Here is a 113,817-nt window from a genome sequence, read left to right on the forward strand (position 1 = left end):
GCGCTACCGTGCGACCATCGACACGGATGCCGGTCTGCATGCCGCCGAATTTCTGCTGGAGTTGCTGGAATACTCACCCCCGACATCCTGTCGATGTCATGGTACGAACGCGTCCGCCCCTACGCGGCGGGCCGGATCGCGATGGCTTATGGATACACCCTGCTGGCCCCGTATTTCGAGTTGGACGAAACATCGCCCGCCTGTGGGCAGACCGGATATCTGCCCCACCCTGCCGGACCGGGCGCGGGGCCAATCGCGCCTGTGGGCGGCTACCTGCTGGGCATCCCCGCCAACTTGCCCGAAGACCGGCGCGCGGGCGCGCTTGAGGCGCTGCGCGTGTTCACCTCGCCCGAGGCACAAAAGCTGTATGTGCAGAACGGCAGCCGCACCAACCCGCGCTATTCGGTCGGGTCGGACCCGGATGTGCGCAGGCTGTCGCCCATATTCGAAGCCGTCGACGCGATGTCGTGGCGCGACGAGCTGCAATTCTGGCCACGCCCGCCCGTGCCCGAGATCAGCGCCATCATCCAGATCTGCGGCGAGGAGTTTCACGACATGCTGCGCGGCCTGATTTCACCGCGTGACGCGTTGCAGCGCGCGCAAGGACGGGCCGACGCCGTCATCGAAAAACAAAACACTACGTGACAACAGGAGGAGACACCCATGGACCCCAACCGCCTCAAAGGTAAGAATATTCTGATCACCGGTGCCGCCCGCGGCATGGGCGAGGCCAACGCTGCCAGCTTTGCCGCCCAAGGTGCGAACGTGTGCATCGGCGATCTGGATGGCGACGCCGCATCAGAGGTGGCCGAGACCATCAACGCCGCCGGAAACGGCAAGGCTGTCGCTGTGCAGATGGACGTCACGAAACGTGCCGACAACGCTGCTGCGGTCGCCACGACGGTCGATGCTTTCGGATCCATCAACATCGGGCTATTCAATGCAGGCCTCAACAAACCCCGCTTCTTCATGGATATCGATGAAGACAACTGGGACATGATCATGAACGTCAACACAAAGGCCATGTGGCTGGGCATGCAGGAAACCGCCCGCCAGATGATTGCGCAAGGTCCGATGGAGGGACATCCCTACAAGATCATCAACGTCGGGTCTATCGCGTCGCGCAAGCCGCTGTTGGACGTGACTGTCTACTGCACCTCGAAATACGGCGTTCTGGCCCTGACCCATTGCGGCGCGCTTGGCCTTGCCGAACATGGGATCACGGTCAACGGTTATGCCCCGGGCGTCGTTGTCACCCCGCTTTGGGAACAGCTGGACAAGGACCTTGTCGACATCGGATTCAAGGAGAAAGAGGGACAGGCATACGAGGATATCGTGCGCGATGCACTTCAGATCAAGCGCGTGTCCTATCCCAAGGACATCGTCGGGACCGCGTCGTTCCTTGCCAGTGATGACAGCGACTACATGACCGGTCAGATGATCCACGTCGATGGCGGTTGGTGCATCCAGTAACGCACTGAACTCTTTCCTTTCACCCTGTCAACGGGGCGCTGACGCGGCCCGAAGGAGATACCTATGTCACGCGCATTGATGCCGAACATGCTGACCCCGCAAGACCTTGAACCCAACTGGGAATGGCGCGAACGCCTGCCCGCATGGGGCCATACATCCGTCGATTTCGAACGCCGGATCGATCACGACCGGTTGCGCCGCTACCGTCTGGCCCGCACGCGGCAGGCCTTGCAGAACTCAAACGCCGGAACGCTGCTGCTGTTTGACGTGAACAACATCCGCTACGTGTCCGCCACCAAGATCGGCGAATGGGAACGCGACAAGATGTGCCGGTTCTGTCTGCTGACCGGCGACGATTCCCCCTATGTCTGGGATTTCGGATCGGCCGCGATGCACCACAAGCGCCACTCGGACTGGTTGGAGCCGGATCACTGTCTGGCGGGCGTCGTTGGAATGCGCGGCACCATCCCGCCCGAATTCGGTTTGATGCAGAAATACGCCAAGCAGATCGCAGGTCTGATCCGCGATGCAGGAATGGCGGACATGCCTGTCGGGGTGGATTACGCCGAAACCGCGATGTTTCATGCCTTGCGCGAGGAAGGGATCAATGTCGTGGATGGCCAGCAAATCATGCTGGCCGCACGCGAGATCAAGAACTGGGATGAAATCCAGCTTTTAACCCAGGCCGCCGCGATGGTCGATGGCGTCTACCACATGATCTACGAAGAGCTGAAACCGGGCGTGCGCGAGAACGACATCGTCGCCCTGTCCAACAAGATGCTCTACGAAATGGGCAGCGACGACGTCGAGGCGATCAACGCCATCTCGGGCGAACGCTGCAATCCACACCCGCACAATTTTACCGACCGACTAATCCGCCCCGGCGATCAGGCATTTTTCGACATCCTGCAAAGCTATCAGGGCTATCGCACCTGCTATTACCGCACGTTCAATGTGGGGCGCGCAACGCCGTCGCAGAACGACGCCTACGTCAAGGCGCGCGAATGGATTGACGCCTCGATCGCGATGATCAAACCGGGCGTCAGCACGGACAAGGTGGCCGAGGTCTGGCCCACGGCGGAAAGCCTAGGCTTCCCGAACGAAGACGCCGCATTCGGTCTGCAATTTGGCCATGGTCTCGGTCTCGCACTGCACGAACGGCCCATCATCAGCCGCGCCATCAGTCTGGATCACCCGATGGAGATCAAGACCGGCATGGTGTTCGCGCTGGAAACCTACTGTCCGGCGACGGATGGATACTCCGCCGCGCGGATCGAAGAAGAAGTGGTCGTGACCGAAACCGGCTGCGAGGTCATTTCGCTGTTCCCGGCCGAGGAACTGCCCATCGCAAACCGGTACTGATCATGGCGCACTTGTTTGATCTGAGCGGCCGCAAGGCTTTGGTCACCGGTGGGGCTACGGGCATTGGCAAGGGCATCGCCCTTGGCCTTGCCGCTGCCGGGGCCGATGTGGCGCTGACCTACCGCAGCCACCAGCCCGAGGAGACTTTGGCCGAGATCGAAGCGCTGGGGCGGACCGGGGCGGCTGTAAAGGCGGACTTTACCGACATAGACGAAGCGGCGGCGGCGGAAGTTATCGACTTCGCCGCAGATGCGCTTGGGGGACTCGACATCCTTGTGAACAATGCTGGGATCATTCACCGCGCACCATCTGCCGATATGCCACTCGCGGACTGGCAGCGCGTGCTATCGGTCAACTTGGACTCCGTCTGGTTGCTAAGCCAGGCGGCGGGCAAACGCATGATCGCCCAAGGCTCTGGCAAGATCATCATCGTATCATCGGTTCTGGCATCCCAAGGCGGGCTGATGGTGCCCGCATATGCCGCCAGCAAACACGCCGTGGTCGGTCTGACCCGCGCCTTGTGCAATGAATGGGCAGGCCATGGCGTCAACGTCAACAGCATCGCCCCCGGCTACACCGCCACCGACAACACGCAAGCCTTGCGGGACGATCCGGACCGCTCCAAGGCGTTGCTGGAGCGCATTCCAGCGGGCCGCTTTGCCGAACCTGCCGAAATCGCAGGGGCCGCCGTCTTTCTGGCCTCGAACGCCGCGAATTACTGCAACGGCAGCACCGTCACCGTCGATGGTGGCTGGCTGGCCCGCTGAGAGAGGACATATGCAACATTCACTCACCGGCAAGACCGCCATCGTCACAGCGGCAGGCAACGGGATCGGGCGGGCCAGTGCCGAGGCGCTGGCATTGCGTGGCGCGCGCGTGATCGCAACCGACATTGACGGCGCCGCCGTCGCCCGTGTTGCGCAAGGCTCAGACAACATCACGGGGCACGCGCTTGATGTCCTTGATGTTGCGGCCATTGACGCGTTGGTCGGGGCATCGCCCCCGCCCATATCCTAGTGAACTGCGCAGGCTGGGTGCATGACGGCACCATCCTTGACTGCGATGAGGCGGATTGGGACCGTTCCTTCAACCTGAACGCCAAGGCGATGTATCAGATCACCAAGGCCGTGTTGCCGGGCATGCTGGAACTTGGGGCGGGATCAATCATCAACATCGCCTCGATCGTTTCCAGCGAAAAAGGTGCGCCGCGCCGCTTTGCCTACGGCGCGTCCAAGGCCGCGATCATCGGGATGACCAAGGCCATCGCCGCCGATTACGTGCAATACGGGATCCGCTGCAACGCGATCTGCCCCGGAACGGTGGAAAGCCCTTCGCTCAAGGACCGGCTTGCGGCCACGGGCGACTTCGACGCCGCCCACGCAGCCTTCACCGCGCGTCAGCCGATGGGCCGGTTCGGCACACCCGCGGAAATCGCGGAAATGGTCTGCTATCTTGCGGGCGATTTGTCGGCGTTCACCACCGGGCAGGCCTTTGCCATCGATGGCGGGTGGTCAATCTGATGGGGTTGGACCGGGCCGCCTGCATCGACGATCTGCGCAGCATCGCCAAGCGCCGGATTCCGCGGTTTGCCTTTGATCTGGTCGATGGTGGGGCCGAGTCCGAGCGTAATATGCGCCGCAACAGCGCAGCTTTTGAAGAAGTCGAGCTGACCCCGCGCTATATGGTGGACGTGTCCGATATCGACACGCGTGTAACGCTGTTCGGGCAGCGGTTTGACGTGCCCTTTGGCATGGCGCCTATCGGGATGCTCAACGCCTTTTGGCCGGGGGCTGATCTGACGCTGGCGCGTCTCTGTGCGCAACGGAACATGCCATATATCGCGAGTTCCGCGGCTTCGACCACGCTCGAACAGCTTGCCGAGGCGGCAGAGGGGAACGGGTGGTTCCAGCTTTATGTGTCCAGCGACTCAAACGTCACCGAAGGGCTGATCGCGCGGGCCGAGGCGGCGGATTACAAGGTCATGCTGGTCACGGCAGACGTACCCGCCGCCGGGAAACGGGATCGCGATATCCGCAACCAGCTTGCCGTTCCGTTTCGGATCACGCCGCAAGTGCTGGCCGGGCTGATCGCCAACCCACGCTGGTCACTGGAAACGCTGCGCCACGGTAAACCCAACATCGCAAACTATGCCGACCTTTTGCAAAGTGCCACGTCATACGCAGACGTGCAGAAAACCCTGATCACGCCCGGATTTACATGGGACGATCTGAAACGGCTGCGGGACCGGTGGAAAGGGCCACTGTTGGTCAAGGGCATCCTGCACGCAGCGGATGCGGTGAAATGCGCTGAACTTGGATGTGACGGCATTGTCGTTTCAAACCATGGCGGGCGTCAGGTGGCCTTTGGCCCGCCCACCATCGAAGCCCTGCCCCCCATCGCCAAAGCCGTCGGCGGCAGGATCAAGATCATTCTCGACAGTGGCATCCGGCGCGGCGCGGATATCCTGCGGGCCAAGGCGCTTGAGGCGGATTTTGCCCTTTCGGGACGCGCTTTGGCGTACGGAGTTGGGGCGGGCGGTGCCCCCGGCGCGCATCGGGCAATGGAGATCCTGCACCTCGAACTGGTGCGCGCATTGGGGCAATTGGGGGTCGCGGCCTACGACGATGTCGGGCCGTCGGCACTTACGTCCCCACTCTAGGCAGAACGGGTCGCAAGACCACCAACTGGCTGACGAGTCAGCACGTGCTGTTTCGGGGAATTATCCCTCCACGGAGACAACAGATTGGCGACGCTCAGGCATCGCTGTAAGCGCTGTCTGTTCGCAACTCCCCACGGTCAGGCCGGATGGCCTGCGCCCTCAAATGATGCCTGTGCGCTTGCCTCACAAACCGCCATGGGCAGGAACATGCGGGCGCTTAGGCCCCCGCCCGGTTGGTTCTCAAGCTCAAGGCGTCCGCCACATTGCTCTGCAACGCCAGTGACCATCGACAGGCCCAATCCTGACCCGTCCCCCACCGCCTTGGTGGTAAAGAACGGCTCGACCGCACGCGCCAGCGTGTCGTCATCCATCCCGGGGCCGGTATCGCGCACCGCGATTTCAACTTCGTTTCTGCCAAACGGTTCGATCGATATGACAATCTTGCCCGGTTGTTCGCCCAATGCATCACGGGCGTTGATCACCAGATTGATCACCGCACTTTCGATCATGGCCGAATCCGCTCGTACGCAAACATCGTCATCCCGCACATCGACACTCAGCGCGATATGCGCGGGCAGAACCCTGTCCAGCAGACCCGACAGGCGCCTGAACATATCCTTCAGGCTGATGTCACTGACGGTGATCTGTGACTTGCGGGCAAAGGCCAGCAATTGCTGGATCAGCACTGCACCCTTCATGCCCGCGGCATGGGCCTCTTCGAGATACTCATGCGTTTCGATCCCTTGCGGGTCGAGTTTGGCCAGTTCAATGTTTCCATTCACAACGGTCAGCAAGTTATTGAAATCATGCGCAACACCACTGGTGAACTGGCCAAGGGCACGCATCTTTTCGTCCTGGGTTTCCGACAGCAGGCGCCGGTTCAGCTTTTGCCGTTCGATGATGATGTCGCGGAAACTGAGGCAAAAATAGGCGACAACACAAACGCCGCCCAGCAGCGTGGCAAAGCCCGTCCACATGGCTTCGATCTGCATGAACGCCGCGACCAGCACACCAAGACTGGTCACCAGAGTCGCGCCCAGATCGATCATGGCCGAATAGCTGAATTCGTGGTTGCGCGACAGGCAATGCAGCGCGAGCCCAATGGCGCCGCAGCAGGCAAGCAACAGCCATTCCCCGTCCCCCATCGTGGCGATATAGACCACCATGGTGCCGTACCAGGCCACCACAAAGGTGCTGGCCGCCGCCGCCAGAGCCAGATGTAAGGGCCTGACCGGGCCTGCGCGGCGGCGCAGGAATTCGACATAGGCCGTGTTGAAGACCACATATCCAGCGCCCCAGACCAGCATGACAGAATGTCCGGTCGCAAACCACAGCACGATAGAGCAGCAGCACACCATAACCTGACGGGCCCAAAGCTCCGTACGATTTACGATGTCACCGATTTGAAACTGTTTGAATTCGTGGTTGATATCCGTCCGAAGCAAATCAGAAAGCCGCATGTGGTCTCCAGCGAAAATACGCAAGGGTTGAATTTGGGCCTTTAAAAAGACAGAACAAAAACCACGACGCCTTACTTTTAGGGGCGCGCGTGCGGGTTTTCCAGATACCCAAACTCCGGAAATGTTAAATGCGGTTCTTTCCGGCAACAGCGCGATGATGCGCGTTCAGATATCAAGCGTGTTTTCACGCGCCCAAATAGAAAAATGCGAAACGCAGGAATTCCATTCCTGTTCTTTCTTTTTCGAAGGCGGCGGAAAACGCATCGCCCATCATCGCCTTCAACGCTTCGTCGACGTCATATGCGCGGATCGCATCCGCCCCAATAAGTATGCCCAGCGCGTGGGCAAAGCATTGTCGCGTGGTCAACAAGGGCGAGGTCGCCTTTGCAAATGCGCGTCAGCCATGGCCAGTTGCAACCATGTCCAAATGTTCCAGCAACCACTCGCCAAAGGCCACAGCCTCGGGGACTTGGGTATTTGTGCGCAGAAAGTAGCCTTCGGTGCTTGGCAGCCGCGCATCGTGGGCCATAACAAGTTGACCTGACTGCACTGCATTTTGTGCAAGCAGGGCACTGACAAGGGCCACACCGTTTCCATGCACCGCCATGTGCAGGGCCGCACCGTAGGAATCGACGTAAACATCAGGTTGCAGAACTTGGCCAATCTCTGCGCGCCACTTGCTCCACCCATCTGATGTGCCCACCGCTTCGATCAGCGGCAATTCTTCAAGCGGCCCTTGTAACGTCGGCGACTTGAGCGCGATCAAGGCACTTGGCTGTAACATGATCCCGTCGCGCCCCACCTGCTTTTGCGATCCAAACGGAATTTCGACATCCGCGCGCAGGGTGTGGAAATCATCCGGCCAGATGGTGCCGACAAAACGCACGCGCACGTCCGGCACACGATGTTTAAGGGCGGCAAGATGCGGGGCAATTACCCATTGGGCGACGCTGACCGAACTGGCGATGGTCAACAGATTGTCCACCGGCCCCGCTTCGAAATCCCGCGTGGCCTGCGCCAGAGTTTCAAGCGCGGTGCCCACCTGCGGTAACAGCTTGCGCCCCTCATCCGTAAGGGACAACCCCCGCGCCCGGCGCAAAAACAGCGTCACCCCAAGCCGCATTTCCAGCGCTTTCACATGCTGACTGACGGCCGATTGCGTCATGCCGATTTCCTGCGCAGCCGCTGTGAAGCTCAGGCGCCGCGCCGCCGCCTCGAAGGCGCGGAACCAGGTCAGGGGAGGAAGGGATTTTGCCATGCACAACGCAGCCATTAGTCAGGCTAATATCTTGGCCTCAGAATAGTTCGTTTGTCAAACCGCATCCACCGCAGGGATAGTCTGGCGACGCCGTGCAAGAGGACAGCCATGCAGCCCGAAATCCGAAAACTGGTCACCTATGACGAAGAGGTGCTGATCGAAGGGTTTCGCCCCGCGGATCGCCCATGGCGGATGTTCGCGCTGGCCGCGGTCGTGCGCAACCCGTGGGCCGGGCGCTATGTTGATGATCTGAAACCGGAAATACAGGCCTACGGGCCAGTGCTGGGCGAGATGATGACCGCTCGAGTGATCGCGTTGGCCGGATCGGGTGCTGCCATCGAGGCCTACGGCAAGGCCGCCGTCGTCGGCTTGAACGGAGAGATTGAGCACGCCTCGGGCCTGATCCATACGCTGCGGTTTGGCAATCACTACCGCGAGGCGGTAGGCGCGAAATCCTATCTTGCCTTCACAAACACGCGCGGCGGGGCAAATGCGCCGATCATGGTGCCGCTGATGGACAAGAACGATGCGGGTCGCCGCTCGCATTACCTGACCATCCAGTTTTCCATTCCGGACGCGCCGCGCGATGACGAGATCGTCGTGGTTCTGGGGGCTGCCACAGGCGGGCGTCCGCATCACCGCATCGGGGATCGTTATCAGGACCTCAAGGATCTGGGCCATGACCTGGACAACCCGGCGGCGGTCTGATCTCGGCCCCCTCGCCGCGATCACGGCGGGCGACGGGCCGACGATCCTGATGATCCACGGCGTCGGTCTGCGGGCCGAAGCCTGGGGTGCGCAGATCGACGCCCTTGCAAAAGACCATCGCGTGATTGCGGTGGATGTGCCGGGGCACGGGTTCAGCGCGCCCTTAGGCACCACGCCCGATCTGCCCGCCTACACTGAAGCAGTGGCCGAATGTCTGAGCGGGCCAAGTGTCGTGATCGGCCACTCCTTTGGTGCCATGATCGCGCTGGATCTGGCGATCAGGCACCCACAGCATGTTACAGGGGTTGTCGCCCTCAACGCTATTTTCCGGCGCAATGCCGAGGCCCGCCGCGCCGTTCTGGCGCGCGCGCGCAGTCTTGACGGCGTCACCGTGGCAGACCCGGAACCACCTCTTGATCGCTGGTTCGGGGCTGAGCCGTCACCGGAACGCATGGCCTGCAAGGATTGGCTGCTGGGCGTGGATCAGGCGGGTTACAAGGCCGCCTATACTGTGTTCGCGCAAGAGGACGGTCCGGCAGAGGCAAGCCTGCGCACCTTGTCCTGCCCGGCCCTGTTCATGACCGGAGCAGAGGAGCCGAATTCGACCCCCGAAATGTCCCGATCCATGGCTGCGCACACGCCCGATGGCACTGCAATCATCATCGAAGGTGCGGCGCACATGATGCCGATGACGCATCCACACGCGGTCAACACACATCTCGCCGCCTTTGCAAAGGCGTGCACGACATGAGCGCGCTCGACCCCCGCGCCCTGCGCCACGCCTTCGGTGCCTACATGACGGGCGTCACAATCGTCACGGCACGGCGCAACGACGGGACGCCGGTTGGCTTTACCGCCAATTCCTTTACCTCCGTCTCGCTTGATCCACCGCTTTTGCTGGTCTGCCCGGGACAATTCCTGTCGAGCTATCAGACCTTTACCACCTGCACTCATTTCGCCGTCAGCGTGCTGGCCGAAGGGCAAGAAGACATTGCGACCGTCTTTGCCGGTTCAAAAGCTGACCGTTTTGCCCAGGTGATATGCAGCGACGATCTGCACGGAGTCCCCCTGATCAGGGACGCAGTTGCGCAGTTTTCCTGCACATCGCACAGCTGCGTCGAAGCGGGCGATCACAGCATGCTCCTTGGCCGGGTCGAGGCGTTCACGCACCATGAGGCACCGGGTCTTGGCTATGTCTCGGGGCGGTTCTTCAGCCTCAGCACAGAACGGGCGGCCTTGGATCATGTTGACGGGCTGACCATTGCGGGGGCCATCGTTCAGGACGGCGACGCCGTGCTGCTGCAGCGCACCGCGACGGGTCTAGCGCCACTGCATTGCGCACATCAGGACCGTGGCGCGCTGCTGACCCACCTGCGCGACACGTTGAACGCGATGGGGGTGCAGGCCAGTCTTGGCCAAGCCTATTCCGTCTTTGATGACGCCAAGGGGCGCAAGCATCACAGCTACTTTTTGGCCACGGGCACGCAAGCGCGACCCAATGCGGATGTTGTGGCGGTTCCCATCGGCGAGTTGTCGGCACAGACCTTTGCCAGCCCGGCCCTCAGAACCATGATGCTGCGCTTTGCCGATGACGCGCGCAGCCGCCATTTTGGCCTCTATTTTGGCGACACGGAACACGGCGGCGTGCATGCCCCGACAGACAGGAGATAGCCCATGGAATTCTCTCTCTTTGCCCATATGGAACGGCTCACCCCCGGTCAGGACCACAAGGACCTGCGGCGCGAGCTGATTGATCTGGCCAAGATGGCGGATGAGGGCGGTATGCGGGCGGTTTGGACGGGCGAACATCACGGGATGGAATTCACCATCACCCCCAACCCGTTCCTGAGCCTTGTGGATTTGGCACACCACACCAAAAACGTGCGCCTCGGCACGGGCACCATCGTTGCTCCTTTCTGGCATCCGATCAAATTGGCAGGGGAGGCGGCAGCGGCCGATCTGATCACGGACGGGCGGATCGAACTCGGCATCGCACGCGGCGCCTACAGTTACGAATACGAACGGCTGATGCCTAATATGGACGCGTGGGAGGCAGGGTTGCGGATGCGCGAAACCACGCCATTGCTGCGCCAGCTTTGGGCCGGGGATTGCGCGCATGAGGGCGAATTTTATGCCTTTCCGGTCACCACCACGGCCCCCAAACCGGTACAGGAAGAAGGCCCGCCAATCTGGATCGCCGCACGTGATCCCAACAGCCACGCCTTTGGGGTCGAGAACGGGTTCAACATTCAAGTCACCCCGCTGTGGCAGGGCATGGAAGAAATCGAAAGCCTGATGGGCAAGTTCAACGACGCCTGTGCGGCCTATGCAGGCCCGCGCCCCAAGATTATGCTGCTGCACCACACCTATGTCGGATCGGACGGCGATGACGTGACCCTCGCCGCACACCAATTGTCGCGTTTTTACTGCTATTTCGGCGCGTGGTTTCAGAACAAGCGGCCCGTATCCCAAGGGCTGATCGAAAGCCTCAGCGAGGACGAACTGGCTGCCAACAAGATGATGTCGCCCGAAAATATGCACCGCGACCTGACCATTGGCACGGCGCAAGAGGTCATTGACCAGATCAAGCGATACGAAGACCTTGGCTATGACGAATACTCGTTCTGGATCGACTCCGGCATGGACTTTGAACGCAAACGCGCGTCCCTTGCCCGCTTTATCGACGACGTCATGCCTGCATTTGCCTGAGGATCAAGATGACCACACTCCCCCATTACCAACTCTTCATCGACGGCGCGTGGTGCGACGGGTCTGACGGGCAGATCATGACCACCCAGAACCCGGCCACGGGTGCGGATTGGGCCACATTCGCCTGTGCTGCCCCGACGGATGTCGACCGCGCCATCGCCGCTGCCCGCCGGGCACTGAATGATCCCGTATGGCGCGACATGACACAGACGGCGCGGGGCAAACTGCTGTTTCGTCTGGCGGACCTGATCGAAGAGCACGCGCAAAAGCTGGGTGAACTTGAGACAACGGACAGCGGCAAGCTGTTGGCCGAAACCTCCGCCCAGACGGCCTATGTGGCGGATTATTTCCGCTATTACGCAGGGCTGGCGGACAAGATCGAAGGCGCTGTGCTGCCCATCGACAAACCGAATATGCATGTGTTCACCCGGCGCGAACCCATCGGTGTGGTGGTCGCGATTGTGCCGTGGAATGCGCAGATGTTCCTGACCGCGACCAAGCTCGGCCCTGCGCTGGCAGCAGGCTGCGCCGTCGTCCTCAAAGCCTCTGAAATTGCCCCGGCCCCAATGCTGGAGTTTGCGCGTCTGATCGAAGCGGCGGGATTTCCACCCGGCGCGGTGTCGGTGATCACCGGGGATGCGGAAAACTGCGCCATCCCGTTGACACGGCATGCGGATGTCGACCGCATCGCCTTCACCGGTGGGCCCGACACGGCGCGGCACGTGGTGCGCAATTCGGCCGAGAACTTTGCTGTCACTTCGCTGGAACTGGGCGGCAAATCCCCCATCCTTGTCTTTGACGATGCCGATCTGGACGGCGCGGCCAATGGCTTGATCGCGGGGAATTTCGGGGCTTCGGGACAAAGCTGTGTGGCCGGATCACGCGGGTTGGTGCATCGCCCGATCATGGATGATCTGATCAGCCGTATCCAAGAAAAGGCGGGTGGGATCGTCGTCGGTGACCCGCTGGATGCGGGCACCCATGTCGGCCCCCTGTGCACACCAACACAGATCGCACGGATCGAAGACACGCTTGCAAAGGCGCAAGAGCAAGGCGCAACCCTCCACATGGGGGTGCGCGCGTGGACCGGCCCGGCAATTACATGGCCCCCACCCTCGTTGAATGCGCAGACCCGCAGACCGAAACCCTGAAGGTCGAGATGTTTGGCCCCATCATGTCCCTTCTGCCGTTCGATACGGAAGAGGAGGCTATTGCATTGGCCAATGACACGCCCTTTGGCCTCGGATCAGGCGTGTTTACGCAGAATCTGGCCCGCGCACACAGGGTGTCGGCGCGGCTGAAGGCGGGGATTTGCTGGGTCAACACCTACCGTGCCATTTCGCCCATCGCGCCCTTCGGGGGGTACAATCAATCGGGCTATGGGCGCGAGGCGGGGCTGGACGCCGTCCATGACTATACCCGCACCAAAACCACCTGGATCAACACCTCTGACAGCCCGATGGCGAACCCGTTCGTCATGCGCTGAGCGCGGCTACAGCGCTATTTTCTTGCACCCTCGTCACTTTGTATACTTTATGTATGCAATTTATGAGGGCGCCAGTGACACGATTCTCAAAAGACGATTGCCTTGCCGATCTGCGCAGGCGTATCCTGTCGACCGATCTGCAACCGGGGCATGACCTCGACGAGGTGGGCCTTGCCCAGCATTACGGCATGTCCCGCACCCCGCTGCGCGAGGTGCTGCAACGCCTGCAGGGCGAGGGATACGTTGTGATGTCGCAAAACCGCGGGGCCAAGGTGGCATCGATGGACATCGCCGTATTGCGCATTTTTTTCCAGACGGCCCCAATGGTCTATGCCAATATTGCGCGGCTGGCCTGCGAGAACCGGACAGGTGCACAGCTGGACACACTCAGGGCGGCACAGCAGGATTTCACCGCGGCCACGCGATCCGGCAAACCGGACGAAGCCGCACTCGCCAACCACCGCTTTCACGCCACCATCGGGCACATGGCACACAACGCCTATCTCGTCGCCTCGCTGGACCGGCTGCTGATCGATCACACGCGGCTCAGCCAGACGTTTTACCGCCCCGCCTCGCCCTCCGAAACAATGCTGGTGCTCAAGGCCGCGGAACAGCATGACGCCATGATCGCCGCGATCGAAGGCGGCGAAGGGGCACTGGCCATCGACCTCACCATCCAGCACTGGGACCTCAGCCGCGACCGGATGGAGCGTTTCGTGCGCCCCAACCCGCTGCCAGTCGATGTCATTCCCCGCAAGGACCGCCAAAATGCAGTTTGAAGGCATCTACACACCGCTTGTCACCCCCTACCACGCGGATTTCACTCTGAACGAAGCAGCACTGGCCGAAACAGTCGAATTACTGATCGCGGCAGGTGTGAACGGGATCGTCGTGGCCGGGTCCACGGGCGAATACTATGCCCAAACGGCCGAAGAACGGTTCGACCTGATGAAGCGGGCCAAGGACCTGATCGCAGGCCGCGTGCCCATGATCGTCGGCACCGGCGCGATCCGCACCGAAGATTCCGTGATGTTCGCCAAAGCGGCCAAGGACGCGGGCGCAGATGCCCTGCTGGTGGCCACGCCGCCTTACGCCTACCCGACGGGACGCGAAATTGCGCTACATGCCCTCGCAATAGACCGCGTCGCAAACCTGCCCGTGATGCTGTACAACTATCCGGGCCGGATGTCGGTCAATATGGATGAAGAAACGCTGGACCGGCTCGGCCGCTCCCCCAACTTCTGCGCCATCAAGGAAAGTTCGGGCGATATCAACCGCCTGCACATGCTGGCGCGGGACTATCCGCATATCGCGTTGAGCTGCGGCATGGACGATCAGGCGCTCGAATTCTTTGCATGGGGCGCGCGCAGCTGGGTCTGCGCGGGCTCGAACTTCGCACCCGAGGCCCACATGGCGCTCTATCAGGCCTGCGCGGTCGAGGGCGACTTTACCAAGGGGCGCGCCATCATGTCCGCCATGCTGCCCCTGATGCGGGTCCTCGAACAGGGGGGCAAGTTTGTGCAATGCATCAAATACGGACTGACCCTGCGCGGAATTGATGCAGGTCCGCCGCGCAAACCCCTGCAACCGCTCAACAAAGACGACAAACGCGCCCTGGCTGAGGTGATCCGCACCATGAACACCGCCATCGCGCATATCACGGGGGACCACCCATGACCGACCTTCTGACACATGGCGAATATGTGGCTTTGGCCGCCGCGCTGGACCCGCCGCGCAGTCCGTTCATTGACGGCAAATACCAGCGTGGCCACGGCCCCATGATGGCCACAACCAACCCGGCCACAGGCGAAGAGATTGCGCAGATTTCGACCGCGAGCGCCGCTGACGTCGATCTGGCCGTGAACAAGGCGCGCGAGGCATTCGATCAGGGACGCTGGTCGAAACTGGACCCCGAGGCGCGCAAAGAAGTGTTGATCCGCCTGTGCAAGCTGATGACACGCAACGCCCGCGAACTGGCGGTGATGGAAAGCGTTGAATCCGGCAAACCGATCCGCGATTGCGAGTTGATCGACCTTCCCGAAACCATTCACTGCATCAAGTGGCACGCCGAGGCAGTGGACAAAATCTATGACCAGACTGCCCCGACAGGCGACGGTGCCATAGCGATCATCCTGCGCGAACCGGTGGGCGTGGTCGCTGCGGTTTTGCCGTGGAACTTCCCTTTGATGATGTTCGCATGGAAGATTGGCCCGGCCCTTGCAGCGGGCTGTTCGGTGATTGTGAAACCCGCCGAACAGACCAGCCTGACTGCCTTGCGCGTTGCCGAACTCGCGCAAGAGGCGGGCGTGCCGCGCGGCGTGTTACAAGTCTTGCCGGGGGACGGGCCATCGGTAGGCGAACCGTTGGGGCGGCACATGGATGTCGACATGGTCAGCTTTACCGGCTCCACCGAAACGGGGCGACGGTTTCTGCATTATGCCGCTGAAAGCAACCTCAAGAAAGTCGTGCTGGAATGTGGCGGCAAGAACCCTGCCGTGGTCTTTGACGATGCCGAAAACCTCGATCACGTGGCCGAACATGTGGTGAATGCAGCCTTCTGGAATGCGGGCCAAAACTGCTCTGCCGCGTCACGCCTGATCGTGCACAGATCGGTGAAACCGGTGCTGATGGACAAAATCACGGCGCGCCTGCGCGACTGGAAAACGGGCGATCCGCTGGACCCCGCCAATCATATCGGCGCATTGATCGATGCGAACCACTGCGCCAAGGTGCGCGGATATCTCGAGGATGCGGGCGATGGACCCTACGTCGCACCAACCATTTTCGAAGTTGCGGCAGACGACCCAAAGGCGCGCGACGAAATCTTCGGCCCTGTCCTGTGCGTGATCGAGGTGGCCAGCAACGACGAAGCCGTCGAGGTCGCCAATGACACCGCATACGGCCTTGCGGCCTCCATCTTTTCCGCAAACGGCCGCAGCGCCATCCGCGCCGCACGCGACATCCGCGCAGGCACCGTTACCGTCAACTGCTATGGTGAGGGCAACATCGCCACACCCTTTGGCGGCTACAAGCAATCGGGATTTGGCGGGCGCGACAACGGCCTCCACGCCCATGATCAATACACCGAAGTCAAGACCATCTGGGTCGACCTGACCGACCCCGCGGACGGAGACAACTTGACATGAGCGTGGACGCCGTCGGGACAGTGCGGCGCGGGCGTGGGGCGCGCAAGGCGACGCGACAGACGCGCGACATCACCATGCTGCCTGCGCTGAAACGCAAACTGCCTTTGACCGAACCCATGAGTCCCGAGCAGGTGGAAAAGATCGATGCGGCCTCGATGGATATCCTTGAAACCGTGGGCGTGGTTTTTCGCGACCCCATTGCCTTGGCCGACTGGGCAAATGCGGGTGCCAAGGTTGTCGGTGAGACGGTTTACCTGGACCGCGCCCTCGTGCGCGAACTGATCGCAACCATCCCCGAAACCTTCACCTATCATGCGCGCAACCCGGCCAATAACCTGCCTTTTGGCGACGATCACGCCATTTTTGTGCCCATGACCGGCGCGCCCTATCTGCGTGATCTGGACGATGTGCGGCGCAATCCCACACTCGACGATCTGGCCAATTTCCACAAGCTCAGCCACATGCTGCCCGCGATGCATTCCAGCGCGCATCACATCGTGGAACCCTACGATCACCCGATCAGCCAGCGGCATTTGCGCATCACCTATTCGTCCATCAAACACTCCGACAAGACGTTCATGGGCATGACAACCAGCCCGAAGAATGCCGAAGACGTGCTGGACATGGCCGCGATTCTGTTCGGTGCCGAGTTCATGGAGACGCACGCGGTCGTCACCGGCAATTGCAATGGGAACTCACCACTGGTCTGGGATGAGACGATGCTGGGCGCGATGCGCGCGTTCTGCCGGCGCAACCAGCCGGTGCTCTGCTCTCCTTTCGTGCTGGGCGGGGCGAATACGCCTGCTTCCACGGCGGCCACTGTCGCGCAACTCAATGCCGAGGCGCTGAGCGCGCTGGCCTATACGCAAGTGATCCGCAAGGGCTGCCCCGCCATTTACGGCCATTACCTCACCACCGTGTCGATGAAATCCGGCGCGCCCATGGCGGGCACGCCCGAGATCAGCCTGATGAACTTCATGATCGGCCAGATGGCCCGGTTTTATGGCGTGCCTTGGCGGACCTCGAACACGCTGGGCGGGGCCAAGACCTTCGATGCGCAGGCGGGATATGAATCGGCGATGACCCTCAATGCCGTGCTGATGGCCGGGGCAAATTACATGTGGCATTCGGCAGGCTGGAACGAGGCGGGCATGCATTGTTCCATGGCCAAGTTCATCGTTGATGCCGAGATGTGCGCCATGGGCTACCGCATGGCCCAAGGCATCAACTGGGACGACTTTGACGCCGCCCTGTCCGCCATTCCGGATGTCGGCCCCGGCGGGCACTACCTAGGTCACCCACACACGCTTGAGCACTTTCAAAAGGCGTTCTTCATGCCTGAAATGTTTGACAATAATTCAATCGAGCAATGGCAGGCCGAAGGCGCTGTGGAGATCACCGAACGCGCGCTGATCCGGGCGCGCGACATGCTGAACGAGTACGAAGAACCCAAACTGGATGCGGGCGTGAACGAGGAACTGCTTGACTATATCGCGCGGCGGGAACGCGAAATTCCGGCCGCCGACGCGCTCAATCAGGAGTACTGACATGCGCGTCACCCGCCTGCCCCGCGACCCAGGCCCGGCGGGTTGGAACCGGCTTTTGCCTGACCCTGATCCACCCTCGCGGCTTGAAGGCAACATCACCGCCGATTGGCTGGTGATCGGTGCCGGGTTTGCAGGTCTGGCCGCCGCACACCGTTTGGCAAAACACGTCAGCGGCGCGCGCATCGTGGTTCTGGATGCGGTGCGCGTGGGCGACGGACCTGCGGGGCGCAATTCGGGCTTCATGATCGACCTGCCCCACGATCTGACCTCGCATGATTATGGCGGCGCACTCGACAGCGATCTTGCCCAAACGCAGGACAATCGCGCAGGGATCGCGCATGCCGCTGAAATGGCGCAGGAATATGACCTGAGCGCGGAGGCCTTCGCGATGTCCGGCAAGATCAACGCCGCCGCAAGTGCCAAGGGCGCAGCCCACAACCGGGACTTCGCCCGCCATCTTGCAGCGATGGGCGAGGCGCACGAGATGCTCGACAGCGCGCAGATGCGCGATCTGACCGGCATCGATTACTATGAAAGCGGCCTGTTCACCCCCGGAACGGCAATGATCCAGCCTGCGATGTTCGTGCGGGGCGTGGCGCGCGGATTGCGCTCCAACAGGATCACAATCCATGAAAACAGCCCCGTCATCGCGCTTGAACGGCGCGGCGACTGGGTGGCACGCACGCCCAAGGGACAAATCACTGCGCCCCGCGTGATCCTCGCGGTGAACGGGCATCTGGGCAGCTTTGGGCACATGCAGGGTCGGCTGATGCACGTGTTTACCTATGCCTCAATGACGCGCCCACTTGGTGCTGATGAGGTCGCGCGCCTTGGGGGCAACCCGGTGTGGGGCGTGACCCCTGCGGACCCGATGGGCACGACGGTGCGCCGGATTTCGGGAACGGGCGGGGATCGGATCGTGATACGCAACCGCTTTACCTTTGCCCCTAAGATGGAAGTAAACGCCGCCCGCATTGCCCGCATAGGACGCGATCACGACCGCGCCTTTGCGCGCCGCTTTCCACAGCTTGAAGGGGTGAGCATGGAATATCGCTGGGGCGGGCGGCTGTGCCTCAGCCGCAATAGCGTGCAGGTCATCGCAGAGCTGGACGAAGGGCTTTATTCGGCTTGTTGCCAGAACGGGTTGGGCACGGCCAAAGGCACGTTCGCCGGCGGTCTTGCCGCGGATCTGTCGATGGGCATCGCCTCGCCCGCGCTCGACCGGGCGCTGGCCGCCGATCCGCCCACGCGCCTGCCCCCCGCCCCGATTGCCGGGATCGGTGCCAATATGCACATCCGCTGGGCGGAAATGCGGGCTGGGAAGGAATTGTGATCCGGCCTACCACAGGGGCAGTGGAACCAATCACAGGCGGCCCCTATGCCCATCGACCCCTCAAAGGAAGAAGATCAAAGCGACCTCCAGCAGCGCCGTGCGCAGGGCGAGTTCGTGCGCGGTGTCAGCGGTTTTCGCCACGTCATCGGGCAAAGCGAAGAATTTCCGGCTGAGCCGCATCGTTATCACCTGCATGTCGCCCTGAATTGCCCGTGGTGTCACCGGGTCACGCTGGCGCGCAACGTGTTGGGGCTGCAAAACAGCATTACGATCGACGTCGCCTTTCCCAACCGGACGGATGCGGACGACCCACAAGGCGAGAACCTGTGGCAGTTTGCGCCCGACAAGATCGCAAGCGCAACCGGCGCGCCGCTGCCCGAATGCACCCACGAGACGGCGACACCGCATGGGGTGCGCCTTGTCCGTGATCTATACGAAGCGGAGGGATCGAACGAACGGTCGGTCCCGGTTCTGTTCGACAAAAAGACCCAAAGGATCGTGTCAAACGAAAGCGCGGAGATTGTGCGGATGCTGGGCCAGCAAGCCCGCGCGCTTGGCAGCACACTAAAGGGCGCAGAGCTGCCCGACCTTTACCCGGCCGGTCCGGACAATGCCGACCTGCGTGCTGAAATCGATGCGCTCAACAGTGCCATCTATACCGCGATCAACAACGGGTCCTACAAAGCCGGTTTTTCATCGCAACAAGACGTCTACGCGCAGGCGTTTGCTGCGTATTTCGACATGCTGGACCAGCTTGAAACCCGGCTGGGCGATGGGCGGCCTTACCTGACTGGCGCCACCTTCACCGAAGTCGATTTACGCCTATTTCCAACGCTTTATCGCCATGATCCGATCTATTACATCAGGATGAAACTGAACGGCGCGCGCATCGTTGACTACCCCCATCTGTGGCGCTGGCTGTGCCGGGTTCATGCCCTTCCCGGTGTCGCGGACAGCGGGTCATTGCTGCACTGCCGTCAGGGGTATTTTGGTCGATCCTGGAACGGTGTTGTGCCGATTGGTCCGCTCAAACCGATGCCATACCCCGACGCCTATGATCATCCCAACCTCGCCGCTGGCACCTAGGCCAGACCGTCGAAATCCAGTTCCTCGACCTCGCGCATATACGCCTCGAAATAGTCCGAAAACGTGGCGACAAGCGGCGGCAGCGTCTCGTATGGCGGATAGAACAGGGTCAGCCAGATGGGCTGCGGCGTCCAGTCTGGCAGGACTTCTTCGACCTCGCCTTTGGCCAAGCCATCGCGAAAGATGAAATCGGGCAACAGGGCAATGCCGTCCCCGGCTTTGACCAGAGAATAGAGGAAATCACCGTTGTTCGAGATCACCTGCGATCCTGCCTTCACACTGCGTTTCTGCCCGCCACCCCCTTGCAGCACCCAATTTTCCGCGGTGCCGTCAGAGCCGTAGGACAAGCAATGCAACGGATCGAGGTCATCGGGATGGGCGGGCCTGCCAGTCCGGGCAAACAGGTTCGGGCTTGCCACCAGCGAACGCGGCACTTTGCAGATCTTGCGCCAGATCGTCGACTTGTCGGTCGGTGGGCCGGAAATGCGGATGGCGATGTCAAACGGGGAGTCAACGATGTCGATAAAGGCGTCGGTGAGCGAGATGTCGATCGCGATATTGGGATAGGCGAGGCGAAACCCGCTGATCAGATCGGGCAGCAGGCGCAGACCCAGCGACATGGGTGCGTTGATCCTGAGGCGACCGTGATCGGGACGGACTGCACGCGCCACGTCCTCGGCAACCCGGTCAAACTCCTGCACCACGGGTCCAAATCGCGCGGCCGCCAGCGCCCCTGCACTGGTCAACGCCACCTGCCGCGTGGTGCGCACAAACAGTTGCTGGCCCAGATCCTGTTCCAGCCGCGCCACGATGCGGGTCACGGAAGCTGGTGTGAGGTTTAGCGTGCGCGCTGCTTCGGCAAAGCTGCTCAGCTCGGCCACCTTTAGAAACACGCGGATCGATTTGATGTCCTGCATGATCCATCATTGCACCGAGGACAACAGTGGGCGCAAGACTATTGATGCAGGCGCAATAGAATCAGGGTTTCGACAGCGCTGTTTTGTAGGCGTCGGGCGTGATCCCCGAAATCTCCAGCACCAGCTTGCGCCGCACGGTTTCGGCAAAGCTGGCGCGCCCTTCTGCCGTCACCATGAAAGCACCGGGCCCACCGATGATCCGTTCGGCATATTCCTGTTCCAGATTGGCCCCTGCCCGCCTGCCATCTTCCGGGCGCAGGATCGGCAGTGCGTTGATGGTGATACGCGCGGCCAGCACTTCGGCCCGCGCCTCGGCGATGGAGGGTCCGGAGGAGTTTCGAATGCTGTCGCCGGAAAAGTCGATCACCGCGCGCGGGGCGTAGATGTCATTCTGTTCGATCAGGCGTTTGGCATCCAGCAGCGCTGCGCCAATCGCGTTGCTGCCATAGGCCTGTCGCGGTGGCCCGGTCAGGGCTGTCGCGAACGCCTCTGCCGTGGCCATGCCGTCGATGATCATCCATGGCACAACCACAGCCGTGTTGCTGGCCCATTCCACGTAAGTCACGGCAACAGTGCCATAAATCGAATTCTCAATGGCCGCCACCACCGCCGGGTCCGTCATCGCCAGCGCATAGCCCTGGCGCTGAAAGGCCAGTTCCTCTGCATCAATCGACCCCGATGCATCGGCCAACAAGACCAGTTCCAAACCGGCCTCGCGCGGGCTTTGGGCGATGGCTGGCGCAGCGAGGGCAAGGCAAAGCAGAAGTCGGACAAGCATGGGCATGAGTGTGAGCCGCTTGCGCACGCGGCGCAAGATTTTCAGGTCACTGGCGTAGCTTGAATCAGCCGCGCCCGGCGCAGCGATGAATGGGCAGGCACATAGATCAGGACTTGTTCTGCCGTGCCACAGGCAGAATGTCGTTTTCCACAAGGCCGATCAGGTCGCCAAAGTAACCACCACTGCGTGCCGGTCGCGTCGGATCGGAAGTGATCGCGATGGTCAGCCCAAGATCGGGCACGATGCAGATGATCTGCCCACCATAGCCACGGGCAAGGGCATAGCGCGCACCCGCAGAGCGCCCCAGAAACCAACCGTACCCGTAGGCGAGGCCAGAAAACGGCGAACGTGTGACAGGCTGCAGCGACGCGCCGACCCAGTCGTGGCTGAGCACCTGTTGCCCGTTCCACGTCCCGCCCTGCCGATACATTTCACCAAAACGTACCATCGCAGGCACGCTCAGCGCCATTTCATTGCCGCCCAGATACCTGCCTTGCGGATCACGCGTCCACGCGGGCACCTCGATGCCAAGGGGGCGGCCAAGACGTTCACGCGCAAGGCTCAGCAGGCTTTGCCCCGACACCTCGGCCAGAACGGCGCCCAGCACATGAAATGATCCCGTGGAATAAAGCATACGGGCACCCGGTTCGGCCACAAACGGGCGCGACAGCGCATTGGCCACCCAATTCGCGCTGCTGACCCAGCCGCCGTAATTCGCGCCGGATGTCCGTTCCAGTCCCGCCTGCATGGTGACAAGGTTTTCCACGGTGATCGCCGCCACCCGCGCATCAGCGCCGCGCGGGATCAGGTTTGGCGCAAGCTGCCCAATCGTGGAGTTCGGTGACGGGATTTCGCCGCGATCCAGCGCGGCCCCGGTCAGCGCGGCGACAATGGTTTTGGACACCGACTTGATCGGGGCGAGTTGACCCAGTGCTGGCCCTCGGAACCGTTCAGACACTACAGGGGCGCCGTTTTGATGCACGATCAGCGCATGGCATTGTTCCATAGAGCCTGCGCGATCAACGACACTGTCCCATGACCGCTGTTGCGCCACGCCTGGTGTCGCGAGGAAAGCACCGGCGGTTACGGCAAAGTGGCGGCGCGTGAAAAGAGGCATGGTCAGTCTCCGACAACCTTCGCCTTGGACATAACCGACAAGAGCATATGCGCCAGTCATCATATCGTGAGCGGTCGGGATAGAGGGGAGAACGTCATGCGTGCTGCCCGGAAATCGAGTAGGACGAAGGTTACAAATACGTTTGAAAATCCAATGCGCCGGCCAATACCGCCAACAAAAAAGCCCCGCCGCCCGGATACACAAATGTGCGTCAGGGCGGCGGGGCCAAAAATCATCAAGTCAGGCTGCTGACTTCATCCAAGAATCCACTTCTTCGCGGGCTTCTTCTTTGGTCTTGCCATATTTCTCTTGAATGACACCGACCAGCTTTTCGCGGTTGCCTTCGGCGCGATCCAGATCGTCGTCCGTCAGCTTGCCCCACTTCTGCTGTGCTGAACCTTTGAGTTGATGCCATTTACCTTCGATTTGGTCCCAGTTCATCTTTCTCTCCTTTGCGACGTTGGTCATGCTAAAGCAACGCGGCAAGGGGCTGCAGAGTTCCCTTGTTTTCTCAGGCTCAGACCATTTCCCTTGGGATACCCGGCAGGTTTTGGCCGAAGGCGCGCCCCGGCGCGACCTCGTAGGGCACCAGAAACCCATTGCGGTCCTGTGGCGCGCGTTGGGCATTTGATGCGCCAAGGGCGATCCAGGCCTGAATAGCGTCCGGGCCTGACAAGAACGGATCGGGATCGCCGCCTTTCAGCCAATGGGCCACGCATTCCCGTTTCAACTGTCTGACCAGATCCGGGTCTGTCAGTTCAACGCCGGCTTCCGTATCCCAGCTGAGGCTGCGCCCGTTCAGATTGGCCGAGGACACGATGGCCGCGCGGTTATCAAAGATGGACACCTTGGCATGCACATAGATCAGCGGCGCGCCGTGCAAAAAGGCACGCCCCTCGCCTGTCGCAGGTTCGGGTTTGACGGGTGAGCCGATAAACAGGCGCGCGCCAAAAGCATCGATCAGCCTGTCCACACATTCCGCCTGCATGTATTCGCCAAACCGCGCATCCAGACTGTCTGCGTCTTCAAATGCGACGTCTTCAGGCGCGCCGGGCAGGATCAGGACAAGGGACAGATCGGGTTGGTCCTGTGCTGCTGTGACCAGCGCGTCCGTTATGCCGACATCGCGGATAAACTGCGTTTCAAGATAGATCATGTCACGCGCCTGCCCGATATATTCGAGATGGGCGTCGCGCAGGCCGGATTCGACCGTTTTGGGGGCCATCGACACAAGGGTGTTCCCCTGCCCGACGGAACGGGTTGTCAGAAACGGGCGCTCGGGCGCGTAATCTGAAGTTGGCGCATCAGTCTCTGCCTTGAAAATCTCAAGATGCCCCAGCACTTGTTCGGCAAGTTCCGAATTGTTGATCAGCAGTTGAATGTCGTGCCAGGTCTGGGGTCCGTCCTGTTCATGGTCCGGCGTGTCATAGCGTCGGTCGTTCAGATCAAGACCGCCGATATAGACCGAAGTACCGTCGATCACGGCCAGTTTGTGATGATGTGTCGTAGGCACCAGTTTTTCCGGCGGCCAGAGGCGCGGTTGAATTGTTTCATCGTCTGCGTCAGTCAGCATGTCCTGCAATCCGGGGTGTTCCAGAAAGAATTCTTTCCTTTCCGCCTCGGACATCGCGTCGACCTTTTTTGCTGTCTCTTCCAGCAAACCGCGCGATTTTGGCCACAAGGCAAGGCTCGAAAGCGATCCGATCCGCGCGCTGTGCATGTGCGTGCGCACACGCATGTTGTCAGGGTTATTCGAGGCCTGCGCGATCGCCGTCCCAAGGCGCACCGTGCGCCACGCCTGACCATGCAGGGCGGTGCGGACAATCGGGTCGAAGTCAGAGACGGTGAGGTCAAAGACGACGCCGGCATTGATCTTGTGCAACACCAGATCAAACCACGTCTCGCCGATGGCCTTTGCGGCATCCGAATGCAGACGGGTCGTGAAATCGAACAGCCGAAACCCGGCCCTGATCTCGCGCTCAGCCTCCAGAACGGCCGTTTCAAATGCGCTGAACGCATCCCTTGCCGTGATCAGAATCTGGCAATTGTCGCGTGAAATCCGCGGCGTCATAGACTAGTAGTCCACTGGGTCTTCACTGAAGTCCTCGATTTTGAATACCACGTTCAGACCATAGCGTGTCGGCTCGTCAATCAACACCAGTTTGCCGTTAAGCTGCGTAACAAAGGCACGGATCAACTGCTGGCCCAGCCCGGTCGAGGTCATATCGTGCGCGGGCCCCACTGCGCTGCGGCTGTTTTCGATGATGAGGTTTGCGTGATCGTCTTCGGCATGGCTTAGGGTGACGCTCAAAGTGGCCTGTTCACCCTCGGGAGCGCCGATATACTTCATCGCGTTGGTCAGCGCCTCGGCCACCAGCATGGACAGGGGCACCGCTTGATCGGGATAGATATTCATCGGCGCCAGATCCGTTTCCACTTTCACCTTTGCATCCGCGCCGATGGCCTTGCTTTGCTCGACAATCTGGCCAATCAGGTGCGCCGCATCGATCTGGGACAGGTTTGAAGTCTGATACAAAATGCGGTGAATGCCCGACAGGCCCATGATCCTGTCCTGCACCCGCGACAGGGCGTGCTTGGTTTCAGGGGCGGTGGCCTTGCGGATCTGCATGTTCATGATCGAAGAGATGATCTGCAGGTTGTTTTTGACCCGGTGATGCACCTCTTTCAAAAGGATGGATTTCTCGCGCAGGCGGCCTTCCTGTTCAGCCTCGTCGTGCAACAAATCGCTGGCCATGCTTTGAAACGTATCTTCCAATACGTTGAGTTCGGCAGACATCGCACGGCCCGTTTTGAACGCGGGCAAGCGTCTGTTCTGGGCAAAGCTTTGCATGGCACTGGACAACCCGCTGATGCGCCGCATGACGAGGCGATCAATGACAAACCACGCGACAAACAGGCTGGCCAACCACATCATCAACGGCAGTGCCACGCTGAACCGTGGCGTTTGCAGCGCAGATGTCACCGGGCCGTCTTCAGGCCAGACCGCGAGTGCATAAACGACGCCCGGCACCGCCGGAACAACCGCATAGACGTGTTTATTCCCAGTTACACTGGTGGCAATGAAGGTGTGCGCCTCGGTCTTCGCCAGATCGCGCAGATCAACACCCGCCGGGACTTTTTCCAGCATCTCATCCGTGCTGACATCAGACGTCAAAAGCTGGCCCCGGTCGTTGAAGGTCGCCAGCGCCAGTGGGGCCTCCAGACTGCTTATGTCTTCTGCCCGCTCGACTTTGTTGACGGGAACCGAGATCGACACAAACCCTTTGAGGGTGTCGTCATCAAACAGCGGGTGATTGACGATCACCACGCTGCGACCCGACCCGGGTGCCGCGCGGTTTACTTCGACCAGCGGGCGTGGGTTTGCGATGGCATCTTCAAAGCTGGGATACTCCGAAAAATCGAGGGGCCGGGCCGCGGTTGAGCAATCCACCACGCCGCTGGGCGGCAGAAAGCCGACAAAGGCGAACTGGTCGGAGGCATTGAGGTAGCGCGCGAGAAATGCGCGGCATGCAAGCGGATTGTCGATAAACAGGTCGATCACGGTGCTGATCGCTTCTGCGGCGCCAAAGGTGCGCTCAATGATCTTACGCTCGCCCGATGCCGCAGCGTCGGTGAGCGCGAGCAAGGACAGCTCGGCGCGGCTTTCCGCAGTATTGAACAGTGTGGCGTTCTGTTTGAATCCGATGATACCCAGAGGCGCAAGCGCCAGTGTCAGGAACAGTAGAACGCGGGCTGGCAGTCTTGAGTGCCATACACCGCTTTGCGTCATCTCATGGCTCCGTTCACGCGGTCCGATACAACGGCCATGGTCGCATCGTCGGTCAGTTCCATGGCTTCGTCCTCATTCAGATGCATGAGTTCAGCCAGCTTGGCACGTCCCCGGTTGACCCGGCTTTTGATCGTGCCGATGGCAACACCACAGGTGTTCGCAGCATCTTCATAGGAAAAGCCCGACGCGCCGACTAGGATCAGTGCCTCGCGCTGTTCGTCTGGCAATTTGGAGAAGGCGACGCGGAAATCGGCCATGTGCAAACGGCCATCGTGATCGGGTTTCTGCGACAGGCTTTCGGTAAAGACGCCGTCCACATCGGCGACCTCCCGCTTGGCCTTGCGTCGGTTGGAATAATAGGTGTTGCGCAGGATTGTGAACAGCCATGCGCGCATGTTCGTCCCTGCACTGAATTTCTCAATGTTGGTCCACGCCTTGACCAGCGTGTCCTGCACCATGTCATCGGCAGTTGCCGAATTGCGGGTCAACGACATCGCGAACGCGCGCAGGGCTGGCAGATGCTCTACCAACTCGTCCCGGGGATCTGCATTACTCATTCGCCGGAGCCAGTCTTGCCTTGTGCATCCTGCGCCTTGAGCTGTTCCAGTAAATCCTTGAACCGGTCGGGCACGTCCTCTTCCAACGCCTCCTGATAGACACGCTTCAAATTGGCATCGATTGTGTCTTTTGCCCTTGGCCTTTTCTCGTCCTGCGCCATATTTTCCTGTAACCCTTCTTGCACACTGTAAAATAATCTTCTGCTCACCCGGAACAAACGTCGCTTCAGCGCGTTCGGTTCCATAAAAACTTCAAAGGATGTGGGATATGACATCATCGCAGGATTTCACGACGGCCATCAGCACGGCCCTTCCGTTCTTGCGTCGTTACGCGCGGGCACTGACCGGAAGCCAATCGTCCGGCGACACCTACGCAGCGGCCACGCTTGAGGCAGTTCTGGAAGATCGCAGCGTTGTCGACAATGCGACATCGATCAAGGCGGGGTTGTTCAAGGTGTTTCATACGCTTTGGACCAGTTCCGGCATGCCCGTTGACGGGCAGGAAACCGGATTGCGCGGCAAGGCGCAACAGCATCTGTCCAAGTTGACCGCTAACACCCGCGAGGCGCTGCTGCTGAACACAATCGAAGAATTCAATGTGGGTGCAATCGCGGAGATTATGGACCTTGACCAAAGCGAGGTAGATCACCTGCTGGGCGTTGCGCGCTCCGAACTGGAAGACGCTGTTTCTGGCAAAGTGCTGATCATCGAAGACGAGGCGATCATCGCCATGGACCTTGAAAATGTCGTCTCGGAAATGGGTCATCGCGTGACAGGCGTCGCGCGCACGCGAGATGGCGCCGTCGATCTTGCGAAAAAGGACGTGCCAGACCTTGTGTTGGCCGACATCCATCTCGCCGACAACTCGTCCGGCATCGATGCGGTGCGCGATATCTTGTCAGCACATGGCGACCGGCCCGTGATCTTCATCACTGCCTTCCCGGAGCGTCTGCTGACGGGTGAACGCCCGGAACCGGCATTCCTGATCTCGAAACCCTACAGCGAGGCGCAAGTGCGCTCTGCCGTCAGTCAGGCGATGTTCTTTTCATCGACCGAAACGCTCAAAGCATAACACCGATCCGTGGGGGAGACGTGGAAAAGGGGCGGTTGTGGCACGCAACCGCCCCTTGCCTTTCCGCCGTGGTGATACTCCGGCCGACGGTCAGGTTACTTTGGGCGCAGGTTCACGGCCTTCAACAGCATGTCGTCGGTAAACGGACGTTCCAATGTGCGCCAGAAGGCATTGTGTTGTTGTGAGCTCTGATCATTTCCAGCCGTAAAGACGATCTGCAAATCCTGCGTCGACCATCGGTGAATAAAGGCATCATCGACAACTTCTTCAGGCGAGGCGTCCAAAAGGATGACATCCGGCGTCTCGCGTGCCTCGGCCATCGCGTCCAGCCCATCGAAGGTAATCAGATTTGCATCCGGATATGCGCTGGTCAACGCTTCGCTTATGTCCATGCGCACGAACGGGTCTTTTTCGATCAGAAAAATAGTCACACGGCACCTTCCAGAAGCAGGATGAGCATCTGCTTATGGAACCGATGGCAGTTTCATGCATTAAACTATGACATAGCAAAGGGGGATTATTTGCCGTTATGGCCACGCATTGTGAAAACTGTCCACTGCACAAAAGCGCTCTGTTTACAGAGGTGCCGCTTGCTGAACGTCGCGTCACGCAAAAGTTCAAATCAGGCGAGTTGATGGTTGATCCCGGGACTCCGGTTTTGTCCGAAGGGTCCAATACTCCGCAACTTTTTACCGCATTGCGTGGCATGGGCCTGCGTTACACGACATTGCCCAATGGCGAACGCCAGGTGATCAACTTTATCCTTCCGGGCGATTTTATCGGGCTGCAGGCTGGTGTGATGGGCGAAATGCAGCATTCGGTCGAAGCGACCACCGCGATGACACTGTGCGTCTTTGATCGGGCGGAGTTCTTTAACTTTTTCAAAAACAACCCGTCGCGCGGGTTTGACATCACGTGGCTTGCTGCGGTCGAGGAACATTTTTTGGGTGACACCCTTGCGACTGTCGGGCGACGCACCGCGACCGAAGGCATCGCGTGGGCCCTGTTGAAGCTCTACCAGCGCGGAGAGGCGCTTTCCCTCGTGCGCGAACAGCGCATGTCCCTGCCCTTTCGCCAGCAGGATCTGGCGGATGCGTTGGGTCTTTCACTTGTTCACACCAACAAGACGCTGGCAAAATTGCGCGAACGTCAACTCGTCTCGTGGATGGACGGCGTATTGCACGTGAGCGACCCTGAGCAATTGGCGGCTGTGGCACTCGCTGAATACAAGCCTTTGCCAAAGCGCCCGTTTCTATAAGGCCCATCAGCGTCGCAGACGTGCGCACCGGCCCTTTCACTATGGCTCAACACTAAAAAACCGTGACCTGCCAAACGCTTGTCTTACAGCGCAAAGGCAGATCACGGTTTTGATTTTTCACTCAGCCCTGTTGGTCAGGCCGTGCGCGCAGCCCCACGCGGGCCGGCAATCAGCCACACGATAAACCCGATAACGGGCAGAACGATGACGAACAGGCACCACAGCACCTTTGCGCCCGTTCCCGCATTCGATCCGATGATCGAAATGACGGCCCACAGCGTGAGACCCAAGAGGATAAGACCACCAATTCCTGCTACTTCATACATATTACGTTCCTTTCGTATTGCGCACCTTCAGGCGCGTTCAATTTCACTTGCTGATTTCAAGACCGTGTCGCCGTCGGCTTGTTCGATCTTGTAGGCCGGGCAGTCTTCGCTCGCGTCGCGGGTCACTTCGGTCCCCTTGATTTTGAGTGTGATCTTTTGTTCGTAGCGTTTGACCACTTCACCGGTGGCAGAACCGTTGCCCCAGTTCCACGTCACCTTGTCGCCTTCGTCTGGAAGTGACATCCAAACACCCTCCGTTTGTTTGATGGACAACACCGCAGCGCGCGAAAGGTTCCGTCATTCTGAATCGTTTTCCCGCTCATCCGCTCCGTCAGGCAACGTGCCCTTCTTTTGCAACAGATCGCTCGCCGTCAGGATGACGAAGGTGAGAACAGACAGGATCACCGCTTCGGCGATGTAACCAAGGCCGCAGGCGATACCGATGCCGCCCACGCCCCAGATCGCGGCACCGCTGGCAACGCCGCGCAGCCGCCCGTCACTGCTGTTCGAGATGATGGCCCCTGCCCCAAGAAATCCGATGCCGCCAACCAGCCCCTGGATTAGCCGCGATGGATCAATCGAGACATTTGGATCGCTCGCGATCGTGCCGAGGGAAAAATTCATGGTGACCATCATCATGCCAGCCGACCCGAGGGATACGAGCATATAGGCCCGCACGCCCAGCGGTTTGGCCTTCACCTCACGCTCTAACCCGATCAGCAGGCCAAGCAGCGCGGCCACGACAGCGCGCAAGATGAAATCGGTCAGAACAATCATATCAGCTGTCCTGTTCGACTTCGTCCTTGACCTGACCATAGGCCGTCAGCGTGAAAATCACGGTTCCCCCTATGACGTTGCCAAGGAAGACAGGCAAGAAGAAGCGGGTCATCGCATCAATAAAGCCCAGCTTGCCCTGCACCATCAGATAGGCCATTTCGACGGACCCGGCCACGATATGGGTGAAATCCCCCGCCGCGATCAGCCATGTAAAGGTGGCGATCAAAAGGAACGAGGCACTTTCGGCCTGCGGCATCATCCACACGATGGCCGCCACCAGAATACCGGCCGGAATGGCGCGGAAGAACGCAACATGCGGGGCAAACCCCGTAGCATGTTCAGACAGTTCGATCATCGCCGGGGTAATGTCGGCAGGCAGCGCAGGCGTGTAGACATAAAGCAAGGCCACCGCAAACGCGCCAACCACATTGGCCGCAAGAACAATGCTCCACAAGCGCAGCATCCGCAGCACCATCGTGGCGCAGAAATCATGCATCACGGGTAGCACAGTCGTGATTGTATTTTCTGTAAACAACTGCATCCGTCCAAGGATAACAACGAGAAAACCAAGGGAGTAGCCAAGGTTTTCAATCAAATAGCTGGATGGCGCATCCGGCAGGTAGGTGCGCAGCACGGCCTCTCCGACGACGGAAAAGCTGATCATCATGCCTGCCGCAATCCCCGACCAGATAAGGCCCCGCGTGGTGCGCTCCAGCTCTTCCTCGCCTTCGCGGCGGATCACTTCGTAGATCAGCTTGGGCGCAAGGCCGGACGCGCGATCAATCGACTCTTCGTCGGCCTTTGCTTCCATTTCTGCCTGTTGGGTTTCAGAGCGCTGGGACTTGTCCATTTACGTCGGCCTTATACGTGTCAGAAGACACCTAACGCGCCAGACAGGAAAGAGTTCCGCGCCTGAAGTACTTGGATGTCGGCACGAACATGTGACCGCTTGCGGCAACCAATTTCCAACCCTCAAATGAAACCAATCCGGGCATTGCGCGTTTCAAAGATCAGCACGGAGTTTCGCGAATGCCGTCCCATAACACACATGTTCAAGCTGCATCTGTTGTCCAGCCAATCGCCCACGCGGTCGGACAGACATGCACGACGGGCATCTGACATGTCGTCGAAACAACCCATCGCGCAAATTGCCGACACGCTGGAAGATGTCACCAGAAATGAAGATTTGTGCCTTGGAGACGCCATCGGGAATTTCGGAACGGCGGCCTTTGCATCCACTGTGCTTGCCATCGCGCTTTTGCTGGTGTCACCCCTCAGCGGTGTGCCGCTTTTCTCGTCCGCCTGCGGGATCGCCATCTTTTTGATTGCGGTTCAGGCTGCGTTCGGACGGCAGTCCATGTGGCTTCCTTCAAGGCTGATGTGCCTGAACATGGCGTCCCCCCGGGCCGAACAGGCGATTAAACGGATACGCAGCTTTCTGGACTGGCTGGATGCGCGCTCCACCGCACGGTGGCCTGCACTGGTGACACCGCCGATGTCACGGGGACTGTATGCGATCTGTGCCATCCTTGGGTTGATCCTGCCGCTGTTGGAGCTTGTTCCCATGACCTCCAGCCTGATCGGTGTGGCCATCAGTTTTATCGCGACGGGATTGCTGGCGCGCGACGGTCTGATTGCCGCCATCGGCGTCTGTGTCATCCCGGTTGTTGCGCTGGTTCCGATCGCTGCACTGGCTGCCGTGCTTGGCCAATAAAAAACCGCCGCTCAATCCTGAGCGGCGGTTTTTTTCGTCATTCTGCAAACTGATTTATCGTCCGCGTGCGACCCGCGCGATCAGCGAAATCGCAAAGAGGACGAGAAATACGAAAAACAGGATTTGCGCGATGCCGGCAGATGCGGATGCGATGCCACCAAAGCCGACAACACCGGCAATAATAGCGACGATAAAGAATGTAAGTGCCCAGGAAAGCATGTTTTTCTCCTTTGTTCTGATCGAGCGGCAACGCCCGTGATGTGATGTCGAGCATGAACGCCCGGTCTGATTACCTAACGTGCCCACCGCCGGAATGGTTCCAGAAAAGTTTAACGGAACCTTTCCGTCTCGGGCGCGTTAGGGCGACGAACATCAACAACACTTCATGAGGATTACCATGGCACGTACGAACACACTGAACGGCTCCAAATCCGCACCCGACGCAAGCGACCTGGCAGCCCAGATCGACACATTGAAATCCGATCTGGCGGACCTGACGTCATTGATCGGCGACATGGGGAAAGCGAAAACCGAGAGCGCCAAGGAAGACGTCCAGCAGAAACTGGATGACATGCGTGACGCAGGTGCGGCGCACATGGCAGACGCCCGGATGCACGCCGAAGAACTGGGCGCGCAAGCCAACGATTTCATCACACGCCAGCCCGCAACTGCGCTTGGCATTGCCGCCGGTGTCGGTTTTCTGGTCGGCATGATCAGCGCCCGAAAATAGAATGCTGGATCGCATCGAACAAGCCTGTGCCCGTGCCGGCCGTCGCGCCGCCCTGGGCACAGTTTCTGTCCTGCTGATTGCCGTCGGCATCGCCTTTTTCACAAGCGCTCTGTGGATTTTCCTCGTCGCAACATTTGGAGCGCAGCAAGCCGCACTTATGATTGGCGGAGGATACTTCGGTTTGGGACTTATCCTGCTCGGCGTTTTGATGAGCGGGTCCAGCCAGTCGAAATCCGCAAAGCCGATGCACGCTGCATCGCACTCTCAACCCAATAACGCCCCGCCGGTCGTTCAAGCATTTCTTTATGGATTGCAGGCCGGAACGCAGGCGTCATCTGCACGCAAAGCCTAAAAAAACGCCCCGCATCTCTGCGGGGCGTTTTTTCGTGAATTCATGTGACTTTTCAGTCTGCACGTCGATGACTGTCGCCATCTTTGGCCAAGCTCGATTTGGGTGCCTTATCATTTTCCATTCTCTGCTCTGCCGCCCGTCTGGACGTCACAGCAAAAACAAGCACCGCAACAAACGTCAGTCCGGCCAAACCTGTTAGAAGCATTTCAATATTCATGTCTGACTCCATTCATTGCTGTCTTGCCTACCCAACCTACCAGCCGTTGAATTGGTTCCCCATCTTGTGCGGGCTGCGACTCCCTGTCACTTTCGCGCCTGTAAACGGGCGGTGACACGACATCCGTCGTAACGGCCAAGCGGGGGACAGATATGGCACTGTTGGACGAAGATCGGCTGTTTCCGCCAGACCCTGACACCCGTGCGGTTGCCCACGATCTGTATGCGCAGATCAAGCACCTGCCCATCATCAGCCCGCACGGTCACACGGACCCGCGATGGTTTGCGGAAAACGAACCCTTTGCCGATCCGGCCCAGTTGTTTGTCACGCCTGATCACTACGTGTTCCGCATGTTGCACTCGCAAGGCATCGCGCTGGAGGATCTGGGCGTGCCGCGTGCGGATGGCGGCGAAGTCGAGACGGATCCACGCAAAATCTGGCGGCTGTTTGCCAAGAATTACCACCTCTTTCGCGCCACCCCGTCGCGGCTGTGGATCGACCATGCCTTTCAGGAAGTGTTCGGCGTGAGCGAACGGCTGGCCGAACACAATGCCGATGCCATTTATGACCAGATCAACGCCTGTCTGAGTCAAGACGACTTCCGCCCCCGAGCCCTGTTCGAGCGGTTCTATATCGAGGCTATTTCAACCACCGAAAGCGCCATAGATGATCTGCGCTGGCACAAGATGATCCAAGACAGCGGCTGGACCGGGCGGGTCACAACCACCTATCGCCCGGACGCCGTCGTGGACCCTGAATTTGACGGGTTCGCGCAGAATGTCGAACGGCTTGGCGCATTGACGGGCGAAGATGCGACCACCTGGGCGGGCTACCTTGCCGCACATCGCAACCGGCGCGCCTTTTTCAAAGAGCACGGCGCGACAGCCAGCGATCATGGGCACGCCACGGCCCGCACCGAGGATCTGCCGCAAGCTACGGCTGCCGCGCTGTTTGACAAAGCGCTGCAAGGCAAGTGCACAGCAGAGGAGGCCGATTGTTTTCGCGGCCACATGCTGACCGAAATGGCGCGGATGAGCCTTGAGGATGGGCTGGTGCTGCAAATCCACCCCGGGTCCGCGCGCAACCATTCGACGGATGTCTTTTCCCGTTTCGGACGCGACAAGGGCTATGACATCCCGACCCGCACCAATTACGTCGATGCGCTGCGACCCTTGCTGAATGCGCTTGGCGGGCGCCCGGATTTGACCGTGATTATCTTCACGCTGGATGAAACCGCTTACGCGCGCGAACTTGCCCCACTGGCCGGGGTCTATCCCGCGCTCAGGCTGGGCCCGCCCTGGTGGTTCCACGACAGCTATGAGGGGATGATGCGGTTTCGCGAGATGGCGACAGAAACCGCTGGATTCTACAACACGGTCGGTTTCAACGATGACACCCGCGCGTTCTGCTCGATACCTGCGCGTCATGACGTGGCACGGCGCGTGGATTGCGCCTTTCTCGCAGGTCTGGTGCGAACTGGACGGCTGGACATGGAAGAAGCCGTCGAGGTCGCCCATGACCTGACATACCGGCTGGCAAAGAAGGCGTATAAGCTGTGAGTTGTAAGATGGTATGTTTTACAAAGCCTTACGGCATGTTTCTGATGTGGCTTCAATATGAGCGCTGACACTCCTCGTCCGGCTTCCGGCATCGTCCACCTTGGCCTCGGCGCATTCTTTCGCGCGTTTGGATGCGTCTATGTCGCCGATACCATGGCCGCGTCGGGTGGTGATTGGGGCATCGTCGGCGTGTCGCTGCGCAGCCCGGCAACCCGCGATGCACTAAAGCCGCACGGATGGTCCTATGCCTCGGTCACCCTCTCGCCCGAAGGCGAAAAGATACGTGACATCAATGTATTGACCGACGTTCTTGTTGCACCTGAAGATCCGACCAAGGTGCTGGCCGCGATGGCGGACCCCACGATCAGGATCGTGTCGCTCACGGTGACCGAGAAAGGGTACTGCCACAATCCCACAACGGCCAAGTTGAACCCGGATCATGCCGACATCGCGGCTGATCTGGCCAACGATCTGCCGGTGTCTGCCCCCGGCTTCCTCGTGCGGGCGTTGCAAATGCGGCGCGCTGCGGGCCACGCCCCGTTTACGGTGCTGAGTTGCGACAACCTGCCGGACAATGGCGCACTGGTGCGGGGCGTCGTTCTTGATCTCGCGCGCCGGATTGACCCCGAACTGGCCGACTGGATTGCCGCAAACGCCCGCTTTCCGTCTTGCATGGTTGACCGCATCACGCCTGCCACGACAGATGCGGATATCGCGCGTATCGCCGCGATCACGGGCCGACCGGGCGGCGCGCCGGTGCTGCACGAACCGTTCTCGCAATGGGCGATCGAGGACGACTTTGTGGACGGCGCCCGCCCGGATTTTGCCGCGGCAGGGGCCGAGATGGTGCAGGATGTCACCGCCCACGAACAGATGAAGCTGCGCATGCTCAATGGCACCCATTCCGCGCTGGCCTACACAGGATATCTCGCCGGGCACGACACCATCGCCGCAACGGTGGCCGATCCCGTCTTTGCCGCTTATGTCCGCACGCTTTGGGCCGAAATCATGCCCGCCGTCACCCCGCCTCAGGGCGTCAATCTGCAAGATTATGCCGACGCGCTGTTTGCCCGCTACGCCAACCCGGCGATCCAGCACCGCACGTGGCAGATCGCGATGGATGGCAGTCAGAAATTGCCGCAACGCCTGCTGGGCACGATCCGCGCCAATCTGGACGCCGACCGGCCAGTTGATGGCCTGTGTATCGCTGTGGCTTCATGGATGCGCTATGTCGGCGGCACAGATGAGGCGGGTCAGCCGATTGATGTGCGTGATCCGCTGGCGGAACGGCTCCGTGCCCTGAGCGCGCAACACGACAGCGTTGAGGACAAGGTGGCCGCATTTCTGGCCGTGCAGGACGTCTTTCCGCCCGATCTGGCCGCGCGACTGCGCCCTGCCCTGACGGACGCCGCGCAACGCCTGTGGGCCGCTGGTGCGCGCGCCGCAATCAAGGACGTGATCACATGATCGAAAGCTGGCGCTGGTACGGGGATCTCGACCCCATCTCACTGTCCGAAGTCGCGCAAACCGGCGCACGCGGCATTGTCACCGCCCTGCACGAAATCCCTTACGGCGAAGTTTGGCCCAGCGACACCATCGTCGCCCGCAAGGCGCAGGTGACCGAGGCGGGATTTGATTGGCTCGTCGTCGAAAGTCTGCCGGTCCACGAACATATCAAACGGGGCGACGGCGATCTGTCGGAGCTCTTCGCCAACTACCGCCAGTCGATGGCCAATCTGGCGGCCAATGGCGTCCACACGATCTGTTACAACTTCATGCCGCTGCTCGATTGGACGCGCACCGACCTTGAAGCACCCGTCGCGGGCGGTGCCACCTGTCTGAGGTTCGAGGCCGTGCGCATGGCCGCCTTCGAGGTGCACATGCTGGGGCGACGCGCTGCCGAAGGCGACTACTCCCCGGACGTGCTGACCAAAGCCGCCGCGTGGTTCCAGCGCGCAAGCGAGGCCGACCGCGATGCGTTGTTGGCGTCGATCATGGCGGGGATGCCCGGTGCCTTTGACCGCTACGACGTGGCAGGGCTGCGGGTGGCGCTCGCTGCCTATGAGGGTATCGACCGCGACGCGTTGCGCCAGAACTACAAACGCTTTCTGGACGAGGTGGTGCCCACCGCCGAAGACCTTGGCATGCGCCTGTGCGTGCATCCTGACGACCCGCCCCGCGACATTCTGGGGCTGCCGCGGATCGTGTCGGACGGGGATGATCTGGCATGGGTTCTGGCGGCGCATGACAGCCCGGCCAACGGAATCACCCTTTGCTCAGGCTCGCTTGGGGCCAACCCGATCAACGATGTGCCCGCCATCGCCGCGCAAGTCGCGGACCGTATCCATTTTGCCCATCTGCGCAATGTCACGAAAGACCCGGACGGATCCTTTGAAGAGGCCGCGCATCTGGAGGGCGACACCGACATGGTGGCGCTGGTCAAGGTGCTGCTGGACGAACAAAGCCGCCGACGGGCCGAAGGTCGTGCGGATCACACAATCCCATTCCGGCCCGATCACGGTCATCACATGCTGTCAGACCTCGGGCGGGACATGATCCCAGGTTATCCGCTGATCGGCCGCTTGCGCGGCCTAGCCGAATTGCGTGGCGTGATCAGTGCACTGTCTCACGGTTGAGCGCGGCAGCGTGGACGTTGTGCCGCGATAACTGGGTGGAGGCACAACACCTTCACGATGCAATCGGCGCAGGATAGTCCGGTGCTCAGATTCCTGTCGCGGCTCTGGCAAGAAAGCCGCGCTTGATCGCGGATCGCACACCCACTTGGCTGTCTAAAGCTAAGCTTCACTGCCCTTGGCTGACGCAATCTCGGGATCGCCTTCCGGTGAATCCAGCGTTGACCACGTCTCGTCATGGGACGGTTCAGGCGGAGGCAAGCAAGCGCGGCGGTGGATGTTCACCTTGGCGATAAAATTGGCCGACACCGGGGCCGTGACGAACAGGAACGCCATGATCAGCAACTCGTGCATCGACGACTCTCCGATGGCGAAGGAATGCAGCAAAGAGGCCAGCAGCAGCATGCCGATGCCGATGGTGCCCACCTTGGTCGGCGCGTGCAGACGGGTCATGGGGTCGTTGAACTTCAAAAGGCCAATGACGCCCACTGTGATGAACCCTGCGCCGATCAGCAGGGACAGGGCCGCGCCATATGTTGCGATGATCTGTCCGGTCATTCGATGATGTCCCCCCGCAGCAAGAACCGCGCCAGCGCGACAGTCGACACAAAGCCTAGCATCGCGATCAGCAAGGTGACCTCGAAATAGATCTGCACCCCCTGATGGATGCCCAGCACCACAACCAGACCAAGGGCGTTGATCACCATCGTGTCGAGCGCAAGGATACGGTCGCCAAAGCTTGGCCCGATCACCAGCCGCACCATCGACAAAAGCTGGCCAATGGCGAGTGCGCCAAAGGCGATGAACATCGCGATATCCAGAAATGCGCCTGCGCTGCTCATGCGAAAATCTCCTTCAGGCGCGCCTCGTAGCGTGTCTTGATGTCGTCGCGCACGCCGTCGGGATCATCCGTATGCAGCACATGAACCAGCAGGCAGCGTCCCTCGTTGGACAAATCCGCTGACACGGTGCCGGGCGTCAGTGTGATGGTGCCCGCCAGAACCGTGATCGCCTCGGGTTGCACAAGATCAAGCGGGATCGAAATCCACGCCGGTTTCAACTTGTCGTTCGGGACCGTCAGCACGATCCAGGCGACTTCGATATTGGCAACGATGATGTCCCACATGACCATCAGGGCATACGAGAACATCTTGCCCAGTCGGAACCCTTTGGGCGTGTCAGGCCACCAGATCGAGGTGCCCCATGGGATGATGATGCCAAGGATCAGACCGAACACCGCCATGCCCGCCGAAAACTCGTTTTGAAGCAGGACCCAGACAACTGTCAGCAGAAGGGTCAGGAACGGGTGTGGCAGCAGCCAGAAAAGGGCGCGACGTGCCATATCAGTATGCCTCCTCATTCGGTTTGCTGAGTTTGCCCGGCGTGTTCAGCACAGCCTCCATGTAGGGGGTTGGTGCGAACAGCCCCGTCGCGACCCGCGTTGTGTATCCATGCACCTGCCCGGCAAACACCGTGTGCAGCGCAAGCAGGCCGATCAACCCGCCCACAGCGACATAGGACAGGGTTGCAGGTTGCGGCATGACCAGATCGTCTTCGGACTTTTCTACGCTGTGCGCCTTCCAGAACAGGATGCTGCCTGCGCGGGCAAATCCAAGAATGCTGATCAGGCTAGAGCCGAGCACGATCACCCAGACCCACACCATCATGTCCGTATCGAAGGCGGCATTAAGCACCAGCAACTTGCCAAGAAAGCCCGACAGCGGCGGCAGACCCGCCATCGCTATGGCCCCTGTAAAGAAAAGGGCCGCCGTCAGCGCCGCACCCGCCGCCGGGGCCTGTGCGGTCAGTTCGACGTTGCCACGTCCTGTGCGCACCAGATCAGAGATCAGAAACAGCGCCGCACCCGCCAGCGTGGAATGCACGATGTAATAAAGGGCGGCAGCAATGCTGGTGGGTGTAAAGAGCGAAATCGACACCATCACCATGGCCATCGACCCGATGATCGAGAACGCGACCAGCCTGTCCAGCTTTTTGGCCGCCAGAACGCCAACCATGCCGATGGCAAGTGACACAAGCGCGGCAGGCAACAGCCAGATGTCATGCAGGCCCGATGTCACCTCGACCTCGGGCGGGAACACCATCGTGTAGACCCGGATGATGGCATAAGCCCCCACCTTGGTCATGATCGCAAACAGGGCCGCGACCGGCGCGGGTGCCTCGGCATAGCTGGAGGGCAGCCAGAAATGCAGCGGCACAACCGCCGCCTTGATCGCAAAGACCAGCAAAAGGAGGACTGCAGCAATGCGAATGCCCACCGTCTCTGCCGGATCAATGAGGGAAACACGCGCGGCCAGATCGGCCATGTTCAGCGTCCCCGTCTCTGCATAGATCGCGCCAAGGGCGAACAGAAACAGGGTCGATCCGATCAGGTTGAAAAGGACATATTGCACACCCGCCTTTAGGCGCGCTGTGCCGCCCGCATGGATCATCAACCCGTAGGAGGCGATCAGCAGCACCTCGAAAAAGACGAACAGATTGAACAAATCGCCCGTCAGAAAGGCCCCCATGATCCCCATCAACTGGAACTGGAACAGCGCGTGGAAATGCCGCCCACGGTCATCCCATTCGGACCCGATGGCATAGAGCAGCACGCACAAGGCCAGTATGGCGGTAAGCAGGACCATCAGCGTGGACAGGCTGTCCCCGACTAGGATGATGCCAAAGGTGCGGCCCAATCCCCCAGTTGGTAGATCGCGACCGAACCATCGGAGGCATTCCACGCGAGCCCTGCGGCGATGACGATCAGCGCAAGGACTCCGGCGACGGAAAAGGCGCGCTGGATGCCGATGTGATAGCGCGCGGCCAGCACGATGAACGGGGCCAGAAGCGCAGGCAAGACAACAGGGGCAATCAACCAGTGGGTCATGATGTACCCTCTTCGGGCTGATCATCAACGTGATCGTCGTTCGATCCCAGAAACGCTCCAAGGCCGATCATCACCACAACGGCTGTCATCCCGAACGAGATCACGATGGCCGTCAGCACCAGCGCCTGCGGCAAAGGATCTGCGTAGACGGTCATGTCATCGCGCAGCACAGGTGGTGCGCCTGTGGTCAGGCGACCCGAGGCAAAGAGAAAGACGTTAACCGCATAGGTCAGCAGCGAAATCCCGAGGATCACCGGAAAGGTGCGCAGGCGCAGCACCAGGTAGAGGCCGGCAGCCGTCATGATCCCGATGGCAGAGGCGACAAGAAGTTCCATATCACACGGCCCCCTGTGCAGTGTCGGGGTCCCGCGAGGGGTCGATATCCATCGGGTGTTCAGTCTCCGGTTCATGCGCACGCCGGGCAAGGCGCGAGAAACTTTCGAGGGACAGCATCACCGCCCCCACAACCGCAAGGAAGACGCCCACGTCAAACAGGGCCGCCGTGGCCAGCTCGAACTCCTGGAAAGGCGGGATGCGGACATAGGTGAAATCCGAAGTCAGGAAGGGCTTGCCCACGAACCACGACCCGATGCCGGTCAGACCCGCCACCAGAACGCCTGCCCCGATCACCCCGTGATAAGGGTACTTGAGGCGCGCCGACGCCCAGGAAAAGCCCGAGGCCATATACTGCATCACGACGCCGATGGACACGACAAGGCCCGCGATAAACCCGCCACCCGGTTCATTGTGCCCGCGCAGGAAGATGTAGAAACCGACCATCATGACAACCGGCATGATCACGCGGGTCAGCACCACCATCATCATCGGGTGCATGTCCCCGGCGCGCGGCTGATCGGGCTTGCGGTTGAGCAGACGCGCCCGGACCGGACCGCTCAGCAGTGTTTGTGTCAGCGCATAGATCAACAGCGCCGCAATCCCCAGCACGATGATTTCGCCATAGGTGTCAAAGCCCCGGAAATCGACGAGGATCACGTTGACGACGTTGGTGCCGCCACCGCCTTTGTAGGAATTGGCAAGGTGGAATTCGGAAATGGGCGTGCTGACTGCATCGCGCAGCAGGAAATGATAGGCCATTCCAAAGGTCGCGAGGCCCCCGGCCACGGCCACGGCCCCATCGCGCACCCGGCGCAGGACCGAGCTTTCGACCGGTGTTTGATTGGGCAGGAAATTCAGGGCCAGCAGAAGCAGGATGATCGTCACCACCTCGACCGTGAACTGGGTCATGGCCAGATCCGGCGCGCTGAAGAACACGAACCCGATGGACACCATCAGGCCCGCGATGCCGATCAGGATCAGCGCCAACAGCCGGTTGCGGTGCAGGAACACAAGGGCGCAGGTCGCCGCGACCAGCATGCCCCAGCCCGCGATGGCCACAGGGTCAACGGGCTGCATCTCGCGCGTGGCAGGGCCGATGGTGCCCGTGCTCCACGCATGAAAGCCTGCGCCGATGATGGCGATGGACCCGATGGCGGCATAGCGCGAAAACGCGCCGTTGTGCAGCGGCAGGATGATCTGTTGGGCCAGGCGCGCGGCGGCCTCGACGATGGCCTCAAAGATGACCTTTGCTTCGGGCCGCGGGGCTGCGTCCCAGGCGCGCAGTGCGGGGTTGAACAGCGCGAGCATGATCAGACCGCCGACAACGGCTGCGATGGACATGAACAGCGCAGGCACGAGCCCGTGCCAGATCTTGAAATAAGCCTTGGGCACCTCTGCCTCGCCGCCAAGGACCGAGGCCGTGACCAGTTTGACAAAAGGTTCGGCAAGGAACGGCGCGACACCGATCACCACAACCAGCACCACAAGGAACGCAGGCGGCAACCACAGACCCGCAGGCGGATCATGCGGCTTGGCCGGATAGTCATCGCGCACCGGCCCAAAGAAGGTGTGACCAATCAGGCGGAAACAATAGGCCGCAGAAAACAGCGACCCGAACGTGGCCAGCGCAGGCACGAGCCATGGCACATTGAAGAGGATGGTGTGGTTGGCCTCTTCCAGCATCATTTCCTTGGACAAGAAGCCGTTGAGGAACGGAATCCCCGCCATCGACAGCGCGGCAACGGTTGCGATGATGAAGGTGACCGGCATCAAGGTTCGCAACCCGCCCAATCGCCGGATGTCGCGCGTGTGGGCCTCGTGATCGATGATCCCGGCCGACATGAACAGCGCTGCCTTGAAGGTTGCGTGGTTCAGGATGTGGAACATCGCCGCCATCGCGCCAAAGGCGGTGCCGGTGCCCAGCAGCATGGTGATGAGGCCCAGATGGCTGACTGTGGAAAAGGCCAGCAGCGCCTTGAGATCATGTTTGAACAGCGCGATCACCGCGCCAATGACCATGGTGATCAGGCCTGCGGTGGTCACGATCACGAACCATTCTGTCGTGCCCGACAACACCGGCCACATGCGCGCCATCAGGAAAATACCCGCCTTCACCATCGTTGCGGAATGCAGGTACGCCGACACTGGCGTCGGGGCCGCCATCGCGTGTGGCAGCCAGAAGTGGAAAGGAAACTGCGCGGATTTCGTGAAACAGCCCAGCAGGATCAGGATCAGCGCCGGCACATACAGCGGGTCGGCCTGTATCATCTCGCGGTTTTGCAGAATGACGCTCAGATCATAGCTGCCCACGATCTGGCCGAGGATCAGCATGCCCCCGATCATCGCAAGACCGCCCATACCCGTCACGGTCAACGCCATGCGCGCGCCCTGACGCCCTTCGGGCAGGTGTTTCCAATAGCCGATCAGCAGGAAGGATGACAACGACGTCAATTCCCAGAAAATCAGCAAAAGCAATATGTTATCAGACAGAACGATCCCCACCATCGCACCCTGAAACAAGAGCAGATAGGTGAAAAACTGACCCATATTGTCGTTGCGGCTGAGGTAGTGGCGCGCATAGGCGATGATCAAAAGCCCGATGCCAAGGATCAGCAGCGCAAAGAAGAACCCGAGGCCATCCAGCATCAGCGTGAAATTCAGCCCCAACACCGGCATCCAGTCGACACGGGCCATCACCACTTCGCCCGCCAGAACGGAGGGCAGATTGGTCAGCAATCCGATAAAGGCAGCCAGCGAGACGGTAAAGGTGACACCGGCACAAGCAGCGCGGCCCGCAGCGTTCATAAGGCCGGGCAACAATGCACCAAGGAAGGGGAGTGCGACGATAAAGAAAAGTGACACGAGACCCCCTGCCCGAAGTTGCAACAGCCCTTAGATGGGCCACATTTCGCGCAGATCAAACATAATCGACAGATTTTGTCGACTTCTGTTAAAAGCCTTTGCCGCGGCGGATCATCCTCAGCCGCAGTTGTCTTGTCACATACCGTCCCTGCACTTCTGACTTGAACACTTGCCGATTGCCACGGCAGCGTCAAGCATGTGTCAGGCTTGGCTTTTTATCCCGTGCCCGCTTTCAGCCGTTTTTTGCGATGCGCCTGCATCCAGGTGTCCAGCGCGGCGATTTCATCCTTGGAAAGCCGCAGTCCCAGCTTGTTGCGCCGCCACACGACATCTTCGGCGGTGCGGGCATATTCATATGTCATAAGGTATTCGATTTCCCGCGCGGTCAGTGTCGCACCAAAGCCTTCGCCAAGATCCTCGGCGCTTTTTGCATCACCCAGCACATCCCATGCATCCGTGCCGTAGGCGCGGATCAGACGCCGCGCCCAAAAGGCATCGAGAAAGGCGTAATCCCCCTTTAGCCGCTTGATCAGGCCATCCACGCCATCCACCGGAAAGTCGCCGCCGGGCAAGGCCGCACCCGCGCTCCAATGCCCGGAGGTTCCGGGAAAGAAGGGCACGATCTTGTCCATCGAATCCTCGGCCAGCTTGCGATAGGTCGTGATCTTGCCGCCAAAGATGTTGAGGATGGGTGCGCCATCCTTCGTATCGACCTTGAGCGTGTAATCCCGCGTCGCTGCCGTCGCGCTGCTGGCCCCGTCATCATAAAGCGGGCGCACACCGGAATAGGTCCACACGATGTCATCGGTGCTGATGTTCTGCTTGAAATACCTGTTGGCGAAATCGACCAGATAGTCGCGCTCAGCCGGGGTGCATTCAGGGCGCACATGCGGGTCGTGGTGTTCGGCATCGGTGGTGCCGATCAGGGTAAAGTCCGTCTCGTAAGGAATGGCAAAGATGATCCGCCCGTCGGTGCCTTGGAAGAAATAACACTTGTCGTGGTCAAACAACCGCTTGGTCACGATGTGACTGCCCCGCACCAGCCGCACGCCCTCGTTGGATTTGAGGCCCAGCTTGCCATGAATGATGTCGCCAACCCACGGCCCACCGGCATTGACCAGCATGCGCGCATGGATCACCTCGGTCGTGTCGCTTTCGATATCGCGCACCGTGATGGACCAGTGATCGCCATCGCGCTTGGCGGCCTCGACCTTCGTGCGCACCATGATGCGGGCACCACGCTGTTCGGCGTCGCGGGCGTTCAACACGACAAGGCGGGAATCCTCGATCCAGCAGTCGGAATATTCGTAGGCCTTATGGAACGTATCAACCAGCGGCGCACCTTCGGGGGCCGTGTCGAGGTTCAGTGTTGCAGTGGCGGGCAGGATTTTGCGCCCGCCCAGATTGTCATACATGAACAGGCCAAGGCGGATCATCCACGCAGGGCGCCGCCCCTTCATCCATGGCATGACTCGTGCGAGGATCTTGGAGACCGGCGTTTCGCCCTCGAACCGCATATCCGGGCTGTAGGGCAGCACAAAGCGCATGGGCCAGCTGATATGGGGCATGGCTTTGAGCAGGATTTCACGTTCCTCAAGAGCGTGGCGGACCAGATTGATCTCGAAATATTCCAGATAACGCAAGCCACCGTGAAACAGCTTGGTCGAGGCCGAAGAGGTCGCCGAGGCCAGATCGTTCATTTCGGCCAGCGCCACGCTCATGTTGCGCCCCGCTGCATCCCGCGCGATGCCGCAGCCATTGATCCCGCCGCCTATGACGAACAGATCGTATGTCTTGGTTTCCATGTCTTTGGCCATCGGATACCCCTCGCGTTCATTGATGCGTGCCCGCATGGGCGAGGTCATGAGTAGGCACGGACCACGGCAGGTGCAAGTTTACATTCGTATTTAGGGCGGTGTGTCACGTTTGCCTTTGCGCGTTTGCAATCGACCTTGCGCAGCCACCCCTCGCGCCGCGATTGGCGTTGTGCCACAAGTGAGGTGTTCGGCCCGCAGCCGACCCAATGCAGCACGCAATGCGAGGATCACAGCAATGAGCCTGTCCGCCTTCACCGCCCCCGGCACGTTCTGGCGTGGCAATCTGCACACCCATTCCGACCTGTCGGATGGGGCTTTGCCTGCGGCCGAAGTGTGCCGCCGCTACAAGGCGGAAGGCTATGACTTCATCGCGCTGACCGATCACTTTGTTGGCCCCTTCGACTACCCGATCGCAGATACGGTGCCGTTTCGGGACGACACGTTCACCACCATCCTCGGGGCCGAACTGCATTCCGGCGCGATGGAAAACGGCGAGTTGTGGCACATTCTCGCGGTCGGTCTGCCGACGGATTTTGCGCCGTCCAATTCGCCCGACTTCACCCCCGCCCCGATCAGGAAACCGGACCCGAGATTGCAGCCCGCGCCGTCGCTGCGGGCGCTTTTGTCGCCATCGCCCATCCGCAGTGGTCCGGCATGACGATGGACGACGCCCGCTCGATCACCTCCGCTCATGCTGTCGAAATCTACAATCACGGCTGTGCGGTGGAATGTGACCGGCCCGATGGCACATATGTGGCCGATCTGCTGATGTCCGAGGGGCGCGATGTAACACTGATCGCCACGGATGATGCGCATTTCGAAGCACCGGACGCCTTTGGCGGCTGGGTGATGGTCAAGGCCGAAGCAAACGAGCCGGGCCAGTTGCTTGCCGCGCTGAAACGGGGCGATTTCTTTGCCTCGCAAGGCCCCGAATTGCGCAGTGTCGATGTGACCGAGGACGAAGTGATTGTCACCTGTTCCGCCTGCAGCGTCATAGTTGTACAAGGGCACGGATCGGTTTCTCCGGCCGTACACGGATCGTCCATGACGCGTGCTGTGATGCCGCGCAAGCGGCTGCGCAACAGCCCGTGGATTCGCGTCACTGTGATCGACGCGGCAGGCAAACGCGCGTGGTCAAATCCGATCCGGTTCTAACCCGCCAGCGACGGCAGCCACAAAACGATGCCCGGAAACGCGACCAGCATCGCGATGGTCGCCGCATCCGCGATGAAGAACGGGGTGACGCCTTTGAATACGTCCTGCACGGTCAGATCATCACGCACACCGGCCACCACGAAACAGTTGAGGCCAATGGGTGGCGTGATCAGGCAGAACTCCGCCATCTTGACCACCAGTATCCCGAACCAGATCGCGCACATCGGCCCCGACATGCCGAACGCACTGTCGGCGGCAGAAACGTATTCGCCCCCGTTTAGCGCCATTACCGCCGGATAAACAACTGGAAGCGTCAAGAGGAGCATCCCGATGGCGTCCATGAACATGCCCAACACCGCATATCCCAGCAGAATGCAGATCAGGATCAGCATCGGCGACATCTCAAGCGAGGTGATCCAGTCGGAAAACGCCGCCGGAAGTTCGGCAAAGCCGAGGAAGCGAACATAGATCAGCACGCCCCAGATGATCGTAAAGATCATCACCGTCAGCTTGGCTGTGTCGAGCAGTGCACGCTTCAACTCGGCCCAGCGCATGCCGCGATAGAGCGCCATGAGGAAGATGATGAACGCCCCGATGGCCCCGCCTTCGGTGGGGGTGCCCCAAGCGTCGCCGAACGGGTTGTAGACGAAGAAGATGATGATGATCACAACTGCAAAGATCGGCAAAGCGGGCGGCAGGCTTTCGAACCGTTCGCGCCATGTGAACCCACCTACTGGCGGGCCAACAGTTTTGAACACCATGGCAATGCCGATGATGAGCCCCGCATAGACGATGGCCGAAAACGCACCCGGAATGAACCCGGCGAGCAGCAGCTTGCCCACGTCCTGTTCGACGATGATCGCATAGATCACGAGGATCGCCGACGGCGGGATCAGCGAGGCAAGCGTGCCCCCTGCAGCCACAACCCCGGCGGCAAATGCCTTGTTGTACCCGATCTTGAGCATTTCGGGGATCGCGATGCGTGCAAACACCGCCGCCGTGGCGACAGAGGCACCAGACACTGCAGCAAAGCCTGCGGTGGCAAAAACAGTGGACACCGCCAGACCGCCCGGCACCCAAGCTATCCAGCGTTTGGCGGCCACAAACAGCGCAGTCGTCAGCTTTGCGTAATAGGCGAGATAGCCGATGAGGATGAAGACCGGGATGAGGCTGAGGACTTGTGCAGACACTTTGGAATGGGGGGTGAGGCCTGCGACCTTGACGCTGATCTCGACCGCTTTCCAGAAGCGTGCGGGGTCATAATCGAACCCGTTCCAGCGCAGCCAGACAAGCCCGACAAAGCCCGCAAGGCCGGCCGCAAAGGCCACACGCATGCCCAAGAGGACAAAGACCAGCAGACCGCCACTGACCCACAGGCCAATATCAATGGGTTCCATCAGTCGTTCCCTTCCAGCGCTTCGGCTTCAAGCCGGGCCTGTTCGGCGACAGACAGGTTCATGGGCACAGCCACCGGGTTTTCGAGCCCCAGCACCAGCGCCCGCCCATAGCCCCAGGCCTGCAACAGCAGCCGCAGAGTCAGGATGGCAAATGCAATGGGAACCACCAGCTTGGAGGGCCAGATCGGTAGCCCGATATCGATGGAGCTGTCGCGGCTGCACAGGGGTCGGGCGCAATCAAAGGAGCGGTCGAAATGTTCATAAGCGCCCCAGGTGAGTGCGACGATCAGCACAAGGATCAGCAGCACAGAGACCAGTTCGAAAAACCACAGCACACGCCCTTTGAGGGCGCTGACCAGCATGTCCATGCGCACATGGGTGCCGTCGCGCTGGACATAGGACACACCCATGATGGCGATGATCGGCATCGCGGCTTCGATGTAGTCGACATAGCCCGCCATCGGTGAAGCAAAGAATTTGCGCCCCGTCACCGAATAAGCGGCCAGAAACATGAGGGAAAAGATCGCAAGGCCGCTCAGCAGCGCGCAGAATCTTTCAAGCGGCAAAAGTGCGCGATCCAACCGGCTGAGCAGACTGGAATCCTCAAGCACCGCAGCAGAGCCTGCCATGACCTATCCCCCTGTTTTTATTCTTCTTATTGGCAAGGGCCGCCTGTGTGTCAAGCGGCCCCGCAATGGATCAGCTTCCGCCTTTGGCTTCGGCCAGTGTCTTGACGACAAGGTCATAAAGCTCCTGGCCGGGCAGGCCCTGCGCTTCCATGTCGGCAATCCACGCATCGTGGATCGGCTTGCCTGCGACCGACTGGAATTCGGCGATCACTTCGGGCGCGACTTCGACTTTTTGAACGCCTTTTTCTTCCAGCACGGAATCCCAGCGCTGAAGCAGTTCGGCGTAGTTGGCGAGGTAATGGTCGATGGCCTCGGGGATCGAGCTGTCGAGCGCTGCGCGATGCTCATCGCTCAGGCTTTCATAGGCGTCGATGTTGACCACGACGGGGCAGTTGACCGTGCCGGGGTTCAGGTTGGCTGTCCACCAGTCCGCCTGGTTGATCGTGCCAAAGGACAGGTGCGCGTGCTGGGCAAAGGCCACTGTGTCCACAACGCCGCCTTCCATGGCCTGATAGGCCTCGGTCGCGGTCACGGATGTGGGCACGCCACCAACCGCTTCGAACGCTTTGCCCAGACCACCTGTGGCGCGCACGCGCATGCCTTCGAATTCGGCCAATTCATCGCGCGGCTCGCCAGTGCCGACAAGGTTGTATTGCGGCATGGGGCTGGTCATCAGCAGCTTGGCGTTCCACTGCGCCATCTCTTCGGTCGCGGCGGGGTGCGCATAGACGGCCCGGGCCACGGCGACTTCCTGATCAAGGTTTTCAACCCCGAGGAAAGGCAGTTCCAGAACGGTGACAACCCGGTTCTTGTCCGCGTGGTAGCCGGCGCAGAACTGGGCCATCTCAAAGGCGCCAATCGAAATGCCATCAAGGTTTTCACGGTTCTTAGACAGGCCACCATAGCTCACATTCATGGTGAACTCGCCACCCGTCTTTTCAGCCACCAGTTCAGCCAGTTTTTCAACGTGCTCGGTAAAGGCACGGCGTTTGCCCCAGACCGAGACATTCCATTCCGTGGCCGCAGCCTCAAGCGCGAATGTGCAGGAAATCGCGCCGACCACGGCGCCAACAGCAAATTTGTTCATTGATCTTCTCCCTAGATGCGGGGCGTTTTGTCACCCGCTTGGGGCGGAAGCTAACGTGCGGTAGGTGGCTTGCCAAGGTGCTTGCACGCCCGCCGCGCCACAGTTGATCCGCTGCCCCTGATTTTTAGGGTCGCGGCGGGCCACATTCGCCGCTTTGTGCCCCACCCTTCAGGGCGTCACAACAATATTGCCCACATGCGCCTTGTCGATAAACGCCTGCTGTGCGGTCTTCAGTTCCGCCAGGGGATAGGTGGCCGCCAGCAACGGTTTTACTTCGCCCCTTTCGATATACTGCACAAGCGCGGGAAAGATATCGGGCGTGATCACTGTCGATCCGGTAAATGTCAGATCGCGTAAGTAAAGCGTGCGCAGATCAAGCGGTACCACCGGCCCTGCAATTGCGCCCGAACAGGTGTAACGACCGCCGCGTTCCAGCACGTCAATGATCTGTTCAAAATACGGGCCCCCGACAATATCGGCGACCACGGACACCGTATCGCGTCCGATGGCGGCCCTTAGCGCCGCCTTGAGGTTCTCGGGCGCGCGCGGCAGCAGCGCATCGGCCCACAGCCCTGCCATCTGGTCGTGTTTGGCGGGGGACGCCAGCGCGACCACAGTGGCGCCGCGCCGCTTGGCCAGTTGGATCAGCGCAGAACCGACCCCACCCGACGCCCCCGCAACCAGTACCACGTCGCCCGCGCCGACACCCGCGCGTCCGAGCATCCCCTCGGCGGTCGAATAGGAACAAGAGAATGTGGCCAGCTCTGCATCGCTCATGTCGCTTTGGACAGGATGCACGTTGCGCCGATCCACCTTGGTGAACTGGGCAAACCCGCCGTCACATTCACTGCCGAAATAGCCGGTCTTGTCTCGGTTCATCGGGTCCGACCAGTCGCGCAGCCAACAATCGATCATCACGCGTTTGCCGATCAGGTCCGGATCGGCATTTGCGCCGACGGCCACCACTTCGCCCACCGCATCAGCGCCTTGGATGCGTGGAAAGGTCAGCGGCGCCCCACCCCAGCTTGGGTCCTCTTCATCGACGCTTGCAAACCCGTCGCCCGAAGTCGCATCCGTGACCGCTTTGGAATACCACCCGACCCGCGTGTTTACGTCCGTGTTGTTCAGCCCGCACGCGCCGATCCGGATCAGGACCTCGTCGGCATCCGGCACCGGAACAGGCCAGTCCGTGTGCAATTGCAGCGCGTCCATATCGCCGTGATGGTGAAGCACGTAGGCATGCATGGTGTCTGGCAGAGTCATAGCGTGTGGCATCCTTGGGTCTGGAACAGCGGCGCGCTCAGGTCTTGGCACAGCAATGGCGATGGCGTCCAGCGTTGAGCGCGCAGGATCGGGCCACCACAGGTTTTGACAGGCAAGGCACCGAAATCAGGGCCATTTCCCAGACTTCGCTGGAAAAATTTACAATACAATGGCCAGCGGTCAAAAACCTTCACAACAAAATCGTTTTAATCCAGCCTTTTATTCCAATCTTTTCAACATTGGGTATGATCACGCCACTGGGAGGAGGCCGCGTGTCGGTTCACCCCGCCACAGCATTGGCGGAGGGTCGTCAACGCATATCCCAACAGATCAGAACGACGACCGGAGGAGCACCCATGTCCGATAGCAAAACCTATGCCCCAAGTGCCGAAACAGTGGCGCGCGCGCATGTGGACGCCGCGAAATACGACGAGATGTACGCGGCCTCGATCAAAGACCCGGAGGCCTTCTGGGGCGAGCATGGCAAGCGCATCGACTGGATCAAACCCTACACGCAGGTGAAGGACGTGTCCTACGACTTCGGCAACGTCAACATCAACTGGTATGCCGATGGCACGCTGAACGTGTCGGCCAACTGCATCGACCGTCATCTTGAAACGCGCGGCGATCAGACGGCCATCATCTGGGAACCCGACAACCCCGAGGATGACGCGCAGCACATCACCTACAAGCAACTGCACGCCGAGACGTGCAAAATGGCCAACGTGCTGAAATCATTGGGTGTCGGCAAGGGGGATCGGGTGGTTTTGTACCTGCCGATGATCCCCGAGGCCGCTTATGCCATGCTGGCCTGCACGCGCATCGGGGCGATCCATTCCATCGTGTTTGCCGGGTTCTCGCCTGATGCTTTGGCTGCGCGCGTGTCAGGCTGCGATGCGAAGGTGGTGATCACCGCAGATGGCGCGCCACGCGGGGGCCGTGTCACCAACCTCAAGGACAACGTCAATCAGGCGCTGATCAACGTGATGCACGACACCCATTGTCTGGTGGTCAAGCGCACCGGCCAGCAGATCGCGTGGCGCGATGATCTGGATCACTGGCTGCACGAGGCCGCGGAAGGTGTCGATGCCGACTGCCCTGCCGTCGAAATGGCAGCCGAAGACCCGCTGTTCATCCTCTACACCTCCGGCTCCACCGGCCAGCCCAAGGGCGTGGTGCACACAACGGGCGGTTACATCGTCTATGCTGCTCTCACCCACGAAATCACGTTCGACTACCATGACGGTGACGTCTATTGGTGCACGGCGGATGTCGGCTGGGTCACGGGGCACAGCTATATCGTCTACGGGCCGCTCGCCAATGGCGGCATCACCCTAATGTTCGAAGGGGTGCCGACTTACCCCGACGCCTCACGGTTTTGGCAGATTTGCGAAAAGCACAAAGTGGCACAGTTCTACACCGCTCCCACTGCCTTGCGTGCGCTGATGGGGCAAGGCAACAGCTTTGTGGAAAAGGCCGATCTGTCCTCGCTCAAGCTGCTGGGCACGGTAGGTGAGCCGATCAATCCCGAGGCGTGGAATTGGTATTACAACGTGGTGGGCGGCGGGCGCTGTCCCATCGTGGATACGTGGTGGCAGACCGAGACGGGGGGCCACCTGATGACCCCCCTGCCCGGCGCACATGCGACGAAACCCGGGTCAGCGATGAAGCCGTTTTTTGGCATCAAGCCGCTGGTGTTGGACCCCACAAGTGCCGAGGTCATCGAAGGCAACGGTGTAGAGGGTGTGCTGGTCATTGCTGACAGCTGGCCAGGTCAGATGCGGACCGTCTGGGAAGACCATGAGCGTTTCGAAAAGACGTATTTCAGCGACTACAAAGGCTACTACTTTACCGGGGATGGGTGTCGGCGCGACGAGGACGGCGATTACTGGATCACAGGCCGTGTTGACGATGTGATCAACGTCTCAGGCCACCGCATGGGTACCGCCGAAGTGGAAAGCGCGCTGGTCGCCCATGCCACAGTCGCCGAAGCGGCAGTTGTCGGGTATCCGCACGACATCAAGGGGCAAGGCATCTACTGCTACGTGACCCTGATGAACGGTCAGGAGCCTTCGGAAGAGTTGCGCAAAGAGTTGCGCACATGGGTCCGGCAAGAGATCGGCCCCATCGCCTCGCCCGACCTGATCCAGTGGGCGCCGGGCCTGCCGAAAACACGTTCTGGCAAGATCATGCGCCGCATACTGCGCAAGATTGCAGAGGATGATTTCGGAGCACTTGGCGACACTTCGACCCTTGCCGATCCGTCCGTCGTCGAGGATCTGATCGAGAACCGGATGAACAAATCCTGACAATGACGGGGCAGCGGCGCACCACGGCTGCTGCCCCGCCCTAATCGTCAAAGTTGTGCAAAACGGCAATTTCTGTCACGATCCGTCTATTGATCGTAACAGCATTGCCTGACACATGATTTCTGACCTGCTCACCCTGCGCAAGGAACTGATCAGCGCCGCTGATGATCAGGACGTGGCGGACAAGAAGGCCGAGTTCAACGCGCAAGTCACGCGCGAGATCGCAGCGCTGTTTGATGATCCACAATACCTGCAACGCCGCCGCAGCTTTGGCGTGATCCGCAAGCGGTTGGGTGTGTTTGACGAAAACGATCCCGACCTCAAGGCGATCCTGTTTTCCATGGGTGCGCGGGTGCACAAGGGCGAAGGCGAAGCGGCCCTTTGGGAATTGATCTATCCCGATACGCCAACAACGTCGCACACACGTCGCAAGCGCCCCTTTCTTGTGCGCCTTGGTTTGGCGGCGCTGGTGTGCGCCGTGGTTCTGATCGCCGTCAACGCGCTGATGGTGACCATTTTGGGGACGTCCTTGCGCGACGTCGCCCAAGGGCTGATCGCACCCCCGCCAACCCTGCAATCCTGCCTGATCGACGCCAATGGCACCATGACGGAGATTTTGAGATGCAACCAAACCCATGGCTGATACTGGGCGCTTTGGCGCTGTTTGCGTCCCCCGCGGCGGCGCAGGCCGTTCTGCATTGCGAGGACCTGAAGGCCGACCAACCCCAAGAGGCGTTTCGCGCCTTTGCCTGCCTTGAGCGCGCGCAGGACGAACTGGCAGACGCAAGGCTGCGCATAGAGGCGTTGGAATCCCGGCTGGACGCACTGGATGGGCTGTCCTTGCGCATTGAAACCCTCGCGGCGGGTATGAACGGATCGCAGGACGCAGCCGTGCCAGCCATCGGCAATCACCCCGGCACCCGCGCCATCGTTCCCTATATCTCGGCCAAGGGCGAAAAGACCTGCCCCAGCGGATGGGTCCCGTTCGAGCCGGCCAAGGACCGGTTCATTCTGGGGGCCGGGGCGGCCTACCCGGTGGTTGGCACGCTTGGCGGGGAGGCCGAAGTCACCTTGAGCGAGGCACAAATCCCTTCGCATTCTCATGATCTCGCCCGTGTCAGCGTCGCCAATGATCTGGGTTGGCGAGACGCGGGGACAAGCACCAACGTTCCGTACTTCAATGTGTCAGCCTCGCAATCAGCGAGGGGGTCAAGGTCGGGCGGGCCAGCGCAGGTGTCTTTGAGGCAGGCGGTGGCCGGGCGCACAACAACATGCCGCCCTATATCGCGCTGTATTTCTGCCAGAAGGAAGAGTGAGGCGCCCGACACACCGAGCGAAAAACGCTAACCGATCACGCCACATGTCTTTCTTTTCGCGCCACGGCTCTGGTCAGTACTGCATGTCTGTTTCATGCTGCGCCCATGTCAGACACTACCCAAATGCGTTACAAGATCGCCCGCACCGTCGAACAGCTTTGCGGTCTGTTGCAGATCAATCCACGCGACGTGATGCGTCGCATGCACTATCCGGTCGATTTTCTGGAACATGAAGGGCGCGGCGTCACTCCAGCTGAATTCTTTGCCGGGTGGAACGCGATGCTGGCCGAGGCAGGTCGGGATGACACGCCGCTGATACTGGGGCAGGCCTATGCGCGCGGGCCGTTCAATCCATCATTCTACGCCTTTACCTGCAGCCCGACCGTCGCTGTCGGGTTGGAACGTCTTGCCCTGTTCAAACCGCTGACCGGGCCGTTGCATCTGGCACTGAGGCGCGGGGACAGCGGGGCGCTGACCATCACAAAATCGTCGAATGTGGCTGCCCACCCTTTGCCCGATACCTTTGCGGCGACCGAACTTGTCTTTGTGACTGAAGCCATGCGCACCTGTACGGGACACCACATCGTACCGCGCCATGCCACCCTGCCGGGGCGTGTGGCCTGTCATGCGCAGATAGAAACCTATCTGGGATGCGAAATCGGGATCAGCGCGGGTGTCGCGGCCACATTGCGTATCGCAGCCGAAGACGCTGACCGCCCGCTGTTGTCAGCAGATGCCGATCAATGGGCACAGCTTGAGCCCGCGTTTCGCCGCCAGATGCAGGCTCAGAACGAAGAACAGACAATGAGTGCGCGGGTGTGCAACATCCTGCCCGAGATGCTGCCCGGCGGTGAAGCGAGTGTTCAGGCCACGGCCGCCCGGCTGCGCCTCAGCCCGCGCAGCTTGCAACGCTATCTCAAGTCCGAAGGCACCGGGTTCCAATCCCTGCTGGATGCCACGCGCGAAGACCTTGCGCGCCACTACCTTGCCACCACTGACCTCACGGTCGAGGAAATCAGCTATTTGTTGGCCTATAGCGATCCGAATTCGTTCTACCGCGCTTTTCAGACGTGGACGGGCCAGACCCCCAAAACGGTACGGGCCGCCCTGCGCGCTTAAACGTCCTTGGTCGCGTCAAAGCCATAAACCCAGTCCTGGCGTGCATGAAATGCGCCCGGGGCCAGCCGGGCCGCGATGCCCATAGGGGCATAAAATCCCCATCGACCAAGGGGTGAGGCATGATGGAACAGGCGCGCATTTGCAGCAGATCCCTTTTGCACTCGCGCTGTCCGTTCGATCCGCTGTTCGTAATACGCGGCGAACCCGGCATCGGGTGTGGCATGCTGATCAAGGCTTGCCGCCAGAACCCATGCGTCTTCCAGTGCCTGCACGGCCCCTTGCGCCATTGAAGGGAGCATCGGATGGGCTGCATCCCCCAAAAGGGCGACACGTCCCTCATGCCAGCGCGGCAAGGGCGCGCGGTCAAACAGCGCCCAGCGGTGCAGCACTTCTGCCTGATCAATCACAGTGCGGATTTCATTGGCCCACCCCTCGAATGCGGCAAGGGCATCTGCGCGGCTGCCTGTTGCGCGCCAGCTTTCGGGGGCGGGTTTGTCTGTTTCGACCATGCCCACGAAATTGGCCAGCGTCCCGGCGCGCAGGCGCGTTGTCACCGCATGGCGTTTGTGTCCAACCCAGACGCAGGCGGTTGGCGGCGGCGTACGCGCCCCAAGGGCGTCAACAGGCACCACAGCCCGCCACGCGATGTTGCCGGTGTAACGCGGCATGTCCGGCCCCAGCATCTGAGTACGTATGACCGAATGTAGCCCGTCTGCCCCAATCACGATATCACCCGACTGCGCCGTGCCATCGTTCATCAGCAGGGTCGCGCCGTCGCCGCTTTGCTTAAAACCCTGCACCACATGCCCGGTTTTGACCACGCCCGATTGCAACCCCTCCAGCCGCCGTTCAAGGGCCGTTACCAGATCGGCCCGGTGGACATGCATGAACGGCGCGCCCCAGCGTTCCTGTGCATAACCGCGCATCGACAGATGAAACACCCGCGCACCGTTTCGCCCGATCCGCATCTCGATGGCTTCGGGTTCGAACACGATGCCATGCAGATGCTCCGCGACGCCTAGGGCTGCCAGCACGCGCCATCCGTTTGGCGAAATCTGCAAGCCTGCACCAATCTCGCTCAGCGCCGGGGCCTGTTCGAATACGGTGACATCCCAGCCGCGCAAGCGCAGCGCGATTGCACTGGCCAGACCGCCGATTCCGCCACCCGCAATCAGTGCCTTCACGTCAACGCCCCGCTGGCGCGCAAACCCTGGATCGCTGCGGCGTCGTACCCTAGCTCGGACAAGACGTCGTCTGTCTGTGCACCGGCTGCGCCCGGTGTCTGCACGTCACCCACGAGCGTTGCAGAAAACCGCGGTGCGGGTGCAGCCTGACGCACGCCATTCGCATCGACGTAAACACCGCGCTGATCCATGTGCGGCTGTTGCGCTGCCTCCTCAATCGTCAAAACGGGGGCGACGCAGGCATCTGTACCCGAAAAGACAGCGGCCCAGTGGTCACGCGGGGCGCTTGCAAAAATTGCCTCAAAACGGCCCGCAAGAACTGGCCAACCCGCCCTGTCGTTCTGTGCTGGCAGGTCGACACCCTGCAGTCCAAGCCCCTCCAGCAACAGCGCGTAGAACTGCGGTTCAAGCGCGCCCACGGCAATGTCCCGCCCATCGGCACACCGATAGCAGCGATAGAACGGCGCACCGCCATCCAGCCAGTTGGTGCCCGGCGGATCGCGCCATGATCGTTGCGCCATCATGGAATGGATCAGGCCCATCATCGCTGGGACTCCATCGATCATGGCGGCATCGACCACCTGCCCCTTGCCCGTGACACCGCGCGAAATGACGGCGGCCAACAGGCCGTAAAGCAGAAACATCGTCCCGCCCCCGTAATCCGCCACGAGGTTCAGGGGCGGTTTCGGCGGCGCATCCGCGCTGCCCATCAGGCTCAGAACGCCAGAAGTCGCGAGGTACGTGATGTCATGCCCTGCGACATGAGCCAGCGGGCCGGACTGGCCCCAACCGGTCATCCGGCCATAGATCAGCGTATCGGCGCACTCCTGCGGTCCAAGGCCCAAACGCTCCATCACGCCCGGGCGGAACCCTTCGATCAGGATGTCGGACTCTGCGATCACCGCGCGGGCCAGCGCGCGCCCCTCTTGCGATTTGAGGTTCAGCGCCACGGATCGTTTGCCGCGCCGGTTCACATCAGTTGGGTCCGCTGCCGCGGATGCCCGGTCGATCACCGTGACCTGCGCCCCAAGATCGGCAAGCAGTTGCCCCGCCAATGGTGCAGGCCCGAGCCCGGCAAATTCAACAACTCTCAGACTGTCCAGCGGACCCGGCATCCCACCCCCAACATGCGCTTTGTTTTCGAGATTGGATAGAAAGCGCGCGCTGGGTGCAAGGCCACGTTTTCCGGTTTTGCGATCTGCTCAGTCTTTCAATGGCAGGCTGAGAGCGGATGACCCAAGCGCACCAAAGGTCTCCGCAAGGCAAGGCACGCGTCCGCTCGATACGCGCAAGCCACAACCAACAGACACTGGCGCACTCAAACTCCAAGTTATGGGCATTTGACGCAACAGAGCCTGCTACATCCTCCCACAAGGGCGTTTTGACTATGCAAGCCGTTGCAAAAGATGCTTGTTTTGGAGAATTGGAAACAACCCCGGACCCCGACGCGCAGATGCAATCCAGCAAGAACAACTTTGGCCAGCGCCTCGCGAAGCTGGTTGATCAGATCTATCCCGATCTGGACCGAGACATCCTGTCCAGCAAGATTGTTGACGCGTTCTGGCCCGAAGGCACGCGCCCACGCAAACGGGGCCGCCAGCCCAGCAACAACCTGTGGACCGAAGCCGACGCGCTGTTGATCACCTACGGCAATTCGATCCTTGATGGGGTGCACAAACCACTGGACCTGCTGCACGATTTCCTGCTGCGCCGGATGAAGGGCGTGGTGAACGGAGTGCATATCCTGCCGTTCTTTCCGTTTACCTCCGATGATGGCTTTGCCGTTTCGGACTTTCGCAGCGTGAACCCGCAGCTGGGCGATTGGGCCGACATCAACCGGATCGCGGATGAGTTTCATTTGATGTCGGACCTTGTCCTGAACCATGTCTCAAGTCAGGGCGCATGGTTCAACGCCTACCGGCAAGGGCAAGCGCCCTATGACAAATTCTTTTTTGAGGCGTCTCCGCAGGACGATCTGGACAACGTGGTGCGCCCGCGCACGACACCGCTGCTGCAAAAGGTCGAAACGGCGACCGGGCCGCGCCATGTCTGGTGCACGTTCAGCCACGATCAGATCGACGTCGATTTCCGCAATCCCGAGGTGCTGCTGGAATTTCTGCGCATCATCCGCCTGCATGTGGACAACGGGGTGCAGATCATCCGCCTCGATGCAGTGGCGTTTTTGTGGAAGGAAGTCGGATCGCCCTCGATCCATCTGCCGCAGACGCATGCGGTGGTTAAGCTGATGCGGCTGCTGTGCGACTACGCGGCCGAGACGGTCATTCTGCTGACCGAAACCAACGTGCCCAAGGCCGAAAACCTCAGCTATTTCGGCAGGCGGGACGAGGCGCACGCGATCTACAACTTCCCCCTGCCCCCGCTGATCCTGCACGCAATGATGTCGGGGTCGGCCAGCTACCTCAAACGCTGGCAAAAGGGGATGCCGCCCGCACAACTGGGCTGTGCCTACCTGAATTTCACTGCCAGCCATGATGGGATCGGGATGCGCCCGGCCGAAGGGATTCTGCCGCACGAAGAGCAGGACAAGATGATCGGCGTGATCAAGGACATCGGCGGCCTTGTGTCGATGCGCGCGCTGCCCAACGGCGGCGAGGCCCCTTACGAGATCAACACGACCTTCTTTGAGGCCACGGGGCAGACATTTGACGGCGTAGATGATCATCATCATGACCGGTTCATCTGCTCGCAAACCATCGTCATGTCACTTGAAGGCATTCCCGCCTTCTACATCCACTCGATGCTGGCCACGCCCAATGATCATGAACAGGTCGAACGGCGCGGTATGAACCGGGCCATCAACCGGCACAACTGGGATTACCCCACTCTGAATGCGCTGCTGGACGATCCCACCACGACGCACGCGCGCGTGTTGGACGCTTTGTCAAAGCGCCTGAAAATCCGGTCGAGGCAATCGGCCTTTCACCCCAATGCCACGCAATTCACCATGTCGCTGCGCGATGATGTGTTCGGCGTCTGGCGGCAAAGTCTGGATCGACACCAATCAATCTTTGCGCTGCACAATGTGAGCAAGGAGACGGTCGACCTGGCGCGGGAGTCGATGAACCTCATTGATGATGAGGACTGGATCGATCTGCTGAGCGGCGAACCCATAGACGCCAGTGCAGAGACGATCACCCTCGCCCCCTATCAGTGCCGCTGGATCACCAACCGGATCTAGTTAAATTCGGCGTCGTCAGCCCGCGCAGCGGCCAGCATGTCCGTGAGAAAGCCGGGATCGGCCGCATGTACCCTGTTCCACGTGGGGATGAAGGGCGTTTCATGCGGGTTTTCGACAAAGACCTGCCCGGCGCGCATGATGTTTTCGGCAAAGAGCTCGATAGATCGTTCCTCGCTGTGGCGATCGACGGAAAGCCCGTTCATCTTGGCATCGTTGTAGTAAGCCTCAAGCAGGTCCAGCGCGATGCGATAATAGGTGGCTTTCAGCGTGCGGAACACGTTGGGCGTAAAGATGGTGCCGTCAGCGGCCAGTTTGCGAAAGATCGCCTTGCAGATGTCGGTGGACATGCGGGACAGACCCGCATCGGCGTCATCGGCACTCAGATCCTGATGCTTGTGGTCATAGGCATCCGAAATCTCGACCTGGCACACGGCCTTTGGCGCCAGATTGCGCCACGCTTCGGACAAAACGCCGATCTCAAGGCCCCAATCGGACGGAATGCGCAAATCGGGCAGGATCGCCGTGCGCATCGCGAATTCACCTGACAGCGGATAGCGAAAGCTGCGCAGGTAATCGATATAATCACGATCCCCGATCACCCGCTTCAGCGCAATTAGCAACGGGCTGACCAGCAGGCGTGTGACCCGCCCGTTCAGCTTGCCGCCCCCGATGCGCGGGTAATACCCTTTGGCAACCTGATAGGGGAAATTCGGGTTGGTGACCGGATAGACAAGGCGGGCCAGCATGTCGTTGTCATAGGTCAGGATATCGCAGTCATGGATCGCCATCACCGCGCTGTCGGCACAGGCGATGAGGTAGCCAAGGGCGGACCACACATTCTTGCCCTTGCCCTGTTCGGCCGGATAAAGCCCCATTTTCTCAAGGCGCTGCCCCAGTTCCAGCATCCGCGGGCCGTCATTCCAGATGACGATATGGTTCTGGCTCAGTCCTGAAAAAACTGCTTGGCATGGCGGAACTGGTCCTCGTCCGCGCGGTCCAGCCCGACGATGATGCGGTGCAGATAGGTGACTTTGGACAGCTCGGACAGGATATGCGGCATCGCCTCTCCTTCCAGCTCGGAGTAGAGGCAGGGCAGGATCAGTGAAATCTTGCGGGTCTGCGCAAAAGCGACCAGTTCGTCTGACAATTCCGCCGACGAGCGCGTGCGCAGATTGTGGAGGGTCGCGATATTTCCGTTTTGGTGAAAGTCGGCCAAAAATCAGTCCTCAGATCAAGTCAAGTTGCGCAAGCATGTCCATCATGGCGCGGTTCCACCCCACTGGCCCGGCTTGGCCCGTGCGCACGATCCGCCCTTCGGCCTCGCCTGCAAGCGTCGGCAATGGCGCACGATGGGAATTGGCAATGATCACGCCAAGGTCACACGCCTCTATCATCTTAATGTCGTTTGGCGCATCGCCAAGCGCGATTGTCGTTTGGGGGCGATATTCGGCGCGCAAGCTGTGCACCTGATCCGCCTTCGTCGCCCCAAGGGACAGCGTCAGAAACCGCCCCCCTGCTGTGCGCTGATGTCTTGGGTCGCAAGGGCGTCAAGGAACGCGATCTTGTCCGCGTCTGAGCCATGCCAAAGCCCGGGTTCCGAATATCCGCGTTGGCGGGACAGACGCGCGCCCTCGTGTGTCAGGCCGGTGGCTTCTGACACCTCATCGGCGGTCATGTCGCCAAATCCGACAAATTGCTGGCGCAACGTGTCAGGCAAGCGCGCCAGTGCGGCGCGCACAGTTTCGTAGTGTTCAGTATCTATGTCGGGGGCAGCGTGCGCAGCCAAACGCCCGGCCCCGTTTTCGACAATCGCAGGCCAGGCGCTCAGACCCATGTCGCGGCGCAACACATCGATTTCCACAGCTGTCTTGCTGCTGGCCAGGATCACGCCAGCGCCCACAGCCTTGAGCGCATCAAGTGCGGGTGCGGCAGGCGACCAATCGTAGGTGTCGTGATCGATCAGGGTTCCATCGAGGTCGGAAAACACCAGCAGGGGCAGTTGGGCAGTCATGCCCTTTGATGCCAACGGCTCGACCGGATCACAAGGCGGACGGCATAGATTAGCGGACACTTCGAACACGGTGCCCAAACATCAGCCATAGGGGCGTAGCAAGCGGTGACAGTGACTGTTTGCGGAGTTTGAGGATAGAAAAATGGCGCCCACCAAAATCAAACTGATCAATGCAGCGTTGACCGTCCAAGCGGACGAATCGTCGCCGGTCGCCTAAAAGTCCAAGTAATCAAGATAGTGTCAGCACTCCCGAGGCCAACGAAGTGCGAGTATCTAACCATAAGCCACCTTGCTGTTCTCGGATCTGTAGATCAGCATGAACCGCAGATGAGGGTCGACTGCGGGGCGCAGTCTCGCCCTGCCGATCAGGCGCCATTGCACGCACTATCATTAAACCATTTGATTAATTAACCAGTTGGTGTATTAAAGGACGCATGGACGAAAACGATCAGTTAGACGCGGCATTCGCCGCCTTGGCACACCCCGCACGGCGCGCGATCCTCGCGCAATTGGCCAAGGGAACCGCCAGCGTAAATACGCTCGCCGCGCCATTTGATATGTCCTTGCCTGCTGTGTCCAAGCATATCCGGGTGCTGGAAAACGCAGGGCTCATCTCGCGTGAACGCGACGCGCAGTTCCGGCTGTGCACGCTCCAAACGAAACCACTTCAGGACATCTCCAACTGGACAGACCAGTATCGACACATCTGGGATGCACGTTTTGACGTGATGGATACCCTGCTGAAAGACATGAAGGACAGCGACCAATGACTGACAAACAGGACTGGGTTCGGATCGAACGGGAATTTGATGCGCCCATCGATCTGGTGTGGAAAATGTGGACTGATCCGGCGTTGTTCAAACAGTGGTACGGCCCCAATGGGATGTCCGTCCCGACCGCCGAGATGGATGTGAAAATCGGTGGCATCCGCAAGGTTTGCATGGCGATGCAAACGCCCGAGCGGTCGATGGAGATGTGGTTCACCGGCGTCTACAAGGAAGTCCGCGCGCCCGACCGCCTCGTCTACACCGAAAGCATGTGTGACGCCGATGGCACGATCATTTCGCCGCAGGCCATGGGCATGCCCGACAGCTTTCCCGATGTCACCGAGGTGATCATTGATCTGAACGAGGTTGGTGGGAAAACCCGCATGGTCATGGTCCATATGGGCGTGGTCGAGGGCACTGCAGGCGCCGGTGGCTGGAACCAGGCCTTCGACAAACTGGCAACACTCGTTCAGACGGTGTCAAGCGCCGGGCATTGAGATGATAGGGCTTGCGGTCCTGTCCTTCGTGGCTTGGGACGGGATGATGCAATCGCCCAGCAGGCCCGACACGCCCCTCTCCAACACCTTCAGCAAAGGGAAAACGGGTCGTGCGCAGTTGATCCAAACGCAACGTTTGACGCGGTGTCAGCCCTGCTGGAACCGGATAAACCGATCCCGATGAGTCATCACAAGGTCGAGCACATCGGCAACGCCATCATGTCTTTGCCGGTATCGCGACGAAAAAACATGACTACCGAGGTGCTGGACGTGAGGTGCGGCTCAGCCGCGTGGAACATCGGCTTAGAAAGCATGCCCCGCGATGTGCGAGGGAGCGTCCGAACTGGAGGACCCGATGTTCACGACTGCCGTTGGACCTAGCGGGGTTGCTGTGGTGAGCGCTGCCGCGGCGTCGGTGCGGACAAAGTTGCCGTTTATCTCAGCACAAAAGCGATAGATCGCAACTCCGAAACAGTCCTTCCATTTCTCATTTTGCTGAGTGAGCCTCACGCAACCAACTGCGCGAACCTCTCAAAAACACACATCCCCAAAAAACAATCGGCCGTGTTCTTGGAGCATTGTGCGGCGCCCGTGTGGTTTGCCCCACACCAGCGGTTGAATTCTCAAAATCTTCTTGATCGACTTTGCGCTCTTACCTATTGGTTGAAGCTAATTAACGTCACCTCTTAACGATAACCCAGTTTAACCAGGACTTTGCATCATGACGCTCCATTCCAAACTCTCCGCTTTCGCTCTTGCCACTTTTGCGTTTGTTGCCAATCCGGCAGCCGCGATCACCTACAATGTTGATCTCAGCATCGGGAATGGCACTGTCACAGGGTATTTCGAAACCAACGGCACGTTTGGCGTGCTGTCGGCAGGCGATTTCGTCGCTTGGGAGTTGACACTTGACGCCCCGAACCTTTGGCGCGGTACGCCGGATGTGATTGGCACGACAACCGCATCTTCGGGTATTTCGTTGTTGCCAAATGTTGGACCAGTGACGCCCACCGGCCTGACTGCGAGCGCAACTCAGTTGACCTTCGACTTTTCGGGCAACACGGCGGCATTGTTCAGTGGCGGTGACCACGGAAACTATTTCTGCATGCAAGGCGCACGAACCGGGGCCTGCAGCTCGTCGTTCAATCTGATGGCCATCGGCTTTGACGCCATTTCTGGCAACGCCGAAGAACAGACGCTGACCGGGAATTTCGTCTTTGCAGAAGTCGCACCGTCCGTTCCCGCAGTGCCCCTGCCCGCCTCTCTGCCGATATTGCTGGCAGGCATCGGCGCGTTGGGCTGGATGAAGCGCCGCAAGGGCTAAAGTCGTCGCGACGCTGCATGCCATCGGACAAGCAAGTGCCCGAAACCAGCCTGATGAACGACGTTTTGAAACGCTGGAATTGAGTGTCCTGACGCTGCAAAACGCTTTTGACGGCGAAATGCTGGGCCTAATCCTCGGAAGCGGTGCGGCATAAGCACCACGTTCTTGGACGCATCACGGTTGGCCCATCGCGGCCAGTGACCGATCAAGTGGTATGCAGCACTGTGACGCGCGCTGCGTAAAGACGAACATAGATCCATGAAATCAGTAGCTCATCTGACACCTACCAGCGTAAGCTGACAAGGGCGCGTTGAGGTATTGCTCGCCCAGGACCAATGGCGACAGGAGTTGATCGCGGATTGAGGACCAACGACAAAAGCGCGGACATTATAAGTATTCATGAAAACCGGAAGAATCTTGAAACGCATATCCATCGCAGTCGGGTGCCTTGCGGTTGTGGCCGCCGGACTTTGGTTTGGCGGGCGCCATGAGGTGCCCTCCGAGGCCGTGCCGGATGTTTTGGTCGGTGCAGGAGCGGCCGAGCGTGGGGCAGCCGCCTTTGTTGGAGCGGACTTTGGCGGATTGAGTCTGGCGGCGCTTGAAAGCCATGCAGTGCCGTGGAAGCTGGTCACAGCAGCGCTTGTGCTTGATGCAGTGGACGAAGATCCAACTCGTCCTGCAAATCGTGACACGCTCAACTCTCGGCTGGCTTCATTCGGGTTTCTGATGCCCGCGCGGGTTCAGAACATGCCGCGTGGTGTGGCGGACAGGCCGGATGCATTGCCACTGGGTGTCACGCACGGCGTGCTGTCGCCAGTGGCGGGCATGCCTGTGCAAGTGGCCAATATGGGATGTGCTGCGTGTCATGCCGGTGTCACCTACGGCGACGATGGACGCCCGGACCCGACGACCGCATGGATCGGGATGCCGAACACCTCGCTGAACCTCGAAGCCTACACGCAGGCGATTTTTCGATCGCTCAAGGCGTATCACCAAACACCGGATCGGTTAATGGATATGGTCATGACGCTCTATCCCGAGACAGGGTGGCGCGAGCGTCAGGCGTTGCGATGGATTGTTCTGCCGATGGTTGCGGCACGGCTGAAAGACATACCGGGCGACCGCGCGCTGCCCTTCTTCAACGGCGTGCCGGGCAGCACCAATGGAGTGGCCGCGCTCAAACATGTGTTCGACGTGCCGCTGCTCGGAGATGGCCCTGCCGATGCTGGCATTGTTTCGATCCCCGATCTGGGACACCGCCATTGGCGCAGCAGTCTGCTTGTCGATGGGGCCTATGCGGTGCCAGAGACTGAGCGACAGGCACCAACCACGGCCGCCGACGACACCGCCGAAAAACGCGCCGCTTTGGCAACAATCACGACGTTCTTCACTGTACCAAGCATGGGGGTCCATCCCACCAAAGCCATCGAGGCCGTGCCTGTAGCAACGGATATCTACGTCTTTCTGGACAGTGCCTACGCGCCACAACCCTTTCCCGGTGTGATTGACGAAGACCTCGCACGGACGGGTAGCGCAATTTACGCGACAGAGTGCAGCGCATGCCATGGGACTTATGATACCCACGAAGGCCGCCCGAACCTCGTTTCGCTGCCAAACTGGCTTGGCGATGTCGGAACTGACCCGCTGCGGGCAGAGGCGTTCACCCAAGAGCTTGCCGATACGTTTCAGGATACGCCCTACCGTGATCAGATCGCAGTGGCCCGCACCAATGCATATGTCGCGCCGCCTCTGGATGGCATCTGGGCGTCCGCCCCCTACCTGCACAATGGATCGGTCCCGACCATCTGGCATTTGCTGACGCCCGAAGCCCGACCAGAGACGTTTGAACTCGGTGGTCACATGCTTGATTTTGCGCGTCTGGGATTGCGATTGCAGGACGGACGATACCCGCCAGACTATGCCCCCTTTTCCCAACCGGTCATTCTGGACACGGCGCAGCCCGGGCTGCGCAAGGATGGTCATGATTTTGGCGCGACGCTGAGCGAGCCGGACAAAACCGCGCTGATCGAATTTCTCAAGCAGCTTTAGACGATCAGTTCATCCAATAACCGACGTGCCCGCGCAAAGGCTGCGTCCTGTGGACGCCGGCCGATGCGGAATGCAGACACGATGCGACGGCCTTCGGGTAATTCGACCATTGCCGCCAGCGTCTTCGCACTCTCAGGATCATCTGCCAACGCCGCAAGCACTGCCGCACCAAATCCAGCACCTTCGATCCGAAGCCACGCACGGTAAAAGGCGCGACCGCTGTCGAACGGGTCTTCGCCTTGGGGTCGGTGAAACACCACAATGGCGGCGGCACCTGCCGTCCGATCCACTTCGGAAAGCAGTTTTTCGGCCAGACGATAGTGCAACAAGGGCCTGAACCCGCGTCCCATCACCAGCCCAGCGCCGAGCTTCTCCAGCAGGCCAAGCCGCATCGCATCCGCGTTCAGGCCATCACGCGCCCAATCGGGGTGGCGGCGGCGCAGGCGCATCCAGGATAACAGTTCTGCGCGAAACGCGTCCTGCAGCATGAATCCGAAACTGGCCATATCCGAGAGCTGTGCAATGGCACGAATAGTGTGCGGGCCGGTGACGGGGATGCAATCGGGAGATGCCAGTGACGCCGCGGCTTGCCTGTCCTCGGATGAGGGTGTCGGAAAGTCGCCACGCCAGCTTTGCCGCGCCGCCACATGCGCTGTTAACGGGTCCTCCACCCCGCCCGGTTCGAACGTCAGGCGAGCAACGGGGCGCAGGTCGCTGGTAGCATCATCATCAGCGCGACCAATAGAAACATGCAACCCTTCCAGCGACGCAGCCATGGCAAAGCCCTCAAGGGCGGCACCAAGGCTCATCGCGGCATCATGGCCGGTCGGGTCTGCGGCGGGCAGACGGACCTGCCGGTCCTCAAAAAGCCACGCGGTGTCTCCATCCAGTCGCCAGCGCGCCGGCTGTACGTTGTGGACACTGGGCGCGTGACTAGCCTGTGTCACAAGGCGTCGGAACAGTTCAGGTGTCATGTCAGATCTTTGCGGAACAGATGCAGGCGGTGCAAGGGCGTGGCCCCGATCTTGGACACCATGCGCAAAGAGGCCGCGTTTTCGTCGGCAATCCACGTGATCCCCAACTGCGTATAGCCTGCCTCGCGCAGCTGCGTCAGCGTGCGGGACAGCATCGCGCTCATCAACCCGCGTCCATGACTGGCCTTTGCCACCGAATAGAAAATGATAACCGCCCGTTTGCGCCGCAGCCGGTAGCGCAGATAATGAAACGGCGTCATGAGCGAGAAGCGTGAGCGCGTCGCTTTCAGGAAGCCGTTGAGGTCGGGAATGCAGATGACCACGCCGACAGGCGTGTCGTCCTGCGTCAGGATTGCAGACAGCCTGGGGTCCATGATCTTCATCATCTCCCCTGCTTGAAAGGTGAATTCCTCTGCCGTCAGCGGCACAAACATCGGGTTGTCTGAAAACCCGTCATTCAGGACCAGTCGCGCTTCTTCCATACGGGCGGCAAAGGTTTTGGGCTTGATCGGTGCAAAACTGTACTCGGGCCCGAGTTTTGAAGACGGGGGTTTTGCCTGCGCAAGATCCAGCTCAAACGTCGTCACCGGAAAGAAGGGCACAAAACCATTCTCGCGCAGCAAGTCAGGGATGTGCGGCGGATTCATTACCATGTCTGTGTACCCGGCGCGGTCGAAGTGATCAGTCTGTACGCCCATCTGCTGCATGGCCGTCAGGTTGAAATTGCCGACTAATGCGTCGAGGCCCTTGGCCCGCGCCCATGCCTCGGCCCGGTCCAGAAGGGCTTGGGCCACTTGTGCATCATTGGCGCAGTCAAAAAAACCGAACGACGCGCGCTTCGTTCCATGCAGCGTGTTTGAGGCGACATGTTCATGCACGACGATCCGACCGGCTGGTCGGTTACTTCGAAGGGCCGTGAAATAGGTGAAAACATCATCGTTTGGAAACAGGGGGTTTGTGCCCGCTTCCAAAAACCGTTTCAGGTCTGACTTTAACGGCGAAACATAAGGCTCTTTCGCGCCATAGATGTGAAACGGCACCTCAAAGAACGATGCAAAGTCGCGTTCTATCACTTCAACCATGCGACGCCTCCCGCTCGGCCAGCAGGATCGCGATCCGCTGCGCGATGCGCAATTCCTGTTCCAACTGCGTGGATTGGGCAAGTGCCGGAACATTTATCGCCATGATACGAAACGGGTGATCCGCGACCAGCATCGCATGGCTGGCCGCGAACTTGCGAAAGAACCATGCGAATTGCTCGGCCAGCTGCGGGTCCTCAATCGGATCGAGGTCTTTGGATGAGACAATGCGGCGGCGCACCAGACAGTCCCTGAAGTCTGCATCGAAATCTTTCAGGCTGTCCGCCTCAAGGATCAGAGCGCCATAGGTCAGGGCCCGGTTTTGCAACGCCGCAAGGAAGGCTTCAGGATCGTTGAGTTGCATGTCCGCCAACACGTCGAGCAACCGCCCGATCTTGTCTTCGCGCCTGATGATCCGGACTTGATTGAAAATGACGGCCAGCATGCTGATGCTGACCATGACCGCCATCACCTGTAATGTGGTGCGCCCGTCGAGTGCTGCGAGTTCCATAATGCACGCCGATGCGAAGATCACACCAATCGCCGAAGCCAAGGTCGCGGAGAGGATTTCGGATTGGCTGGCTTCATTGCGCCGCAGCGTCAGGCCAAGCCAGCACAGGGCGAGTATGGCAATACCCGAAAGCCGCACGGGAAGGTCCAGAAACTCCGTCCGGAAATCCGTCAAGGCCAAGGGGACGATCAGGACAAATGACAGTGCCAATCGGTCGATCGTTTTGTTTTCTGCCGGAGACAGGCTGGCCCGATCCCGCGTCAGCACCAAAACGGCGAGCGCGACAAAGGCCAAGCCCTGAAAGGCTGCCAGCGAAACAATCGCCGCTCGGGCGTGATCCTCGCTGATCAGCAATGCCACAAGGGCAAAACCCACTGCCCCACCAGAAACACATAGTTTTAGGGCCAATGGCGCATGACGGCGCAGCAGTGTTTCCGCGACCAGCAGCATGGCCAGCGGCACAAGGGCGGCGACCGCAAAGGTCAGGCGCCCGATCCATTCGACGCCGGTCAGCCATTGCAAAAGGCGGATGGCCAGCAAAGCAGCCACGACCTGCAGCGCAAATAAGAACCGCCTCGTGACGGCGCTGCCGGGCTGCATCCGCAGGACCTGCGCAAACAGCGCCAGACCGATCAGGCCAGCCAGCGAGACGACACTGTCGGCAATCAAGGTGGGTGCCAAACCCGTCATGTCATCAAGCGTCGCAGGAAGCGCGTCACGACAGGGCGCAGCAAGGCCGCTGTGATCGCGTTGCGCGGATGTTCCACCCGGGCCGCATAAGGGTTGAAAAACCAACCCCTGTGATCGGCGCCCGGCTTGCGGTTTAGAATGCCGTTTGTAACCTCGTAGGCCATCAGCATCCCCGTGGAGATCACCATGGGTGCAAAAGACATACGGCTGCGTTTGCCCGCCGCAACTTCCCCGGCAAGGTCAAGGTCGATGTAATGGCGCGAGGAGGAATGCAGGATCACATGGATCGCCTCCTGAACAAAGGCCTCGTCACGTTGCTCCTGGCTCAGTGCATTCCACGCCGTGCCAAGTGTCGGATAGCCCAATCTTTCTTCCGGCATCGGATCGCCCGCTTGCGTCACATAGACAGACGGCAAAGGAGAGGCATACGCATCAATCACGGCCCGACCTGCGGCGCGCGCTGTTCGATACAGCAAGAGAGAGGCCCCGAGATCATCCGTCCCGTTGACAACAATCGTACTGGATTCAGTCGCGTCTTGCACGTGATCCGGCCAATCATCACGGTAAACCGTAATCTCCATGTCCCGATTGATTTGAAGGCATAGATCACGGGTCGCCTCGGCCTTGTGCTGCCCGATGGTATCACGGAAGGCAAAGGCCTGACGGTTCAGGTTTGATGTCTCGAATTCATCGATATCTGCAAGGATCAGACGGCCCACCCCCATCCGGGCCAGCGCAAAGACGCAAGCCCCGCCCATGCCACCTGTGCCGCACACAAAAACCTGCGCATCGCGCAGGGCCGCCTGTTCTGCAGGCGTAACAAATCCGATATTGCGGGTGGTGAACGTGTCGTAGGAAAAGGTCAAAGCCGGTCCTTTCGTGGGCGTAGCGTGCCAAATTGGCGACTGTTGTCGAACCAGTGGATGAGGGGCAAGATCAGGCGCTGCAACATGATGGCGATCAGGGTCACACCGACGCTCGCAAGTGACGCCCGGGGAACAGAATTCTTCAGGTATCCGACAGCCGTCGCCAGGTCGATCTGGCCAAGCTGCAACACATCATCGCCACGGTCATAATCGAGCATGTCCTGACAAAAGGCGTTGTAGATTTCATTGCGATGCTGGGGGGCCTCGTTAAACGTCTTTTTCAGATCGTCCGAGCCGCCGGTATAGGCATTGGTGATGACAAAGCGGTCTTCGTCAAATCCCGCATCCGGGCCCACCCCGAATACGTGCCGATGATCTGCCATGATCGTCCGGGCCAGCAACAGATGCTGCAGCGACCTTTGCTTGGGCCGCTGGGGTGTGGGAAAAACATCATCAAAGGTTTCTGCGACCATCCCGACAATGGCCGGAACCTGCGTGACATTGGAGACCCAGAGCGGCCGCATCTGATTGCGAAACAGCAACAGGATGCAGGTCAGCCCGTAAAGAACCCAAGACAACCCGCGAGATTGCTGATCGGGATCAACCATGACCAGCCCCAGATGCAGAACCTCCATCGGTTCGGCCATCGTGGTGATGTCCATCAGGGCCAGCGCATTGAACGCGACCGGCTGTCCCGTGTCCTTGCGGCGGACAAGTGTGATGATTGTCGATTTCAACCGCTCCGGATCGCCTGAGAAAACGCCATAAGTGAGCGAGCCGCGTGCAAGCGTCTTGGAGGCAACTGTGATCAGGTCCTCGGACAGTGCCGCGAGGTCCTCTTGCGACATCCACTTTCCAGGCCGCTCAACGATCCGGGTTTCAAACTGCGCGCCAGTCGCAAGGGTCAGATCAAGCTCTGACTGAAACAACGCGCGCACAAGCCCGGACATAAATGGATCCTCAAAACTTGCAGCCGACCAAGGGTTTTCGAGTTGCCCATGCAACGGGTGCTTTTGACCGTTTGCGTGAGGTGACGTCTATCGAATTCTTGTTTCGGCAGGAAGGGTTACCTAAAGCCGCGAGGGTAACGTCCTAAACGCGCTTTTCAAGCCAATACTCCTTTGATCAGGCGGTTCCCATTCAGGTGGGGGTGCTCAGATTTCGGCGATTTGGCCTATGCGTCACGTTTTGCAGCGACGTCAGCGTGATCGCCGAAGCCTGCCGGTCATCCTGAAGCCGTCGCGCATGTTCAATCCCATCATGGTCAGGTTGGCGGCACCGGCCATCAACTCGACCGTTTGGAACGCGTAGAAGGTGGCATCGAAATCGCCTGCAGCAGCCTTGCCTGCCAAGAACCAAGCGGCAGGCAGAAGGATCAGCAAACCGTTAAGTGCAATGATTGGCATCCGCTGTTTCTTGGCGCGCGTCAGGAGGTCTTTGCGCCTGCGCCCCATCGACATGCCTGATCCGCCAACAACGATCATCGCGGGAATGAGAATGTACATACCCTTCAGGATCAAGGCTTTGACAACTGCAATTTTCTCGTGGCTCGCGAACAGTTCGCTGACGACAGTTGATGTCCAAAAGGTGAGGATCATGAGAAATCCGATGCCACCTGCTGCGGCGTGAAGCTTAGTTTTCTTGGGGTTTCCCTGATCCTCTTGCCCATAAGACGTTACTCAGGCTGTGCAACAGTTCGGCACGGCGATCTTTTCGAACAGATGGGGCGATGTCACAGCACTTGAAGGATAGTGGTTGAGATGCTGCTGAAACTCCGGATTTGCAAAGGCAGCGCGGAAGTCCGCGACAGATTCCCAAACCGCATAATTCAGATACATACTGCCATCACCGATGGCTTTGTGCAGTTGGGTGCTGATGTAACCCGGCTGCTTCTTCATCCACTGTGCGTCGCTCGCCCACGCTTGAACCAGAGCATTCTGGTCAGCGGGATCGACCGTGAAGAGATTGACCAGAACGACAGGCCCTGCATCGATGCGCAATTGCCATTCGATGGGAAATTCAGGATCGAGAGGTTTTATGTTGACCATTTTGTGTTCCTTGCGCAGTACTGAATTTTGGTGTCATGTTGTCATATTTTGATTCCAGAAACCACAATGACAACACGTTGTCAACCAGAGGAAAGCCAACATGCCAATCGAACAACGGACCAAAGAGGGAGAAGCGGTGACAGCGCTGATCCTGGAGGCGTTTCGGCTCAACGGGCGCTTGCTCATTGCTGGTGACCGGCTCGTATCGGATCTGGGTTTGACCAGCGCAAGATGGCAGATTCTCGGGGCCATCGCCTATGCGCAAAGGCCAGAGTCCGTCGCCTGGCATGCCCGAACCATGGGTGTGCACAGACAAGGCGTTCAACGGATCGTCAATGAATTGCACAAGGAAGGGATCGTTGAATTTGAGCCAAACCCGCAGCACAAGCGCGCGCAGTTCGTTGTTCTGACCCAAAAGGGAAGACACCTGTACGAAGCCGCCGATGCAAGGCAAGCACCATGGGTCAATGACCTGTCGAAGGGACTGTCACCGGAAGAGATCATGACAGCACAAAAAGTAGTTGGCCTACTTAGGTCACGCCTTGAAGACGCTTCGACACAAGCGGATTAAAGCCAAGTTTACGAGCGCCGACCGCCTGACGCACAGGATTTCGGTCAAGCCGACGTTTTGTAACGCTGCAACATGCCGCGTGTTTGGCGCGGCCTGTGCTTTTGCGATCTAGGCCTGTTTGGCCCGGATGCTGTCACGGTAGAGGGCCTTCACCAAGGAAATCATCATGAACACCATGACAATCGTGAACGGCAATGCACCGATGATCATCGCGTTTTGCAACGCACCGAACGGGTTTGATTCCGCCCCACTATTGCCAGCGATGATCAACGCGCCAATCACGGAGGTCAGGATCACGCCCCAGATGATGCGGTGCTTGATGCCGGTTTCCTGCTCGCCGCCCGACATGATCGTGTTCATCACGAGGATGCCTGAGTCTGCTGATGTAACGAGGAACGTCATGATCAGAACCACGCACATGATGGTGATGGCCGACAGAAAGCCGCCCGAAATCATCTGCTCAAGCGTGGCGAACAGTTTGGCCGTGTTGGTGGCCCCGATCAGGGAACCGGCAGCATCGCCGTTCAGCTCAAGGTCGATGGCTGTGCCGCCCAGAATGGTCATCCACAAAAAGCACACGATGGCAGGTGCGATGACGCAGCCAAAGATGAAATCGCGCACGGTGCGGCCCTTGGAGATGCGTGCGAGGAACAGACCGACAAAGGGTGAAAACGCGATCCACCACGCCCAGTAGAACGTGGTCCAGCCCGCTTGCCAGCCGAACTGACGGCCTTGTTCACCAGCGGCATAGATGGCGGCGGCGTCGAGATCGGCAGCGGATGCTGGCAAGGCGTCGCTGAACCCGCCCAGTGACCCCCATGGCGACGTGGCGGAGCCATAGATCGCAGCCACATCTTCGGCAGGCAGCGCCTGTGCACCCTCAGGCAAAGCTGCCGCAAAGGCATCTGCCGTTTGCGGGCCATAAGCGCCGAATGACATCTGAACAAAATGCAGGATGTAGTCCACCAGACCCGTACCGAACTTTGTCATCGCAAAGAAGAAGGAACCGAAGATCACGAAGGTCAGAAGCAGGATGACGGACAATACCAGATTGAGGTTCGAGAGGTACTTGATGCCCCGACCCACGCCTGAGACGGCGGAGAGGATGGACAGGCCCATGATCACCAGCAGTGCCGCGATCAGGCCGACCGTGCTGGGCTTGGGCGCTTCGGCGTCGCCATTCATCAGCCATTCCATTCCGGACACGGCATAGACACCATCAACGAACTGGCTGACGCCAAAGCCGATGGTGACGGACACACCGAGGATCGTGGCGACTACGCCGAGCACGTCCACGAGGTGACCCAGAAAGCCGTTTGCCGCTTTGCCCAGCAAAGGCGTCAGCGCTGAGCGGATCGTGAGTGGCATTTCCCGTGTATAGGCATAGTACGCCAGTGACAGGCCGGTCAGCACGTAAATGGCCCAGGCGTGGAAGCCGTAGTGCAGGAACGTATAGCGATAGGCTGATTGCACCGCCTCTTCGGAATTCGCGGCCACCGCACCGGACAGGACCACAGGGTTAGACCCCCAAAGGCCAAGGGGTTCGGCGGTGGCAAAGACCATCAGACCGACGCCCAGACCAGCGCCAAACATCATCGAGAACCATGAGAAGTTCGAGAACTCCGGCACTGTATTTGCAGTTCCCAGTTTCTTGCTGCCCGTGGCGGGCAACAGGGCCAGCACAAACAGGAAGAACGCAAAAATACCGACCGAGATGATGTAAAAGCCATTGAAGCCGTTGAGCAAAGTGCCGTTCACCGATGACAGGACGCTGCTGGCATTGCCGGGCCAGACAAGCGCCCACAGGACCAGCGCGACCATGATCGCCTTGCTGATCAGCGCGATGGGAAGGCTGTAGCCTTCGTAAAACCCGGATGGAGCCTTTTCGATCTCCAAATCGGTAAACGGTGGTTTAATTGACATTGTAGGTCCCCTGTTTCTTTGGTTGCGCCGTTTTTCGTTGTCTCGCAGTCGGTTGGCGCATCGACTGCGGGATTGATTGATCAGGTCTAGTCATTGTCGGACAGCCCTGCACCGGCCCCCAAGAGCCGCGAGGCGTCCGTGGCGGGTGCAAATGTGCGCTGCGCAAAGGTGTCCAGCCGCGCCCATATTTCAGGCGTGACGTGGCCGCGTAAGCCGGGCCGCTGCGCAGGATCTGTGCGTGTCCGCGTGCGCTGGAACACCACTGTGTCCGCCCGGCTTGTGTTGATGACGTTGTGCGGATCACTGACCCAGATCCCGTCGCCATCCGTTTCGATCTGCACGGATTCATAAGCCACGCGCACCATCTGTTTGAGGTGGATCGCAGCCCACGCGGCGAATGGCACTGTCAGTAATGGGCAAGACACACTGCCCGCTGTGATGACATGCCCGTGCCCCAGCCGGTCGGCGCAATCATTCAACGTGGTACCGACCGCCAGCGGGCACAGAGGGCCTTTGGCTGCATGCCAGTCGCCGTCCAGAGAGACCGGCGCGACCTGTGCATGAGTCAGCCCGTCATTTCTGACCAGAACGTCGCCCAGCATCGCAGGCCCGGCCAAGCCGTGAGAGGCAAGCCAGCGCGCCGCGCGCCCTGCTTCTTCGGCCATGCCCCACGATAGGCCAGCACCCCGAGCAGCACATTTGGCATGGGCCTCAATTTCGTTGAGAGAGCGGTTCACTTTGCCCGCTCCACCAAAGGCGGGTAGGACCAGTCGTCGCCTCTGCTGCCCTGCAACTCTTCGGGGTAAGGTGCGTTGCCGAACATGCAGATGCGCACCCATCGGTCTGATCTGGGATCAAAATGAGTGGCCCCGAAAAACGAGAGTTTGCAGCGCAACATATCGATGGGCATCAGGTCAGACCCGATCGTGTTGTCGCGTATTTCCGCATAAGGCGCGAGATCCACGATCTGCGCCCGCCGGACACTGTGGCGGTGTTCGGGATGGGCCAAGAGGAAAGCGGCGAGGCTTTTGTCGTCCTCCTGATCTTTCAACGCCGCGTAAAGCGCGGCGGCATCCCGACCCGGTGCCAAGGGCTGTTCGTAAGGTGCAATCGGTTCTTCGAAACGCTCGCCCAGACGGGGTTCCAGTTTTTCCTGCGAGACGTACCAGGCGCGCGCGCAGTGTTCTTTTTCCGCCCAGTTCATGTCCAGCGCCCAACCATAGGCGCGTTCCAGAACAGCACGCAATTCGGCCACCCGCATCGTGCCGTCAATGCGAAACGCGTGTCTGTCACTGTCGGACATCTGATCGGCCAGATGGTCGACGAGCGCGCCGTAAGGTTCCAACATCAGAGAGGCCAGACATTCCTGAGCATCTTCGCCCAGCGCGCCTTCGGCCCAAGTATAGAGCCCGTCCCAAGGATGCGCGCTGCGCAGATCGGTGTCTGCGACATGAGCCACGAGCGCAGACAGATCGCTGCGCAATCGTTTCAGTTTCTCAACTTGGACCGGATGTTCGGAATGCCAGATATCCGCAGAAAGGATCGAACGGGCCAGCAAATCGCGAAACGTCGCGACCTCGGCCTCGCTCGCCGCAAGCAGGTTGCGCACAATCGCAATCGCTTCTTCTCGCGCGGCTATCCAGTTGTTCAGCAACATCGGGTGGTTGACCAGAAAGGGCGCCATGCCAAGCCCAGTGGAATTGCCGATGCCGAGGCTGCGCGCGATGTCCGCGTCCAGAGTGACCGCTGTCGCACCCCCTTTGAGGTCCGCCATGTGCTGCACTAGATCGCGCACGTAAGCCCGGGTCAGAAACACCGACAGCATTTCGATCTGGAAAGGGGACGCGCATTCGGGGCGGTCCGCGATCATCTCACGGTCTGCCGCACCCAGTTTCCCCGATCCATACACCGCAGTGGTGCGCATAAGATAGCCGACCTTGTCGACTTCCGCCTGCGCGGGCTGCTCTCCGGCGGCAAGGCAGGACACCACATGGTCCCACAGCCGCACCGAACGGTTGGCGCGGGACACCGACAGTTCTTTTTCGCTCACACGGCCCGCTTCCTGAAGGGGGATGTTCTGGAGCAGACGCTCAATGTCTGCAGCCTCTGGCACGCCATCAAACAAGGTGAACGTGCTGTCCCACGCGGTCGCAATCACACGGTCAGAGCGGTCTTCGGGTGGCAGATCATGGCCAAAGGCGATCAGCGAATAGGTCCGGTCCGGCGTATGCGCGCAATAGATGGCGTGGCCAACGCCCTTGGCGTCAAACGCGAAGACCGGGCGGGAAAAAGTCCAGTTTTCGCGGGTCATCCGACGAGTCAGGATGCGCATAAAAGACAGGCGTGATTGGTGAAAGGACCCAAGACGCGACAGCCGCATGACCAGCGCAGGATCACGTTTGGCAATGGTTTGTGATGTGTTCGCCTGCGGCTGCATGGCCTGTCCTCCCCCCTTAGTTTGTTGGTGTGAAGCTTTCCGCGTAGAACCTGTGCCAATTGTCGCCCATGATGCCCGCGACTTCCGCATCGTTCAGCCCTGTGGTGCGCAGACCCGCCTCGATGTTTCCAAAGTCGCGATTGTCGTTGAACCAGGTGGGCATGGGCGGAAATCCGGGTGCTGCGGCTGAGCCTTCGCCGTAGTCGATTTCCTTGCTCCAACGGCCGACACGCATCCATTCCACCACGCTGTCGGGTTGGTCCTGGCACAGGTCCGTCCCGATCCCGAGGTGTTGCGGCCCGAATTTCTCAGCCGTGCGGGCGATCATTTCGCAAAAGCTCTCCAGCGTGCAGTCGGATTTGTCTTTGAGGTGGTGCGGATAGACCGAGAACCCCAGCATCCCGCCGTTTTCTGTCACCGCGCGGATCACGTCGTCCTTTTTGTTGCGCAGTGCGGGCGACCAGTCATAGGGGTTGGCATGGGTGATCGCGATGGGCCGTTCAGAGATATCCGCCGCCTCGATGGTCGAGCGATCCGCCGAGTGGCTCATGTCTACTACAAGGCCCACGCGGTTCATCTCTTTGATCACCTGTTTGCCCATGCGTGTGATGCCGGTGTCCTCGGCCTCGTAACAGCCCGTCGCCAGCAGGGACTGGTTGTTGTAGGTCAGCTGCATGAAGCGCGCGCCCAGGGTATGTACGATTTCGACCAACCCGATGTCGTCCTCGATGGGGCTCGGGTTCTGAAAGCCAAAGAAAATCGCGGTTTTTCCTTCGGCCTTGGCGCGGTCCACGTCGCTGGCCCACTGGCCCTTGATAATCAGGTCCGGGTATTGCTCGAACCAGCGGTTCCACTGTTCGAAATTCAGCACCGTTTCGCGGAACGTCTCGTGATAGGCGATGGTGACATGCACCGCATCCACGCCGCCCTCGCGCATCTGGCGGAAAATCTTTTCCGACCAGTTGGCGTATTGCAGATTGTCGATGCGCATCATTGTGGGGTGCCTGACGCGATATAGGCGGTTTTCACAATCGTGTAGAATTCCGCCGCCGTGCGGCCCTGTTCGCGTGGCCCGTAAGAGCTGTCGCCGCGCCCACCGAACGGTACGTGATAATCAGTGCCGGCCGTGGGCAGGTTGACCATCACACAACCCGATTGCGCGTTGCGGCGGAAGTGGGTCGCGCGGGCCAGATTTGTGGTGACGATGCCTGCGGTCAGGCCAAAGTGCGTGTCGTTGACCACATGCAACGCCTCGTCGTAGCTGGCAACGGGTATGACGCAGGCAAGGGGTGCAAACATCTCTTCGCGGTTGATGCGCATGTCGTTGTTCGTTCCGACAAACACGCCGGGGGACATGTAATAGCCCTCTGTCGCCCTCTCCAGCCGCTGGCCGCCGCAGAGCAGTTCGGCCCCTTCGGAAGCTGCAAGATCGACATAGGCGAGGTTTTCGTTCAACTGCTGTTCAGACACAACCGGGCCCATTTGTGTGCCCGCTTCAAGCGCGTGACCAACCTTCATCGCCTGCGCACCCGCAACGAGCTTTTCAACAAATTGATCATGGATCGACTGGTGCACAACCAGCCGGGAAGACGCCGTGCATTTCTGACCCGAGCCGCCGAACGCGCCGCCCAACGCCAGCGAGACGGCCAGATCAAGATCCGCGTCATCCATCACGGCAAGGGCGTTCTTGGAGCCCATCTCCATCTGCACCCGCGTCAGGTTCTGGATCGCGCTGGCTGCAATCCCCTTGCCCACAGGCACGGACCCGGTGAAGCTGATCGCGGCAACCTTCGGGCTTTCCACCAGCCGCTGACCGATGGCGCTGCCCGCGCCCATCACCAGCGACACAAGGCCTTTGGGAACATCCTGCCGCGCGATGATCTCAACCAAAGCCACGGCAGAGGCAGGTGTCACATTCGCGGGCTTCCAGACCACGGCATTGCCATAGCAAAGCGCGGGCGCGATCTTCCACGAGGCCGTTGCGGTCGGGAAGTTCCAGGGAGAGATCACGGCCACAACGCCCACGGGTTCACGACGCACGTCAATTTCGATCCCGTCTCGAACCGAGTCCGCGGTGTCGCCCATCTGGCGCAGGGTTTCAGCGGCGTAATAGGTAAAGAACTGCCCGGCGCGGTACACCTCGCCCTTGCCTTCCGCGAGCGGCTTGCCTTCTTCGCGTGACAGCAGGGTGCCAAGTTCTTCGGCCCGGCTTATCATCTCGGTGCCGATGGCCATCAGCACGTTGTATTTCCGCTCGATCCCGTAAGCGGCCCACTCAGCCTGCGCCTTCAGCGCTTGTTCGAGCGTTGCGTCCAGTTGATCAGGACTTGCCTGCGCGAACATCCCGATCAGGTCACTCAGGTCAGACGGGTTGCGGTTCTCGATTTCGGATGCACCCGCGACCCATTCCCCGGCGATGTAGTTCAGTTTGGTGTCGTGCATGATGTATCCCTTTGATCAAGCGCCCTCGGGCGCGCGCACGACCATGATACCTGCTCACCACGATTCAGGCTCTTGCAATGAATTGTAGATTTTTTCAGCTTTTCTGAATTTTCAGATCAGGCACCAAGCTGCCATCCCGCTGCATCTCGCTGATCAGCTTCAGAAACTCGCGGGCCGCAGGCATCAACAAATTATTTGAGCGCGACATCAGGTGCACGGTCCGTCGCGCCGTGACATCCACAAGGGGCAAAAACGCCAGATCATCAAGCGCACCGGAGACGGCGAGCTGTGGCAGCACCGTGATCCCGACCCCTTGCCGCACCAGCCCCAAGAGCGAGGCGGTGCTCGGGACCATCAGTCGAGAGCGGGCGAGGATGGGTGCAAAATCGGGATCGGTGATCTGCGTGCAAAGGCCGTTGGCGATGATCGTCTGATCGCCCATGGTGCGCCATGAAAGTTGATCCCAGTTTGCGACAAGCGGGTGGTCTTTGCGGCAGACCAGCCCAAACGCGTCACTGAAAAGCTCGGTACGGCGCATCCCGTCGATTTCGGGAAGGGACCCGATCCCGATATCGGCCCGCTCACGATCCAATTCACGCGCGATTGTCGCGGAATCCATGTCGCGCAAGTCGATCTGAACTTTCGGGTACATCTCGGCAAATGTGAAGATCACGGGCGGCAGCACTGTCGTCGCCACTGATGGAGTTACGGCCAGCCTCAGAAAACCAAGCTCTGAGCGCGCCAAGCCTTCGATCACGGATACCGTGTTTTCGAAATGGGCCACCTCGCGACGGGCTTCGGTCAGGATCATCTCTCCGATGGGTGTCAGACGCGATTTTCGCGCCGTTTCGAACAAGGCAGATCCGACGTGATCCTCGAACTGCTTGAGCATCATGGAGACCGCGGAAGGCGTTCGCCCAAGCGCATCTGCGGCCTCCGACAGACTGCCGTGCGTGGCAACCATGGTGAAACATCTGAGCATATCGATCTTGATCGCCAACTTAAGACATCCTGAACTAGATTCCATTGAATCCAGTTTGCCTCAACTCTCATGTCGTGACCATATGGCAATCACGGCATCCCGCCCGGGGCCCTCACAAACACAATCGCAAGGAATTCCCATGATCGAACGCATCGACACAGGCACACGGTCTTCGAAAATAGTGAAGTATAACGGCGTGGCTTATCTGACGGGTCAGGTCGCCGAAGGTGACACGATTCAAGAGCAGGTCCGGACTTGCCTCGACAAGATCGACACGCTTTTGAAACAGGCAGGATCGTCACGAGAAGACATGTTGCGCGTCACCATCTGGCTGGCCGATATGCAGGATTTTGACGGGTTGAACGAGGTCTGGAATGCGTGGGTACCAGCCGGTCACGCGCCTGCCCGTGCTTGTGGTGAGGCCAAGTTGGCCCGGCCCGAGTTGAAGGTGGAATTCATTGTCGACGCGGCCTGTTCGTGAGAGGCTAGTGCTGCCATGAATGAGGATTGAACTCATGATTGGCAGCACAAAAACGCCAAGCAGGACTCAACTGTCCTTTTGAATTGCGCAGAATTCAAAAGGTAACGTGTCGTGTTGTCCCAGAACGCTTCTGACGACTTGATACCATTTTACGAGCGTACTCCCCAACTTACGATGGATGCGTTTGCACCATCTCACAGTTTGGGCTCTGAGCGGAAACCGAAGGCGGTGCAGAAACCTCCCTGCCCTGCTTCGGGCCTCATCATCTGACGCCCCAAACCGCGCAGATGGGCCGGACACGTGACTGGCTCGGGTAAATGCTAAAGTCTTATAAAAAATGTCTCGCTATGCTGCAGCGATCCGCACACGCCTTTCGCAGCAGATGCGCCAATGCGAGCGTTCCTTGAGCCTCTGCTGGAAATGCCAAAATCGGCCATCCGGCAGACGCCTGCCTCAGGGCGTGAATGGTATCTCCATTGTTGGCATCTAACCCGAACTCCACGTCAAAAGAATTTGAGCGGCAGCGGAAGAGATTTAGACTGGCAAATAATACGCTACTTGCATTCTCGTGGAACGACATTTTCCCGGGCCAGGCGCAGACAGGCACGTCGAACGATCTGGTCGGGGAAACCTTCACCGTTAATGGCGGTGGAGATTTGGCCACTTACCGGGATAACGATCAGTTCAGCGGCTCGTTCGGCGATTATGGCTTCGTCGACAGCCGGATCATCGGAAACATTGACGGTGTCAGCGTCCTCGTTCACCGCCACAGATCAAACAGCAAAGACGTCGTGCAGCGTGGCGCGGCGCCCCAAGCCTAATCCCGGCGTTTTCGAGCTGAGTTTCGGGGCCTAGGCCACCAGCGCGCAGAATTTCACAAAGCCCGCCACAATGTGGGCCGACGAACCGCCCATGCCGACGACCATCATATCCATGTGTCCTCACGCAGCGCCGAAAGATCTGGGAACAGGTCCATACCGACGCCCGGATGACCAGAACTTCCCTTCCTGATCGCGCCCCGGATGCGCGTCAGACCCCTTGCGCTGCTTGGCGCGGCTGGCCTCTACCTCAAGATGGGCCGCTCTGACTTTGGGGTTGTCCGTGACATGAGGCGTGCCAACTTCCCACCATGTATGGCCTTGGGTGGTCCAGCCGTCGTAAGCGTCGACATTCATGACAATGACGCTGGTTTTGTCGGCGGCCTTGGCCGCCTTGAACGCCTCGGCCAGCTGATCTGGTGTGTCTGCGCGCACGGCATGCGCACCCATCGATGCGGCATGTGCGACGAAATCGACGGCGAACGGGTCAGGAATGGTGGGCGCATCGGCCAGAAGGTTATTGAAGCTTTCGTTGCCAGTGTTGTTCTGCAACTTGTTGATCACCGCGAACCCACCATTGTCGAGCACGAGAATAATCAGTTTCTTCTGGCTGAGAACCGAAGAATAGATGTCGGAGTTCATCAGCAGGTAAGACCCGTCGCCGCAAAAGACGATTGTGTCGGCGTCCGGTTCGGATTCCGATTGGGCGATCCGTGCCCCCCACCCGCCTGCGATTTCATAGCCCATGCAGGAAAAGCCAAACTCGACATCGACCGTGCCGATGTCAAGGGTGCGCCAGTTGGCCGTCACCTCGGCAGGCAATCCGCCTGCCGCTGCCACCACACGGTCGCGTGTGCCGCACAGGGCGTTCACCGCGCCAATCGCCTTGGGATAGGAGTTTGGGCCATTCCCCGGACGGGTGTTTTCAGAGACGTAGGCATCCCAGACCTTGCGTTGATCCTGGGCAAAGTTGGTCCAGGTGGCGGGTGCTGTGTAACCATCCATCCCAGCACCAATCTGTTCGAGCCCCAGTCTTGCATCGCCCACCACAGGAAGGGATTGATGCTTGCCCGCGTCATGGCGCGCCGCGTTCAACGAGATGATCCGGGCGTCTTGGGCAAAGGCGGTCCACGATCCGGTGGTGAAGTCCTGCAACCGCGATCCGACGGACAATATCACATCGGCGGCTTCTGCCACTGCATTGGCGCTGTCCGATCCCGTTACACCAACCGGGCCGATGTTCAGGGCGTGGTCGTTGAGCATGTTCGCCCGGCCTGCGATGGTTTCGATCACGGGGATCTGGTGCGTCTCGGCAAAGGCGGTCAGCGCTGCGACTGCACCGGAATACTGCACGCCGCCCCCTGCGATGATCACAGGACGCTGGGCGGCTTTGAGGGTTGCGACCGCATCCGCGATCTCGTCAGTGTCTGGTGAGATGCGGCGGATACGGTGGGTTTTCTCTTCGAAGAACGACGTCGGATAATCATAGGCCCATCCCTGCACATCCTGAGGCAAGGCGAGAAACGCGGGGCCGCAATCGGCCGGGTCCAGCATGGTGGCGATGGCGGCAGGCAACGTCTGGATCACCTGCGCGGGATGCGTGATGCGATCCCAATAGCGGGAGACCGCCTGAAAGGCGTCGTTCAGGCCCAAGGCCGGATTGTTGAAGTGTTCAAGCTGCTGCAAAACCGGGTCAGGCAGCCGCGTCAGGAATGTATCACCACACAGCATCAGCATCGGCAGACGGTTGGCATGGGCAAGTGCGGCAGCCGTCAGCAGGTTGGCCGTGCCCGGCCCGGCAGAGGCTGTGCAGAACATGAACCGCCGACGCAAGTGGTACTTGGCGTAGGCGGCAGCGGCAAAGCCCATGCTTTGTTCATTCTGTCCGCGATAAAGCGGCAGTGTATCGCGATGATCGTATAGCGCCTCACCCAGACAGGTGACGTTGCCGTGCCCAAAAATGCCGAAACCGCCTCCGCACAGACGCTGGCGCACACCATCCGTTTCAATAAACTGTGCATTCAGATAGCGAATAATGGCTTGCGCCGTTGTCAAGCGAATGGTGTCCTGACCCATCGGATAGGCCCTCCTCCAAGGGTTCAAAATATTGCCGTTCACACGCTATCACGCTTGACGGTCTTGTCGATTTGAAGATACCCGTATTGCAACCGGTTGCAATCGGTTTTTGAGGAGGACCGATGCAAGAGATCGGAATAGGCATCATTGGCGGGGGCTACATGGGCAAGGCGCATGCTGTTGCCTATGCCGCTGTGGGCGCAGTTTTTGACACGCGCCTCAGACCGCGGCTTGAAATGGTGGCGGCGTCCTCAATGGCGTCAGCAGAAAAGTATCGCGCGGCGTTCGGCTTTGCCCGCGCGGCGGAAAACTGGGAAATGCTCGTGCGCGACCCCAAGGTCGCAGCGGTTGTCATCGCCTCGCCGCAGTCCACACACAGGGCGGCCGCTGAACTGGCGTTTTCGCTGGGCAAGCCGGTGTTTTGCGAAAAACCGCTGGGGGCGTCGGTTGAGGACGCTGAGGCGATGGTGCGCGCCGCGCAGGACAGTGGGCTGGTCAACATGATCGGGTTCAACTACATCCGGACCCCTGCGTCGCAATATGCACGACAGCTCATCGCGGACGGCGCATTGGGACGGATCACGTGGTTTCGCGGCGAACATACCGAGGATTTCCTCGCCGATCCCGACATCCCGGCCAACTGGCGCACAGATGGCGACGCGAACGGCACGATGGGAGATCTGGCGCCGCACATGGTCAACGCCGCCCTTGCCCTGATGGGGCCGGTGGACAGCGTCATGGCGCAGATCGAAACCGTGCATACCGACCGGCATGGCAAGGCCGTCACCAATGACGATCAGGCCCAGATGATGTGCCGCTTTGCCGGGGGTGCCATGGGGCACATGTATTTCAGCCGCGTCGCGACGGGCCGCAAGATGGGCTATGCCTATGAAATCACGGGCACCAAGGGGGCGATCCGCTTTGATCAGGAAGATCAGAATGCGCTGTGGCTCTACAAGGCCGAAGGTCCCGAGGCCGAGCGTGGGTTTCGCAAGATTTTGACCGGCCCTGCACATCCAAACTATGCAGCGTTTTGCCAGGGCCCCGGCCATGGCACCGGCTATCAGGATCAGATCATCATCGAAGCGCGCGACTTTCTGGAGGCCATCGCCGATGGCACGCCCAAATGGCCGACCTTTGCGGATGGGTTGGCCGTGTCGCGCGTGATATCGGCAGCGCGCATTTCACAGACGACGGGGGCATGGACCCCGGTTCAGGGCGATTAAAGGAGACCCCCTTCGTGACCATCAAGATAGGCAATGCCCCATGCTCATGGGGGGTCGAATTTGCGGACGATCCGCGCAACCCGGCCTGGCGTGACGTGCTGGCCGAAAATGCGCAGGCCGGGTACAAGGGGATCGAGCTGGGCCCCGTCGGCTTTATGCCCGAAGACCCTGCGATTCTGTCGGATGCCTTGGCCGAGCATGATCAGGAGCTGATCGGCGGCGTGGTGTTTCGCGCCTTTCATGACCCTGCCCAATGGGATGACGTGCAGGACGGCGCGGTGCGGACCTGTAAGGCACTGACCGCTCACGGCGCACAGCATCTGGTCTTGATCGATTCCATCTCGCCGCGCCGCGCGCCCACTGCGGGCCGTGCAGACGCGGCCGAGCAGATGGATCAGGCCGAATGGGCCGACTTCCGTGATCGCATCGCCCATGTCGCCAAGATGGGCGCCGAAGAATACGGCCTGACCGTCGGCATTCACGCCCATGCGGCAGGCTTTATCGACTTTGAACCGGAATTGATCCGTCTGCTTGACGAGGTCGACGAAAAGCACCTGAACATCTGTTTTGACACCGGCCACCATTCCTATGCGGGCTTTGATCCCGTCGCCTTTATGGAGCGTTACATCAGCCGCATCAGCTATATGCATTTCAAGGACATCAATCCGGTCGTGAAGTCTGATGTCATCGCCAGGGGCACTGGTTTCTACGAGGCCTGCGGGCAAGGCATCTTCTGCAATCTTGGCGACGGTGACGTCGATTTTCCGCGCGTCCGCGAGATCCTGATCGACAACGGCTTTGAGGGATGGTGCACGGTTGAGCAGGATTGCGACCCGACCCTGCCGGATACCGATGCGCTGGGGGATGCACGGATCAACCGGGCTTATCTGCAGTCCATCGGCTTTATCTAAGGGATTGATATCATGGAAAAACTGAGATGGGGCATGATCGGTGGCGGTGAAGGCAGCCAAATCGGGCCCGCCCATAGGCTCGGTGCGCAGGCGGATGGGCATTTCGCCTTTACCGCCGGGGCACTGGACATCGATGCCGACAAGGGGCGTGCCTATGCACAGGCCCTTGGGGTCGCACCAGACCGCGCCTATGGCGACTGGCAAGAAATGCTGGTGGGCGAAAAGGGACGCAACGACAAACTGGATCTGGTGACCGTCGCAACCCCGAACAACACCCATTTCGAGATCACGAAATCCTTTCTGGAGGCCGGGTTCAACGTCCTTTGTGAAAAGCCGATGACGATGACTGTCGAAGAAGGTGAGGAGATCGTGAAAATCGCCGAGGCCACAGGTCAGGTCTGTGCGGTGAACTATTGCTACAGCGCCTACCCGATGGTGCGTCAGATGCGGGCGATGGTGGCCAGTGGCGAACTGGGCGCAATCCGCACCGTTGTGACCAATTTCAGCCACGGCCACCACGCGGCGGGTGATGATGCCGACAATCCACGCGTCCGCTGGCGCTATGATCCCGCGCAGGCAGGTGTGTCGGGGCAGATGGCGGATTGCGGCATTCACGCCCTGCATCTGGCCAGCTTCATCACCGGTGATGAGGTGCACACCCTGTCGGCTGATTTCGCATCGACCGTGCCAAGTCGTGTTCTGGAAGATGACGCGATGGTCAACTTTCGCACCAGCGGCGGCATCGTCGGGCGGCTTTGGACCTCGACCATCGCGCTGGGGCGTCAACATGGCCTCGATATACAGGTGTTTGGCGAAAAAGGCGGCGTGCGGTGGGCATCAGAACAGCCCAACCAGGTGTTTTTTCACAAGCTGGGCGGACGGGTCGAGATCATTGAAAAGGGCGAAGACAGCCTGTCAGATGACGCCAAGCGCATGTCGCGCGTGGCCATTGCCCATCCCGAAGGGTTCCCGCTGGCCGTGGCCAACATCTATGTCGATCTGGCAGCACTTCTGCGCGGTGGAACGGCCAACTATCCAACGGCTGTTGATGGGTTACGTTCGATGGCGGCGGTGTATGCTGCGGTGAATTCGGCGGCCCAGCAGGGCGCGTGGGTGGATGCGCGACCACCGATGTTCCAGTAAGGCCCCAATCATATCACAGGGGCCGCAATGTCCCCCGCTCGATGATCTGGCAGGCAAACAGCCGCGCTTCGGGATGACGCTCACCGTCATCAAGCGCGGCCATCACCAGTTCAAGCGAGCTGTCGACGATCTGCTCAATCGGCTGGCGTATGGTCGTCAGGTTGATGTTCTCCCATCGCGACATTTCCATGTCGTTCAGACCGATGATGCCGATGTCATCCGGTACAGACAGACCCGCGGATGTAATCGCGCTCAGCGCACCGATGGATAACACGTCATCCCCGCAGAAATAGGCCTCGGCCGGAACGCCTTTGAGCAGATCAAGCATTTCAACCCGCCCGGCGGCAAAGGAATAGTCGGTCGCATAACTCTCGGTGGCGGTGACATCGGCGGCCTCGCGCGCCGCCTCCATGAATCCGGCGCGCCGGTCGATGGTGGATGTCGCGTTTTCCGGCCCGCCCAGAAACGCAATGCGCCGATACCCCCGCGCCAACAGCGTGCGGGCGGCCATCCGGCCACATTCGACGTTATCAATCCCGACCACATGAACGTCCGGCGCGCTGGCAAACCGGCCAAAGGAATGGACAACGGGAATCTTGGCATCCCGAAACGCGCGGGCAAATTCGGGCGACAAGGTAGATGAGGCCACGATGACCCCATCCACCGAGTACTGCCGCAACATGCGCAGCGAATTTGCCGGGTCCGTTTCGCTGGACAGGTTCACCAGCAACGGACGAAGGCCCTTTTCCTGAAGACGGCGGGTGAACAGATCAAACACCTCGAGAAACAGCGGGTTGTGAAAGTTGTTCGAGATGAGACCGATCAGCTTGGTCCGCCCGGTGGTCAGCGACGACGCCAGGGCATTGGGACTGTAGCCCAGCTCCTGCGCTGCTTTTTCGACTTTCTTGCGAGTCTTTGGCGACACCGACGCGCCCTCGGTAAAGGTGCGCGACACAGCCGAGCGTGATACGCCCGCGTATTTTGCAACATCCTTCAGTGTGATCGCCACGCCTACATCCCTCTTTTTAAAAGAACTATGCCGGTTCCCGTGGAATTGGAAAATCTATTTTTGCAACCGGTTGCATTTTTGACACCTTTGTGCTTTGATTTCACGGTCAGACAGCAAAACTGTCGGCCACGAATTAAGATTTGTCTGGGAGGACTTAATGAAAAATGTACTCAAATCGCTCGCGCTTGGCGCAGCGATGCTTGCGGCACCGTTGACGGCTGTTGCCGACGGTCATGGAGAAGAGCTGAACTATGTCTTGGTCAGCCACGCGCCTGACAGCGACAGCTGGTGGAACACGATCAAGAACGGCATCGCGCTGGCAGGCGATCAGATGGGCGTGACAGTCGAATACCGCAACCCGCCCACCGGCGATCTGGCGGACATGGCGCGCATCATTGAACAGGCTGCGGCCTCAGGCCCGAACGGTATCATCACGACGCTGTCGGATTATGACGTGCTCAAGGGCCCGATCATGGACGCCGTGGCAAGCGGTATCGACGTCATCATCATGAACTCGGGCACACCCGAACAGGCACGCGAAGTTGGCGCGCTGATGTATGTCGGCCAGCCGGAATATGATGCGGGTTATGCCGCCGGTCTACGCGCCAAAGGCGACGGCGTGGGCAGCTTTCTGTGTGTGAACCACTACATCTCGTCCCCGTCCTCGACACAGCGGTGCCAGGGCTTTGCGGATGGTCTGGGCATCGAGCTGGGCAACCAGATGATCGATTCCGGTCAGGACCCTGCCGAGATCAAGAACCGCGTTCTGGCCTACCTGTCGGCCAATCCTGAGACGGACGCGATCCTGACGCTTGGTCCGACATCGGCTGACCCAACTCTGCTGGCGCTGGACGAAAACGGCATGGCCGGTGACATCTACTTTGGCACATTCGATCTGGGCACAGAGATCGTGAACGGCATCAAGGCCGGCGTGATCGAGTGGGGCATAGACCAGCAACCGTTCCTGCAGGCCTATCTGCCGGTTGTTGTGATGGCCAACTACCACCGTTACGGCGTTCTGCCGGGCAACAACATCAACTCAGGCCCCGGTTTCGTCACCGCATCCGGTCTTGAGAAGGTCGAGAAGTTCGCGGGCGAATTCCGCTAAGCTGCTGCAAAAGGGCGGTGTTTTCCCAGCGAAGACACCGCCCTTATTGTCTTTGATCAGACCGACGGGGAGCGGGTCATGTCCAACACATCCACAGAAGACACAGACGAACGCATCAAAGAAGTATCGTCTTTTCGCACTGCGCTGATCCGCCCCGAACTGGGTGGAATCGTCGGCACAATCGCGGTTTTCACATTCTTCATTCTCATCGCGTCCGACAGCGGCATGTTCAACAGCCAGGGCATCCTGAACTGGTCCATCGTTTCGGCACAGTTCATGATCATCGCCGTGGGTGCCTGCCTTTTGATGATCGCAGGCGAATTTGACCTTAGCGTCGGCTCCATGATCGGTTTTGCGGGCATGTTGATCGCGATTTTCGGGGTTACCTTTGGATGGCCCATGTGGATGGCAATCCTGCTGACCTTCGCGATCTGTATCGCCATCGGTGCGTTGAACGGGTTCATCTGTATCCGCACCGGACTGCCCAGCTTTATCGTGACGCTGGCCTTTCTGTTCATCCTGCGCGGCTTTACAATCTTTCTGCCCCAAACAATCGAGCGCAAGACGATCATCGGCGGCATTCGCGAGGCCGCAGAAGGCGACTGGCTGGGCGCGATGTTCGGCGGCAAGATCCTGCAAGGCACGTTCCAGTATCTTGGGGATGCGGGGATTATTTCTGTCTTTGAACGCGGCACACGGGCGGGCCAACCGGTCGTGGATGGTATCCCGATGTTGATCGTCTGGGCCATCGTGTTGGTCGTCTTCGGCCACGTGCTGCTGACCAAGACCCGGTTCGGGAACTGGATATTCGCCGCAGGGGGCGACGCCGAAGCGGCACGAAATTCGGGCGTTCCCGTGAACCGCGTCAAGATGCTGATGTTCATGTTCACCGCCTTTTGCGCAACGGTTTTTGCCACCTGTCAGGTGATGGAATTCGGCTCCGCCGGGGCGGATCGCGGCCTGCTCAAGGAGTTCGAGGCGATCATCGCCGTTGTCATTGGTGGTGCGCTTTTGACGGGCGGTTACGGCTCGGTCATCGGGGCGGCCCTCGGGGCGCTGATCTTTGGCGTGGTCCAGCAGGGCCTGTTCTTTGCCGGCGTTGAAAGCTCGCTTTTCCGGGTGTTTCTGGGTGTCATCCTACTGGGGGCTGTCATCCTCAACACCTACATCCGCCGCATGATCACAGGGGAGCGTTGATATGACCGACCAAACCAAAAAACCCTTGATCGAGATGAAGAACATCGAAAAGCACTTTGGCGCCGTGATCGCGCTGGCCGGTGTCTCGATCGACATTCTGCCGGGCGAATGTCACTGCCTTCTGGGCGACAATGGTGCGGGCAAATCGACCTTCATCAAGACGATGTCGGGCGTGCACAAACCCACCAAGGGAGAGATCATTTTCGACGGGCAACCGATGAATTTCGAAAACCCCCGCGACGCGATGGAGGCCGGTATTGCCACCGTCCACCAGCATCTTGCGATGATCCCGTTGATGTCGGTCAGCCGCAATTTCTTCATGGGCAACGAGCCGGTGAAGAAAATCGCCGGGATTTCGTTTTTTGACCGCGACAAAGCTGACAGGGTGACCATGGATGCGATGCGCAAGATGGGCATCAACCTGCGCGGGCCGGATCAGGCCGTGGGCACCCTTTCGGGCGGCGAACGTCAGACAGTTGCCATTTCGCGCGCCGTCCACTTCGGGGCCAAGGTTCTGATCCTGGATGAACCGACCTCGGCCCTGGGTGTGCGCCAAACCTCGAACGTGCTGGCCACCATCGACAAGGTGCGCAAGGACGGCGTCGCGGTGGTGTTCATCACCCACAATGTGCGGCACGCTCTGGCCGTCGGGGATCGGTTTACCGTGCTCAACCGCGGCCAGACCCTAGGCACCGCAATGCGCGGCGAAATAACGCCCGAAGAATTGCAGGACCTGATGGCAGGCGGTCAAGAGTTGGCAACGCTCGAAGGATCGCTGGGCGGCACTGTATAAAGACAATGCGCGCGGCCCCGAGGCTGGAGCCGCGCGTTTGATTTGCGCTCACGCGACGATTGCTGACATCTCATCGAGGCTTACCATATGACCAATCTTCTGCGCGTGCCCACCGGCACCTCGGGCAAAGTGCATGATATCACACCGGCCTCTGCGGGCTGGGGATACGTCGGGTTCGCCCTTTATCGCCTGAAACCCGGTGAAACGATCACGGAAGCCACCAAGGATCGCGAGGTGATCCTTGTGCTGGTCGAGGGTCTGGCGGAGGTCACAGCCGCCGGGCAGGACTTTGGCAAAATGGGCGCGCGTATGTCGGTCTTTGAGAAAACGCCGCCCCATTGCGTTTATGTGCCGGGTGACAGCACGTGGCACGCCACGTCCCTCACCGATTGTGTCATCGCGATCTGCTCCGCGCCCGCACAAGGCAGTTACGCCGCGCAGCGTCTTGGTCCCGAAGGGATCGAACTGACCCCGCGCGGCAAGGGACAGAACCAGCGTTTCATCAACAACATCGCCATGGAAGGCCGCGAGGTCGCAGGCAGCCTGCTGGTGACCGAGGTGTTCACGCCAACGGGCAACTGGTCGTCCTATCCCAGCCACCGCCATGACGAAGACGACTTTCCCCGCATGACCTACCTTGAGGAAACCTATTACCACCGCCTGAACCCCGCGCAGGGATTTGCGGTGCAACGGGTCTATACGGAGGATGGGACACTGGATGAAATCATGGCCGTCAAGGATGGGGACGTCGTTCTTGTGCCCAAAGGCCACCACCCCTGCGGCGTGCCATACGGGTATGAGCTGTATTACCTGAACGTCATGGCTGGCCCCTTGCGCAAATGGCGTTTCGAAAACGATCCTGACCATGATTGGATCGCCCAGCGGGATGCGGACTAAGCCCGTGGGGCTTGATGTTGGTCAGGCACCCCGGAGCCTGTGACGTCTTGACAGTAGTCAGTGACTGGCGCCAGTTGCGAGCTCCAGACGAAACCTCCCTACGCATCAAATCCACGACCTTCGACAGACGTAACACTCAAGTTCTTCTTGCCGCAGTGCGAAAACGCTGGGCCTGCCCTACCACATACATGGCGACGAGGGTGGCTTTCGCAGTGCAATATTTTCGTTGATCAAGGCCGAGTTTGACGAAGCGGATAATATTGCCCGCCACATCCCCTCAGCCAAGCGGTCAGGCGACTTTGCGAATTGGGCAACCGCCCGGCGCGATGAGGGCCGTTCCAAGATCGTCCTGGGCGGCATTTCTCTGGACAATTGCACGATGCAAACCACACTCGATCTGCTTGCGGAAGAGTTCGAGGTCTACGTTGTCGTCGATGTCTACGGTGCGGAAAGCTCCCTCGTGGAACATTCAGCTCTCCTGCGGCTTGTTCAAGCAGGGGCCACGCCCATCAACTGGACGCAATTTGCCTGCGAAGTGATGGATGACTGGGAGACGGAGGAGGGACCGGCTATTGGCGGTCTTCTGTCCGAACACAGTCGCTACGGGGCGCTGGGTGTGCCGGGCGGTCAGCCAAGCGATACATGAAGGAGCGTCGCCATGAATAAACCCAAAAGCCAATTTCAGCAATTGATCAGCGTTTGAAGCTTTCAATGTAGCGATCAGGGTCTGCAATTTGTTCAACCAGCGGCGCAATGACATTGCAGAACGGCACACCACCGATCGCTGAGCGTATGCTTTTTTGCACTTCGCTCGCATAGCGGCGAAACTGCGTTTCGGCCGTCGCAATCTGCTCTTGGCATTGGCTGAACTGCCGGGCGACATCGGTGGAACGGCTTTGCCAGTCTGCGATACGCGCTTCAGCGGCCCGTGTCTCTTCCCGTGCGATTTCCAATTCAGCGGTCAGCTCTTCAATACGGTTTTTTGTTGTAACCGCACTTGCGCGTTCTGCGACTAAGGCGGCCTCAATCGTGTCCGCGTTTTGTCTGAGGGAGACACTCAGGCTTGTCACAATCAAGGCTGCAACAACGCTGACACCAAGGATCACCGCCCACAAACTGCGACGGCTGACTTTTGCTTCGTTCAATTCGCGCGCGCGGGCGAGGTCTTCTATCGAACGTGCAAGTTGTTCCTCCTGCTCACGCTGACGCGCTTCGATTTCTGCACGTTCGCGATCCAGCTTGACCTGCTGTGAAATGAACGTCTCTTCCAGCTCTTTTTTCTGGATGATGCGTGTTGTGGACAGTTCTGCCGGATCGGATTGAGCATCAAGACTGGACCAGTCGAGATCAGCAAAGATCAGGCGCGCAAGCCGGGAATAGGCAGCATTGATCGAAGACGGGTTGGCCGCCTCTTCGGGGTTGGTCAGCACCGGCAGCGCCTCGCCAAAAGACCAGAAAGCGAAGTAGGGAATGAACAGCTTTTGGAAGGCGTCAACCGGTCTCAGCCCTTCGGGAAGCCAGTCGCGGAACAGTGGCTCAAGTTGGTTTGCTGCACGCTGGCGCCATTCGCGCGACAGGGTGTTTTCTGAGTAAAACTCATCCCGGCTGAGCACTGGCAGCACCGTCAGACGTGCGCGGTCAAAAGGTTGTTTGGCGTGTTCGGATACCGCCCGGTCGTAGATCTGGGAAATCCCGCTGATATTTTGCTGGTTGGTAACAAACAACAGCACCAGATGATCAGGCAGAACCACCGTGCACAGATCGCCAATATCTGTGACACCCGTGCGGCTGTCGATCAGCACATAATCGTATTCAGCCAACCATTCGCCACGATACGTGCCAAAGCGGGTGCCGATATCGTGCTTTGTATACAGTTCGTCCCAGTTCAGGCTCTGAACCGCTTGGGTATAGGCGTCGGCACTACGGGCGGCGCGCCCGGAATGGATCATGTCCAGCCGACCGCTCGTTTCGCGTACAGATGGTGTGAAGGACAGCGCCTCCAGTTCAAGCGGCACATTGGTGATGGTATCGCGCCAGTCGATCGGATCCGGGTTAAGCAGATCGATCAGCCCGGGTCGGGACATCAGCCGTTCTTGCAGGCTTTCGTCATGGTTATGAAAAAAATGTTCAAGCCCCGGCGCTTCGAGGTCGAAATCAACGATCAGGACTTTCTTGCCCTGTGCTGCCAGCAATACCGCGATGTTGGCCATCGCCATGGACCGGCCCACGCCACCCTTGAAGGAATAAAACGTGTAGATTTTGCCCGGCTGGGGCAACGGAGCTTGCGATTGGGGTGCGTTCTCTTGCGCCGGGCGCAGATCGAAACCGTCGAGTTTGACATTGCTTTGCATCAGGCACCCTGGCGCTGAAAGGGCTGATGAACAGCGGCCTGCGGGCCAAACAAGGCCGCAAGTGTGGGGTTTTGCGCAATCGGTTGATGCACATCAGGCAGCTTTGGAAAATCATTCTGATAAAGAGGGCCTGTCGTCGCCACCTTCTGTATTTTAAGTGCGGCGCTTTCAGCGAATTCCTTCAGCGCCAAATCAAAGCCATGACGAACGGTCGACCCATCAAAGGTCGGGCCGAGCAGGAAAAACTGGCAAAATGGTTGCGCCTGAATGTCCTGCGCCCAGTCTGGAAACTGGTTCTGGTCATGGGTGCGCGCGGCATGGATCAGCGTGCCGCGTTCCAGATTCAGATGATCCTCTCGCGCCATGAAGGTTCTTAACTCGGCCGTACAATGGGGCGAATTGAAATAACCTGGAGAAAAAAGGGGATCAGGATTGGCGCTCGGTCCAGCCCCTCACGCAGCTCGACGCGCCAGTTGCTGCCGGGCGTGATCGAATGGCGATCAAAGAACACTTCACGATCATGCGCACCAAAGGTCTGCTTGAGATACATTTCGACGCTGGCCTTGGACGTGCTGAACCACTCGTCCGCGCCGGCCCCTTGTTTGTAACTGACAAATCCCAAGCTGTTGTAATGCGACATTATCCAACCCCTGCGGGTGACTGTGAAGACTACATAATGTTGCGTCAAGAGCCACAAATCCATGACTCCTCAAACATCCCCGATGTCGCTTGGGCAACCCTGAGAATATCGAGCGGCGACGCTCGACAAAGCCATTCGCCATAGACGCAAAACCGCCGACAACTCGTGTTTCATCTGGAGGAGACAAGCGCGCCTTACTTTCCATCATCAGAGCGATAAAGCGTTCCTTGAAGTGCCGAAAATGGCGGCAGTAGCCTTTGATAATACGGGACGCCACAAGAGCGACGAACTTCAACTACCAAGAAAGAATGACCGAACCCGAGACCACGATGAAAGGCATCTTTGGGTGGGGCTTGTCGGGCGTGGCAACAGTCGACGGAACTCCACAAAGAATAGGATTTGGCGACGCGATGGTTCGAGGCATTTGGCCATCATAAGTGATGGAGCCTATGTCGGATGGAGGGGTTTTCCCAAAAAGGCAAGGATCAGGATTTTGGCCTCGTTTTCAAGTCAGACAATTTCGGTCTTGGGTTGTGAATTTTCCCAAATGCCATTTAGTTCGCTCACGCTACTCCATTCCGTCAGGACGACGCCGATCCAATGCATAGTGGCAGAGTTTCCACATCTGGATGGGCCTGCGTGCTTTCATTGCTGTTTGCCATCGGAGTTTGCCGGGTTCAGTTATCGCTAAACCGCAGCAGACGTACCTCGCGGGTAGAGATTTGCACAGCGTAGAGACGGTACCCTCCGGCGCCGCGATTGGCGCTGCTTCTGCGCGCGAGCGCTTCGAGCAGCAGCCATCCATCACTATAGCTGAGCGGTGTCAGCGGCGGTCCGTGCTCGTTTCCGTAATCAAACAGATCGGTCAGGCCGGGAAAGGCCGTGGTCGGGATAAACATCGACGAAAAACTTCCATCCAGTCCGAAAATCCTGATCTCCCCCGGTCGTGAAAAGGCACCGGTCGTAATGAGCAGTTGACCCTGCGGATCATAGAGCAACCCTGCCCCGTCGTATTCGTCCAGTCCGGTAACAACCGCCCATGCACCAGTCTGCACGTCGACAGAGTACAGATAACCCTCCGCACCATATGTCATGCAGTAGATCATTTGCGAAGCTGGGTCATAAACGGCGACAACCGGCAGCAGGATATCTGGAACATCGGATGTGACCGGAAACCGCCGCGTTCCGGTTGGTCCCGTCAGGCTGATCCCGCTCTCGTCAAAAGCGAGGGCAAAATCGTCTGTCCCGCTTCCGGATCTCGATCCAAGTACGGATGTCCGGCGGAAGGTCGTCGGAGTTACCCACAAGCTTCGAAAGATAGTCGCGGGCAAGGCCGACCGTGGTCGTATCAATCTGATCGACCCTCACGGCATCCTCGTAAACCTGGTGCACACCATGAAAGCTGTCGATGTGGTCGGTGCCATAGTTTGCCGTCAAAGTGTCGACCAATAGTCGAAAGTCACGTCCCCAAGGTTTGAAAACCAACGGCAGCCCTGGGTCATGCAGTCCGGCCATCGGAATGTCAAAGAGAGTAACCTCGCTGGCATCGCGGCGTGGGCCACTTCGGACAATTTCGCTGATATTGGTGCCGCCCGTTGCCTCGATCCGCCAGTGCATGTCGCCAGCATCCAGCAACACGAGGCTGACGTCTTGACCGGGACGGTCGACCAACACGCGGGCCTCAGGCAGGGCATAAACATCTTTCGTCTGATAGCCCTTGCCAACCGCAACAACATGCACCTCGCGTTCGGCAAGAACCGGGGCGGCAAGTCCCAGCAAAAGGCCAGCAAGAAAGCACCGAAAGAGATGGACCATGAGGGTTCTCAACTTAAAGGCGCGCTGTATCACTGCGAGCCCGACGTCTCCAAATTTTTGCGGCATTGTATCTGCATAGCGCAATTCGCGTCGAGACGGGTGTACATTTGGCCATAGAATCCAGCACAGGCATGATGCGCGCATCTCGGGGTTTGTCCGGCCTTTTATCGAACATCTATCAGATCATAGTGTCGGCATTCCGCAAGCGGTTGATGACAAACCGCGCAGTATTTTCGCCGGCTTAAACGACGTGAAGCAGGCGGATTTGCAGCGCGGCGCGTGTCAGCGAATTTGCCGGGCGCGCGGGCTCCGGTGACCTGGGCACTGACTAAACTTGTTGGAAGATTCCATCATGCCTCGCAAACAAGCATTAACCGCAACCGTCATATGCCAAATCCGTCGTGATCAGGAAAAGGCCATTTCGATGTTATACGCTGTCCGCAAATTCGGAACTGACATCGCTATTTGTATGGCCGCGATTGTTGGCTATTTCTTTGCCGCCGAGGCAGAGTTGTTCGAAGAATTCTACGAGTTCAGTCGGTCGCACGAAAGCTGGGATCTGGATGAGATTGTTCTTGTCTACATCGTTGGCGCGGCAGCCGTGCCGATCCTGCTTTTAAGGTCGAAATCACGCCTCAAACGAGCGATGAAGGCGGTCTCTGCCGCCGAAGAAAGCGCGCAACACGCAGCGCGCCACGACGGTTTGACGGGGCTGTTCAACCGCAGATATTTCTCCGAACTGCTTGACACTGCGATCGACAATGCCGCACCGGACAACATCCCGGTCGTACTGTTACTGGATCTTGACCGTTTCAAGGCCATCAACGACCTGCGCGGACATGCCGAAGGCGACCGGGTTCTGCAGGAAATTGCGGCGCGGGTTCTCAAGTGTTGCCATGAAGGCCAGAAAGCCGCGCGTCTGGGCGGTGACGAGTTTGCCATCCTGATGACCGACACATCCGGTTTTTCAGGATCGACGAGCCTTGCGCGACGCCTCCTGACAGCGATTGCGGAGCCTATCGCCATGGACGGCTGGTACGCCACTGTGGGCGCGAGCATCGGCATATGCGGTTGGCGGGACGGCGAAAACGCTCAGGCGATTGTACGGAATGCGGATCAGGCGATGTATCAGGCCAAGCAATATGGCCGCGGCGGATACACATTCTATAATGAGGATTTGGGCGATCAGCTGAAACAGCAGGCGCTGCTCGAAGAAGAGTTGAAAGGCGCCGTGGAGCGCATGGACATTGAGCCATTTTTCCAGCCCATCGTCGACATTGAAAACGGGCATGTCAAAGGTTTCGAGGTTTTGTCGCGCTGGACAAGCCCGACGCTTGGTGCAGTGCCGCCCGACATTTTCATTACAATTGCCGAGGATATGGGGCTGATCGATGCGATAACATGGCAGGTGATGCGAAAAGCCCTGAAAGTGGCGGCATCATGGGACAACGATCTTTTTATCGCGTTCAACATGTCCCCGCATTTGTTCAATGACGAATTGCTGATGAATATCAAATGGCAGCTGAGCGAGTCGAAATTCGACCCCAAACGCATGGAAATCGAAATCACAGAGAACGCGGTTATCGGCAACATGGATGAGGCAAGGGTTGCGCTCGACTCGTTGAAAGACCTTGGGATCCAAGTCTCTCTGGATGACTTTGGCACCGGATTCTCCAGCCTTGCGACCCTCAGCAAACTACCCTTCGACAAGATCAAGATCGACAAGAGCTTCGTCACTGATCTGGATTCCATGCCGCAGAATGCAAAGATTGTGGGTGCGATCCTCGCCCTTGCGAAGTCCATGGAAATCGCGGTGACGGCTGAGGGGATCGAAACCAATGATGACCTTAATTTTCTGTCGGCACATGAATGCCTTCAAGGGCAAGGATATCTGTTCGCGAGGCCCATGCACGCGCAGGATGTCTCGAACTTCCTTGCGGATGCCAATGAACTTGAACGAGGCGGAAAGAAACTCAGAGTTTCGTGATGATGTGGGGCAGCTTACCGATACTTTATCGTCCAAATATTGAGGCCGACATGCCAAGCGTTTGAGTTTGCCGCGTGTCCACGACAAAGACGGGACGTCGTCCAGCGTTAACATTCATTGCTTGAACATGACTGAAGGCCGCAAACCTGCACACCGGAAAGTCATAGGCAGGGATGTCAGCATCCTTGCACTGGGCCAAAGTGGTCAGATGCCGCTCATCACAGTCACAGGTGGCCCTCGGCCTTCGTTCATAGTGGATTGCAGATGCTGCACCGCAGCCCGCAAATGAAATATTCGAGGTGCGCGCAATATCGGAGCGAGCAGCCAATGCAAACGTATGGCGAAGAATGCAGTACTCTGTTCATATCGATAAAATGCAAAGCAGCCTCAGCGGGCAAAATCAATCCAGCGCAAAAGTCACTGTGAGCGACCTTTCTGGATCGCGCAGTTCCAACCCGAGCACGTCCTATTCCGGCAGTCCGGCTTCGCGCAGATCGTTCAGCACGCGTTGCAGATCTGACCCGACCACGTACTTTCCTTCATAATTGTGCAGAACATCCTGAAGTGAGTAATCAGGATCGAAGTCCATCAATTGCTCAACGGCCTTACGCGCCTCACGTCTGTCGCCGCGACACATCTGGATAATCGCCAGCACCCGATATGCCATCGGAGGTATCTCGGACATGGCGTTCATGGTCTCCAGCGCATCGTCACAATTGCGCGTGTGCCATTGCACCCACGCGAGGTTCCATTTGATCCAGTCCTCGTGCAACGGGTCCAGACGAACGACACGCAGCATCAACTCTTCGGCTTCTTCCGCCCTCCCGCCATAGGTCAAGGCTTCGGCAAGTGCTGCCATCGCGCTTGTATCGTTGGGGTTGAGTTCGAGCGCCTTTCGAAAACGCGCCACCGATTTTTCAAGCGCGCCTTCCTGAATATGCATGTATGCCATGGCCGTATGCGCATCATAGTATTCCGGCGCGACCTGAACGGCCTTGCGCGCATAGTTCCGTGCGGCATTCAACTCGACGACCGGGTCTTCGTCCGTCCACTTCCAGCGATACCGGTTGATATGGACAAATGTCAGCCCGACATATCCATAGGGTTGCGTCGGATCGGCCTCGACAGCTGCAAGGTTGGCCAGACGGGCCTTTTCGTTGCCCTCGGGGGTGAAGGAAAAGAGATGCTGACGGGCTTTCCAATTCAGAAGCAGGGCCGTCAGCTTCGCCTCGTCAGATTTGATCGCTTTCTGGCCTTCGCGATGTATGACCCTTTGGGCAACAGTTGCGACGGTCCTCTGCACGATCTCATCCTGCATCGCAAAGACATCGCCTAGGTCGCTGTTGTAGACATGTGACCAAAGGCTCTGACCTTCGACGGCATCAATCAGCTGAACGGTCACGCGCAGCCGATCACCGCTCTTTTGTTGACTGCCCTCCAGCAAATAACGAACACCAAGCGCGCGGGAGATTTTGCCGACTTCAATAGTGTCGTCTCGAAAACTGAAGCTGGAATTTCGCGCGATGACAAAGAGCTCCGAATACCGGGACAAGTCCACGATGATGCCCTCAGCGATTGCATCGCTCAGGTAGTTTGTATCGGCACCGACGCTAAGATCTTCAAATGCGAGGACCGCAATCGATGGCTTGGAGGGCAAGGGCAGTTCGTCCAAAGAGGCGTACCTGTCCCGCCCTAACCCCCAGATTGTACCAAGAGCCAAAACAATCACTGCGATCAGGCTGACAGCAGCAAGTTTTAGACGACCGGGACGCACGACACTTGCGGAGGTGACCGAAACGTCTGCCTCACCTGACGGAAGAGAATTCGGGACCAACCGGTAGCCCTTCTTGGGAAGGGTTTGGACGATCCTGTGATCGGCATCATTCAACGTCCTGCGAATGTCGGCGATGCACTGGGAAAGACTATCATCGGTAACAGCTGTCTTGGCCCAGACGTTTTCAAACAGATCGTCCTTGGAAACGGTCTCGCCAAGCCGATGCACGAGATAGGACAGGACTTCGGAACTCTGACGACGCAAATGAACCGGGCGCCCGGACCCATCGCGCAACTCCTCTGTCTCAACCAAAAACACAAAGTCGCCCAAGGCAACATCGCCGGAAGAATTCAGATTTTTTTCAGAGCATTCTCCGGACATTTCAACCACCCCCGTGCCCCACTCAGCCTGCGAAGACTCATACCGTGAGGCAAGAAAATTCGCCCGCTTCTCCATTTTTCGAAAGGAAACACCATGACATTCATTCCCAAATTCTCAGCCATCTCTGCCAGCCTGCTTTGCGCCACAGCAGCGTGGCCCGCGGACTTCCAGGTCAAGCGGTCCATTGAAGTCCCGTCCTCAACGCCGCAGGTTTGGCAGCAGATCGGCGACTTCTGCGACATTGACGATTGGCACCCCAACGTATCTTCGTGTGCGCTGAAAGTCATGGATGGATCGCTGGTCCGTGTGCTGACAACGGACACCGGAGAAGAAGCGATTCAAAAACGGATCGCCCAAGAGGAAAGCCTGTCCTACACCTACAGGACCGTCAGGTCCTCATTGCCCATTGAGAGATTCACGGCAACGTTGTCAGTACAGCCCGGGGAAAACCTGCTTATCGAGTGGATTGCAAACTTCTCTTCTGAAGACCCGGACATGGAAGCTGTTGTGGTCGACGACATCGAGGCCGGATTGTCAGCAATAGAAAGCATCCTTGCATTACGCTGACAACGGACAGAGCGCATCTGAACCGTCAGGCGGTTTGAACCCGATTTCTGGCGCCTGACAATGCTCCGTGAATTTGTTCGGCTTTGTGGCAACTGTGACCCGGTTCAAGCAATGATGGGCAGATGTTTCACGGTTTGGGCGGGTGTTCGCTCACAGAGGCCGACATGTCTTCGCGCGTGCTGACGGCCTCCGGTGTTGTCGCGCGCTTTCTGGCGAGCAACGCAAGTCAACTTCTAAGGTTGCTTCCAAATGAAAGACCTCTTTGGGCCGGACGCAGACTCTGCGCCAAAGCACAGTGTCAGTTAATAGCTTTAATTGGTGGCTTTAACTGGTCCTACCTGGGCGCAAGAGACCTCTTGGGTCGAAAACACACCACCCAGTCGGTCATCGCACCCCAAACTTGAGACTTACTCGTCGTCCTGGTGGGGCGCGAATCCGAATTGGGCACCCCAGATGCAAGCCGTCACTGAACATCCAAGACCAAGCGCGCCCGGGATGCTGTCGAATGAGACGTAGCCAAAGGTGGCACCAATTACTGAACCAATCAACGCGCCGCTTATGAGTTTCTGTATCATCGTAAATACTCCTGACACCTCCTGCGCTCTTGAGCATGCACTGTCGCACGCCCGGGCGCAGAGCTAAGGTGAGACCAAGTTTCCGGGAACCGACCCAAGTGAGACCTGGATCGGAGGAGGTCGTTCTGACTCTGGGAAAGGTCGAACCTCATTCTTGTTGTGGGGCACCTGCTGATGCCCTGAGGGGCGTCTCCCTCAGAACCCCGCCGAGGTCGTTGCAAGCGTCTGATTTCGTGCATTGACCCTTTGCTGAACCGCGGCACAGGCTTGAATGTTGCCTTGCAAACACGCCTCGTCCAATCGCTGGCTGGCTGCAATCTCGGTGGGTGAATCGCAGGCACTCAGCGCAAGTGCCGCGAGTAGAAGGTATCGTTTCATATCAGTTCCTTTACTGGTTTTCATGTTTTCCGCACGACGGCGGATATCCCAACAGCCAGATGAGGTGCCGCACGCGGCATGAATCGCGCGCGGCACTCCTGTCTGGTTTGGGTGTGTGTGAGTGGTGGTCTGGCGTGGGTGTCCTTGATCCGTCGTCGTGGATCAGATGTCGCTCAATCAGATGCTGATGTCGTCCAAACCGGCAGGCTGAGACATATTCTTTCTGAAATATGACGGAGTTTGGCCGGTTATGCGCTTGAAAGCATTGTAGAATGAGGAACGTGCGTTGAAACCCACATCATAGGTGATCGCCAAGATCGATTGGTCGGTCGTGGTGAGCAGATTTTTGGCCTCTGCCACGCGGTACCCATTCACGAAGTCAAAAAAGCTTTCACCGATTTCTTCGTTGAGCGTTTGCGAGACGTAGTTTGGTGACGCACCGATGTGCCGGGCCAAGGCCCAAAGCGAAAGGTTCGGGTCCCTGTGGAGGTGGTCGACTTCCATGGCCGCACGAAGTTTGCGACCAAGTCGATGTGATGCCTCGGCACTCAGCGCTGATTTTTCGTATTTGGCGGCTACCTGGTTCTTGGCCGGCGCGTGTGTTTCGGGATCATCATCGGGCACCAGGGGCGGGCGTTGCCGCAACCCCCAGAGCACGAGAGCGGCAACAACAGCAAGACCGGCAAGGCTCGCAACATTGATATAGGCAGGTGGAACCGCAGAGTCCGCCGCGTCGATCACGACGATGAGCAGCACAGTCTGGGCCAGCCAGAACAGCGCACAAAACCCGCAAATCACAAAAATCCAGCGCAGTTCGTGTGTCTCGGTGCTGGCGTAGACGTCGCGCAGCCTTAGACGAAATGTCATCAATCGACGCCAGATCAGGAAAAGATAAACGGCGATCTGCGGATACACAGCGAGCTGAAGCAGGCCGAAGCCAAGCATAACAGCCATGCTCCAGCCCGTATCCATCTTGGGTTCATCTGTGACGAGGATGTCTCGGATATCTGGCGGAGACAGCAAGACCAATACCGCAAGGACAGCCGCAACGCCGGGCAAAATGAAATGCCGAACGCGGCGTTGTGGCCCGCGTTCTGAGGAAGATGTCAGCGTGACGACATAGATCCAAAAGAGGGGCGCAAGGAAGAAAGAGCTTGGCCAGACCGCGACATCGATCATTGCTTCGAACGAGACTGGCGCTGCCTCGATTAAACGCCTGAATGCATCAGGACTATTGTTGATAGCCACCGTGGCGAGAAACGCGGCAAAGCTGCCGCTCACGCGGGAGGCTCTCGAATGCATCAGGGAAAATGCGGCGCCAAAAACTGCGATTGCGAACGTGCCAGTTGCCGCCAATTCAATGATGATCTCATCCATGCTGCAAACTCTCTCAAACACTCCGAAGACGCCAGACCGCAATTGGGGGCGAGGCAGGGCGCACAGGCATTTCGAGGTCAATCGGCCAAGAGTTGCTCTGTGTAGCTCCTGATCGCGCCGTTTCGGTTCGTGACAGCCGCGCGGACCTGTCGGGTGTTAAGGTCGGCTGCCACAATCGAGTCAAAGCCAAGGTTGCGCCCTTCATGTGAAATCGTCGGGCCGGAGGAGACAAACACGCCAAGGCCCGCCCTTTGGCTTACAGGCGTCACCATGCGTTCGGCCAGAGCCACGGGGATGATGGCATGACGGGCGCCCGTCAGCGCTTGCAGAACCGCGTGAAAGAGGAATGCAAGGTCCGACGCCGTCGCCCAAAGCCCGGCCGCAGCACTTTCCGGGTGTCTCATGAACCCACCGTCGAGCGGCTGACCGTTCTCATAAGACCCATGCGCAAAGGGCCGGGACGGTGTGATTGCGAAGGTTGCATGAGCAGCCCCAACTGGTTTGAGAACCGCATTGGTCGTGTAGGTTGCGAAATCCGTACCCGTCACCTCTTCGATCAGCGCTTGCAGGACCATCGTGCCACCTCCGCTATACTTGAAGCGTCCAAATACCCTGCGCCGTGACCGGATCGGGTCGGAGTTCGCCGGACGGCGTCCGATCAGAATGTCATGAAGTGTTGGAAGTCCATCCGTCGGGCCATACCCCTGGAACCCGTGTACCGTCGTTCCCGCCGTATGGGACATCAGTTCTGCGATCGTCGCAGCGGCACCTCTGGGCCCTGGCAATTGCCAACGGTTCAAATAACGATTGACCGGCGCATCAAGGTCAACACGCCCGTCGCGTACCAGGGTCAGAACCGCAAGCGCCGTCACTGTCTTTGAGCACGAGGCCACCTGAAAAAGAGTGTCGTCATCAACTGCGCCTTGACTGTGCGCCATACCGCTGTGCTGTGCCGTCAATAGCCCACTGTTGATGGCGGCAACTTGGTAGCCGTGATGCTCAGAAACAGTAGTTTCGGCCGACGTCAAACGCGGCAAAGGTGTCAGGATCGCGGCCAATCCAGCAGCGTTAAATTTACGTCGATTCATAGTTTCAGCTGTCCTTAACCCTAGGGGCCACCATTTACTTGGATGGTGATGCCGACTTTGGTTGGCAACGCTCAAAAGTCGCCTCGACCTGTAGGGTTGGACAAGATGTGCAGCACAAGACGGATGTCCTGATATTGGCTCAAGCAGTCTCAGCGAACGTCCGCGTTGCGGGATGCGCCCACAGCATCTGCAGACAGAGCTCAAGGTCGTCTGTGGGCCGTCTGCGAGATCGTTTTAGTTGGGCAGAGGGCAATGTTGCACCGCATTCCATGGCCGATTCGAGCCCATATAGCTGGATGCTGTGCGCGGTACGGATGATTGCATTTGAAAAGGCGGCCAAAAAAATCACTTCGATAGCCCTCTTTCTGTTCTGAAGTGCTCAGAATGACAATCAACGTGCGTATAACGGTTAGCTTCGCCTTTCGATCCAATCGAGAGAACGAAATTCACCGAATGAACGCACTCATCTCGAAAAACATGTGGAAGCGGATTATTAAACACTGCAGTCTACGACCGCTCCACAGACTTTAGAGAGGGTGATCCGGAACCTCTCAATACCAGTCCACCGGTTTGCGTTTTTGTAGAGCGGAAAATGTCTGGCTCGATCTTTAAGCGCCGAACCGCTTCAACTGGTATCGATAGCGGTTTGATCATGTACCCTTTGACAACGGGATCAAACTGAATCTGTGCAAGGGTGCACTAGGTCATCCGGTATCCAACATTGCGGAGCGTAACGATGCGGGCGCCTTCTTTGCCCATCTTGCGACGCAGGCGTCCTACGTAGACATCGACCACGTTTGTGAGAGGGTCTGCGTTCAATCCCCAAACAGCGTTCAGGATGCGCTCCCTGGACAGGACACGCCCATTGCTGGTCAAGAAAAGCTGCAAAAGATCGCGCTCTTTCTTGGAAAGCTCAATCACCATGTCTCCGACTGACACTTCCAGTGACGACCGGTCGAAAGTGATCCCTCCGCTTGAGATGATCATATCGCTGACGTCTGCAGCATATCCCGTTGCCCGGCGATGCAGGGCTTCAACGCGCGCGACAAGCTCGTCAAAATCGAAGGGTTTGGGAAGGTAGTCATCCGCGCCGATCTTCAGACCCTCGACTTTTTCCTCGGGGCCATCGAGTGCCGTCAGCATTATGATCGGCGTCTTGGATTTGCGGGCGCGCAGTTTTCGGCACACGTCCTGTCCCTGAATGCCCGGAAGCATCAGATCAAGCAGCACGACATCGTAAGCATTCTGCGTGGCAAGCTCCAGTCCGTCTTCTCCGTTGGCGGCGTGATCAACGGACCATCCTTCGGCGGCCAGTCCACGGCGGATAAAGTCGGCAACGCGTGTTTCGTCTTCAACAAGCAGAATATTCATCTTCCGTTCCTCGCCTTTCTAACGGGTGATTGGTGGCAAAGCAGTGTCCCAATGCCCGCATCTTCTTTTATGTCTTAGCGGTCATTCCGTAGGGAGATACACCCGGGTCACGCGAATGTTTGGGGAGTGTCATAACAACCTTCAGACCGCCCAGGGCGCTGTCTTCCAACTCGACTGTGCCGCCGTGGGCCAGCACGATGGATTTGACGACCGGCAAACCAAGGCCGCTGCCTTCGATCCCCTGACCGGACGCGTTTGAGCCACGAAAGAACCGCTCAAAGGCGTTCTCTTTTTCCTCCGGGTTCAGGCCTGGCCCGTCATCTTCGACGGTAATGACATTGCCCGAGCCGCTTTGCCGAAGTGTCACCAGTATTCTGGGGCCACCATAGCGCCGGGCGTTGTGCAACAAGGCAAGCACAGACTGGCGCAACCTGACTTCATCGACGTTGCCAGAAATCTTTTTATCGGGTCTCCGGACGAGAACCTTCTGGGGGAACATCGACACTGCGTCATTCACGACCTTGAGCAAATCCAGCTCTTTTCGGTCGAGCCTGAGTTGACCTGCTTCGCGGCGTGCCACGGTCAGCATGTCGTCAACGATCTGGTTTGTGTGCCTGGCGGATTCCCGTATGCGGGCCAGTGCATCTGACACATCTTCGCTCAACTCGCGTTGGGTCCGCAGCGTCACATCCGCCTCGCCAAGGATAATCGCCAGAGGTGTGCGCAATTCATGGCTGATGTCAGCCATCAGCCGCATGCGGTTTTTTTCACCCGTCTCAAGCTTGTCGATCAGCGGCTGGAGTTCTGCCGTCCGGGTCGCCACAGTGTCTTCCAGCTGTTTTTTCTGTTCAGCACGCGTGGCCTCACGCACGGCCAACCCCTCGCCCATGTCTTGAAGGACCGCGCCCAACTCGTGAAATTCCAGACTGCCACCGAGGTTGACGGGTTTTGAATAATCCGCCCGACGCAGGCGTTCGATTTCTTTTTGCAGGCGGATGATGGGTTGCCTGATCTGGCCATTAAAAGAAAGTAGAGCCACGATCAGCGTGCCTGTTGCCAGGGCCAGAAGTGCGTAGACGATCTTTTGGTCCCGCGCACGAAAGGCAACGGCGTCGGCCAGAACTTCCTGGGTTTCTTCCAGCTCCTCCTCCAGCGCGGCCCCGATTTTGCGGTCGAGTTCCACGTCGATGCCGCCGTCCAGAAGGGCGGCAAGGCGTTCGGTCCGCAAAAAGGATTCCAGAGGATCATCAGCGGAAGTAAGAGCTGCAATAGCGGTATCAACAGACCGGATATCGGCTTCGATTTCGTCAAGCAGTTTCAACTCTTCAAGTTCTTCCTCGCCGACCATTTCGATCTCACGCTCAATGACAGAACGAATGTCCAGGAGGTTCTGGTCGATCCTGTTGCGCAGGAAGGCCTCCGCTTCACCGCCATCGCTGTCCCCGATCAGCAGCGTGCTGACATGTTGCTTGAACAACCGGTAGAGTTTCACTTCGAGTTTCAGGTGGAGCGCATAGGATTCCTGTGCCAATTGCGTGCGCGCGTCCCACCAACGCGATTTTTCCAGATTGTACAGTGTCAGACCGGCGAGTCCCCCGATCAGGCCAATGACAACGACCGCATAGATGCCGAATAATGTGGTTGAACGCATGTCAGAGTGCCCCTGGTTTTGTGGTCGTGCTGATGTCTGACGTGTCCGCCAGCAAAAGTGTTGCGGTGGAATGGTTTTGCAGCGCCGCCAGCAACTGATCCTTTTCCGTTTCAACAAGCCAGCGCAGCGACGCGATGACAATCACATCCGTCTTTCCAAGCACTGCCCGCACCAGATCCAGCCTCAGCAGCTGCGCCGCGCACAGGCCCTTGCCGTTTTCGGCGAGTCGTTGATCAAGGCCACCAGACGCCAGCAGATCCCCAAGACCAAAAGCCGTCAGTGTTTCGATGATACGCCGATCACCGGGACGCTTGCGATTCATCAGTGTGGCAGAGCGGCGCAGACTGCCCTGCAATCCGATATGATCGTCGCCGATATAAGCAACGCCCGGGCGGTCTGTCATGCCGTTAAAACGCAGATCAACGGTCTCCGGGTGATCCAGCCCGGCGATGATCCGCGCCAGATGATGGCTGTCCGGGCCACTGAGGTGGGTCAGGCAACTGCCCGCTGCGCTGAACGCAATCTGCCGGTCGTCAAGTGTTCCGGTCACCTCGACGCAGACCGGTGATTTCGCCCGGCGCCGGGCCCGCGGTAACGTCGGTTCACGCAGCAGGGCCTGCGCCTTTTCCCGCGCAACACGCCAGGCGCAGTACTGATCCCAGGCAGCACCCAGGTGCTGCAGCGGCAAAGCGATCAGTGCCAGGACCGACAGGCTGGCGGCAACAAGCGCAGGTGCCACACCCAGCACGCTGGCTTGCCACAGGATCGTGAGCCCTGACGCGGCGGTACCCGCCTGTAATAGCGCCTGCAGTCCGACAGTACGCCCGCGCCGGGCAACGGCATCGTCGCGCAGGCGCGCACCTTGTTCGTCCAGACGCCGCAATTCCACATCGGTGCGCCCCATCACATCAAGCTCCGGCGCAATCGCGATCCTTTCGATCATGGAAATGGCAATACCGGCGCGGCGCCTGCGCAACCGGTGGTGCCGCCGCTCCAGGTGCCATGCCGCAGCCGTCATCACCATCAACGCGATGGCCAGCGGCACCAGTCCCCGAAGTGACAGTGCCGGGCTGAGCGCAAAAAGGATCGCCACAGCACCGGGCAGCACAACACAGGCCGACAGCACCCCGGGCAATCCCTGCCCGAACCACAGCCGCGCGGCCGACAGATCACCGACGAAGCGCAGCGACAGTGCACCGACACGGCGCTGTTCGTGTCGTGATTTCGGCAGGCCGGCGATCCTGGCATAGAGTGCGTGGCGCAGGTCAATGGCATAGCTCTGACCAAGACGTTCCGCCCGGCAGCCGGAAGTGAACAGGCAGAGCGCCGTCAAAACGCCCGCAAGAGCCAGTTCAAGCAGTGTACCGATCGCCAGATACGAACCCCCATGGAGCGCAGCAAAGGCATCCCGGGTGGCAAAGGCGCCCAGGGCCAGAGCCGCAGCCTGCACGATACCGCAAAATACAACAAGGACCGCGTCAGTGACGCGGTCCCGTGTGGCAAGGGGTGGGAGGGGGTCATGCGGCCACGGTTGCAGTGCGCATAAGGGGTGCGACGTGCTCTGCGATGGTTTCGGGCGACCAGAGGTCTTCGCGCGTCAGTATCGGCAGGCCTGTCACTTCTGCCGCTTCGGCCGCTGCGAGCGGTGAACAGCTCACCATGCCGCTAATTGCAAAAGAACGCAGGTTCATGCTGTTCAGTACCGTCTCGCCCCCCAGCGCGCTTAGTGCGTCGGGTGCTGCAAAAAGGATGCCGTCCAACCTATCCCGGATTTGCGAAGACTTGAGAATGGCGCGGGTTTCCCGCTGGAAGACGCCGTCCGCTATTTCGACGACGACAACCTCAGCACCGCGCGCAGCAGCGGTTGCAACCAGTCTCTCGAACCCGTCCTCGATACGCGCCATTGGCATCCGGTAGGTCGTGGCCATCCCGACATCCGTGAAATCGAGCGCGGGTGCGCCGCCATCCTCGAAACTGTTGAAATCGCCGAAAGCGCCCGTGCCCGTCGCTTTTACGCCTGCAACACTGTACCCCGCGCGGAGCAATCCGTGCGCAAGGCTGGACGCGGCTGTCGTTTTGCCGGAATTCATTGATGCACCAAAGACACCGATAACCGTCACGTCATGGTTCGGCGCGACCGGAGCGAGGGCATAAGACGCGATATTCAGCACCCGCCCTTGCGCGCCCGTCAGAAGGCCAAGTGGTTTCAGCCGGGTCGGATCGTCCATAGCTATGTGGGAGACATCCACACGGCCAGCGACGCCGCCGCCTGCGACAAGATCAATCAGGTCATCGTCTATGACGGCAGACGCCAGAAACTGATCCGGCGCATACCGGTCGCCCAGACACAGGACAACAAGGTCGCCGGGATAGCTGACCGAAACCCGGCGTTCGGCCAGCTGGATTTTCTTGTGATGCCCGATCTCGGCGATTTCGCACAGGATCAGATCACCGGGTTTCGCTGTCGCAAAACTGGTGGAAAGACCGCGCACATCTGCGCGATTGACCCGGCGTGCGGTGAAAGCCCATTTTGCGTTAGCGCACAGGGCGGGGGACAGGGGTTTCATGTGTGTCATTGGTCGTCTCCGGTTTGAAGCGTTTGTGTGCCTCCTGTATGAAAGCGCCCTCTGACAGATTTCCGGCAACCGGATGAACCGTCGGTCTCTGATTGGGTGAACGGCGCATGAACGGCGCCCCACAGCAAGGAACATGCCCTCGTCAGTCATCATCGCCGCCCCCGTCGCTATCTCCCCCTTCGCTATCTCCCCTGTCGCTGTCGTCCCGGTCATTGTCATCCCGGTCATCGTCATCGTCGTCATCGTCGTCGTCGTCATCATCTGCGACGTCGCGCTCTGCGTCTCGTCTTGATTCCTGCCGCAACTCCGAAATCGTTATCTGACCATCCCGGTTGTGATCGGATTGAGCCAAAAGCCGCGCGGCCCCGCTTGCGCCAAAAGCTGCGACAAGCTCATCCCGGCTCAGCACCCGGTCAGAATTGGTGTCCACAGAACGAAAGCTGGCCGATTGCGCAAAAGCGGGCGTCATAAGGGTGCAGGCCAGCGCGAATTTGCATAGTTTCGCGCCGGTCGACGCTCCCGGGTATAACGCCCGACATAAGGCGAGATTTCTCCGCAAAGGACTGTTCCGCACGACACTCATTCTCCAGGCCAACCATTCCACTCTTACTGCACATGCTCGGTTTAAGCGGATGACCTTAGTATCCGTGGATGACGCGCGATCCAACGCCAGATGAACGTCAGATGAACATTTCCGAACCACGACACGACATGCATCCGGTCCAGCGGCGTGAAAGCAGTACCGCGAACAAGTTCCTCCCGCAGAGCTGTCATAAAAGGTTCATAGAGCCGTAACATTCGCTTCATCGCGCGTGCAGACGTGACCCATCTGATCTCATCAATCTGTTCAAGGAACGGCCCGGCCAAAGATACTCTGACCCGACCATGAGTTCATCCTCCATCCATTTCTCAACAGAAGCACGCGTCCCTTCGGAAATCTCGAAGCGAACAGGTTTCTGCGTCTTGGCTTGCAGGACCGAGGCACGCTCCTTGATCTGACTAAAGGCCATCATATCCACGACCTTCATCTTCACGAGATCACAGCCGCGTAGCTTGTTGTCGATTGCCATATTGAACAATGCGAAGTCCCGATAGTTTTCGGCGACCTCAAGGCGAACCCGGATCGCCAAGACATGCTTTGGTTTCAGCGGCCGTTTCTGACCGACTATGCGGCCTTTGTTCGAGGCCGGGCGCAGTACGCGAATGGCAGGTAGGTTGGGGTTGGTTCCGTGACTGATCCTCCGATCCGCCATGCCCTCCACAACGACAACGAAAAGCTGTCAGGATAAGAATACCACATATGTGCTCGCGCTATTTGCAGCCTAAACGCTATGGCGCATCCAAAGCATGCATGCAGCTGCGCATTCAATCGGATCGATCACCGTGATCGAAAGCTTCTTCCTGACCGTATCGACAACTTCGATCATGCCGGCGCAGCCAAGGATGATCGCTGAGACGCCATCATCCCGCTCGGCACGGAACGCTTCTTCAGCGACGATCCGGCCCGCTTGGCTGGAGTTTGTCTCAAGTTCCAGAACCGGAACTTCGGAGGCACGGACGCCCGACATCAAATGCCCCAAACCCTGCTGTTCGATATTGTGGCGAATGATCGGCGTTGAGACAGAAAGCGTTGTTACAACGCTGAACCGCCAGTTTCTCATGGCGGCGTAGTGGTAAGACGCCCGGCCAATGCCAATGACGGGGCAAGCGGCAATCGCTATGGCTTCTTCCAAAGCTGTGTCGTCAAAGCAGCCGATGATTATTCCTTCCGCGCCTTGTGAAGAAGCGCGTTCGACCATCTTGAGCAGAGGTATCCGCGCGGCCTCACCATCCGCAGGCCCTTGAATGGCTGGGGGCCCTTCTGCCGAGGTC

107 protein-coding genes and 6 pseudogenes (1 of these 113 running past the window's edge) are annotated in these 113,817 nt (G+C 59.3%); 48 read left to right on the plus strand and 65 right to left on the minus strand.

Annotation, left to right across the window (positions count from 1 at the left end):
- Positions 1-141: 141 nt before the first annotated feature.
- The 6 genes and pseudogenes from ACERZ8_RS18305 to ACERZ8_RS18330 all read left to right on the plus strand — a co-directional run bounded on the left by ACERZ8_RS18305 (position 142) and on the right by ACERZ8_RS18330 (position 5,494).
- Positions 142-645: a type 2 periplasmic-binding domain-containing protein gene (locus tag ACERZ8_RS18305; RefSeq protein ID WP_407594313.1), complete on the plus strand. Its 504-nt coding sequence runs from the start codon at positions 142-144 to the stop codon at positions 643-645.
- Positions 646-663: 18 nt separating this feature from the next.
- Entirely contained in the window at positions 664-1,473 is an 810-nt protein-coding gene (locus ACERZ8_RS18310) for an SDR family NAD(P)-dependent oxidoreductase (RefSeq protein WP_407593592.1), read from the plus strand.
- A gap of 63 nt (positions 1,474-1,536) precedes the next feature.
- Positions 1,537-2,835, plus strand: coding sequence for a M24 family metallopeptidase (locus tag ACERZ8_RS18315; protein WP_407593593.1), 1,299 nt, complete (start codon positions 1,537-1,539; stop codon positions 2,833-2,835).
- Between the two features lie 2 nt (positions 2,836-2,837).
- Positions 2,838-3,602 carry an SDR family oxidoreductase gene (locus ACERZ8_RS18320; RefSeq protein ID WP_407593595.1) on the plus strand — a complete coding sequence of 255 codons (765 nt, stop codon included), beginning with the start codon at positions 2,838-2,840 and terminating at the stop codon, positions 3,600-3,602.
- A 10-nt stretch (positions 3,603-3,612) separates the two neighbouring features.
- Positions 3,613-4,355: pseudogene (locus tag ACERZ8_RS18325) on the plus strand (SDR family oxidoreductase).
- Positions 4,343-5,494, plus strand: coding sequence for an alpha-hydroxy acid oxidase (locus tag ACERZ8_RS18330; protein WP_407593596.1), 1,152 nt, complete (start codon positions 4,343-4,345; stop codon positions 5,492-5,494). The pseudogene ACERZ8_RS18325 and the gene ACERZ8_RS18330 overlap by 13 nt, the downstream one beginning before the upstream one ends.
- A 137-nt stretch (positions 5,495-5,631) precedes the next feature.
- On the opposite strand, the gene ACERZ8_RS18335 is transcribed toward ACERZ8_RS18330, so the two are convergent.
- The 3 genes from ACERZ8_RS18335 to ACERZ8_RS18345 all read right to left on the minus strand — a co-directional run bounded on the left by ACERZ8_RS18335 (position 5,632) and on the right by ACERZ8_RS18345 (position 8,212).
- A complete protein-coding gene (locus ACERZ8_RS18335; RefSeq protein WP_407593597.1) occupies positions 5,632-6,831 on the minus strand; it encodes a sensor histidine kinase in 1,200 nt (399 codons plus the stop codon).
- Between the two features lie 307 nt (positions 6,832-7,138).
- Positions 7,139-7,321 (minus strand): hypothetical protein, encoded by a 183-nt coding sequence (locus ACERZ8_RS18340; protein WP_407593600.1) that lies wholly within the window; start codon positions 7,319-7,321, stop codon positions 7,139-7,141.
- Positions 7,322-7,351: 30 nt separating this feature from the next.
- Positions 7,352-8,212: a LysR family transcriptional regulator gene (locus ACERZ8_RS18345; RefSeq protein ID WP_407593601.1), complete on the minus strand. Its 861-nt coding sequence runs from the start codon at positions 8,210-8,212 to the stop codon at positions 7,352-7,354.
- 108 nt (positions 8,213-8,320) lie between these two features.
- Between ACERZ8_RS18345 and ACERZ8_RS18350 the strand changes: the two genes are divergently transcribed.
- From ACERZ8_RS18350 to ACERZ8_RS18400, 11 genes and pseudogenes are all read left to right on the plus strand, one after another.
- Positions 8,321-8,920 (plus strand): amino acid synthesis family protein, encoded by a 600-nt coding sequence (locus ACERZ8_RS18350; protein WP_407593602.1) that lies wholly within the window; start codon positions 8,321-8,323, stop codon positions 8,918-8,920.
- On the plus strand, positions 8,892-9,671 hold the full coding sequence (locus ACERZ8_RS18355; RefSeq protein WP_407593604.1) for an alpha/beta fold hydrolase: 780 nt from the start codon (positions 8,892-8,894) through the stop codon (positions 9,669-9,671). Before ACERZ8_RS18350 ends, ACERZ8_RS18355 begins: the two co-directional genes overlap by 29 nt.
- Positions 9,668-10,591 (plus strand): flavin reductase family protein, encoded by a 924-nt coding sequence (locus ACERZ8_RS18360; protein ID WP_407593605.1) that lies wholly within the window; start codon positions 9,668-9,670, stop codon positions 10,589-10,591. The genes ACERZ8_RS18355 and ACERZ8_RS18360 overlap by 4 nt, the downstream gene beginning before the upstream one ends.
- Positions 10,592-10,594: 3 nt before the next feature.
- A complete protein-coding gene (locus ACERZ8_RS18365; RefSeq protein ID WP_407593606.1) occupies positions 10,595-11,629 on the plus strand; it encodes an LLM class flavin-dependent oxidoreductase in 1,035 nt (344 codons plus the stop codon).
- A gap of 8 nt (positions 11,630-11,637) precedes the next feature.
- Positions 11,638-13,115 (plus strand): annotated as a pseudogene (locus ACERZ8_RS18370) (aldehyde dehydrogenase).
- A 74-nt stretch (positions 13,116-13,189) separates the two neighbouring features.
- The gene (locus ACERZ8_RS18375) at positions 13,190-13,894 is read left to right on the plus strand and encodes a GntR family transcriptional regulator (protein ID WP_407593607.1); all 705 of its coding nucleotides are present in this window, start codon (positions 13,190-13,192) and stop codon (positions 13,892-13,894) included.
- Positions 13,884-14,792: a dihydrodipicolinate synthase family protein gene (locus tag ACERZ8_RS18380; protein WP_407593608.1), complete on the plus strand. Its 909-nt coding sequence runs from the start codon at positions 13,884-13,886 to the stop codon at positions 14,790-14,792. Before ACERZ8_RS18375 ends, ACERZ8_RS18380 begins: the two co-directional genes overlap by 11 nt.
- Entirely contained in the window at positions 14,789-16,261 is a 1,473-nt protein-coding gene (locus tag ACERZ8_RS18385; RefSeq protein ID WP_407593609.1) for an aldehyde dehydrogenase, read from the plus strand. Before ACERZ8_RS18380 ends, ACERZ8_RS18385 begins: the two co-directional genes overlap by 4 nt.
- On the plus strand, positions 16,258-17,808 hold the full coding sequence (locus ACERZ8_RS18390; protein ID WP_407593611.1) for a trimethylamine methyltransferase family protein: 1,551 nt from the start codon (positions 16,258-16,260) through the stop codon (positions 17,806-17,808). The genes ACERZ8_RS18385 and ACERZ8_RS18390 overlap by 4 nt, the downstream gene beginning before the upstream one ends.
- A 1-nt stretch (position 17,809) precedes the next feature.
- Positions 17,810-19,141, plus strand: coding sequence for an NAD(P)/FAD-dependent oxidoreductase (locus ACERZ8_RS18395; protein ID WP_407593612.1), 1,332 nt, complete (start codon positions 17,810-17,812; stop codon positions 19,139-19,141).
- Between the two features lie 45 nt (positions 19,142-19,186).
- On the plus strand, positions 19,187-20,227 hold the full coding sequence (locus tag ACERZ8_RS18400) for a glutathione S-transferase C-terminal domain-containing protein (RefSeq protein WP_407593613.1): 1,041 nt from the start codon (positions 19,187-19,189) through the stop codon (positions 20,225-20,227).
- Here ACERZ8_RS18400 and ACERZ8_RS18405 read toward each other — a convergent pair.
- The 8 genes from ACERZ8_RS18405 to ACERZ8_RS18440 all read right to left on the minus strand — a co-directional run bounded on the left by ACERZ8_RS18405 (position 20,224) and on the right by ACERZ8_RS18440 (position 27,631).
- Entirely contained in the window at positions 20,224-21,144 is a 921-nt protein-coding gene (locus tag ACERZ8_RS18405) for a LysR family transcriptional regulator (protein ID WP_407593615.1), read from the minus strand. The genes ACERZ8_RS18400 and ACERZ8_RS18405 overlap by 4 nt on opposite strands.
- 61 nt (positions 21,145-21,205) lie before the next feature.
- Positions 21,206-21,922, minus strand: coding sequence for a DUF1194 domain-containing protein (locus ACERZ8_RS18410; protein WP_407593616.1), 717 nt, complete (start codon positions 21,920-21,922; stop codon positions 21,206-21,208).
- 106 nt (positions 21,923-22,028) lie between these two features.
- Positions 22,029-23,039, minus strand: coding sequence for a serine hydrolase domain-containing protein (locus ACERZ8_RS18415; protein WP_407593617.1), 1,011 nt, complete (start codon positions 23,037-23,039; stop codon positions 22,029-22,031).
- 240 nt (positions 23,040-23,279) lie between these two features.
- Complete coding sequence (locus ACERZ8_RS18420) at positions 23,280-23,480, minus strand: CsbD family protein (RefSeq protein ID WP_407593619.1); 201 nt, start codon at positions 23,478-23,480, stop codon at positions 23,280-23,282.
- A 76-nt stretch (positions 23,481-23,556) separates the two neighbouring features.
- Positions 23,557-25,110 carry a phospholipase D-like domain-containing protein gene (locus ACERZ8_RS18425; RefSeq protein ID WP_407593621.1) on the minus strand — a complete coding sequence of 518 codons (1,554 nt, stop codon included), beginning with the start codon at positions 25,108-25,110 and terminating at the stop codon, positions 23,557-23,559.
- A gap of 3 nt (positions 25,111-25,113) precedes the next feature.
- The gene (locus ACERZ8_RS18430) at positions 25,114-26,829 is read right to left on the minus strand and encodes a sensor histidine kinase (protein WP_407593622.1); all 1,716 of its coding nucleotides are present in this window, start codon (positions 26,827-26,829) and stop codon (positions 25,114-25,116) included.
- Positions 26,826-27,386, minus strand: a complete 561-nt coding sequence (locus ACERZ8_RS18435; protein WP_407593623.1) for an RNA polymerase sigma factor — start codon at positions 27,384-27,386, stop codon at positions 26,826-26,828. The genes ACERZ8_RS18430 and ACERZ8_RS18435 overlap by 4 nt, the downstream gene beginning before the upstream one ends.
- Complete coding sequence (locus ACERZ8_RS18440) at positions 27,383-27,631, minus strand: NepR family anti-sigma factor (RefSeq protein WP_407593624.1); 249 nt, start codon at positions 27,629-27,631, stop codon at positions 27,383-27,385. The genes ACERZ8_RS18435 and ACERZ8_RS18440 overlap by 4 nt, the downstream gene beginning before the upstream one ends.
- Before the next feature lie 14 nt (positions 27,632-27,645).
- Between ACERZ8_RS18440 and ACERZ8_RS18445 the strand changes: the two genes are divergently transcribed.
- Positions 27,646-28,458: a response regulator gene (locus tag ACERZ8_RS18445; RefSeq protein WP_407593625.1), complete on the plus strand. Its 813-nt coding sequence runs from the start codon at positions 27,646-27,648 to the stop codon at positions 28,456-28,458.
- A gap of 95 nt (positions 28,459-28,553) precedes the next feature.
- Here the strand turns inward: ACERZ8_RS18445 and ACERZ8_RS18450 are convergent, their stop codons facing one another.
- Entirely contained in the window at positions 28,554-28,889 is a 336-nt protein-coding gene (locus ACERZ8_RS18450) for a response regulator (protein ID WP_407593626.1), read from the minus strand.
- Between the two features lie 98 nt (positions 28,890-28,987).
- Between ACERZ8_RS18450 and ACERZ8_RS18455 the strand changes: the two genes are divergently transcribed.
- Complete coding sequence (locus tag ACERZ8_RS18455) at positions 28,988-29,716, plus strand: Crp/Fnr family transcriptional regulator (RefSeq protein ID WP_407593627.1); 729 nt, start codon at positions 28,988-28,990, stop codon at positions 29,714-29,716.
- Positions 29,717-29,850: 134 nt separating this feature from the next.
- Here ACERZ8_RS18455 and ACERZ8_RS18460 read toward each other — a convergent pair whose 3' ends face one another.
- Genes ACERZ8_RS18460 through ACERZ8_RS18475 form a run of 4 tightly spaced genes read right to left on the minus strand, consistent with a single transcriptional unit; the run spans position 29,851 to position 31,669 of the window.
- Entirely contained in the window at positions 29,851-30,042 is a 192-nt protein-coding gene (locus ACERZ8_RS18460) for a PLD nuclease N-terminal domain-containing protein (RefSeq protein WP_407593628.1), read from the minus strand.
- A gap of 27 nt (positions 30,043-30,069) precedes the next feature.
- Positions 30,070-30,285 (minus strand): hypervirulence associated TUDOR domain-containing protein, encoded by a 216-nt coding sequence (locus ACERZ8_RS18465; protein ID WP_407593629.1) that lies wholly within the window; start codon positions 30,283-30,285, stop codon positions 30,070-30,072.
- A gap of 54 nt (positions 30,286-30,339) precedes the next feature.
- A complete protein-coding gene (locus ACERZ8_RS18470; RefSeq protein WP_407593630.1) occupies positions 30,340-30,819 on the minus strand; it encodes an MgtC/SapB family protein in 480 nt (159 codons plus the stop codon).
- Between the two features lies 1 nt (position 30,820).
- Positions 30,821-31,669, minus strand: coding sequence for a formate/nitrite transporter family protein (locus tag ACERZ8_RS18475; RefSeq protein WP_407593631.1), 849 nt, complete (start codon positions 31,667-31,669; stop codon positions 30,821-30,823).
- Between the two features lie 270 nt (positions 31,670-31,939).
- Here ACERZ8_RS18475 and ACERZ8_RS18480 point away from each other — a divergent pair, with 270 nt between their 5' ends.
- Positions 31,940-32,533 carry an exopolysaccharide biosynthesis protein gene (locus ACERZ8_RS18480; protein WP_407593632.1) on the plus strand — a complete coding sequence of 198 codons (594 nt, stop codon included), beginning with the start codon at positions 31,940-31,942 and terminating at the stop codon, positions 32,531-32,533.
- Between the two features lie 54 nt (positions 32,534-32,587).
- Here the strand turns inward: ACERZ8_RS18480 and ACERZ8_RS18485 are convergent, their stop codons facing one another.
- Entirely contained in the window at positions 32,588-32,752 is a 165-nt protein-coding gene (locus ACERZ8_RS18485) for a DUF1328 domain-containing protein (RefSeq protein ID WP_407593633.1), read from the minus strand.
- A gap of 178 nt (positions 32,753-32,930) precedes the next feature.
- Between ACERZ8_RS18485 and ACERZ8_RS18490 the strand changes: the two genes are divergently transcribed.
- A complete protein-coding gene (locus ACERZ8_RS18490) occupies positions 32,931-33,263 on the plus strand; it encodes a DUF883 family protein (RefSeq protein ID WP_407593634.1) in 333 nt (110 codons plus the stop codon).
- Position 33,264: 1 nt separating this feature from the next.
- Complete coding sequence (locus tag ACERZ8_RS18495) at positions 33,265-33,615, plus strand: hypothetical protein (RefSeq protein WP_407593635.1); 351 nt, start codon at positions 33,265-33,267, stop codon at positions 33,613-33,615.
- A 52-nt stretch (positions 33,616-33,667) separates the two neighbouring features.
- On the opposite strand, the gene ACERZ8_RS18500 is transcribed toward ACERZ8_RS18495, so the two are convergent.
- Complete coding sequence (locus tag ACERZ8_RS18500) at positions 33,668-33,832, minus strand: hypothetical protein (protein WP_407593636.1); 165 nt, start codon at positions 33,830-33,832, stop codon at positions 33,668-33,670.
- A 152-nt stretch (positions 33,833-33,984) separates the two neighbouring features.
- Between ACERZ8_RS18500 and uxaC the strand changes: the two genes are divergently transcribed.
- Genes uxaC through uxuA form a run of 3 tightly spaced genes read left to right on the plus strand, consistent with a single transcriptional unit; the run spans position 33,985 to position 38,027 of the window.
- Positions 33,985-35,391 (plus strand): glucuronate isomerase, encoded by a 1,407-nt coding sequence (gene uxaC, locus ACERZ8_RS18505; RefSeq protein ID WP_407593637.1) that lies wholly within the window; start codon positions 33,985-33,987, stop codon positions 35,389-35,391.
- A 57-nt stretch (positions 35,392-35,448) separates the two neighbouring features.
- Complete coding sequence (locus tag ACERZ8_RS18510) at positions 35,449-36,858, plus strand: mannitol dehydrogenase family protein (RefSeq protein ID WP_407593638.1); 1,410 nt, start codon at positions 35,449-35,451, stop codon at positions 36,856-36,858.
- The gene (gene uxuA, locus ACERZ8_RS18515) at positions 36,855-38,027 is read left to right on the plus strand and encodes a mannonate dehydratase (RefSeq protein WP_407593639.1); all 1,173 of its coding nucleotides are present in this window, start codon (positions 36,855-36,857) and stop codon (positions 38,025-38,027) included. The genes ACERZ8_RS18510 and uxuA overlap by 4 nt, the downstream gene beginning before the upstream one ends.
- 159 nt (positions 38,028-38,186) lie before the next feature.
- Here the strand turns inward: uxuA and mnhG are convergent, their stop codons facing one another.
- The 7 genes and pseudogenes from mnhG to glpD form a co-directional block, all read right to left on the minus strand.
- Positions 38,187-38,582 (minus strand): monovalent cation/H(+) antiporter subunit G, encoded by a 396-nt coding sequence (gene mnhG / locus ACERZ8_RS18520; RefSeq protein WP_407593640.1) that lies wholly within the window; start codon positions 38,580-38,582, stop codon positions 38,187-38,189.
- On the minus strand, positions 38,579-38,866 hold the full coding sequence (locus tag ACERZ8_RS18525) for a K+/H+ antiporter subunit F (protein WP_407593641.1): 288 nt from the start codon (positions 38,864-38,866) through the stop codon (positions 38,579-38,581). The genes mnhG and ACERZ8_RS18525 overlap by 4 nt, the downstream gene beginning before the upstream one ends.
- Complete coding sequence (locus ACERZ8_RS18530; protein WP_407593642.1) at positions 38,863-39,366, minus strand: Na+/H+ antiporter subunit E; 504 nt, start codon at positions 39,364-39,366, stop codon at positions 38,863-38,865. The genes ACERZ8_RS18525 and ACERZ8_RS18530 overlap by 4 nt, the downstream gene beginning before the upstream one ends.
- Position 39,367: 1 nt before the next feature.
- Positions 39,368-40,911 (minus strand): annotated as a pseudogene (locus ACERZ8_RS18535) (monovalent cation/H+ antiporter subunit D).
- On the minus strand, positions 40,908-41,246 hold the full coding sequence (locus tag ACERZ8_RS18540) for a Na+/H+ antiporter subunit C (protein WP_407593643.1): 339 nt from the start codon (positions 41,244-41,246) through the stop codon (positions 40,908-40,910). Before ACERZ8_RS18540 ends, ACERZ8_RS18535 begins: the two are co-directional and overlap by 4 nt.
- A gap of 1 nt (position 41,247) precedes the next feature.
- The gene (locus tag ACERZ8_RS18545) at positions 41,248-44,109 is read right to left on the minus strand and encodes a monovalent cation/H+ antiporter subunit A (RefSeq protein WP_407593644.1); all 2,862 of its coding nucleotides are present in this window, start codon (positions 44,107-44,109) and stop codon (positions 41,248-41,250) included.
- Positions 44,110-44,324: 215 nt separating this feature from the next.
- The gene (gene glpD, locus ACERZ8_RS18550; protein ID WP_407594314.1) at positions 44,325-45,926 is read right to left on the minus strand and encodes a glycerol-3-phosphate dehydrogenase; all 1,602 of its coding nucleotides are present in this window, start codon (positions 45,924-45,926) and stop codon (positions 44,325-44,327) included.
- Positions 45,927-46,161: 235 nt separating this feature from the next.
- On the opposite strand from glpD, the pseudogene ACERZ8_RS18555 reads away from it, so the two are divergent.
- Positions 46,162-47,081, plus strand: a pseudogene (locus ACERZ8_RS18555) (PHP domain-containing protein).
- On the opposite strand, the gene ACERZ8_RS18560 reads toward ACERZ8_RS18555, so the two are convergent.
- From ACERZ8_RS18560 to ACERZ8_RS18575, 4 genes are all read right to left on the minus strand, one after another.
- Complete coding sequence (locus ACERZ8_RS18560; protein ID WP_407593645.1) at positions 47,078-48,478, minus strand: TRAP transporter large permease; 1,401 nt, start codon at positions 48,476-48,478, stop codon at positions 47,078-47,080. The pseudogene ACERZ8_RS18555 and the gene ACERZ8_RS18560 sit on opposite strands and share 4 nt — an antisense overlap.
- Complete coding sequence (locus ACERZ8_RS18565) at positions 48,478-49,107, minus strand: TRAP transporter small permease subunit (protein WP_407593646.1); 630 nt, start codon at positions 49,105-49,107, stop codon at positions 48,478-48,480. Before ACERZ8_RS18565 ends, ACERZ8_RS18560 begins: the two co-directional genes overlap by 1 nt.
- Positions 49,108-49,177: 70 nt before the next feature.
- Positions 49,178-50,194 (minus strand): TRAP transporter substrate-binding protein DctP, encoded by a 1,017-nt coding sequence (gene dctP / locus ACERZ8_RS18570; protein WP_407593647.1) that lies wholly within the window; start codon positions 50,192-50,194, stop codon positions 49,178-49,180.
- Positions 50,195-50,362: 168 nt separating this feature from the next.
- On the minus strand, positions 50,363-51,457 hold the full coding sequence (locus ACERZ8_RS18575; RefSeq protein ID WP_407593648.1) for an alcohol dehydrogenase family protein: 1,095 nt from the start codon (positions 51,455-51,457) through the stop codon (positions 50,363-50,365).
- A gap of 356 nt (positions 51,458-51,813) precedes the next feature.
- Between ACERZ8_RS18575 and acs the strand changes: the two genes are divergently transcribed.
- From acs to ACERZ8_RS18595, 4 genes are all read left to right on the plus strand, one after another.
- Positions 51,814-53,766, plus strand: a complete 1,953-nt coding sequence (acs, locus tag ACERZ8_RS18580; protein WP_407593649.1) for an acetate--CoA ligase — start codon at positions 51,814-51,816, stop codon at positions 53,764-53,766.
- Between the two features lie 115 nt (positions 53,767-53,881).
- Complete coding sequence (locus ACERZ8_RS18585; RefSeq protein ID WP_407593650.1) at positions 53,882-54,409, plus strand: hypothetical protein; 528 nt, start codon at positions 53,882-53,884, stop codon at positions 54,407-54,409.
- The gene (locus ACERZ8_RS18590) at positions 54,388-55,113 is read left to right on the plus strand and encodes a hypothetical protein (protein WP_407593652.1); all 726 of its coding nucleotides are present in this window, start codon (positions 54,388-54,390) and stop codon (positions 55,111-55,113) included. The genes ACERZ8_RS18585 and ACERZ8_RS18590 overlap by 22 nt, the downstream gene beginning before the upstream one ends.
- Before the next feature lie 74 nt (positions 55,114-55,187).
- Positions 55,188-56,201: a helix-turn-helix domain-containing protein gene (locus ACERZ8_RS18595; protein ID WP_407593653.1), complete on the plus strand. Its 1,014-nt coding sequence runs from the start codon at positions 55,188-55,190 to the stop codon at positions 56,199-56,201.
- On the opposite strand, the gene ACERZ8_RS18600 is transcribed toward ACERZ8_RS18595, so the two are convergent.
- Complete coding sequence (locus ACERZ8_RS18600) at positions 56,198-57,385, minus strand: FAD-dependent monooxygenase (protein ID WP_407593655.1); 1,188 nt, start codon at positions 57,383-57,385, stop codon at positions 56,198-56,200. The two genes, ACERZ8_RS18595 and ACERZ8_RS18600, sit on opposite strands and share 4 nt — an antisense overlap.
- Entirely contained in the window at positions 57,382-58,500 is a 1,119-nt protein-coding gene (locus ACERZ8_RS18605) for a CaiB/BaiF CoA transferase family protein (protein ID WP_407593656.1), read from the minus strand. Before ACERZ8_RS18605 ends, ACERZ8_RS18600 begins: the two co-directional genes overlap by 4 nt.
- A 338-nt stretch (positions 58,501-58,838) precedes the next feature.
- Between ACERZ8_RS18605 and ACERZ8_RS18610 the strand changes: the two genes are divergently transcribed.
- Positions 58,839-60,584 carry a sugar phosphorylase gene (locus tag ACERZ8_RS18610; RefSeq protein ID WP_407594315.1) on the plus strand — a complete coding sequence of 582 codons (1,746 nt, stop codon included), beginning with the start codon at positions 58,839-58,841 and terminating at the stop codon, positions 60,582-60,584.
- Here ACERZ8_RS18610 and ACERZ8_RS18615 read toward each other — a convergent pair.
- The 3 genes and pseudogenes from ACERZ8_RS18615 to ACERZ8_RS18625 all read right to left on the minus strand — a co-directional run bounded on the left by ACERZ8_RS18615 (position 60,581) and on the right by ACERZ8_RS18625 (position 62,595).
- Positions 60,581-61,800, minus strand: a pseudogene (locus ACERZ8_RS18615) (glycosyl transferase). The gene ACERZ8_RS18610 and the pseudogene ACERZ8_RS18615 overlap by 4 nt on opposite strands.
- A gap of 10 nt (positions 61,801-61,810) precedes the next feature.
- On the minus strand, positions 61,811-62,050 hold the full coding sequence (locus ACERZ8_RS18620) for an HAD hydrolase family protein (RefSeq protein ID WP_407593657.1): 240 nt from the start codon (positions 62,048-62,050) through the stop codon (positions 61,811-61,813).
- A 32-nt stretch (positions 62,051-62,082) separates the two neighbouring features.
- Complete coding sequence (locus tag ACERZ8_RS18625) at positions 62,083-62,595, minus strand: HAD-IIB family hydrolase (protein WP_407593658.1); 513 nt, start codon at positions 62,593-62,595, stop codon at positions 62,083-62,085.
- Positions 62,596-63,029: 434 nt separating this feature from the next.
- Between ACERZ8_RS18625 and ACERZ8_RS18630 the strand changes: the two genes are divergently transcribed.
- The 4 genes from ACERZ8_RS18630 to ACERZ8_RS18645 all read left to right on the plus strand — a co-directional run bounded on the left by ACERZ8_RS18630 (position 63,030) and on the right by ACERZ8_RS18645 (position 67,232).
- Positions 63,030-63,365, plus strand: a complete 336-nt coding sequence (locus tag ACERZ8_RS18630) for an ArsR/SmtB family transcription factor (RefSeq protein ID WP_407593659.1) — start codon at positions 63,030-63,032, stop codon at positions 63,363-63,365.
- Complete coding sequence (locus ACERZ8_RS18635) at positions 63,362-63,859, plus strand: SRPBCC family protein (protein WP_407593660.1); 498 nt, start codon at positions 63,362-63,364, stop codon at positions 63,857-63,859. The genes ACERZ8_RS18630 and ACERZ8_RS18635 overlap by 4 nt, the downstream gene beginning before the upstream one ends.
- Positions 63,860-64,580: 721 nt before the next feature.
- Positions 64,581-65,183, plus strand: a complete 603-nt coding sequence (locus ACERZ8_RS18640; RefSeq protein ID WP_407593661.1) for a VPLPA-CTERM sorting domain-containing protein — start codon at positions 64,581-64,583, stop codon at positions 65,181-65,183.
- Positions 65,184-65,600: 417 nt separating this feature from the next.
- Entirely contained in the window at positions 65,601-67,232 is a 1,632-nt protein-coding gene (locus ACERZ8_RS18645) for a c-type cytochrome (RefSeq protein ID WP_407593662.1), read from the plus strand.
- On the opposite strand, the gene ACERZ8_RS18650 is transcribed toward ACERZ8_RS18645, so the two are convergent.
- The 7 genes from ACERZ8_RS18650 to ACERZ8_RS18680 form a co-directional block, all read right to left on the minus strand.
- Positions 67,229-68,206: a hypothetical protein gene (locus ACERZ8_RS18650; protein WP_407593663.1), complete on the minus strand. Its 978-nt coding sequence runs from the start codon at positions 68,204-68,206 to the stop codon at positions 67,229-67,231. The two genes, ACERZ8_RS18645 and ACERZ8_RS18650, sit on opposite strands and share 4 nt — an antisense overlap.
- A complete protein-coding gene (locus tag ACERZ8_RS18655; RefSeq protein ID WP_407593665.1) occupies positions 68,203-69,288 on the minus strand; it encodes a GNAT family N-acetyltransferase in 1,086 nt (361 codons plus the stop codon). Before ACERZ8_RS18655 ends, ACERZ8_RS18650 begins: the two co-directional genes overlap by 4 nt.
- Positions 69,281-70,486, minus strand: coding sequence for a hypothetical protein (locus ACERZ8_RS18660; protein WP_407593666.1), 1,206 nt, complete (start codon positions 70,484-70,486; stop codon positions 69,281-69,283). The genes ACERZ8_RS18655 and ACERZ8_RS18660 overlap by 8 nt, the downstream gene beginning before the upstream one ends.
- Entirely contained in the window at positions 70,483-71,352 is an 870-nt protein-coding gene (locus ACERZ8_RS18665; protein WP_407593667.1) for a ThiF family adenylyltransferase, read from the minus strand. Before ACERZ8_RS18665 ends, ACERZ8_RS18660 begins: the two co-directional genes overlap by 4 nt.
- Positions 71,349-72,302 carry a hypothetical protein gene (locus ACERZ8_RS18670; RefSeq protein ID WP_407593669.1) on the minus strand — a complete coding sequence of 318 codons (954 nt, stop codon included), beginning with the start codon at positions 72,300-72,302 and terminating at the stop codon, positions 71,349-71,351. Before ACERZ8_RS18670 ends, ACERZ8_RS18665 begins: the two co-directional genes overlap by 4 nt.
- Positions 72,303-72,551: 249 nt before the next feature.
- A complete protein-coding gene (locus ACERZ8_RS18675) occupies positions 72,552-72,950 on the minus strand; it encodes a hypothetical protein (protein WP_407593670.1) in 399 nt (132 codons plus the stop codon).
- A gap of 81 nt (positions 72,951-73,031) precedes the next feature.
- A complete protein-coding gene (locus ACERZ8_RS18680; RefSeq protein ID WP_407593671.1) occupies positions 73,032-73,400 on the minus strand; it encodes an antibiotic biosynthesis monooxygenase family protein in 369 nt (122 codons plus the stop codon).
- Positions 73,401-73,500: 100 nt separating this feature from the next.
- Here ACERZ8_RS18680 and ACERZ8_RS18685 point away from each other — a divergent pair, with 100 nt between their 5' ends.
- Positions 73,501-73,971, plus strand: coding sequence for a MarR family winged helix-turn-helix transcriptional regulator (locus ACERZ8_RS18685; RefSeq protein WP_407593672.1), 471 nt, complete (start codon positions 73,501-73,503; stop codon positions 73,969-73,971).
- Between the two features lie 108 nt (positions 73,972-74,079).
- Here the strand turns inward: ACERZ8_RS18685 and ACERZ8_RS18690 are convergent, their stop codons facing one another.
- The 6 genes from ACERZ8_RS18690 to ACERZ8_RS18715 form a co-directional block, all read right to left on the minus strand.
- A complete protein-coding gene (locus ACERZ8_RS18690; protein WP_407593673.1) occupies positions 74,080-75,894 on the minus strand; it encodes a BCCT family transporter in 1,815 nt (604 codons plus the stop codon).
- A gap of 86 nt (positions 75,895-75,980) precedes the next feature.
- The gene (locus ACERZ8_RS18695; RefSeq protein ID WP_407593674.1) at positions 75,981-76,631 is read right to left on the minus strand and encodes a DUF3726 domain-containing protein; all 651 of its coding nucleotides are present in this window, start codon (positions 76,629-76,631) and stop codon (positions 75,981-75,983) included.
- The gene (locus ACERZ8_RS18700) at positions 76,628-78,331 is read right to left on the minus strand and encodes a hypothetical protein (protein WP_407593675.1); all 1,704 of its coding nucleotides are present in this window, start codon (positions 78,329-78,331) and stop codon (positions 76,628-76,630) included. Before ACERZ8_RS18700 ends, ACERZ8_RS18695 begins: the two co-directional genes overlap by 4 nt.
- Positions 78,332-78,347: 16 nt before the next feature.
- Complete coding sequence (locus tag ACERZ8_RS18705) at positions 78,348-79,322, minus strand: membrane dipeptidase (RefSeq protein ID WP_407594317.1); 975 nt, start codon at positions 79,320-79,322, stop codon at positions 78,348-78,350.
- Complete coding sequence (locus ACERZ8_RS18710; protein ID WP_407593676.1) at positions 79,322-80,773, minus strand: aldehyde dehydrogenase family protein; 1,452 nt, start codon at positions 80,771-80,773, stop codon at positions 79,322-79,324. Before ACERZ8_RS18710 ends, ACERZ8_RS18705 begins: the two co-directional genes overlap by 1 nt.
- A gap of 94 nt (positions 80,774-80,867) precedes the next feature.
- Positions 80,868-81,800: a LysR family transcriptional regulator gene (locus ACERZ8_RS18715; RefSeq protein WP_407593677.1), complete on the minus strand. Its 933-nt coding sequence runs from the start codon at positions 81,798-81,800 to the stop codon at positions 80,868-80,870.
- A 94-nt stretch (positions 81,801-81,894) separates the two neighbouring features.
- Between ACERZ8_RS18715 and ACERZ8_RS18720 the strand changes: the two genes are divergently transcribed.
- The gene (locus ACERZ8_RS18720; protein WP_407593678.1) at positions 81,895-82,236 is read left to right on the plus strand and encodes a RidA family protein; all 342 of its coding nucleotides are present in this window, start codon (positions 81,895-81,897) and stop codon (positions 82,234-82,236) included.
- Between the two features lie 464 nt (positions 82,237-82,700).
- Positions 82,701-83,057: a hypothetical protein gene (locus tag ACERZ8_RS18725; protein ID WP_407593679.1), complete on the plus strand. Its 357-nt coding sequence runs from the start codon at positions 82,701-82,703 to the stop codon at positions 83,055-83,057.
- Between the two features lie 120 nt (positions 83,058-83,177).
- Here ACERZ8_RS18725 and iolD read toward each other — a convergent pair whose 3' ends face one another.
- Positions 83,178-85,130: a 3D-(3,5/4)-trihydroxycyclohexane-1,2-dione acylhydrolase (decyclizing) gene (iolD, locus tag ACERZ8_RS18730; RefSeq protein ID WP_407593680.1), complete on the minus strand. Its 1,953-nt coding sequence runs from the start codon at positions 85,128-85,130 to the stop codon at positions 83,178-83,180.
- A 122-nt stretch (positions 85,131-85,252) separates the two neighbouring features.
- On the opposite strand from iolD, the gene ACERZ8_RS18735 reads away from it, so the two are divergent.
- Genes ACERZ8_RS18735 through ACERZ8_RS18745 form a run of 3 tightly spaced genes read left to right on the plus strand, consistent with a single transcriptional unit; the run spans position 85,253 to position 88,410 of the window.
- Positions 85,253-86,356, plus strand: coding sequence for a Gfo/Idh/MocA family protein (locus tag ACERZ8_RS18735; protein ID WP_407593681.1), 1,104 nt, complete (start codon positions 85,253-85,255; stop codon positions 86,354-86,356).
- 14 nt (positions 86,357-86,370) lie between these two features.
- Positions 86,371-87,267 carry a TIM barrel protein gene (locus ACERZ8_RS18740; protein ID WP_407593682.1) on the plus strand — a complete coding sequence of 299 codons (897 nt, stop codon included), beginning with the start codon at positions 86,371-86,373 and terminating at the stop codon, positions 87,265-87,267.
- Between the two features lie 12 nt (positions 87,268-87,279).
- A complete protein-coding gene (locus tag ACERZ8_RS18745) occupies positions 87,280-88,410 on the plus strand; it encodes a Gfo/Idh/MocA family protein (RefSeq protein ID WP_407593683.1) in 1,131 nt (376 codons plus the stop codon).
- A gap of 13 nt (positions 88,411-88,423) precedes the next feature.
- Here ACERZ8_RS18745 and ACERZ8_RS18750 read toward each other — a convergent pair whose 3' ends face one another.
- Complete coding sequence (locus tag ACERZ8_RS18750; protein WP_407593684.1) at positions 88,424-89,419, minus strand: LacI family DNA-binding transcriptional regulator; 996 nt, start codon at positions 89,417-89,419, stop codon at positions 88,424-88,426.
- Between the two features lie 157 nt (positions 89,420-89,576).
- On the opposite strand from ACERZ8_RS18750, the gene ACERZ8_RS18755 reads away from it, so the two are divergent.
- The 5 genes from ACERZ8_RS18755 to ACERZ8_RS18775 all read left to right on the plus strand — a co-directional run bounded on the left by ACERZ8_RS18755 (position 89,577) and on the right by ACERZ8_RS18775 (position 94,060).
- A complete protein-coding gene (locus ACERZ8_RS18755; protein WP_407593685.1) occupies positions 89,577-90,527 on the plus strand; it encodes a sugar ABC transporter substrate-binding protein in 951 nt (316 codons plus the stop codon).
- A gap of 78 nt (positions 90,528-90,605) precedes the next feature.
- Positions 90,606-91,724 (plus strand): ABC transporter permease, encoded by a 1,119-nt coding sequence (locus ACERZ8_RS18760; RefSeq protein ID WP_407593687.1) that lies wholly within the window; start codon positions 90,606-90,608, stop codon positions 91,722-91,724.
- Between the two features lies 1 nt (position 91,725).
- Positions 91,726-92,517: an ATP-binding cassette domain-containing protein gene (locus tag ACERZ8_RS18765; protein ID WP_407593688.1), complete on the plus strand. Its 792-nt coding sequence runs from the start codon at positions 91,726-91,728 to the stop codon at positions 92,515-92,517.
- Positions 92,518-92,604: 87 nt separating this feature from the next.
- Positions 92,605-93,414, plus strand: coding sequence for a 5-deoxy-glucuronate isomerase (gene iolB / locus ACERZ8_RS18770; protein WP_407593689.1), 810 nt, complete (start codon positions 92,605-92,607; stop codon positions 93,412-93,414).
- Positions 93,415-93,640: 226 nt separating this feature from the next.
- The gene (locus ACERZ8_RS18775; RefSeq protein WP_407593690.1) at positions 93,641-94,060 is read left to right on the plus strand and encodes an isochorismatase family protein; all 420 of its coding nucleotides are present in this window, start codon (positions 93,641-93,643) and stop codon (positions 94,058-94,060) included.
- Between the two features lie 46 nt (positions 94,061-94,106).
- Here the strand turns inward: ACERZ8_RS18775 and ACERZ8_RS18780 are convergent, their stop codons facing one another.
- The 5 genes from ACERZ8_RS18780 to ACERZ8_RS18800 all read right to left on the minus strand — a co-directional run bounded on the left by ACERZ8_RS18780 (position 94,107) and on the right by ACERZ8_RS18800 (position 98,304).
- Positions 94,107-95,765: a tyrosine-protein kinase family protein gene (locus ACERZ8_RS18780; protein ID WP_407593691.1), complete on the minus strand. Its 1,659-nt coding sequence runs from the start codon at positions 95,763-95,765 to the stop codon at positions 94,107-94,109.
- Entirely contained in the window at positions 95,765-96,130 is a 366-nt protein-coding gene (locus tag ACERZ8_RS18785; protein WP_407593692.1) for a hypothetical protein, read from the minus strand. Before ACERZ8_RS18785 ends, ACERZ8_RS18780 begins: the two co-directional genes overlap by 1 nt.
- Before the next feature lie 8 nt (positions 96,131-96,138).
- Entirely contained in the window at positions 96,139-96,405 is a 267-nt protein-coding gene (locus tag ACERZ8_RS18790) for a hypothetical protein (protein WP_407593693.1), read from the minus strand.
- Positions 96,406-97,082: 677 nt separating this feature from the next.
- Positions 97,083-97,511 carry a hypothetical protein gene (locus ACERZ8_RS18795; protein ID WP_407593694.1) on the minus strand — a complete coding sequence of 143 codons (429 nt, stop codon included), beginning with the start codon at positions 97,509-97,511 and terminating at the stop codon, positions 97,083-97,085.
- Between the two features lie 112 nt (positions 97,512-97,623).
- On the minus strand, positions 97,624-98,304 hold the full coding sequence (locus ACERZ8_RS18800; protein ID WP_407593695.1) for a hypothetical protein: 681 nt from the start codon (positions 98,302-98,304) through the stop codon (positions 97,624-97,626).
- A gap of 385 nt (positions 98,305-98,689) precedes the next feature.
- On the opposite strand from ACERZ8_RS18800, the gene ACERZ8_RS18805 reads away from it, so the two are divergent.
- Positions 98,690-100,207: a putative bifunctional diguanylate cyclase/phosphodiesterase gene (locus ACERZ8_RS18805; RefSeq protein WP_407593696.1), complete on the plus strand. Its 1,518-nt coding sequence runs from the start codon at positions 98,690-98,692 to the stop codon at positions 100,205-100,207.
- Positions 100,208-100,673: 466 nt separating this feature from the next.
- Here ACERZ8_RS18805 and ACERZ8_RS18810 read toward each other — a convergent pair whose 3' ends face one another.
- Complete coding sequence (locus ACERZ8_RS18810) at positions 100,674-102,437, minus strand: winged helix-turn-helix domain-containing protein (RefSeq protein ID WP_407593697.1); 1,764 nt, start codon at positions 102,435-102,437, stop codon at positions 100,674-100,676.
- A gap of 18 nt (positions 102,438-102,455) precedes the next feature.
- On the opposite strand from ACERZ8_RS18810, the gene ACERZ8_RS18815 reads away from it, so the two are divergent.
- Entirely contained in the window at positions 102,456-102,929 is a 474-nt protein-coding gene (locus tag ACERZ8_RS18815) for an SRPBCC family protein (RefSeq protein WP_407593698.1), read from the plus strand.
- 770 nt (positions 102,930-103,699) lie between these two features.
- On the opposite strand, the gene ACERZ8_RS18820 is transcribed toward ACERZ8_RS18815, so the two are convergent.
- The 10 genes and pseudogenes from ACERZ8_RS18820 to ACERZ8_RS18865 all read right to left on the minus strand — a co-directional run.
- Positions 103,700-103,882 (minus strand): hypothetical protein, encoded by a 183-nt coding sequence (locus ACERZ8_RS18820; protein WP_407593699.1) that lies wholly within the window; start codon positions 103,880-103,882, stop codon positions 103,700-103,702.
- Positions 103,883-104,059: 177 nt separating this feature from the next.
- Positions 104,060-105,259 (minus strand): helix-turn-helix domain-containing protein, encoded by a 1,200-nt coding sequence (locus ACERZ8_RS18825; RefSeq protein ID WP_407593700.1) that lies wholly within the window; start codon positions 105,257-105,259, stop codon positions 104,060-104,062.
- 77 nt (positions 105,260-105,336) lie between these two features.
- Positions 105,337-106,347: a serine hydrolase domain-containing protein gene (locus ACERZ8_RS18830; RefSeq protein ID WP_407593701.1), complete on the minus strand. Its 1,011-nt coding sequence runs from the start codon at positions 106,345-106,347 to the stop codon at positions 105,337-105,339.
- A 699-nt stretch (positions 106,348-107,046) separates the two neighbouring features.
- Positions 107,047-107,718, minus strand: coding sequence for a response regulator transcription factor (locus ACERZ8_RS18835; RefSeq protein ID WP_407593702.1), 672 nt, complete (start codon positions 107,716-107,718; stop codon positions 107,047-107,049).
- Positions 107,719-107,785: 67 nt separating this feature from the next.
- Entirely contained in the window at positions 107,786-109,369 is a 1,584-nt protein-coding gene (locus ACERZ8_RS18840) for a sensor histidine kinase (RefSeq protein ID WP_407593703.1), read from the minus strand.
- Position 109,370: 1 nt separating this feature from the next.
- Positions 109,371-110,906, minus strand: coding sequence for an ABC transporter transmembrane domain-containing protein (locus tag ACERZ8_RS18845; RefSeq protein ID WP_407594318.1), 1,536 nt, complete (start codon positions 110,904-110,906; stop codon positions 109,371-109,373).
- A complete protein-coding gene (locus ACERZ8_RS18850) occupies positions 110,887-111,945 on the minus strand; it encodes a P-loop NTPase family protein (RefSeq protein WP_407593704.1) in 1,059 nt (352 codons plus the stop codon). Before ACERZ8_RS18850 ends, ACERZ8_RS18845 begins: the two co-directional genes overlap by 20 nt.
- A 142-nt stretch (positions 111,946-112,087) precedes the next feature.
- Positions 112,088-112,414: an EF-hand domain-containing protein gene (locus tag ACERZ8_RS18855; RefSeq protein ID WP_407593706.1), complete on the minus strand. Its 327-nt coding sequence runs from the start codon at positions 112,412-112,414 to the stop codon at positions 112,088-112,090.
- A gap of 337 nt (positions 112,415-112,751) precedes the next feature.
- Positions 112,752-113,198 (minus strand): annotated as a pseudogene (locus ACERZ8_RS18860) (integrase); the annotation flags it as partial.
- A gap of 69 nt (positions 113,199-113,267) precedes the next feature.
- Positions 113,268-113,817, minus strand: partial view of an aspartate/glutamate racemase family protein gene (locus ACERZ8_RS18865; RefSeq protein WP_407593707.1) — the 3' portion only. It continues 101 nt past the right edge of the window; 550 of the gene's 651 nt are visible here — the last part of the coding sequence; its start codon lies beyond the right edge, outside the window; its stop codon occupies positions 113,268-113,270.

The sequence above is a fragment of the Tateyamaria armeniaca genome (genome assembly GCF_045797845.1).
In the GTDB taxonomy this organism is placed as follows: Bacteria; Pseudomonadota; Alphaproteobacteria; order Rhodobacterales; family Rhodobacteraceae; genus Tateyamaria; species Tateyamaria armeniaca.

Excerpts from the sequence above, each read along its gene's own strand:
- ACERZ8_RS18530 (WP_407593642.1), bottom strand. The coding sequence starts at position 39,366 with ATGGCACGTCGCGCCCTTTTCTGGCTGCTGCCACACCCGTTCCTGACC.
- acs (WP_407593649.1), top strand. The coding sequence starts at position 51,814 with ATGTCCGATAGCAAAACCTATGCCCCAAGTGCCGAAACAGTGGCGCGC.
- ACERZ8_RS18470 (WP_407593630.1), bottom strand. The coding sequence starts at position 30,819 with ATGATTGTTCTGACCGATTTCATCTTGCGCGCTGTCGTGGCCGCGCTG.
- glpD (WP_407594314.1), bottom strand. The coding sequence starts at position 45,926 with ATGGCCAAAGACATGGAAACCAAGACATACGATCTGTTCGTCATAGGC.
- ACERZ8_RS18650 (WP_407593663.1), bottom strand. The coding sequence starts at position 68,206 with ATGACACCTGAACTGTTCCGACGCCTTGTGACACAGGCTAGTCACGCG.
- ACERZ8_RS18480 (WP_407593632.1), top strand. The coding sequence starts at position 31,940 with ATGTCGTCGAAACAACCCATCGCGCAAATTGCCGACACGCTGGAAGAT.
- ACERZ8_RS18595 (WP_407593653.1), top strand. The coding sequence starts at position 55,188 with ATGTCAGACACTACCCAAATGCGTTACAAGATCGCCCGCACCGTCGAA.
- ACERZ8_RS18465 (WP_407593629.1), bottom strand. The coding sequence starts at position 30,285 with ATGTCACTTCCAGACGAAGGCGACAAGGTGACGTGGAACTGGGGCAAC.
- ACERZ8_RS18660 (WP_407593666.1), bottom strand. The coding sequence starts at position 70,486 with ATGACGGGTTTGGCACCCACCTTGATTGCCGACAGTGTCGTCTCGCTG.
- ACERZ8_RS18790 (WP_407593693.1), bottom strand. The coding sequence starts at position 96,405 with ATGTCGCATTACAACAGCTTGGGATTTGTCAGTTACAAACAAGGGGCC.
- ACERZ8_RS18820 (WP_407593699.1), bottom strand. The coding sequence starts at position 103,882 with ATGAAACGATACCTTCTACTCGCGGCACTTGCGCTGAGTGCCTGCGAT.
- ACERZ8_RS18490 (WP_407593634.1), top strand. The coding sequence starts at position 32,931 with ATGGCACGTACGAACACACTGAACGGCTCCAAATCCGCACCCGACGCA.
- ACERZ8_RS18345 (WP_407593601.1), bottom strand. The coding sequence starts at position 8,212 with ATGGCAAAATCCCTTCCTCCCCTGACCTGGTTCCGCGCCTTCGAGGCG.
- ACERZ8_RS18855 (WP_407593706.1), bottom strand. The coding sequence starts at position 112,414 with ATGACGCCCGCTTTTGCGCAATCGGCCAGCTTTCGTTCTGTGGACACC.
- ACERZ8_RS18440 (WP_407593624.1), bottom strand. The coding sequence starts at position 27,631 with ATGGAACCGAACGCGCTGAAGCGACGTTTGTTCCGGGTGAGCAGAAGA.
- ACERZ8_RS18350 (WP_407593602.1), top strand. The coding sequence starts at position 8,321 with ATGCAGCCCGAAATCCGAAAACTGGTCACCTATGACGAAGAGGTGCTG.
- iolD (WP_407593680.1), bottom strand. The coding sequence starts at position 85,130 with ATGGGTCAGGACACCATTCGCTTGACAACGGCGCAAGCCATTATTCGC.
- ACERZ8_RS18400 (WP_407593613.1), top strand. The coding sequence starts at position 19,187 with ATGCCCATCGACCCCTCAAAGGAAGAAGATCAAAGCGACCTCCAGCAG.
- ACERZ8_RS18700 (WP_407593675.1), bottom strand. The coding sequence starts at position 78,331 with ATGCAGCCGCAGGCGAACACATCACAAACCATTGCCAAACGTGATCCT.
- ACERZ8_RS18765 (WP_407593688.1), top strand. The coding sequence starts at position 91,726 with ATGACCGACCAAACCAAAAAACCCTTGATCGAGATGAAGAACATCGAA.
- ACERZ8_RS18585 (WP_407593650.1), top strand. The coding sequence starts at position 53,882 with ATGATTTCTGACCTGCTCACCCTGCGCAAGGAACTGATCAGCGCCGCT.
- ACERZ8_RS18455 (WP_407593627.1), top strand. The coding sequence starts at position 28,988 with ATGGCCACGCATTGTGAAAACTGTCCACTGCACAAAAGCGCTCTGTTT.
- ACERZ8_RS18690 (WP_407593673.1), bottom strand. The coding sequence starts at position 75,894 with ATGTCAATTAAACCACCGTTTACCGATTTGGAGATCGAAAAGGCTCCA.
- ACERZ8_RS18825 (WP_407593700.1), bottom strand. The coding sequence starts at position 105,259 with ATGGATGAGATCATCATTGAATTGGCGGCAACTGGCACGTTCGCAATC.
- ACERZ8_RS18805 (WP_407593696.1), top strand. The coding sequence starts at position 98,690 with ATGGCCGCGATTGTTGGCTATTTCTTTGCCGCCGAGGCAGAGTTGTTC.
- ACERZ8_RS18680 (WP_407593671.1), bottom strand. The coding sequence starts at position 73,400 with ATGGTCAACATAAAACCTCTCGATCCTGAATTTCCCATCGAATGGCAA.
- ACERZ8_RS18475 (WP_407593631.1), bottom strand. The coding sequence starts at position 31,669 with ATGGACAAGTCCCAGCGCTCTGAAACCCAACAGGCAGAAATGGAAGCA.
- ACERZ8_RS18630 (WP_407593659.1), top strand. The coding sequence starts at position 63,030 with ATGGACGAAAACGATCAGTTAGACGCGGCATTCGCCGCCTTGGCACAC.
- ACERZ8_RS18425 (WP_407593621.1), bottom strand. The coding sequence starts at position 25,110 with ATGACGCCGCGGATTTCACGCGACAATTGCCAGATTCTGATCACGGCA.
- ACERZ8_RS18725 (WP_407593679.1), top strand. The coding sequence starts at position 82,701 with ATGGTATCTCCATTGTTGGCATCTAACCCGAACTCCACGTCAAAAGAA.
- ACERZ8_RS18835 (WP_407593702.1), bottom strand. The coding sequence starts at position 107,718 with ATGAATATTCTGCTTGTTGAAGACGAAACACGCGTTGCCGACTTTATC.
- ACERZ8_RS18670 (WP_407593669.1), bottom strand. The coding sequence starts at position 72,302 with ATGTCCGGGCTTGTGCGCGCGTTGTTTCAGTCAGAGCTTGATCTGACC.
- mnhG (WP_407593640.1), bottom strand. The coding sequence starts at position 38,582 with ATGACCGGACAGATCATCGCAACATATGGCGCGGCCCTGTCCCTGCTG.
- ACERZ8_RS18640 (WP_407593661.1), top strand. The coding sequence starts at position 64,581 with ATGACGCTCCATTCCAAACTCTCCGCTTTCGCTCTTGCCACTTTTGCG.
- ACERZ8_RS18310 (WP_407593592.1), top strand. The coding sequence starts at position 664 with ATGGACCCCAACCGCCTCAAAGGTAAGAATATTCTGATCACCGGTGCC.
- ACERZ8_RS18830 (WP_407593701.1), bottom strand. The coding sequence starts at position 106,347 with ATGAATCGACGTAAATTTAACGCTGCTGGATTGGCCGCGATCCTGACA.
- ACERZ8_RS18430 (WP_407593622.1), bottom strand. The coding sequence starts at position 26,829 with ATGACGCAAAGCGGTGTATGGCACTCAAGACTGCCAGCCCGCGTTCTA.
- ACERZ8_RS18410 (WP_407593616.1), bottom strand. The coding sequence starts at position 21,922 with ATGCTTGTCCGACTTCTGCTTTGCCTTGCCCTCGCTGCGCCAGCCATC.
- ACERZ8_RS18485 (WP_407593633.1), bottom strand. The coding sequence starts at position 32,752 with ATGCTTTCCTGGGCACTTACATTCTTTATCGTCGCTATTATTGCCGGT.
- ACERZ8_RS18810 (WP_407593697.1), bottom strand. The coding sequence starts at position 102,437 with ATGGAGAAGCGGGCGAATTTTCTTGCCTCACGGTATGAGTCTTCGCAG.
- ACERZ8_RS18635 (WP_407593660.1), top strand. The coding sequence starts at position 63,362 with ATGACTGACAAACAGGACTGGGTTCGGATCGAACGGGAATTTGATGCG.
- ACERZ8_RS18610 (WP_407594315.1), top strand. The coding sequence starts at position 58,839 with ATGCAATCCAGCAAGAACAACTTTGGCCAGCGCCTCGCGAAGCTGGTT.
- ACERZ8_RS18745 (WP_407593683.1), top strand. The coding sequence starts at position 87,280 with ATGGAAAAACTGAGATGGGGCATGATCGGTGGCGGTGAAGGCAGCCAA.
- ACERZ8_RS18355 (WP_407593604.1), top strand. The coding sequence starts at position 8,892 with ATGACCTGGACAACCCGGCGGCGGTCTGATCTCGGCCCCCTCGCCGCG.
- ACERZ8_RS18720 (WP_407593678.1), top strand. The coding sequence starts at position 81,895 with ATGATCGAACGCATCGACACAGGCACACGGTCTTCGAAAATAGTGAAG.
- ACERZ8_RS18305 (WP_407594313.1), top strand. The coding sequence starts at position 142 with ATGGCTTATGGATACACCCTGCTGGCCCCGTATTTCGAGTTGGACGAA.
- ACERZ8_RS18320 (WP_407593595.1), top strand. The coding sequence starts at position 2,838 with ATGGCGCACTTGTTTGATCTGAGCGGCCGCAAGGCTTTGGTCACCGGT.
- ACERZ8_RS18605 (WP_407593656.1), bottom strand. The coding sequence starts at position 58,500 with ATGCCGGGTCCGCTGGACAGTCTGAGAGTTGTTGAATTTGCCGGGCTC.
- ACERZ8_RS18565 (WP_407593646.1), bottom strand. The coding sequence starts at position 49,107 with ATGGCAGGCTCTGCTGCGGTGCTTGAGGATTCCAGTCTGCTCAGCCGG.
- ACERZ8_RS18385 (WP_407593609.1), top strand. The coding sequence starts at position 14,789 with ATGACCGACCTTCTGACACATGGCGAATATGTGGCTTTGGCCGCCGCG.
- ACERZ8_RS18735 (WP_407593681.1), top strand. The coding sequence starts at position 85,253 with ATGCAAGAGATCGGAATAGGCATCATTGGCGGGGGCTACATGGGCAAG.
- ACERZ8_RS18785 (WP_407593692.1), bottom strand. The coding sequence starts at position 96,130 with ATGGCGCGAGAGGATCATCTGAATCTGGAACGCGGCACGCTGATCCAT.
- ACERZ8_RS18380 (WP_407593608.1), top strand. The coding sequence starts at position 13,884 with ATGCAGTTTGAAGGCATCTACACACCGCTTGTCACCCCCTACCACGCG.
- ACERZ8_RS18840 (WP_407593703.1), bottom strand. The coding sequence starts at position 109,369 with ATGCGTTCAACCACATTATTCGGCATCTATGCGGTCGTTGTCATTGGC.
- ACERZ8_RS18590 (WP_407593652.1), top strand. The coding sequence starts at position 54,388 with ATGCAACCAAACCCATGGCTGATACTGGGCGCTTTGGCGCTGTTTGCG.
- ACERZ8_RS18510 (WP_407593638.1), top strand. The coding sequence starts at position 35,449 with ATGAGCGCTGACACTCCTCGTCCGGCTTCCGGCATCGTCCACCTTGGC.
- ACERZ8_RS18780 (WP_407593691.1), bottom strand. The coding sequence starts at position 95,765 with ATGCAAAGCAATGTCAAACTCGACGGTTTCGATCTGCGCCCGGCGCAA.
- ACERZ8_RS18795 (WP_407593694.1), bottom strand. The coding sequence starts at position 97,511 with ATGATCTACTGCATGACATATGGTGCGGAGGGTTATCTGTACTCTGTC.
- ACERZ8_RS18500 (WP_407593636.1), bottom strand. The coding sequence starts at position 33,832 with ATGAATATTGAAATGCTTCTAACAGGTTTGGCCGGACTGACGTTTGTT.
- ACERZ8_RS18560 (WP_407593645.1), bottom strand. The coding sequence starts at position 48,478 with ATGGAACCCATTGATATTGGCCTGTGGGTCAGTGGCGGTCTGCTGGTC.
- ACERZ8_RS18390 (WP_407593611.1), top strand. The coding sequence starts at position 16,258 with ATGAGCGTGGACGCCGTCGGGACAGTGCGGCGCGGGCGTGGGGCGCGC.
- ACERZ8_RS18415 (WP_407593617.1), bottom strand. The coding sequence starts at position 23,039 with ATGCCTCTTTTCACGCGCCGCCACTTTGCCGTAACCGCCGGTGCTTTC.
- ACERZ8_RS18850 (WP_407593704.1), bottom strand. The coding sequence starts at position 111,945 with ATGACACACATGAAACCCCTGTCCCCCGCCCTGTGCGCTAACGCAAAA.
- ACERZ8_RS18360 (WP_407593605.1), top strand. The coding sequence starts at position 9,668 with ATGAGCGCGCTCGACCCCCGCGCCCTGCGCCACGCCTTCGGTGCCTAC.
- ACERZ8_RS18685 (WP_407593672.1), top strand. The coding sequence starts at position 73,501 with ATGCCAATCGAACAACGGACCAAAGAGGGAGAAGCGGTGACAGCGCTG.
- ACERZ8_RS18705 (WP_407594317.1), bottom strand. The coding sequence starts at position 79,322 with ATGCGCATCGACAATCTGCAATACGCCAACTGGTCGGAAAAGATTTTC.
- ACERZ8_RS18405 (WP_407593615.1), bottom strand. The coding sequence starts at position 21,144 with ATGCAGGACATCAAATCGATCCGCGTGTTTCTAAAGGTGGCCGAGCTG.
- ACERZ8_RS18675 (WP_407593670.1), bottom strand. The coding sequence starts at position 72,950 with ATGATCCTCACCTTTTGGACATCAACTGTCGTCAGCGAACTGTTCGCG.
- ACERZ8_RS18715 (WP_407593677.1), bottom strand. The coding sequence starts at position 81,800 with ATGGAATCTAGTTCAGGATGTCTTAAGTTGGCGATCAAGATCGATATG.
- ACERZ8_RS18315 (WP_407593593.1), top strand. The coding sequence starts at position 1,537 with ATGTCACGCGCATTGATGCCGAACATGCTGACCCCGCAAGACCTTGAA.
- ACERZ8_RS18625 (WP_407593658.1), bottom strand. The coding sequence starts at position 62,595 with ATGACTGCCCAACTGCCCCTGCTGGTGTTTTCCGACCTCGATGGAACC.
- ACERZ8_RS18575 (WP_407593648.1), bottom strand. The coding sequence starts at position 51,457 with ATGACTCTGCCAGACACCATGCATGCCTACGTGCTTCACCATCACGGC.
- ACERZ8_RS18495 (WP_407593635.1), top strand. The coding sequence starts at position 33,265 with ATGCTGGATCGCATCGAACAAGCCTGTGCCCGTGCCGGCCGTCGCGCC.
- ACERZ8_RS18445 (WP_407593625.1), top strand. The coding sequence starts at position 27,646 with ATGTGGGATATGACATCATCGCAGGATTTCACGACGGCCATCAGCACG.
- ACERZ8_RS18760 (WP_407593687.1), top strand. The coding sequence starts at position 90,606 with ATGTCCAACACATCCACAGAAGACACAGACGAACGCATCAAAGAAGTA.
- dctP (WP_407593647.1), bottom strand. The coding sequence starts at position 50,194 with ATGAACAAATTTGCTGTTGGCGCCGTGGTCGGCGCGATTTCCTGCACA.
- ACERZ8_RS18655 (WP_407593665.1), bottom strand. The coding sequence starts at position 69,288 with ATGGTTGAAGTGATAGAACGCGACTTTGCATCGTTCTTTGAGGTGCCG.
- ACERZ8_RS18365 (WP_407593606.1), top strand. The coding sequence starts at position 10,595 with ATGGAATTCTCTCTCTTTGCCCATATGGAACGGCTCACCCCCGGTCAG.
- ACERZ8_RS18815 (WP_407593698.1), top strand. The coding sequence starts at position 102,456 with ATGACATTCATTCCCAAATTCTCAGCCATCTCTGCCAGCCTGCTTTGC.
- ACERZ8_RS18420 (WP_407593619.1), bottom strand. The coding sequence starts at position 23,480 with ATGAACTGGGACCAAATCGAAGGTAAATGGCATCAACTCAAAGGTTCA.
- ACERZ8_RS18435 (WP_407593623.1), bottom strand. The coding sequence starts at position 27,386 with ATGAGTAATGCAGATCCCCGGGACGAGTTGGTAGAGCATCTGCCAGCC.
- ACERZ8_RS18710 (WP_407593676.1), bottom strand. The coding sequence starts at position 80,773 with ATGCACGACACCAAACTGAACTACATCGCCGGGGAATGGGTCGCGGGT.
- iolB (WP_407593689.1), top strand. The coding sequence starts at position 92,605 with ATGACCAATCTTCTGCGCGTGCCCACCGGCACCTCGGGCAAAGTGCAT.
- ACERZ8_RS18540 (WP_407593643.1), bottom strand. The coding sequence starts at position 41,246 with ATGGAACTTCTTGTCGCCTCTGCCATCGGGATCATGACGGCTGCCGGC.
- uxaC (WP_407593637.1), top strand. The coding sequence starts at position 33,985 with ATGGCACTGTTGGACGAAGATCGGCTGTTTCCGCCAGACCCTGACACC.
- ACERZ8_RS18395 (WP_407593612.1), top strand. The coding sequence starts at position 17,810 with ATGCGCGTCACCCGCCTGCCCCGCGACCCAGGCCCGGCGGGTTGGAAC.
- uxuA (WP_407593639.1), top strand. The coding sequence starts at position 36,855 with ATGATCGAAAGCTGGCGCTGGTACGGGGATCTCGACCCCATCTCACTG.
- ACERZ8_RS18525 (WP_407593641.1), bottom strand. The coding sequence starts at position 38,866 with ATGAGCAGCGCAGGCGCATTTCTGGATATCGCGATGTTCATCGCCTTT.
- ACERZ8_RS18755 (WP_407593685.1), top strand. The coding sequence starts at position 89,577 with ATGAAAAATGTACTCAAATCGCTCGCGCTTGGCGCAGCGATGCTTGCG.
- ACERZ8_RS18460 (WP_407593628.1), bottom strand. The coding sequence starts at position 30,042 with ATGTATGAAGTAGCAGGAATTGGTGGTCTTATCCTCTTGGGTCTCACG.